Source organism: Kribbella sp. NBC_01484 (assembly GCF_036227145.1).
Classification (GTDB): Bacteria; Actinomycetota; Actinomycetes; order Propionibacteriales; family Kribbellaceae; genus Kribbella.
Genome location: NZ_CP109437.1, coordinates 5,143,474 through 5,255,708, shown reverse-complemented (window position 1 = coordinate 5,255,708; position 112,235 = coordinate 5,143,474). Strand labels below are relative to the sequence as shown.

Here is a 112,235-nt window from a genome sequence, read left to right as displayed (position 1 = left end):
GTGGTCGCGTCGCCGTCGCCGCTGGACGTCACCGAGCTCGTCACCAACTCGCTGCCGATGGTTGCCGAGTTCGCGTTGTTGTAGTCGGCCTTCAGGTCGTTGCCCCAGGCACGGTGTACGTCGCCCGTGAGCACGACGGGGTTGCGGACGGCACGGTCCACCCAGCCCTGCTGGATCCGGGCCCGGGACGCGCGGTAGCCGTCCCAGGAGTCCATGCTCGCACCGGTCGAGTTGAACCGCCGCGCGAAGAACACCTGCTGGCCGATGATGTCCCACGTGCCGAGGTGCTGCCCGAGGCCGTCCAGCAGCCAGGTCTCCTGCGGGTTGCCCGGCAGGCTGCGCGTCGCCAGATCCGCGTCGGAGCAGATCTTCCACCCGTCACCACAGGCCTGGTCGTCGCGGTACTGCCGGGTGTCGAGCATGTGGAACGTCGCGAGACTCCCCCACCGCAACCGCCGGTAGAGCTGGATGCTGTTGCCGCTGTTCACCTGTGCGGGCCGCAGCGGCATGTTCTCGTAGTACGCCTGGTACGCCGCGGATCGACGGGCAGTCCATTGCGCGGCGGTCAGCGCAGGGGTGTTGTTCTCGCGGATCGTGCCGGCGTAGTTGTTCTCCACTTCATGGTCGTCCGGTACGACGATCCACGGCGCGACCGCGTGCGCGGCCTGAAGATCCGGGTCGGTCTTGTACTGCGCGTACCGACGGCGGTAGTCCGCGATCGTCACAACCTCGTTGCCGAGGTGCAACCGCGGGCGTCCGCTGGTGGGGCCGTACTCGTAGATGTAGTCACCCAGGTGCAGGATGACACCCGGATTCTCCTCGGCCATCCGCCGGTAGACGGTGAAGTACCCCTCCTCGTAGTGGGAGCAGGAGGTGAAGGCCATCACCAGGTCACGGCCGTTCGTGCCGACCGCCGGGGTGGTGCGGGTGCGGCCGACGGGTGAGAGCTGGCCCTGCGCGCGAAAGCGGTAGTAGTAGTCGGAGTCCGGGTTGAGGCCGCCCGCGACGACGTGCACCGAGTGGGCGGCGGCGTACTGCGCGGTCACGGAACCGAACGCGACGAGGGTGCTGAAGGTGTCGGTGGTCGACACCTGCCAGTCGACGACGACGTCGGCGTTCGCCATCCCGCCCTGGCCGTCGGCGTTCAGGGGCGACGGGGCCAGCCGGGTCCAGAGGACGACGCTGTTCGCGTCGGGTTCGCCGGAGGCGATACCGAGCTGGAACGGGTACGGGACTGCCGCGGTCGCTGCGATCACGGCTGAGCGGACCGGGACGGCGCTGACGCCGGCCGCGGCAAGTCCGCCGAAAACAAGGGTCCTGCGACTGATTGGGCTCATGGGCCTCACCTTCACTGCTACTCAGGGCGGCAGGCACCCGGACCGTGGAAACTGTCGGTGACATTCCGGGAACCTTGAGTGTGCGTGGTGCTCGATGCCCATGGTGGCGCAAACCGTGTAACTTTCCTACGGCTGAGGCCGTTCTGCTCAGTTGAGGGCGAGGATGAGCAGCGCAGCCGCGGCGAACTGGTCGCCACGCTCCGGCCCGACGACCTGACGGTCAGGCGAGGGTGAGCTGCCGGCGGTAGGTCCCGGGCGGGATGCCGAAGTCTCGCTTGAAGGCCTTGGCGAACGCGAACTCCGACGTGTACCCGATCTCCTTCGCCACCGTCGCGAGCGGCCGATCGTGATCCCGCAGCAGCCGGGCCGCCGTCGTCATCCGCCACCGCGACAGATAGGTCAGCGGCGGCTCGCCAACAGCCTCGGTGAATCGCCTGGCGAAGGCAGCCCGCGACAGACCGACTCTCGACGCGAGCTCGGCGACGGTCCACGCCGCGCCGGGCTCGGCGTGGATCAGCTCGAGAGACTGCGCCACGGCGGGATCGGTCAAAGCCCGGGACCAGTCGCTCTCGGTCGGGCAATCGCGATCCTCGAACCAGGCCCGCAGGATCAGCACCAGCAGCGCATCGACAAGCGGCGGTACGACGGCGGCGGCGCCGGGGCGCTGGGCGTCGAGCTCCTCGCCGAGAATGCCGATCGCGGTGTGCAGCGTGCGATGCCGGCCCGGGTCCGCGGGGACGTGGACGACATCGGGCAGCCTGCTCAGCACCGGATGCGGCCGCTCACGATCGAGCCGGTAGGTGCCGCACAGCAGCAGCGAGCGCGCGCCGCCGCCTTGGACGGGCTTCTCGACCGCTGGATCGAAGTCGACCAACGGAGACTCGGGATGATCCGCCAGCGCGTGCTCGAGGCCGCGGGGCATCAGCACCACGTCGCCCGGACCCATGGCAACCGGCGTCCCGCCCGGCGGCAGCAGCCACGCCGTCCCCTGCAGGACCAGATGGAAGGTCGCGCCGAACGAGTGCGCGAAGCGCAGGCCCCACGGCCCGCGGACATCAGTCCGGCCGGACGTGGCCGGCCCGGTCCGGAGCGCGGAGACGACGTCGGCAAGAACATCCATGGTTGGAATCATACGCTACGCGGTTGAGACGATTAGACATAGATCAGCGCTTTCCTGACATAGATCCACTCGCGCCTGCTGCCTAGGCTCGGTGACACAAACCAACGACAAGGAGTACGGATGAGCATCGTCGTCACCGCCGCCACCGGTCATCTGGGCCAGCTCGTCATCGACGAGTTGCTGGAACGCGTTCCGGCCGACCAGGTCGTCGCGGTCGCGCGGAACGCCGCGAAGGCTGCGCCCCTCGCGGCTCGCGGCGTCGAGGTCCGGGTTGCCGACTACAACGACCCGGCCGCGCTGGCCAAGGCTTTCGGCGCCGGCGACACGGTCCTGCTGATCTCCGGTCTCGAGGCGAACCGGGTCGCCCAGCACCAGGCCGTGATCGACGCGGCCAAGGCGGCCGGCGTCGAGCGGATCGCGTACACCAGCGTGCTCGGCGGTCCGGAGGCCGACTTCGACCTGGCCGCCGACCACATCACCACCGAGCAGGCGATCCTCGACTCCGGTCTGCCGTACACGTTCCTCCGCAACGGCTGGTACCACGAGGTCTACACCGAGCAGATCGCCGTACAGCTCGAACACGGTGTGATCGGCAGCGCGGGCGATGGCAGGATCGGATCGGCAAGTCGGCGCGACTACGCCGCTGCGGCCGCCGTCGTGCTGACCGGTCAGGGCCGCGAGAAGACGGCGTACGAGCTGAACGGCGACACGGCGTGGACGCTGACCGAGTACGCCGCGGAGCTGACGAAGCAGTCCGGCAAGGATGTTGCCTATAACAACGTTCCGGCCGAGACGCACGTCGGCGTCCTCACTGGCGCCGGACTCCCCGAGCCGCTGGCCCGGATCTTCGTCGACGTCGACAATGCGATCGAACGCGGCCGCCTGGCCGGGCGCGGCTCCGACCTCACCCGCCTGATCGGCCGCCCGACCACACCCGTACCCGACGCCATCGCCACCGCCCTGCAGAAGTAACGGTTTGTCCGGTACGACGTACGCGCGTACGTCGTACCGGCATCCCTCTGCTCAGTGGAACGACAGCGTCCGATCCCCGGGCTGCCAGTCGAAGATGATCACGTCCGAGATCCGAGTCCCCGGCTGAATCTGCTCGGCAACTGGGATCATCCGCGTGGAGTTGATGATGCGCGCAGGGTTGGTCGTCGCCATCGTGAGTGCGTCGGCCAACGAGAACGCTCCGGCTGCCCAGGCGACCCCGTCCGCGAGTGGCGCGGCCGCCCCCGCGAGGTACGGCGTACCCCGCACGAGTAGCCGTCCGTCGTCTGTGAGCTCCACATCTCCGCCGATGGTCGACGAATAGTTGCCCGGCGCTTGGCCTCCGACCGCGACGGAATCGGACACCAGAAACGACCGCTCGATACCCTTCGCCCGGACCATCGCGACGAACGTATCCATCGGCAGATGGTGGCCATCAGCAATGAACCCGGCCTGCAGCCGATCCTCCGCCAACTGTGCCCACAGGTAGTTGGGATGCCGCGGCAACTGAGCATGCGCACCATTCCCAAGATGCGTCGACAAGCTCGCACCCGCATCCACCGCGGCATGCAGCTGCGCCGCGTCAGCATGCGTATGGCCGATCGCCACCCGAGTGCCGGAGGCAACCACCGCAGCAATGAACTCCGCACTCCCAGCCCAATGCGGCGACACCGTGATCAACCCGACCAGCCCACCCGACACCTGCTGACACAGCTCGAACTCAGCCAGATCAGGCGCCCGAACCTCAGCCACATCGTGACACCCCCGCGGCCCCTCCTGATCCGAGATGTGCGGCCCCTCAAGATGCACAAACGGAATCGCCGCCGCAACCTCCGCATGCCGCCGCCGAGCCTCAGCGACAACGCTCACGGCCCGCCGCATCCGCTCGCCGCTCGCGGTAATCACCGTCGGCACAAACGTCGTGACCCCAACTCCCCGCAACGCCTCCCGCAACCCCACAACGGTCTCGACCGACACCCCCTCTCCGTTCAGGTCAAACCCCCCAAACCCATTGACCTGCAAATCAACAAGCCCAGCACTGATCCACGGCGCCTCCCCCGCACCACCCCCACGGTGGGGCGGCTCGACCTCGGCGGGGCCGGGCTCGAGTGGCTCGCGGTGGATGGTGATGATGCGGCCGTCGGCGTGGTCAAGGTGCAGGAGGTCTCCTGACCACGGGTCGCGCCCGGACAGCGTGCCTACAGCCACCGGACTCGCCCCCGGAATCGGCCGATGAAGGCCGCGTTGGCCTCGTCCCCACCCGGCGCGTTGCCACTCCGCCACACCGGCGGTACGACGTCCCGTTCGATCAGCAACTCGATCGTCCGCATCACCAGCGTGTTGAGCGCGAACGCGTTGGCAAACGTGGAGACCGCGCCGACCCGCTCAGGCATTCCGTCGACCTCGAGCACCGCATCGCCGATCGGGACCTTGGTATCCACGGCCACGTCCACCACGTCATGCAGGTTGGCCGCGGACGGATGCCGAGCCGGGTGATCCTTCGCCGTCTTCTCCGCATGCTCGCGCGAACTCACCCCGATCGTCCGCACACCCCGCTCCCGCGCAGTTAGCGTCGCATCGATGAGCGCCGCATTGATCCCATACGCGTTCACCAGTATCAGCAGATCATCCGGACCGAGCCCGGCATTCTCGATCACGATGCGACCGTATCCAGGCGTCCGCTCCACCGCCATCGAACGCAGCGCCCCGTTCGACAGCAGCGTCCCTTCATCCAGGATCGCCGACACATGCATCAGCCCGCCGGCCCGGAAGAACACCTCCTGCGCCGCGAGGTTGGAATGCCCGCCCGGCCCGTAGACCTGAATCAGCCGATCAGCCGCCACCTGATCAGCCATCATCCGCGCCGCTGCGCCGATCGACTCGCCCTCTTCACCCTCTATCCGGCCGAGCAGCTCCGTGATCGCGGCCAGGTACTCACTCATCGCCAAACGCCTCCCGATCGACGAACAACCGAGCCCGCGAATGTGTACGGAGCACACTGGCCGGCACCGCCGGATCCACAGCCCCCTGCAGAGTTCGCCGTACGGCGTCCCGCTTCGCCACCCCTGACACCATGCAAAAGACCTCCCGCGCCGACAGCAGACAAGGCACGGTCAACGTCCACGCATGCGTAGGTACGTCGTCAATTCGCGCGAACAAACCTTCATCCACCTGCTGCCGCCGACTCGTCTCGTCGAGCGCGACGACCTGCACGATGTCCGTCGTACCGAAGTCCGCCGGTGGATCGTTGAACGCCAAATGCCCGTTCACTCCGATCCCCGCCAACACCACATCGATCGGCGCTGCCGAAACCAAACCCGCATACCGAGCAGCCTCGGCCTCCGGATCGGCACCACCCTCCGGGTCGAACACCGTCAACGGCGCCGGCGTCGTGAAGTGCCGACGCAACCACAGGCCAAACCGTTGCTCCGCGTCAACCGGCAGGCCGACGTACTCGTCCATGTGAAACGCCTGGACCTTCGACCAATCGATGCCCTCAGCAACGGACAGTGCGGCGAGGGTCTGCGTCTGGCTCGGTGCGGCGGCCAGGACCAGCCGGGCCGCGCCTCGCTCGTCGATCGTCCGGCGCAGGGAATCCGCCGCCGCAGCCGCAGCGGCTGCACCCAAGGCAATCGGATCAGGAAAGACCTCGACAGCGAGCTGATCGACGATCATCAGACCAGCCTCGAGTGCTGCTCGCCCAGGCCGTCGGCCCAGACTCGGAGGACGTCGCCCGCGCGAAGGAAGCGCGGCGGCTGCTGCCCGGAGCCAACACCGGCCGGCGTGCCAGTGCTGATCACGTCGCCCGGATAGAGCGTCATGAACTGGGAGATGTAGTGCACCAGATGCGCGACCGAGAAGATCATCCGCGCGGTCGAGCTCTCCTGCACGGCATCCCCGTTCACCTCGAGCCCGAGCTTGATCGCCTGCGGATCAGGAACCTCATCGGCGGTCAGCACCCACGGACCGAGCGGGCAGAACGTCGCCGAGTTCTTCCCCTTGTCCCACTGACCGCCGCGCTCCAGCTGGAAATGCCGCTCCGACACGTCGTTGACCAAGACATAGCCCGCGACATGCTCCAGTGCATCCGCCTCGCTCTCGAGATAGGCCGCCGCACGCCCGATCACCACCCCGAGCTCGACCTCCCAGTCCGTCTTCTCGCTGCCCCGCGGAATGACGATGTCGTCGCGCGCACCGACCACCGTGTCCGGCGCCTTCAGAAACAGAATCGGCTCGGTCGGCGCCTCGTGACCACCCTCGGCCGCGTGATCGGCGTAGTTCAGCCCGACACACACGACCTTCCCGGGACTGAGCGGCGCGGCCAGCCGCACGTCCTCGAACGCGGCGACCGTCTCCACATTCGCGCCGGCGGCACGCTCCCGCCACCGGATCGGGTCAAACGCCTCGGCCTCACCCGGCAGCGTCACCACTCGCCCATCGTCGGCCAGTACAGCGTCGCGGAGCCCGACGTCGGTGTGGACACGTAGCAATCTCACTTATTCCTCCAGGGAGCTTGTTTGGCCCAGTTCAAGTACGCAATACCCAATGCATGGGACCCTTGCACCGGCACGAGCTGCACCGCGTCGTAGACACGCAGGGACTGCTGGTAGACGACCGGGTCATGCTCGGCGTATGCACCCCACCGCGCACACTGCACCGCATTGGCCGGCACAGCGTCCGCCGTACCGTCGACGCGCAACCACACCTCGGTCGCCGACCGGATCACCTTCTTCGTGAACGTCGCGGTGAACCGCTGCACGTCCGCCGCGAGTCCAGTATCGATCCCCGCCTCGTACGCCGCGTGGACAAACTCGAGACTGATCGCGGCGTGACTGATGTCCTCGATCTGCCGCGAGGCCGGGTACGACGGCGTGTACTCGGAGATGCCCGCGGTCTTCGGGTACCCGGCGTACAACTGGCTGTACGGCGGCCAGTAGGGCCAGACATACGCCCCGTCGGCCCCGAGGGTCAGGCCAGCTCGGTACTGGTTGAGCATGGCGACGATCTTGGTGCGGGAGCGCTGCTCCCCTGTCGCGCGGTAGAGCTCGACGATCACCTGGCCGAGACCGTGACTCTGGTTGTACGGCTGGATGGTGCCGTCGAACGGAATCGGCGCACCCTTCGGCCAGACATAATCGCCGCTCGCCGCGTACTCCTCGTCATGGAAGGCGACGGCCTGGCGCGCGGCCTCCAGCAGCTCGACCGCCCGCCGACGACGGCCGCCCTTCTTCAGTCTCGGTGACTGCATTACCACGCGGGCGTAGCGAGCCATGGGGAACGCGATCATCCCGGTGTGCACGGCGAACACATAGTACTGCGGCTGGAACCTGATCGTCGTCGCCACGGGAGCTGGCGCTGACTCGGGCGAGGTCCTGAGATCGACCGCAGTCCACCGGAGCGCTGCTGTGTAGGCGTTGTTGACCGCGGTGACAACGTACGACGCGGCCGACGGATCGAACGAGACTCCACGCAAGGTGACCATCCCGGTGATACCAGGGTTCCTGAGGACAAGGTCGAACATGCTGCCGGACACGTTCGAGACCTCGGCCGTCGACTCGGCGGAGCGCGCCCCGGACCACCGGAGCTGGACGGCCGGCGTGCCGTTGCCGTCGGGGAGCACGCCGTGGCCGGCCGTGTAGTTGCCCGCGCTGCGCCAGACCGTGCCCGACCGCCCGCGGTAGTCCGTCACGCCGCGCGCCTTGTCGGTAGTCGCGAGTACGTGGGCGGCGCGTTGCTCGAAGGTCTGTAAGTACTTGAGATCCTGATACGCCTCGTACATCCGGAGCAGGCCCAACATGAAGTACGACTCACCCCACGCATACAGCCCGACCTCGTTGTTGGTGGGATTGGTCGCGAGGTATGCCGCCTGGGCCGCATCGAAGGCCTCGGGCGAGTCGTAGACGAGGGCGTCGGCGAAGGCCGGGACGGCGGACGTGCCGGCCCAGGCGAGGGCTCCGGTGGCAGCGGAGCCCAGGAGCAATGTGCGGCGGGTGATGTGTGGAGTCATCTCGTGGCCTCACTGTGTCGTAGGGGGGCGTGTGGTGGGGGTCAGCCTTTGACGGCGCCGCCCATGCTGTTGAGGATGCGTTTCTGCAGGAGGATGAAGACCATGACGACCGGAACCAGCGAGATCACCGTGCCCGCGGCCAGGCCGCGCACATCGGTTCCGCTGACACCGCTCAGATACGCGATACCGAGCGCGATCGGGAACTTGGACTGACTGGTGAGCGTGACCAACGGCCAGATGAAGCTGTTCCAGACCGAGACGAAGCCGAGGATCGCGAGCACCGCCAGGGTCGGCGCGACGATCGGTACGGCGATCCGCCAGAAGATGGCGAACTCGTTGGCCCCGTCCACCCGGGCCGCCTCGATGATCTCGTCCGGGATCTGCGAGAACGCCTGGCGGAGCAGGAAGATGCCGAGCGAGGAGAGGATGGCCGGCAGGATCACCGACGCGAACGTGTCGGTCAGCCCGAGCTGGCTCATCACCAGGAAGCGCGGGATCAGCATCAGCTCGCCCGGCAGGAACATGATCGACAGGAAGAGCATGAAGAACAGACCACGGCCGCGGAACGCGATCCGGGCCAGCGGATAGGCGGTCAGCGCGGACACCACGAGGTAGATCGGGACGGTGATGCCCACATAGATCAGTGAGTTCACCAGGAAGCGCGCGTACGGGATCGTCGTCCAGGCCTCGCGGAACCAGTCGGTCACCGGCGGACGCGGGATGAGGTCCGGCGGGAAGCCGAACACGTCCTGGCCGGCCGGTTTGGTGGCCGAGCTCAGCAGGATCAGGAACGGCCCGATGAACAGTGCTGCCACCGCGATGAGCACGACATACGCTGCGATCCGCCGTACTGTGCGGCCGGGGATCCGTGGTTGCGTCGACGAACGGCCGAGGATCCGGGTCAGCGAGGGCGAGCGGCCGAGTCGGCGCCGGGCCGCCATCAGACGTCCCTCCGTCGGGTGACGAGAAGGTTGAAGCCGGCCAGGACGATCATGATCGCCCACAGCAACAATCCGACGGCGCTCGCGTAACCCATGTCGTAGTCCTCGAACGCCTTCGACCAGATGTAGTAGCCGAGGGTCAGGGTGGAATCGAGCGGCCCGCCCCGGGTCATCACATAGACCGACTCGAACGCCCGCATCGCCTCGAGCATGCTGAGGATCAGCGTCACCGCGAACGTCGGTCGCAACGAGGGGACGACGACGTGCCTAAGCCGCTGCCAGCCGTTCGCTCCGTCGATCGTGGCCGCCTCGACCTGCTCGGACGGGACCGCCTGCAAGCCGGCGAGGTAGATCATCATGAACAGGCCCGCGTTCTTCCAGGCCTCCAACAGGACGACGGTCGGCAGTGCCCAGTGCCGGTCGAGGAGGAAGTCGATCGGGCCGGCGTCGACCAGGCCGAGCAGCCAGTTGACGACGCCTTCGCGGTTGAAGACGTACCGCCAGGCGACGGCCACCGCGACCATCGAGGTGATCACCGGTAGGTAATAGAGCATCCGGAACGCCTGGATCGCGCGGAGCTTGACGTTCACCAGCATGGCCAGGAACAGCGGGGCGACCACGGTGAGCGGCACGAACATGACCACGAACAGCAGCGAGTTGCGCAGCGCGATCCACACTCTGGGGTCGTGCAGCAGCCGGGCGAAGTTGTCCAGGCCGGAGAACCGGACCGGACTGACGATGTCGTAGTCGGAGAACGCCAACTGGATCGCGATCACGGCCGGCCAGGCGAACATCGCGGCGTACATCAGCAACCCGGGCAGCATGAACACGTACGGCGTGTACCAGCGCTGGCCGACAGTACGGCCACTGAGACCCGGCATCGCGCTCACCCCTTCGTGTCGGAAACCTGGCTTTCAGATTTACGATTGGAGGAACCGTAGCTCACCGCGAGCGTCGTCGGAAGCGACAATTCACAGAAACTCTCGGAGGTTCCGCGCCTGTGCACAACAGATTGCCAAACGGCGAAGTGTCTGTAAGTCTTGTTTAGGACATCCGAATCTGCCCCCGAGGAGCTCGCGATGACGCGACGCACACGATCCTTGCTGCGGAGCCGTCTGGTCCCCGCCGTGGCCCTGGCGCTCGCTCTGCCACTGACCCTGGCCGCTTGCGTCTCCGGCAGCCCGGCCGCCGGCGACGAGCCGAAGCAGTCCGGTGAGGCCTACGCCGGCGACGTCGAGTGGTGGACGATCAACCTGCAGAAGAACTACGGGCCTGACATCCAGAAGTGGATCGACGCCTACCAGAAGGAACACCCCAAGGTGTCCATCAAGTGGGTCGACGTCCCCGGCCAGGACATCACCACCAAGCTGCTGGCCGCGCTCGCGTCCGGCAAGGTGCCGGACGCCGTCAACATCACGTCCGCGACCACCGGGCTGTTCGCCGGCTCGATGGCCGATCTGAACTCTCTGTTCAGCAAGGACGACCTGGCCGCCTACGCGCCCAACCTGTCCGATCCCTTAGTTGCCGATGGCAAGCGCATCGCGATCCCGTGGTACAACGGCGGCACGTCGCTGGGCTTCTACAACAAGGACCTGCTCGCCAAGGCTGGTTTCGATCCGGCGAAGCCACCGGTGACGTACGACGACGCCCTCGCGCTGGCCAAGGCGTACCACGACGCGACCGGGAAGTCGGCGACGAACTTCATGGCCTACTCCAGTGTCGTCCAGGCCGACGGCATCCCGCTGCTGTCGGAGGACAAGAAGAAGGCGGTCTTCAACACACCGGAGACCCTCGCGCTGATGGAGAAGTTCAAGGCCGAGTTCGGCTCGGGCGCGATCGCTCCCGGCAGCCTCGGCGCCAACCAGCGTGACCTGCCGCAGTCCCTGGAGAACAAGCAGATCGCGTTCAACCCGGTCGCCGTCTCCAGCAGCCTGCTCAACATCCAGAAGAACTCCCCCGCCGTCTACGGCTCGATCGTCGTCGGTCCGCCGGTCGCCGGTAGTGACGGGAAGTACTACATGTCCGGTCAGCAGATCATCGGCATCCCGGCCAGGTCCGACAACCAGGCCGCGGCTGCCGCATGGATCAAGTACGTGACCGCTCCCGAGCAGCAGCTCGCGCTGTGCAAGCTGGTGCCGATCTACCCGTCGTCCGTGAAGGCGCTCGCGGACCCCTTCTTCACCGACATCTCCGGCAACACGCCGGCGGACGAGGCCCGGAAGATCCTGCTCAAGACGTTCACCAACAGCGTCGACGCGTCGCTCGGTTCCGGGAACGACGAGCAGTTGCGGCAGCTGTTCGACGATCAGATCCGGGCGTACATGTCGGGCACGAAGACCGCCCAGCAAGCCTTGGACGCCGCCGAACAGGCATGGAACGACACTCTCGCGAAGGGCCGATGAGTTGATGACCAACGGGGTGCGGATCGGGATCGTCGGCGCCGGGATCATGGGACGAGGCAATGCCTTGTCCCTGTCCGGGCTGCCCGATGTCGAGGTTGCGGCGGTGACCAGCCGCTCGGCGGACTCCGCCGTACGACTGGCTGACGAGATCGACGGGCGAGGTGCCAAACGGCCGACGATCCATCCGGATCTGGAGGCACTCCTTCGAGACGACTCGGTGGACGCCGTCGTACTGACCACGCCGGATCACCTGCACGGCGAGATGATGGTGCAGGCCGCGTCGGCGGGGAAGCACATCCTCGTCGAGAAGCCGTTGACCACTTCGGTTGCCGAGGCGGACGCCGCGGTCAAGGCGATCCGAGCGAACGGCGTCGTGGCGATGTGCTTGTTCAACCATCGCTGGGTTCCGGCATACGCGCAGGCCCATGAGTTGCTCGCGGATCTTGGCGAAGGCGCGGTTGCCTATGCGCGCAAGGACGACACGATCTTCGTGCCGACCGAGATGCTGTCCTGGGCGGATCGGACGACGTGTGCGTGGTTTCTGTCCAGTCACGACATCGACCTGGTCTCCTGGCTGCTCCGCGATCAGGTACGGCGGGTCTACGCGACGGCTCGCTGGGGGAAGCTGCGATCGCTCGGAATCGAGACGCCGGACGCGATCCAGATCCAGGCGGAGTACTCGCGGGGCGCGGTGGCGACGTTCGAGTCGGCGTGGATCTATCCGAATACGTTCCCGACGACGGTCGACTCCTATGTCTCGGTGATCACCGACGACGGCGTGGTCCAGCTGGATCGCCAGAAGGAGAGTGTCGTCCTCGCTCGCGCGGACAGTTACACCTACCCGCGGAACATGCTGCAACGGGTGATGCACGGGATCCCGGCCGGTGCGTACGCCGACGCGATCGCGCACTGGGTCTCCTGCTGCCGCACCGGCAAGCAGCCGCTCATCACCATCGAGAGCAGCCGGAACGTGACCGCCGTACTCGAAGCCGCCCACACCTCGATCGAGAGCAGGCAGCCCGTCGAAGTCTCGATGTTGCCTGACCCAGGGAACGCATGAACGCCACATCAGGCCCGGAGAAGCCGCGGCACATCGACCATCGGATCAACCGGATCGGGACCGACGACCTGATCAAGGCGTTCGGCTCGCCTCCTGGTGTCCACGATCTCGGCACGCTGCGTTCGTTTGTGGCGGACCACATGCAACGACCGGCCTGGCCGTTGCGGGAGTGGGTCGAGGCGATCCGGTCGACGCCTGCGGTTGAGGCTGTCCTGACCGAGGCTGCACCACTGCTCACCGGTGTGGACGTGACCGGGAGCGAGCACGGCAGGTCGCGGCGCTACGGGTTCCACTACCTGGGTTGGTTGTCACCTGGAGTCCCCGCGTGGCTGCTGACCGGCGATGATCGGTACCTGTATGCCTTCGAGAAGCATCTCGACGAGTGGGTGGATCGGCACGACTCCGTGACCGGTGAGTGGCCGGGGCTGGACGTCATCTGGTATTCGCTGGGCACGTGGGCGCGGTGCCGGAATCTCCTGCCCACGTTGGAGGTTCTGACCGACTCGGCCTTATCGGACCAGGCTTGGGGCCGGCTGGTCGCCACCCTGGTCGGCGGGGCTCGGTGGGCGCATGACGAGCACGACGTCTTCCGGCACGGCAACTGGCAGTTGGTGTGTGCCACCGAACTGCTGCACATCAGCACCGTGCTGCCCGACCTGGTCGAGGCTGGTGTCTGGGCGTCGCGGGCCCGCGCACGGATCGACGAGCACTTGCTGCTCGATGTCTACGCCGACGGTGGGCACTACGAGCGTTCGCCCGGGTACCACAAGATGTGCCTGACGGCGCTGCAGACGGCGGCGGTGATCGACGCAGACGTGGCGGCGCACCCGAAGGTGGCGGCCATGCACGACTGGTTGGGCGCGCTGGTCTCCCGCGGTGGCTGGATTCCGCACCTGCAGGACAGCCATATCGAGTGGCCGGCGACCTCTCTCCTCCGCGGCAGCTATGTGCTCGACGATCCGACCCTGGCACGGATCGCGGCCCTGTGGCTGACGCCTGACGAGTTCGCGTCGGAGGCCGCAATGCTGCCCGCTTGGGAAGACGCGGCCAGGCAGCAGCGCTGGACGGATACGCTCGCCGCAGCGCGCGAGGGACTGCAGGAGATCCAGCCCGCACTGCCGCGGAGCACCGTGCTGCCCGACTCCGGCTACGTGATTCTGCGCGGCGACGACCTGCGGGCGGTGATCAACTACGGCCCGCACATCGAGCACGAACTCGAGTCGCACTCGCATCGCGCCGTACTCGATCTGGTTCTGGATGGCTGGCAGCGACCGCTGCTGTGGGAGGCAGGTAGTCCGCCGAGCTATGACGATCCGGAGTACCTGACCTGGTACCAGTCGGGTCGGGGCCACAACACCGTGCTCGTGGACGATCGCGAGCTCGGCACGGACCGCGGCGTGACTGTCGATCCACTCGTCGACACCGAGAAGCTCGCGGTCTTCTCCGGCCACCACCGCGGCAACGGGTTACCTCAGTCCCGCACCATTGCCATGGTCCGTGAGGAGCCTGCCTTCGTGGTGGTCTCCGACAGCAGTGCCGAGGAATCACACATCTTCCGAGCCTGCTGGCATTCCCTCTACCCGTGGCGTGAGGTAGAACCACTGACGTACGACGCCTCGTCCGCTGATGGGCCGGGCTTGCTCCTCGTCGAGGTGGGCAACCCGTCGACGACCGCCGCGGAGACGTCGGAGGGCACGGCCCGGCGTCCACTGGTAGATCGCCGTACTGCGGAGTACGGATCGCTGCACTCGCTCGTGCTGAAGCGCGACACAGGCGTCTTCACTACAGTCCTTGTACCACACGCCACCGCGGAGCAGCCCAACGTTCGCGTCACCCGAGACGACGGCGAGCTCACGATCGACCACGGCCACACTGTCGACCGAGTCGGTCCCTCCGCGTGGGTCCGCACCAAGCGGACACATCTCCTGGTGGAAATGTTGTCCTGGGCAACAGGTTGGCGCGTGCAGTCGCTCCTCGATCGCGGGCGCCCGTTGCTGCGGACTTCAGAGGATGTAGACGCAACAGCCACGGTCGTCGACGGTGCGCTGCAGTTGGAGGTGACCTGCACCGGGCGCTGCGGACTCTGGATCTGGCCGACGGGCGACATCCGGCTCGACGGCGTACTCGTCACCCCGGAACCGGCAGACGACGGTTGGGCACACCTCACCCTGCCGTACACCGGCCGCTGGACCGTCCAAGGGGCGCGCCATGACTGACGAGGCCACCACCGGATGGTTCGACGCCCGCATCGTGACCGGTGCGCATCCGTCCTCCTTGGTCCCACCGACAGACCGCGATGCGATCGCGGCTCATCTCGATACCTACCGCATGTCAGGTGCTCTGGTCAGTGCCATGGCCTCCTGGCTACACGATCCCTTGGCCGGAAACGCTGAGGCCAGCTCGGTGGCGCATAGCCTGGCAAACCGTGGTGTGCTGGCCTGTTGGACTGCGGTGCCTCGCACTCCGGGTGAGCTGGAGTCGCTGGAAAAGCTGGTTGATCAGGCCATGGCGGAAGGTGTCGCGGCCTTCAGAGTTCATCCGCACTCCCACGGGTACTCGCCGGCCCTACTCGGGGATCTGTACGGCGCGCTCGAGGCGAACGGGCTTCCGCTCTGTGTCGATGCCGGCGAGATCGGCTGGACTGACATCGAAGCGATCGCCCGGCGCTTTGCCGGTCTGCCGATCGTCGTCTCGAGCGTCGGTTACCGGCAGCTTCGCTCACTGTGGGCGGTGCTGAGCGACCACGACAATGTGTTCGTCGATCTGGTCGACTTCGCCGCACACCAGGCAATCGAGTGGCTGGCTGCGAACGGGCTCGCTGATCGGCTGCTGTTCGCGACCGGGCTCGGGCTTCGCGATCCCGGTGAGTGCATCGTGCGGCTCGCTTGGTCGGGTCTGGATGACGACACCGTCACCCGAATCGGTTCGGGTACTGCGGCTCGCTTGTTCGGCGCACGGCGTACCGGAGAGCTCAGAGTGGCGGGACAGTCATGATCGGGCGGCGTCCGAAGCACAGGGTTGTGGATGTCCACGCGCACCTCGGCCCGTACTCCCTGTTCCACATCCCCGACCCGGACGCCGTGACGATGGTCGACGTGATGGACCGGACCGGGACCGAGGTCACTGTCCTCTCCGCGAATCGCGCCATCCAGCAGGACGCACACCTGGGCAACTCGCAGGCGCTGGCTGCCGTCGACGCCCATCCCGGCCGGATCGCGGCGTACGCGGTGATCAACCCGTGGCAGGACCCGAAGCGCGAACTCGAGCGCCTCGCCGGCGACGAACGGTTCGTCGGGATCAAGGTGCACCCGACCCTGCACCGTTACCCCGTGACCGGCGCACGGTACGCGGCGGTCTGGGCGTTCGCGGAGGAGACCGGGTGTCCGGTGGTCAGTCACTCCGAGCATCGGTCGGCGTACGACGCTCCGCCACTGTTCGAGGCGGTTGCGGAGAAGTACCCGCGCGCGTCGGTGATCCTCGGGCACGCGGGCATCACGCCGGCCGGTGTCGACGAGGCGATCGAGGCCGCGGTACGGCATGAATCGCTGTGGCTGGAGGTGTGCGGCTCGCAGATGACCGGGCCGCTGATCATGGGGATGATCGAGCGGGTTGGTGGGCACCGAGTGTTGTTCGGCTCGGACTTCCCGTTCATCGACCAGCGCATGTCACTCGGGCGAGTGGTGTGCGCGCCACTGACAGAGAGTCAACGCCAAGATGTTCTGAGCGGGAACGCGCGCAGACTGTTCCGGTGGCGTCCGCTGCCGGAGAACGAGGGGTTGACCGATGAGTGACTTCATCCAGCCGACCGAGCCGCCGACGGCCGGGGAGCGTCTGCCGGCTGTCACGGTGGGGCTGTTCGGGCCGCGGAAGCTGGTGCGGACGATGGCGGAGGTCGGGCTGGATATAGCCCTGCGTTCGGCGGGCCGGGTGCGGTTCCTGAGCGGCGGTTACGACGACCAGGCCGACGCGGAGGAGCGGTACCTGAAGTTCCGGGACCGGATCGATTCGGCGGTGTTCCCTGGCCCGTGGGTGTTCGACATCGCCACCGACGGGCACTGGCTGACGGTCCCTTCGACCCACCTCCCGCTCACCGGCGCCGCGCTGTACGCCGCCCTGTTGCGCGCCTCGCTGACTATCGAGGACGTCGACCTGAGCAGGGTGAGCATCGACTCGCTATCTACGGCCGACGTCGAGGAGGCGTACGCCGAGATCGGTCTCGACACCACCGACGTGTACGACATCCCGTACGAGGGTCCGGACTCGGTGGCCGGGTTCGCGGCTTTCCATCGGGAGAAGTGGGAGCAGCAGCACACTACGGTCGCGCTGACGACGATCCTCTCGGTCGAACGTGAACTACGGGCGCAGGGCATCCCGGTACTGCGGATCGCCCCGACGCGATCGAGTGTGCGCGACGCTCTCGAGACCGCGATCCTGCTCGGGCGGGGCACCCGGATGGGCGCGCATCAGCTCGCGATGATCGCTGTACAGCTCATCCCGGCCGGCTTGTCCCGGGGTGAATCCGGCGACTACTGGCAGCAGGAGCTCGCCCTGATGACACATCAGAAGCTGCTCTCCGAAGCCCGACAGGTGGGCGCCACCGTCGCACGCCGCTCGGACACGCTGTTCCTCGTCACGACCACGCACGGTGCCCTGGTCCGACTGACCGAGCAGTTCACCATCGCTCCGTTCCTCGGTGGGTTGACGGCACAGCTCGGCGTACCGGTGGCGATCGGGGTCGGCGCCGGCCAGACCGCGCGGGATGCGGAAGGCAACGCTCTGATCGCGGTGGAGGAGTCGGTCAGCCGCGACGGCAAGTTTGCGGTGTACCTCGATGACACGAGTACGCGGACCGAGCTCCCGCCTGCGCCGGCGGTCACGGAAGCGACGCCGCCCGACAGTACGTCGCCGATCGACCCGCGAGCACTCGAGATCGTCACCTCGATCGCCGCCGCGACCACGCCGGCCGCCGGCCAACAGGTCGTTGTCGACGTCGAGAGCGTCGCCGACATCATGCAGGTCACCCAACGCACCGGCCTCCGCATGCTCAAGGAACTGGTCGAAGCCGGCCTCGCCTGGCCCCTCCCCCCAGCCCGCTCAACCGCCGGCGGCCGCCCCCGCCAACAATTCCGCCTCCTAACCGAAAAACTCGACTAACCCCGTCCCCACCTCCCGCACCACCCACCCCAACCAATCCACCCCTCCGGCCCCTTCCCCATCCACTCCCTCGACGGCTCTCGCGACTGATCCCGTCCTCGACCTTCCGTCCCCAACCACCACCCCGTCCGATCCCGCCCCGAACCTCCCTTCCCGTCCACATCCCGACCGGTCTCGGCCTGATCTCGTCCTTGACCGATCTGCCTGGAGGTAGTTGTGAAAACCGTTGCCCGCGGCTACGAACGCAGCGCTCGGCTGTACGAGCGTGCCCGGCATGTCATCGCCGGTGGTGTGTCCAGCGACGCCCGGCGGGCCGACCAGCCTCTGTTCGTCGATCACGCCCGCGGCGCTGAACTCTGGGACGTGGACGGCAACCGGTACCTGGACTACGTGCTCGGGCAAGGGCCCAATCTCCTCGGCCACGCCGCACCGCTGGTCGCTGAGGCAGTCTCGGCCCAAGTCAGCCGAGGCGTCGCGTACGCCGCTCAGCACGAACTGGAAGCCATCGTCGCCGAACGCGTGTGCAGCATGGTTCCGGCGGCAGAGCTGGTCCGCTTCAACAGCGTCGGCTCGGAAGCCGTGCACGGCGCGATCCGGCTCGCCCGTGGGCACACCGGTCGGCCCAAGATCGTGAAGTTCGAAGGCAACTACCACGGCTGGCTCGATCCGGTCCTCTACAGCGTGCACCCCGACGTCGCACTGGCCGGCGACGCCCGTCACCCCACGGCAGTCGGCGGCTCAGCGGGCCAGCCTCGGCACGACGCCGACGACCTGATTGTGCTGCCGTACAACGACCTGTCCGCGGTCGCCAAGGCGCTCGGCGACCACAGCGGAGAGATCGCCGCCGTGATCCTCGAGCCCTTGCTCTGCAACACCGGCTGCATCACCCCGCAGCCCGGCTACCTCGAAGGCCTCCGTGAGCTGACCAAGCAGTACGGCGTAGTGCTGATCTTCGACGAGATCATCTCCGGCTTCCGGGTCGCCCCCGGTGGCGCTCAGGAGCTGCTCGGCGTCGTACCCGATCTGGCGGCGTTCGGGAAGGCGATGGCCGGCGGCATGCAGGTCTCGGCGCTGGTCGGCTCGCGCGAGGTGATGGAATCGATCGCTGACGGCAAGGTCGCCCACGCCGGCACGTTCAACTCGCACCCGGTCGCGATGGCTGCGGCAGACGCGGTCCTACGCCAACTCGACGAGCACCGCGACGCCGTCTACCCGCCGCTGAACGCGGCAGGCCGGCGCTTGATGGCCGGCCTCCGCGAGTTAGCCGAGCGGCACGGTGTGCCCCTGTTGGTGGATGGTCCAGGGCCTGTGTTCCAGACGTACGTGACCGATCAGACCGACGTGACCGACTACCGCTCGTTCGCCGCGTGCGACCGGGCGACGATGGCGCGGTTCCATGCCGGACTCTTCGCGGCCGGGATCAACATCGTCCCGCGCGGCCTGTGGTTCCTGTCCACCGAGCACACCGAGGACCAGATTGACGAGACTCTTGCGGTAGCAGACGCAGTGCTGGCTTCCCTTTAGGCAACGGATCGAACGCCTTCCGATCCTGGGCACAGGTCGAGGCGTCCGCCGAAGCCTTCAACTGGGGGAGGTAGCTGGTGATCATCTGGCTTCACCTCACCGACCGTGGCGGCTACCCGCTCCCGTTGCGTCCACCACGAGAAGGAGGCCGGAATCCGCGTACTGCGGATCCCGGCCTCCTTCTGTGGACTGCGTCAGGCGGTCTTCTCGCGCCGGTCGCGCTTGCGGTCGATCTGGTCGCGCGGGATCAGCGTGGGGTTCACGTTCTCCAGCACGACCTTGCCGGTGACGACGACCTTGGCGACGTCCTCACGGCTTGGCACCTCGTACATCACGTTGAGGAGAACCTCTTCCATGATCGCCCGCAGGCCGCGGGCGCCGGTGCCGCGCAACAGCGCCTGGTCCGCGATCGCCTCGACCGCGTCGTCGCTGAACTCCAGCTCGACGTTGTCGATCTCGAACAGCCGCCGGTACTGCTTGACCAGCGCGTTCTTCGGCTCGGACAGGATCTTGATCAGCGCGTCACGGTCCAGCGGGGACACCGTCGTGATGACCGGGAGCCGGCCGATGAACTCGGGGATCAGGCCGAACTTGAGCAGGTCCTCCGGCATCACATCCGCGTACCCGCCGGCTTCCTTCGGCTTCTCCGGCTCACGCGAGGCGTTGAAGCCGAGCGTCTTCTTGCCGACCCGCTGCTCGACCATGTGGTCCAGGCCGGCGAACGCGCCGCCGACGATGAACAGCACGTTGGTCGTGTCGATCTGGATGAACTCCTGGTGCGGGTGCTTCCGGCCGCCCTGCGGCGGCACCGAAGCCGTCGTACCTTCCAGGATCTTCAGCAGAGCCTGCTGCACACCCTCGCCGGAGACATCGCGGGTGATCGACGGGTTCTCGCTCTTGCGGGCGATCTTGTCGACCTCGTCGATGTAGATGATCCCGGTCTCGGCCTTCTTGACGTCGTAGTCGGCCGCCTGGATCAGCTTGAGCAGGATGTTCTCGACGTCCTCACCGACGTACCCGGCCTCGGTCAGCGCGGTCGCGTCGGCGATGGCGAACGGGACGTTCAGCATCCGGGCCAGCGTCTGCGCGAGGTAGGTCTTACCGCAGCCGGTCGGGCCGATCAGCAGGATGTTCGACTTGGCCAGCTCGACGGCCTCGTCCTTGGCATGCCGACCGGCGGTCGACCCGCCCTGACCGTCCCGGACCCGCTTGTAGTGGTTGTACACCGCCACCGCGAGAGCCTTCTTGGCCACGTCCTGTCCGACGACGTATGCGTTGAGGAAGTCGTAGATCTCCCGCGGCTTCGGCAGCTCGGTGAGTCCGACCTCGGAGCCCTCGTTCAGCTCCTCCTCGATGATCTCGTTGCAGAGATCGATGCATTCGTCGCAGATGTAGACGCCGGGACCGGCGATGAGCTTCTTGACCTGCTTCTGGCTCTTCCCGCAGAACGAGCATTTCAGCAGGTCGCCGCCGTCACCTATGCGTGCCACCGGGACAGATCCCTTCTATGCGAAGTCGAACCAAGGGCCGAGGGGGCGTGGGCCGCTCGGGCCGGGGCGCCGAGGCTACCCCGATCCCGATTTCGACGGTACCCCGTCCGGGGCCGAAACGCCGCGCCCGCCGCCGGGTTGTGACTACGCCGGTGGCGAACGCGCCTCGCCCTTGACAGCCCCATCTCAGCCACACCGTCACCCCGCCGGAGCGGGGCAGCGACGTCAGACGCCGGCCGGGACCGGGGTCTTGAGCGACTGCAGGACGTCGTCGATCAGGCCGTACTCGATGGCCTGGTCGGCAGTCAGGAACTTGTCCCGCTCGATGTCACGCGAGACCTCCTCCAGCGACTTGCCGCTGGCGTCGGAGATCATCTTCTCCAGCAGAGCGCGCAGGCGGAGGATCTCGTTCGCCTGGATCTCGATGTCGCTGGACTGCCCGTAGGTGCCCTCGGTGGCCGGCTGGTGAATGATGATCCGGCTGTTCGGCAGCGCGAGCCGCTTGCCCGGCGTACCGGCCGCGAGCAGCACCGCGGCGGCCGACGCGGCCTGACCGAGGCAGACCGTCTGGACGTCCGGCTTGATGTAGCGAACCGTGTCGTAGATCGCGGTCAGCGCGGTGAACGAGCCGCCCGGGGAGTTGATGTAGATGCTGATGTCGCGGTCGGAGTCCATCGACTGCAGGCACAGCAGCTGGGCCATCACCGCGTTCGCGATCTCGTCGGTGATCGGCGTACCGAGGAAGATGATCCGGTCCTCGAACAGCTTGGTGTAGGGGTCGATCCGGCGCATGCCGTACGACGTGCGCTCCTCCCACTGCGGGATGAAGTAGTTCATAGGTGCGTCCTTTGACTGACGGAGTGGGAGATCAGGAGTTCGGGCTGCCGGAGGTGAGCTGCGCGGCGCTGGCGACCACGTGGTCGATGAAGCCGTAGTCCTTGGCCGCGTCGGCGGTGAACCAGCGGTCGCGGTCCGCGTCGTTCTCGACCTGCTCGAGCGGCTGGCCGGTGTGCTCGGCGATCAGCTTGAACAGCTGCGCCTTGATGTGCAGCGACTGCTCGGCCTGGATCTTGATGTCGGACGCCGTACCGCCCATACCGCCGGAGGGCTGGTGCATCATGATCCGCGCGTGCGGCAACGCGAACCGCTTGTCCTTCGCGCCGGCGCAGAGCAGGAACTGGCCCATCGAGGCGGCCAGGCCCATCCCGACGGTGGCCACGTCGTTGGAGATCCACTGCATCGTGTCGTAGATCGCCATGCCGGAGTCCACCGAGCCACCCGGCGAGTTGATGTACAGCCAGATGTCCTTGTTGGGGTCCTCGGCGTTGAGGAGCAGCATCTGCGCGCAGATCGCGTTCGCGTTGTCGTCGCGAACCTCGGACCCCAGGAAGATGATCCGGTTCTGCAGCAGACGCTGGTAGATGTGGTCGTCGAGTCCGCCGGATCCGTTGCCGCCCGCGGCGGTGGGGCTGGCTGCAAATGTCTCGTTCACGAAGCCGACATTACTGGGCGGCGGCGACAGACCTAAGGCTGGGCCATAGGTGTTCGCTCACGGCGCACCCCACAGCGCATTTCATCTGCTCTGAGCGAATTCCGCGGCTGTGATTCGGACCGCCCGACACACGCTTCCTGGTCAGGTACTTCGCATCCCGCCACGACTCACGACCGGCCGGAAACGCGCGAGCGGCCCGGAACCACAGTGGTTCCGGGCCGCTCGTCGTACCACTCAAGCCTTGGCGGGCTCCTCGGCCTCGGCCGGCGTCTCCTCGGCGGCAGTCTCCGCCTCGGCGTCGGCGTAGCTGCCGTCCGGCTGCAGGGTCTTCAGTTCGACCTCGTTACCGGAGGCGTCGGTGACCTTGGCGTTCTCGACCAGGTGGGCGAGCGCCTTGCCGCGGACGACCTCGGACACCAGGCTCGGGACCAGGTTGTTCTCGACCGCGTGCTGGGCGAACTGGTCCGGGCTGACGCCGGAGCGCTGCGCGTGCCGGACGATGTGCTCGGTCAGCTCCTGGTCGTTGACGCTCAGCTCTTGCTGCTCGGCCACCAGGTCGAGCACGAACTGCGCCTTGATCGCGTCCTCGGAGCGCTTCTTCAGGTCCTCGTCGAACTCTTCCTGGGTCTGCTCCTCGCCCTCCAGGAACTGCTCGAACGTCATCCCGGAGTACCCGAGCTGCTGCTCCAGGTTCTCCTTGCGGGCGGCGAGCTCGTCGACCAGCAGACCCTCCGGCACCGGCACGTCGACCAGGGTGAGGATCTTCTCGAGTACGGCGTCCCGCGCCTCGCCGGCCTGCTCGAGCCGCTTGCCGCGCTCCAGCCGGCTGGTGACGTCGGCCTTCAGCTCCTCGGCGGTGTCGAACTCCGACGCGGTCTGCGCGAACTCGTCGTCGAACTCCGGCAGCTCCTGCTCCTTGACCGCGGTCACGGTCACCTCGACGTCGACGTCCTCGCCCTTCAGCGCGCCGCCGACCAGCTGGGTGACGAAGGTCTTGCTCTCACCGGCGTTGAGCCCGGTGACGGCCTCGTCCAAGCCGTCCAGGAGCTGGCCGCTGCCGACCTGGTAGGACAGGCCGGTCGCCTGCGCCTCCTCGACCTTCTCGCCGTCCTTGCTGGCCGACAGGTCGAGGGTGATGAAGTCCTTGTCCTGCACCGCGCGCTCGACCGGGTTCAGCGAGCCGAACCGCTGCCGCAGCGCCTCGATCTGCTCGGTCACATCGTCGTCGCTGACCGCGATGTCCTCGACCTCGGCCTCCAGGCCCTCCAGGTCGGGCAGCGTGATCTCGGGGCGCACCTCGACCTCGGCGGAGAACTGCAGGCTCTCCTTGTCGTTGAACTCGGTCACATCGACCTCGGGCCGGCCGATCGCCTTGACCTGGTTGTCACTGACCGCCTGCGAGTAGAGCTTCGGGAGGGCGTCGTTGATCGCCTCCTCGAGCACCGGCCCGCGACCGACCCGCTGGTCGATCACCTGCGGCGGGACCTTGCCCTTGCGGAACCCCGGAACGGTGATCTGCGAGGCGATGCTCTGGTACGCCGCGTCGAGGCTCGGCTTGAGTTCCTCGAACGGCACCTCGACGATGAGCTTGACCTTGGTCGGGCTCAAGGACTCGACGGTGCTCTTCACGGTGGCGGTTCTCCTTGAATCGATGACATTCACAGCACGGTGACAGCACGCACTGCACCGGTGCTGCAGGGGGTTTGTCGGGGCGACAGGACTCGAACCTGCGGTCTCCTGCTCCCAAAGCAGGCGCGCTAGCCACTACGCTACGCCCCGCAGTGACCGGATGAGTCTAGTCGACCGGAACCAGTGCTCGCGCCACCACCCCGGTCACCTACCGTTTTGAGTCCAGCCCAGGGAATGTGGAATCATGTCCGAGCACCGCGGGTGTAGCTCAATGGTAGAGCCCCAGTCTTCCAAACTGGCTACGCGAGTTCGATTCTCGTCACCCGCTCGAACGGCAGAAGGCCCCCAGCCACAGGGAATTCGAGGCTAGGGGCCTTCTCTCACGTCCAGGCCGGATCTGGCCGCGTGCGATCAGCCGGCGATCAGGTCGTCGGCGTCAGCGCCCTGGTCGCCCATCGTCGTCATCGCGCTTGCTCCCGCGAGCGACCACCTCGTTCAGCCGAACCGCGATCTCCCGAGCCCGCTCATCGGTCTTGTGCTGGTAGATCAGCGCCGCACGCATCGATCCGTGCCCCATCCGGTGCATCAACTCCCTGGTCGAAGCGCCACTCTTCGAGGCCAGGTGATTACCGGTGTGACGTAGGTCATGGAAGTTACCCGGCAGGCAGACCAGCTTCCCGAACCTTCGCCGTCCACTTGACGGTGCCGCGAGTCTCCCGCGATCAGACGTCGTCGGGATGTCACCCCCTCCTGGCAACCTCGCGGAGCAGCGCGTCTGTTTCGGGGTCGGGCATGAGCTCCCGCACCTCTTGCGCACAGCGACAAGCGGCGGCGATCTTGGCAGCCCACGCCAGCGCCTCCTCGCGGGTGGCCACCTTGACGACCGAGAACCCGCCAACGACCTCCTTGGTCTCCGGGTAAGGCCCGTCGGTGACCACCCCGTCCGTGGCTACGACGCTCGCCCGCTGCCTCTCGAGCCCGCCGCCGTACACCCACACGCCGGCGTGCACGGCCTCCTCGACCACCTCGTGCGAGGCCTTGCCCACGTCGGGCCAATCCTCGGCGGGGATGTGGTCCATCGCGCCGTCATTGAACGAGATCAAGTACTCCGGCATCCCATGACTCCCTTGTCCCGGCGGCCTCTCAGACCGCCTCTTGCCTGTTCTACGAACGACTCGTCCCGGATCCGACGCTATGCCAGAAGAAATTCTCACGGGATCTCCGCCGCTCAGCGCTCGTCATGTCGCCCCTGTTCGCGGATCATCGCCGCCGCCACCGGCTACGAACAGTTCCACCCACTCATCTGCCCGCGATCCGTGCTTGTCGCAGATCACTGACGGACGAGTGTCGCGCATCACCCGACGGAGGACACCAGCTCCGCGGGCTCTCTGAGCGGCCGCTGATTGAACGGGCCTTCAGGCAGTCTCGGGGGCCGGCACGTACTGGAAACGTCGCACCTCCTGCGGCCAACCGCAGGCCACCGCGATCTTTCCCGCCCACAGCCGCGCAGCCTCCTCGTCGGCCACGTCGACGACGGCGAAGCCGCCGAGATGCTCCTTGGACTCGACGTACGGGCCGTCTGTGAACACCGGAGAGCCGCTCGACGCATCGACACTGAACACAGGGGCAGCGTCGTCCAGGCCGCCGGTGAAGATGAGGACCCCGGCCGCTGTCATCTCTATCCTCAGCGCGCGGACAGCCTTGGAGGCATTGCGTAGATCCTCGTCGGTGAGATCCAGCAACCACTCTTCGTTGAATGCGATGAGGTACTCGGCCATGTCTCCTCCTCTGCGGGGTGACCCCTGCGGCCACCCTCCACCTTCTCCACGAACAGCAGCACCCCAATCCGACACCGAGTCCGCATCTCACACCTCACCTGGCGGACGAGTCTCGCGGATCACCCAACGGACGACAATCACCTTCGCCGGGCTCTCCTGGGTTCGGCTCCTACGGATCAAGGGAGCCTGGCGCCCGATCCGTACGGCGACCACCCACCTCGACCGCGCTCCGCGGACGTTCGTGGGAGGGTTACTCCTCGCCGGAGAAGCGTTCCCAGGCTGATTGGCGGCTGATGCCGAGGGCTTCGCCGATTCTGGCCCAGGTGACGGAGCGGGAGCGGAGACGGAGAACGCGATCCTGCACAGCTGTTTCGACCTGGCCTCGGGTCGCGTAGAGCCGCGCCATATCGGCGAGTAGCTCGTCGTCGCTCTTGCCGTCCAGGGGTGGGAATGATGGCATCGGCCGGCCGCTGAGCAGCTGTTCGCAGAGGCCGACACACTCGTTGCAGATGAAGACCCCGGGACCAGCGATGAGCCGGTCCACCTCACTCTTGTCCTTTCCACAGAACGAGCAACGCATCGCTGTGTCCGGCATGACGACTCCGATCCTGTCAGGGTTTCCCTGACACGCTTGTCAGGCTATGCCTGACAGAATCGGAGCGTCAAGACCGTTGCGGTCAGCGGAGGGATGGGAGCCAGGGGTGGTTGGGGTAGCGCGGGGCGATGCGGTCGTGGAGCCAGCGGCGGCGACCTGGGTCGAGGAGGTGCGCGACGTCGTCGAAGTCGGCGTGGTCCTTCGGGCGGCCGCCGCGTGACTTGAACAGGAGCACGACCTCCGGTGCGAGGTACGGGATGCCGTCGGGCGACCTGAGCGTGATCTCGGCGAGTGGCTTCCGGATTGTGCCTCGGCCGCGGTGGTAAACCCATTCGTCGGCGTCGGACGCGGCGAACAGGATCTGGATCGGGGACGGATTCGGGTCGTCGGGAAGGACCAGGGCATGCGGACCTGGCGTCAGTACCTCGCCGGGCGCCCAGGAACGACGTACGCCCGTCTCAGGAAGCTCGACCATGGGTCGCGGGCTGGTGAACGTCTTGGCGACCTCGTCGAGATCACGGGCGAGCACAACGACATCCACGTCGCCATGGGATCGCCGGAGGCGATCGGCGAACAGGTCGAGCGCCCAGCCGCCGGCGACCCAGTACGGACACGGATAGGCGTGGAACAGAGTGCGAACTGCTGTCAGAGCCGGGGATCGATCGATCGGACTCAAAGGGACTCCTCGCAAGGGTTCGATGCGGTGAGCCCCGAGGAGGGTCAGAGCGGCTGGAAGAACCAGCGAGGCGGCACCACGCGGAAACGACGCATGTGAACCACCTCCCTTGTGCTCTGACGCAAACCGCAGCCTAGCAAGACGAGGGGGCGTTCAGGACGGTCAGCAACTCATCGACCACCTGCGTCACCGTGCCGCTGCCGTCCATCAGTACGGCGCCGTAGCGAGGCCCACGGACTGTCGTTCGACGACCCTGCGTATTGCGACTAGGAGTCGCTTGGAGGGACGACCGCCAGGGTGGATCGTCTACTCGGCGGCACGTCATCGTCGTCGTCCGCATCTGCGAAGACGATGGTGAAGTGGCCGCGGTGGATGGCGTCGGACTCGACTTCGCTTTCGAACGTGACCGCTATGACCTTGTCCATGCTGAGGGGAGCGTCCTCGGCGAGGGTGTTGGCGACATGCTGGAAGAGAGCCGTGAGCGACTGGTCTTCGGCGGCGGTGGGGAGGCCGATCGAGAAGTGCTTGCAGTCCCAGCCTGTAGACATTGGCCAGTCCTCTCAGTTCACGCGGAGGAAGGCTATGGCGTCGATGGTGGCGGGGGCGGTGCTGGTGGAGACGATCTTGACGGCGCCGGTGCGGAGCGGCGTGACGGGCAGGTAGGTGACGACGCGGGAGGTGGTGGTGGCGGCGAGGTTGACGGTGCCGACCTTGATGTTGGCGTGGTAGATGTCCACGCGGCCTTGGCCCGGGCCGTGGATGGCCACCAGGGCTATCCGAGCGGCGGCCTCGGTGGCCTTGGTGAGGTAGGCACCGTTCGCGCGAAGGATCGTGGTGGTCCCCTGGAACGCCAGAGTGCTGGTCGAGCGGGTGACGGTGCCGGCTGAGGTGAGGGCCCGGTCGTCCTGCGGCGCTACGGAGCAGAGCTGCGCAGACCACGCGGACAGGTTGCCGAGGTAGTCGCGGGACCGGACCATGAAGCACTCGTCCCAGCCGAGTCGCGGAGCCCAGGAGATCGATGTGATCTTGGTGTTCTGCCACGTGGCCGGATAGATCCACTTGCCCAGGGCAACACCCGGTGCGGCGACCTTGTAGACGACGTCGTACGACGCGATGTCCGTGTCGTCCTTGTAGGCCCACCGCACGGTCGCCGGCGATCCCAGCTGGACCCGGTCCCCGATCCGCCAGGTCACGAGCGACGGCGCCGTACCGTCGACCTCACTGCAGTACGACGCGGTCCACGCGCTCACGTTCGCCGCATAGTCGCGCGCCCGCACCTGCCAGCACGTGTCCGTGCCGATCGGAGCGTCCAGGCTCGCACCGGTCGTCTTGAGCCCTTGCCAAGCGGCCGGCTGGATCCACGCGCCGTACGCCGTGGTCCGGTTGGGCCTCTGCTGATAACGCAGGTCGTAGCTGTTGACGCCGGTCGCCGGCGAGTTCGGGTCCTGTGGGTCAGTGAAGGCCCACTCGAACGACAGGCTCGTGTTGTCCCGGATCCGGGCACCCGCGGACGCACTGGTCAGCACCGGAGCCACGGTGTCGGGATGCTGCTGCGGATCAGCGGTGAGCCAGCTCAGGCTGATCACGCGCGGCTTGCTGTCCGGATCGGCGTACACGATCTTCGTAGCGCCAGAGCCGTCCGCACGGAAGCTGCCAGGCAAGCGGCTCGGGCCGTAGCGGCGCTGGCCGAGCGACTGGTCGTTGAGGTCGGTGACGAGCAGATCGGAGCCAGACGCCTGAACGGTGAAGCCGTTGCCGACCTGAGCGTCCGCGGCCACCGTCAGGTTCCGCGGAGCCTCCGGGCCTTTCACGTCGACCACCTGGTTGCAGCCGCTCAGCAGCGCCCAGCGGCCGTTCACGCGATCCGGACCGACCGCGCAGGCGCTCGCGACCAAGACTGTCTTCACAACACCTGTGGTCAGGTCCTTGCCATCCAGATGGCCGGGCTCGGTCACCTTCCACACTGTGCTGTCGGCCATGGCGAACGGCGGCGCGTAGTCGGCGAGCTTGGTCTTCGTAGCGACGTCGTACACCTCGGCGGTGGCCGCGTTCGGCGCGCGGTGGGATACCAGCTTGCCGCCCTTGCCCAGCACGACCTCATCCGCCGCGGGGAACGTCAACCCGCCGACCGTCGCCGTACCGCCCGAGAAGGTGAGCAGTGAGGGCCCCTCCACCTGCAGCGGTTTGGTGTCGTTGGTCCCACCGGACGCCGTCCAAGTGGTGCCGTTGGTGCTCGTCTCGTAGACGGTGTGATCCTGCGGGTCCGACACGACCACCCGAGCCCCGGACATCCCCACGTCGGCGGCGGCGTGCCCCGGGACCAGCGTGCCCTCCCCCAGGTGCACAGGCGGGTCGGCCGCCATCACCTGACTCGCCGCCAGCGGCACTAATACGACGGCGCACGCAACCGCGGCCACCTTGACCCGAAGACCCAGCACAAGAAACCCCCCACTACGCGCTTACGACACCGGCCGCACCCTAGCCAGTAACCACCAGTAACGGAAGCCGCCCCCGAAAACCACCTGACACGGCCGGCGGTCGAAGAGGATCCTGAAGGGCTGGCCACGACGGAAGGAACAGATGCAGGCGGGGATCACGGTATCGGCGGCAGAGCTGCCCGAAGTGCTGCTGCACGTGGCTGTCGTACGCCCGGTCTTCCTCTGCGGCGCACCAGGGATCGGGAAGAGCAGTCTGGGTACGCGCGTTCGCCGACTCGCTCGGTCTGGAGTGTGTGACCCTGCTCGGGACCCAGCTCGCGCCGGAGGACCTGATCGGCGTACCGCAGATCGTGGACGGGCGCAGCCGCTTCGCACCGCCGGTAGCGATCGCAAGGGACGAGCCGTACTGCCTGTTCCTTGACGAGCTGAACGCATCATCCGTAGAAGTGCAGAGGCGTTCTACTCACTCATCCTGGACCGCCGCACCGGTGAGTACGAACTGCCCGAGGGGTCCGTCGTCATCGGCGCCGGCAACCGCGCGACCGACAACGCACTGGCCCGCCCGATGGCGAGCGCACTGGTCAACCGGCTCGTGCACGTCCACCTGCCCTTCACCGCGAGGGGTCCGGTGTTTCGCGTGCAGTGAACACGCTCCGCTGCGGGCGAACAGCCGTAGTCGAGTGACTCTGGTGAGTGACAGGTTCCTAGGCATGGCATGGGTCGTGAGAGGCGAGTTCCGCAAGCTATGGCTCGGACAGCTGGTGTCAGCGTCCGGCAGCGCCATCACTACGGTCGCCCTGCCACTCGTAGCCGTCGTCACCTTGCAGGCATCGCCGGTGCAGATGGGAGCGTTGGCTGCGTTGACCATCGCACCGCATCTGGTCTTCGGACTACTGGCCGGCGTCTGGGTGGACAGGTGGTCGCTGCGTCGCGTACTGATCTGGACGGACGTCGGACGGCTGGTGTTGCTCGGCTCTGTCCCGGTGGCCGCGGCTCTCGACTCCTTGCGGATCGAGCAGCTGTACGTAGTCGCCGTACTGACCGGAGTGCTCACGTTGCTCTCCGACACGGCCTCCCAGACGCTCATCCCGTCGCTCGTGCCGCGGGAGGACCTCATGCGGGCGAACAGCGCGGCCCTGCTGAACCTCAACCTCGCCTCCACGGTCGGTCCATCCATGGCCGGGTTTCTGGTGCAGGTACTGAGTGCGCCGTTCGCGATCATCGTCGACGCGGCGTCGTACGTGGTGTCCGCGGTGGCGTCGTACCTGATCCGTGAGCCGGCCCGAGCGCCGGTGCCCGAGCGGTCCGAGGTTCGGCTGTCGGCCGGGCTCCGGGTGATCTTCGGTGATCGGGTGCTCACGCCACTCGCCATCTCAGCCGCAGTCGCGGCGACGGCCGGCGCGATGCAGGGGCCGTTGATCGTGCTCTACCTGATCCGGGGGCTGCACCGGTCGGCGACGTTCGTCGGGGTCACACTCACCGCCTTCGGAGTGGCTGCGGTGCTCGGGACGTTCGTCGCCAGTGCGTGGTGCCGCCGGGTGGGCATCGGGCGCGCATACGTCTCGGGGGTATTCCTCGCCTCCCTGTCCGGCGCCGCGCTGTTCACCGGGCTCACCCCGCTGATCCTGCTCGGCCAGGCCTTCGCCGGCCTCGGCATGTCGCTGTTCGGCGTCCCCCAACGCACCCTGCGCCAATACCTCGCCCCACCCCACCTGATCGGTCAGGTCACCGCCACCTGGCGCACCCTGGTCATCGGCGGCCAGGCCTTCGGGGCCGCCGCCTCCGGCCTCCTCGCCACCGCGATCGGCATCCGCCCGACCCTCCTGGTGGCCACCGCCGGCATGCTCCTCGGCGTCCTGATCGCCCTCCTCTCCCCGCTCCGCAGCTTCCACACCCTGCCGGCCGATCCATCGAGCCGGCGATCGATGGCGCGGGATTGATTGCGGAACGCAATGACTGCGACACCGGTCGCCGCGTGGGGGTGGAGTTGGTCATTGCAACAAGTGGTAATTCATCGACGGGGAATGGAATTCGGGGGACAAGCGCTTACCTAGTGAGCGATACTGGAAAGTGCGCCGTTTTCCGGTCGCGAGCCCCTTGAACCGAGCATGATGGGAAGTGCGCCCGTCCAGATGCCCTCAGAGCACCCTGCCCACGCGCCGTCGATCGCTGCCCCTACCAACCGAGCCCCCGAACGCAGCCGCAATCTCTGGCGGCTCCGCCCCTATCTCCGGCCACACCGTTGGCGCCTTGCGGTGATGTTCTCCACCGCCATGCTGGGCGTCGCGGTCAGCCTCACCGTTCCCCTCGTCACCCGGGCCATCATCGATGGTCCGGTCACCCGCCACGAGCTGAGCCTGCTGGTGCCGCTCGCCCTGCTGGCCCTCGGGCTGAGCATCGCCGAGGTCCTGCTGGTCTGGGCTCGCCGGTGGGCGCAGTCCCGTGCCGTCAGCGACCTCGAGGCGGCCCTCCGGCAAGACCTGTACGTCCGGCTGCAGTCGCTGCCGATGGAGTTCCACACCCGCTGGCAGAGCGGTCAGCTGCTGTCCCGGGTCACCACGGACCTGTCCATCATCCGGCGCTTCATGGGCTTCGGCCTGCTGTTCCTGGTGATGAACATCCTGCAACTCGTCGTGGTGACGATCCTGCTGCTGCGGTTGTACTGGCCGCTCGGCGTGGTCGTCCTGCTGGCCGCGGCGCCGATCATCCTGGTCTCACTGAAGTTCGAGCGGAAGTACCTGCTGATCTCCCGCAAGGTCCAGGATCAGCAAGGTGACCTGGCCACCCGGATCGAGGAGTCGGCGCTCGGCTTCCGGGTGATCAAGGCGTTCGGTCGGCGGGCGCACGTCCAGGGTCAGTTCGACGACGAGGCGATCAACCTCTACGACACCTCGGTGGACAAGGTCCGGCTGTCATCCCGGTTCTGGAGCTTCCTCGGCGTGATTCCGAACCTGACCCTGGTGATCGTGCTGCTGCTCGGTGCGCTCGCCGTCGGCCGGGAGGCGATCACGCTCGGCACACTGGTCGCGTTCATCACCCTGATGCTGTCGCTGATCTGGCCGGTCACATCACTCGGCGGGATCCTCGCGATGGCCCAGGAGGCGATGACGGCGGCCGACCGGATCAGCGAGATCCTCGACACCCACTCGGTTATCCAGTCCGGCTCCGAGGAGCTGGTGAACTCCCGCGGCCACCTGCGCTTCGAGCACGTCGGCTTCCGGTTCTCACCCGACTCACCCGAGATCCTGCACGACATCAACCTCGACCTGACCCCGGGTACGACGCTCGCCCTGGTCGGCGCGACCGGGTCCGGCAAGACCACCCTCACCGCTCTGGTCCCCCGCCTGTACGACGTAACCGCCGGGCGGATCACCATCGACGGGCACGACCTGCGGGACCTGAGCCTGACCTCGCTGCGGACCGCGGTCGCGTCCGCGTTCGACGACCCGACACTGTTCTCGATGAGTGTCCGGGAGAACCTGACCCTCGGTCGTCCGGACGCCAGCGAGGCCGACGTCCAGCAGGCCCTTCAGGTGGCTCAGGCCGAGTTCGCCAACGACCTGCCCTGGGGCCTGGAGACCCGGGTCGGTGAGCAGGGCATGTCGCTGTCCGGTGGTCAACGGCAGCGGCTCGCACTCGCCCGGGCAGTACTCGCCAAGCCGGCCGTCCTCGTGCTCGACGACACGCTCTCCGCGCTCGACGTGCACACCGAGGCGTTGGTCGAGGAGGCGCTGCGCAATGTGCTCGCCGACACCACCGGCATCGTGGTCGCGCACCGCGCGTCGACCGTGATGCTGGCCGACAAGGTGGCCCTCCTCCAGGGCGGCACAGTCACCCACGTCGGTACCCATCAGGAGTTGCTCGCGGAAGTTCCGGCGTACCGGCAACTGCTCGCGGCCGAAGAAGAGGAGGTGCACGCATGACGACAACCCAGCAAACACCTCCTCAGGACGAGACGCGGGACAACGAGCAGGAAGCCCCGGAGCAGTCGTGGCGGGGAGTCTTCGAGGACGACCCCGACCGGGAGTTGTCGAGGGCAACGACCGTTCGGCTCAAGGAAGACTCCCGCAAGCTGCTCGGTGAGTTGCTCCGCCCGCACCAGAAGATGATCTGGCTGCTGGTGGTGATCGTCGTGGTCGAGAACGGCGCCCGCCTCGCGATCCCCTACCTGGTCCATCTCGGCATCGACAACGGCATTCCGCCGATCCTGGCCGGCGAGGGGTCGCGGCAACTCATCACGGTCGTGGCTGTCGTTCTGGCGATGGCCCTGCTGCAGGCGTGGGCACGGCAGCTGTTCCTGATGCGGTCCGGCAAGCTCGGCCAGACCATCCTGCTCGGTCTGCGCCGCCGGGTGTTCGACCACTTCCAGCGGCTCAGCCCGTCGTTCCACGACAAGTTCACGTCCGGCCGGGTGATCTCGCGGCTGACGTCCGATGTCGGCGTGATCGACGAGATGCTGGCGACTGGCTTCGACGGTCTGGTCACGGCTCTGCTGACCCTGATCGGTACGTCGATCCTGCTGCTCACGCTGGACGTCAAGCTCGGTCTGCTCGCGCTGCTGTCGTTCCCGGCGCTGCTCGTGCTGACGGCATGGTTCCGGAAGCGGTCGGCCGTCGTGTACCGGCAGACCCGCGAGGCTGTCGTACTCGTGATCGTGCACTTCGTCGAGTCGATGACCGGGATCCGCGCGGTGCAGGCGTTCCGCCGCGAGCCGCGTAACGAGGAGATCTTCCACGGCGTCAACGACAAGTACCGGAAGGCGAACCTGGAGTCGTTCCAGCTGAACGCGATCTTCATGCCGTCGATCAAGGGCGTCGGCAACATCACCATCGTCGCGATCCTGGCGTACGGCGGTTACCAGGCGTACCACGGTCACGTCACGGTCGGCGTACTGACCGCGTTCCTGCTCTACCTGCGGCAGTTCTTCGAGCCGCTGCAGGACATCACGCAGTTCTACAACACCTTCCTGTCCGCGAGTGCGGCGCTGGAGAAGCTGTCCGGCGTCCTCAACGAGACGCCCGACGTACCGGAACCGCTCGAGCCGGCCAAGCCGGGCCGCGCCCGAGGTCACCTGGAACTGCGGAACGTCGAGTTCCAGTACGTCGACGGCGTCAAGGTACTGCCCGGCCTCCAGCTCGACGTCCCGGCCGGTCAGACCCTCGCGCTCGTCGGTACGACGGGAGCCGGCAAGACCACGATCGCCAAGCTGGTGGCGCGGTTCTACGACCCGACCGGCGGCCACGTGCTGCTCGACGGCGTGGACCTGCGGGACCTCACCGAGGACGCCCTGCGCGAGCGGGTCGTGATGGTGACGCAGGAGAACTTCCTGTTCACCGGGTCGGTCGCCGACAACATCCGGTTCGGCAAGCCGGACGCGACGCTGGACGAGGTGGTCGAGGCGGCCAAGGTGATCGGCGCGCACGACTTCATCATGGCGCTGCCGAACGGGTACGAGACCGCGGTGGAGAAGCGCGGCAGCCGGTTGTCCGCGGGACAGCGGCAGCTGGTCGCGTTCGCGCGGGCGTTCCTCGCGGATCCCGCCGTACTGATCCTGGACGAGGCGACGTCGAGCCTGGATATCCCCAGCGAGCGGCTGATCCAGCGCGCGCTGCGGACCATCCTGGCCGACCGTACGGCGATCGTCATCGCCCACCGGTTGTCCACGGTCGAGACGGCCGACCGGGTCATCGTCCTCGAATACGGCCGCATCATCGAGGACGGCGCCCCCGACAGCCTGGTCACCACCAACGGCCACTACGCCGGCCTGCACCAAGCCTGGGAAGACTCCCTGGCCTGACCTCAACGTGGTTGCGGGCGCGTGGGGTTCGTTCTTCCCCACGCGCCCCGTCCCCGGCCGCGTGCCAGTCTGATCGGCTCGGTTGTGTCCGACCAGGTCGGTAGCGTGGCCGTCATGCTGACCACGCTGGCGGTGGAGAACTACCGGTCGTTGCGACGGGTCGTGATGCCGCTGCGCGGGCTGAACGTGGTGACCGGAGCGAACGGGACCGGCAAATCCAGCCTGTATCGGGCGCTCCGGCTGCTCGCGGATGCCTCGCGGAACGGCGCAGTCGCCGCCCTCGCTCGCGAAGGCGGCCTGCAGTCCACGCTGTGGGCCGGCCCGGAACATGTCCGCAAAGACCGCCCGATCCAAGGCACCGTGCGGACTGGTCCGGTGGCACTGCGGATGGGGTTCGCGTCCGACGACTACGGCTATGCGGTGGACTTCGGGATGCCGGTGCCGACGCTCGGTGTGCGTGGTGAGCCCTCGGCGTTCAACCTCGACCCCGAGATCAAGCGGGAGTCGCTCTGGGCCGGGCCGTTCCTGCGACCTGCTGCTCTGTTGATGGAGCGAGGAGGCGGTGGGGCGCGCATCCGGGACGACGGCGGCCGGTGGCAGGACGGCGGCCATGTGCTGCAGCCGTTCGACAGCATGCTCAGTGAGTTCGCCGATCCGCAGCGCGCGCCCGAGTTGCTCGCACTGCGCGAGCGGATGCGGGCCTGGCGGTTCTACGACCACCTGCGCACCGACGCGGACGCTCCGGCTCGCCGAGCACAGATCGGCACCCGGACGCCCATCCTCGGCCCGGAGGGTGGCGATCTCGCCGCCGCACTCCAGACTATCCGGGAGATCGGCTCGAAGGGTGCCCTCGACGAGGCGATCGAGCTCGCGTTCCCGGGCAGCAGGGTGGAGATCGTCAACGCCGGCGGCCGATTCGAACTCGCCTTCCGGCAGCACGGTTTGCTCCGGCCGTTGTCGGGCGCCGAGTTGTCGGACGGGACGCTCCGATACCTGCTCTGGATGGCGGCGCTGCTGACCCCACGACCGCCGGAGCTTCTGGTGCTCAACGAGCCCGAGACGAGCCTGCACCCGGATCTCCTGCCCGCGTTGGCAAACCTCGTCATCACCGCCGCCAAGGAGGCTCAAGTCATAGTCGTCACCCACTCCCGCCCGTTCGTCGCCTCCCTCGAAGCACTCGCCGACGACGTCCACACCATCGAGCTGATCAAAGACCACGGCGCCACGACGATCGCTGACCAGCGCCCCCTCGACGAACCACCCTGGAAGTGGGCCTCGCGTTAGGCCGCGTGGGCTAGGTGGGTTGGGGGTCCTTGACTGATTCGAAGCGGACCAGGATCAGGGAGCCGACGGCCGAGAGGGCGAAGCCGGCGATTGCGCCGGGCCACCAGCCGGCGCGGACGGCGTCATCGAGGACGAAGACGCCGACGACGGCCGGCGTGATGGTTTGGAGGGCGATCATCGGCGTGGTTGCCAGCGTCACCGAGCCGCGTTGCAGCGCCAGCGAGTACAAGAGGAAGGCCAGCGCGCCACTGATCGGCAAGGTGTACGCCGTGGGGCTGCGGAGCAACTCGCCGATCGAGCCGTCCTGCAGGAGCCGCGCCGAGATCGCAACGCCGGCGTACCCGAGTCCGGCGAGCATCCCGAGCAGAGCTGTGGAGACGCCGTGCTGGGAGCGGCTCGCGAGGGCGCCGAGGGTGGCGATGGTGATGAGGCCGATGACGAGGCCGACGGTCAGCCCGTGATGCTGAGCGCTGTCCCCCGCCGAACCCGCAGATACCGCCAGCAGCCCGAGGCCGACGCAGACTGCGATCACGGCAGACCATTCGAGCGCACTGAGCTGATCCGACATCAAGCGGGTGGCGAGCAGAGCGGTCACGACCAGGCTGGCCGCGATGCCGGCTTGGGCGAGGTAGAGCGGAAGGAGGCGCAGGGCAACGAAGTGCAGTCCGAAGCCGGCCAGGTTCAGCACCAGGGCGCCGACGAACGCGGGTTGTCTGAGCAGCGCCGCCACGAACCCACCGAGTCGCCGCGGATCCAGCTCCGACTCGGTCGGGACCTTGCGCGAGCCGACCGCCTGCAGAATCGAGGCGACGCCGAACAGCACCGCGGCACCGAGCGCCGCGCCGAGACCTAGGACCACTCAGGCGACCTTGCGCCGAGGCACCCAGAACGTCAGGTACAAGCTGAGGACTCCGTAGTACAGGAGGTAGGCCAGCGAGACCGCGACCACGATCGCGTTCGGGTCAGGCATCTGCGTGAGGAGTACGGCGTACGACGCGAGCCAGATCGCGGTCGTGATCAGGTTCATCGTCCGGAACGCCTTGGTCCGCGAGGGGTAGACGTACTTCACCGGAATGAAGACCAGCACCGAGCAGACGACCAGGATCACGCCGGTGGTGAACGGGCTGAGGCTGAGGACCACGACGTAGAAGGCGACCACGTTCCAGTAACTGGGGAAGCCCAGGAAGAAGTGGTCGTCGGTCTTCGCGTCGACCCGGCAGAACTGGTAGCTGGAGGCAAGCAACGGCAACGCCGCCAGCACCGCGCCCCACGCTCCGTTGGGTAGGTAGTCCCCGGTCCAGAGCAGCACGATCGGGGCGAACGCGTAGGTCAGGTAGTCGACGATGTTGTCCAGCATCGCGCCGTCGAACCACGGGATGGTCTCCTTCACCCGCAGCCGGCGGGCGAGCATCCCGTCCGTCCCGTCGATCACCAGGGCCGCGAGGCCGAGCCAGAGTGCGCGGACGGCGTCCCCGTCGATGGCGGCGATGACGATCAGCAGCGCGAGCACCGTTCCGCTCGCGGTATAGGCATGCAGTGCCAGTCCGGCCAGACGCAACCGCGTCGACCCGACGAACGGTTCCTGCACCGCGTCGTGTGTGGTCAGGACGACTCCCAGAACTCCGTCGACGCAACGCGCCGGGCCGGATCCATTCGACCCCGCCGTCGCCAGCGTCTCACAGGCCTGGGCCCGACCCCGCGACCGGTCGTCGTCCCACGCCGGATCTGTGCGCGGTCTTAACCCGGCCGCGCACTCCTGGTCGAACGCTTACTTGACCGGGTCGAGCAGGAACAGCGGGATCTTCCGGGTGGTCTTGGTCTGGTAGTCCGCGTACGGCGGGTAGGCGGCGACGGACCGCTGCCACCACTCGTCGTACTCCGCGCCCTCGATCTCGCGGGCGACGTACTCCCTGGTCACGTCACCGTCCTGGAGAGTGAGCTTCGGGTCGGCCTTCAGGTTGTAGTACCAGACCGGGTGCTTCGGCGCACCGCCGAGCGACGCGACCGCGGCGTACACACCGTGGTGCTCGACCCGCATCAGCGGGACCTTCCGGATCTTGCCGGACCTGGCACCACGCATGCTCAGCAGCACCACCGGCAGTCCGATGATGTCGGCGACGTCGGTGGTCCCGGCGTCCTCGATCTTCTCGACCATGGTGCGAACCCAGTCGGTCGGGCTCGGGGCGTACTCGTCAGTGTTCGAGGTCATAGCACCAAGTGTAATGGTGACGCGTCAACATCAACAATTCATGGCGTGTCGGGAGTCGTCGCGATCTCCTGGATGATCTTGAGGCGGCCGTCCCAGGCAGCGGCGACGTCCGCCATCCAGGCCGCGGTCGCCGTCAGTGCTGTAGACCTGAGCTCAAAGCGGACCTCGCGGCCCTCGCGGCGACTGTCGACCAGGCCGGCTTCGCGCAGTACGGCGAGATGCTGCACGACGGCCTGTCTGGTGACCGGGAGCTCGCCTGCGAGCGAGGTCGCGGTCCGCCCACCGCCGGCGGCCAGCAACTCGACCACGATCCGGCGGGTGGGATCGCCCAGCGCCTCGAGCACCCCGTCGACACGGACGACGGCGCTCCCGGCATCGGCAGACGAGGGCTTCCCACCGGTTGTCACAGCGTCGGCGCCAACTCTGTCAGCGCCGCGAGCGCACCGTCCCATCCCCGCGCGGACTCCTCGGCCCGCCTGACCTGCTCATCCGGCGACACTTCCAGCCGCTCGAACCCGGACTCCACCACCCGCAACCGAGTCCCCTCGCCCTCGGGCGTCAGTGTGAACTCCACGAGGTTCGAGTTCCCCGGCGCGGGCTCCACGCCCGGCTCGACGGCGTACCGATAGGCGAACCGCCGCCCCGGCTCGACCTTCTCGACGAAGCCGAGATACTCCCCGTGCTCGTCCCACCGCATCACCAGCCGCCCACCCGGCCGCAGATCGATCTCCGCCCCACCGAACGCGTACCACCGGGCGAAGCCCTCTGGCTGAGCCACCGCCGCCCACACGACCTCCGGCCGCGCCTCGACGTACACCTCACGCTCCACGCTCTCCATGCCCACCACCCTGCCAACTCCGGAGTTGATGTGCAAGTCGCCGCTTGCATCTCAGGGAACGCAGGACTGGAGCTGGGTGGCAGTGGCGATGGTGGCCTCGATCCAGCGACGTCGCAGGAAATGGGCCTTGAGGAGCCGATGGACCCCGTCGAGGACAACCAGGCGGCCGCGGTACGCGACCAGGTTGATCGGGTGATCCAGATCGGCATCCATCACCCGCTGGTAGTGGGCGCGGAAGTTCATCGGGGTCGCGGCAACCTGGTTCGGGGTGACCTTGAAGCGTTCGCCGTCCAGCTGCCACAGCGGCAGGTCGAACATCCAGACCAGATCCGCGATCTCGACCGGTTCGACCTTCAGGTCGAGCGCCCACAGCTTCTCCAGCTGCCACCGGGCCGGCGGGAACACTTCGCGGATCGCGTCCGGCATCAGCGCGACCAGTTCCTCGAACGACACCTCCGGCGCCGCTCGATCCCCCTCCGCCGCCGTGGACACCGCCTGGTCGAGGGAGTCGCCCAACCGATCGATCGTCACGACCGAGCAGGTTACGCCATCGGCTGGGCGACCACGACCACGTTGCTGAGGTACACCTCGCCGTTCCAGTCCTCACACGTGACCAGCACAAGCCGGCCGCGGACACTCTGATCGAACAGTTGCGCGGCGCGCTTGGCGAGGGTGGCTTTCCGGTACGTCGCCACCGTCGCGACCCGGTAGCGCAACGAACCGCGGACCGTCGACACTGCCACTACGGATCCCGGCTCGAGCTTGTCGAGATGGTCGAACGCTCCTCCCCCGTCATGCACCGTGTGCCCGGTGATGATGGCCGAACCGCGCACGGCACCAGGCTGAGCACCGGCCGTCCACCAGCCGACGGTCGATGGATCGGACGGCGGGGTGAGAGCGCCACCGGCGGCCTTGATGCCGACCACCGGCGCGACCACGTCCAACTGTGGGATGGCGATCCGGTTCGGCCGGCCCGGACCCGTCGCCGGGCGTCGGGCCGACGGCGAGGTGGCGCCGGTCGAGGGTGCGCCGGTCGAGGCCGTCGTACGGCGTGGCGTGGTGCCGGCCGGGGCTCGACCGGCCGATGCCTTCGCCGAAGGCCTGGTATCGGAGGCTGACGAGCCCGGCGACGACGAGGCGCCGGCGCGGTCGCCGTACTGCAGGTACGCGCCGACGGCAATGACGCACACTCCTGTCAGCGCGACCGCCCCACTCCACCGCAGTGGAGCCGGGCGGCCGCGACGTCGGGCGAAGCTCACGTCAGACGCTGTGCCTTCCGCGTCGCCGGAGTCCGACGACCGCTCCACCGGCCAGCATCAATCCACCGGCGGCCAGCAGCAGACCGCCGGCCAGACTGAACGGACTGTTGCCACCCGCAAGCGAATTTGTGCCACCGCCGCCACCCTCGCCGGCGTTGACCTCTGTCGGCACGCCAGGCGTCGGCGAGGTCGACTCCGACGGTACGACGGATGCGGGCGTCGATGTGGTCGCCGACGGCGAAGTCTCCGACGGCGTACCGCTCGGGGTGCCCGGCGGGGTCGCCGGAGGCGTGGCAGGCGGAGTCGCCGGCGTCGTGGCAGGCGGAGTCGCCGGCGTCGTGGGCGACGTAGTCGGCGGGCTGGTCGGCGACGTGGGCGGGGTGGTGGGCGGAGTGGTCGGCGGCGACGTGGGCGGGGTGGTGGGCGGAGTGGTCGGCGGCGACGTGGGCGGGGTGGTGGGCGGGGTGGTGGGCGGGGTCGTGGTGTTGCAGCCCTCGACCCAGAACACCTTGTGCTTCACGTCGTTGCCGATCGAGCCAGGCGCGTCCACGGTGAGCTTCACGTGGTAGCCCTGCTGCGGCTGCGGCTGACCGGTGAACGTCAGGGTGTACGTCTCCTTGGCGTCCAGGTCGGTGCCGCCGCCGGCCGCGTCCTCGCCGATGAACGGGTTCAGGTTCCCGGACACCACCTTCAGGCCGGCGTCCGCGGTCGGCGCCTGGTCCTCGAACGTCACGGTGGCGAAGTAGTTGTCGTTCTGGTCGTAGTTGTAGAACTCGACCACGAACGAGCAGCCTTGGTGCGGGTTGTTGTCCGGAGGGCCACTCTGGATATCCACGCCCTCGATCTTGACGGTGCCGTTGTTGCCTGGCGGGTTGCCTGTGTGGCCGTCGGCCACAACCGACTGGTCGGCGCTGGCCGCCGGTGCGAGTGCGAGAGCCGCGGCTCCCAGCATCAGCGAAAGCGTTCCTGCCGCGGCGACGAAACCCGCGGCCCTGGAGCGCACACCCGTGTGGGACATGTCCATCCTTGAGCGGTTGAGAATGATGCATTAGAACTATTGGGGCGTGGTTGCCGTCGTCAACAACACCCGGTAACGATTGGCTGCACAAAGCCGATCCATCCTCCACAGGCCTGTGGACAACGGCCGAGCAGGCGGTTCCCCGTGACTCGCAATCACCAGGCGTGCTCGCGCATTGAACAAGAGCGACCGATCTGCGCTGCCGGAGCGGAGCGGCCGGAGCGCCAGGTCAGGTGGTGTGTCGTCCGCGGCGTCGGAGGGATGCGGTGGCGCCGCCGGTCAGCATGATGCCGCCGAGAATCATCAGGATCGCGCCCGCCGGACTAGATCCTCCGTTGCCGGCCGGCGCCGCAATCGCCGCGCCGGGGCCGGGGCCGAGGAGACCCGCATCCACCACGGTCGGCACACCTGCCGATGACGTACGCCGAGTGGAGTCGTAGCCGAGGTCGTCGTCACTGACAGCGTCATTGCCGGGGAAGTCAGCGGCGTAGTCGATGGAATGGTCGGCGGCGTGGTGGGCGGCGTGGTGGGCGGCGTGGTCGGTGGAGTCGTCGGCGTGGTGGGCGGCGTGGTGGGCGGCGTGGTCGGTGGAGTCGTCGGCGTGGTCGGTGGAGTCGTGGGCGGCGTGGTGGGCGGCGTGGTCGGTGGAGTCGTCGGCGTGGTCGGTGGAGTCGTGGGCGGCGTGATGGGCGGCGTGGTCGGTGGAGTCGTGGGCGGCGTCGTGGGCGGCGTCGTGGGCGGCGTGGTCGGTGGAGTCGTGGGCGGCGTCGTCGGCGGCGTCGGCGGCGTCGTGGGCGGCGTCGTCGGCGGCGTCGTGGGCGGCGTGGTGGGCGGGGCGTCGCAGCCCTCGACCCAGAAGGCCTTGTGTTTGACGTCGGCGCCCTGGGAGCCGGCGGCATGCACGGTGATCTTGACGTGATAGCCCTGCTGCGGCTGCGGCTGGCTGGTGAACTTCAGGGTGTACGTCACCTTGGCGTCCAGGTCGGTACCACCACCGGCCGGATCCTCGCCGATGAACGGGTTCAGGTCGCCCGACACTACTTGCAGTCCGCCGTCGGCGGTCGGCGCCTGATCCTCGAAGATCACCTGAGCGTTGTAGGGACCCTGCTCGTAGTTGTAGAACTCGACAGTGAACGTGCAGCCCTGATGCGGGTTGTTGTCGGGCGCACCGCTGCCGATGTCCACGCCCTCGATCTTGATGGTTCCGTTGTTCCCCCGCGGAGCGGCCAGCGCGGCGGCCGACCCGGCATCACCGGTAGACCGCACGACCACCGCCGCAGCTCCGATCAGGACCATCAGCGCCCCGGCCGCTACGACCGTCCCCGCGACCTGGGGGCTGACCCCCTTGACGACCATCCCCGTCCCCCTGTCCGACGCAGCGTGGCGGACATCTCACCTGCAGTATGCGCCTTCTGATGCCTCAGTCAACGACCGTGCGGGCCGGAAGCCCCTGACAACGTTGGACTGGCGCCCCGTCAAGCTTGGGGGAGGTCAGCCGAATTGACCACCAGCTCAAACCCCGGACCCGGCGGCCGGGTGCGGGGTTCACCTCAGATCTGGTCCCCTCCACCCTCGGTCGGGACCTGTCCGCGACGTCACACAGCGCCGGGCGGAGACCGGAACCGGTGGACTGGGACCGATCGGCAGCGACCGGTGGGCCGGGACCGCAACCGGTGGACTCGGACCAGTGGGCTGGGACAGGTCGTGGCGGGTTGGGACCGGTCGCGGTGGCAGGAACCGGTGGGCTGGGACCGGTAGTGGTGGCTGGGACAAGGAACTACGGCTCTTCTGACCGATGTGTGGGTGGGGGTGGTGGTACTGCGGGTGAGGTGCTCGCGGTACAGCGGACTTTTCGACAGCACGAGTTCGCGGTCGGCTGGCCGACCTAGGCCCACGCAACCGTCCATCACCTGCTCAGTGGGGTTCGGTGCGGCCTGTGCCTGGTCCGCGGAGGGTTTTAGCCCGGTCCGGGAGGAAAACCCTCCCCAAACCAGCACAAAACCCTCCACCCGAACAAATAGGGGCGCACCCCGGGGCCGGTGTCTCCCTGCCCATACCCTCCAGCGCCACGGACCCGTGGCCAGCCCTCACCCCCGGTCCGACCGGGGTCGGGGAGTCTGGCGAGGCACTAGTTGCCTCAGGCATGCGCCATGCGGTGGATGATGACGATCGCCGAGTCGTCGCCGGGACCGCCGGCGGACGCGACGAGCTCGGCCGCACCGCCTTGGAAGCCCTGTGCCACAAGGCGTTCCGCGTGCCCGACGAGGCGGTCGGTGCCGCGACCGATGTCACGTCGCGGGGTCTCGACCATGCCGTCGCTGTACAGGAAGAGCGCGTCGCCCAGCTTCAGCTGCCCGTGGTTGGCCGGGAACTCCGGCGCCTCCATCAACCCGAGCAACGGCCCGTCCGCGTCCCGCGTCTGCCACCGCCCCGACCAGGCGTCGAAGTGGATCGCCGGCGGATGTCCGGCCGTGCGTACGTCGAACTCCCCGGTCTGCACGTCGATCACGACATGGACGACCGTGGCGAAGTCGTCGTCCCAGTCCTGCCGGCGGATGTAGCGGTTCGCCGACGGCAGGAACTCCTCGACCGGTACGACGCCGAGCAGTCCACCGAACGCACCCGACAACAACAGTGCCCGCGTCCCCGCGTCGATTCCCTTGCCCGAGACATCGACCAGCGCGACCTCGAGCAGATCACCGCGGGTCGTCGACACCACGAAGTCGCCGGAGAACGACGACCCACCGGCGGACTGGATCGCCACGTCGACCAGCCAGCCGGCCGGCAGGTCCGGCAACTCGCCCTGTGCGGTCAGGATGTCGCGCAGCTCCATCAGCATCGACTCGCCACGGGTGCCCGGCACTCCGAGCCGGCTGCGTACCTTGGCGCTGGTGAGCATGATCCAGCCGACGATCGCGAGGACCAGCACGAAGCCGACCCGGGGCATCGTCGGTCCGCGTGACAGCACGACGAACGCACCGAACGTCACCGTGATGATGGTGAGCGCCACCAACTCACGGAACCTCAGCAGCAGGCCGCCGACCACCAGCGGGATGATCAGCAAGGAGGTCGGCACGGAGGTCTGCCAGACGAAACCGGAGACGGCAATCGCGATCGACGTCAGCGTCAGCACGACGAAGGCGAGCCGATGCGACCGACGGGCACGCCGCCCCAGCGACTCGACCCGGCGGCCGATTCGTCGTACCTCAGCGAGACCGCCGCTCCTGCTCATGGTGTGAAGAAGATAACGGCACTACCTGGTCCGCGCATCAATCCGTAACCCAACTGATGAATGTCAGCCCTTGCGAGTGAGACCGGTGCGCTGGCATTTGGGGCACCAGAACAAGTTGCGCCCGGCCAGGATCTCGGTCCGGATCACCGACTGGCAGACGTAGCACCGCTGTCCCTGCCGCCGGTACACGTAGACCTCGCCACCATGATCGTCGCGGCGCGGGTCACGGCCCATAGCCTCCGGGGTGTGATCGTCCGTCACGGTGTCGATCCGGCCGGTCTCGACGCCGTACTTCATCAGCTGGAGCAGGTCGTCCCACATGCCCTGCCACTCACGTTTCTTGACCAGGTGCCCCGGCGTCATCGGGTGCAGCTTCGCCCGGAACAGCACTTCGGCCCGGTAGACGTTGCCGACGCCGCTCAGCACCTCCTGGTCCATCAGCAGCCGGCCGATCGGCAGCTTGCTGCGATGGATCCGCTTCCACGCCAACTCGGGGTCCGCGTCGTCACGCAGCGGGTCCGGGCCGAGCCGGGCGATCAGGCTCTCGCGTTCACCGTCGGTCAGCACCTCGACCACGGTCGCTCCGCGCAGATCGGCGTACGACGTGGCGTTCTGCAGGCGGAGGCGGACCTGGCCGACCGGTTCGGGCACTGGCGCCGGAAGGATGTCCATCTTGCCGATCAGGCCGAGGTGGATGTGCAGCCAGCCGGCGCCCTCGAAGTCGGCGAGGAAGTGTTTGCCGTGCGCCTCGGTCTGCCGCAGCACGTGTCCGTTCAGCAGCGCGGCGCCGTCGACGAACCGGCCCTGCGGGCTGGTCGCCAGGACCGGACGGCCGCCGAACGCGTCCCAGACGTCGTTCGCCAGTCGGTGCAGGGTGTGACCTTCAGGCATGATTCCTCATATGGGGATAACTGGTGGAGCCAAGGGCCGGAGTGGTCCTCCCACTCCGGCGGTGGTCGGCATCGGCCGGTCGATGCGGGCCCGGGACGTCTCCCGCCCGCGCCAGCCGGTCAACCGCCGGCCGGTGCAACCGAAGAAGGACGCGGACACCGACAAGCCGGAGGGTCAGGAGACCGGCGGGAGCTCGCCGGTCGACTCGTAGGCCGACAGCATGTCGATCCGGCGGGTGTGCCGCTCCTCGCCGGAGTACTCGGTGGCCAGGAACGTGTCGACGAACCCGGTCGCCTCCGCCGCGGAGTGCATCCGCGCCCCGACGCTGATCACGTTGGCATTGTTGTGCTCGCGGCCGAGCCGTGCGGTGTCGGTGCTCCAGGCCAGGATCGCCCGGACCCCCTCCACCTTGTTGGCGGCGATCTGCTCGCCGTTCCCCGAGCCACCGATCACGATGCCGAGGCTGCCCGGCTCCTGGATCACCGCCTCACCGGTCCGCAGGCAGTACGGCGGGTAGTCGTCGACGGCGTCGTACACGGCCGGGCCGTGGTCCTCGACGTCGTGCCCGGCAGCTGTGAGGTGCTGGACCAGGTGGTTCTTCAGTTCGAAGCCGGCATGGTCGGAGCCGATGTGCACTCGCATGGCCAGAAGTGTTGCATCTCCTACCGACGGTTCCGCACGCCGGGCACGGTCAGCGCCGCGGTCAGCCGCGTGACCTCCGCATAGGCCTTCTCGTACTCCGTTCCCGCCGGATGCAGCGTGAACACGGCCATGATGCTCCGGTCGTCCGGCCCGACGGTCCCAGTGGTGTGCAGGGCCTCGCTGACCAAATCCACCGGCACGTCCGTCGGCTTGGCCTTGTCGGAGCGATAGCCACTCGAGCCTTGGAAACCGGACCAGCCCTGTTTGATGCTGAAGTCCGATTCGAAGACCGATGCGATCCCGAAGTACTGGTCGAAGCCGTCGGTGCCGTGACGGGTCGGCCGGTGCAGCAGATCCATCACGTACTCGCGCACCGGCGACGGAGCCTGGTCGAGGATGTACCGATAGATCTGGACTGTGTCGGCGGCCGTGATGGCGACGTACCCCCAGAAGCCCGGATGGGTTGCCGGCGGGCCGGCCGTGTGGGTCAGGCCGAGCCGGGCCACCATCCGGTCGACGATCGCCGCGCCGCCGAGGTGGTCCCAGTAGTAGCTCGCGGCGTCGTCATCACTGCTGCGCAGCATCACCTCGAGCCGGGTCCGGTCCGCGGCCGGCACGGCGTACGCCGGACCGCGGTCCCAGAGGAAGTCGAGCACGATCAGTAGCTTCACCACGGACGCCGACCGGAACCGATGATCGGCGTTCACCTGCTGCACGAACTGCCCGGTCCGGCGGTCGAAGACGGCGATGCCGGCCGTCACTCCCGGAGGTACGGCGACATCGTCCGCACCGAGTGCGGGCAGTTCATCACGCAGGGTCATCTGAAACCTACCCACCACTTGACGGATTCCTTGGTGAGCAACCTTCACCGGCCGGGACGGCGGAATTCAAGCCCTGAACCGCAGACCGAAGGGCACGCCCCTAGTCGAAGATCGGGCCGCGATCCCGGGTGCGCTTGATCTCGAAGAAGCCTTCGGTGCCGGCGACCAGGCGGACGCCGTCCCAGAGCTTGCCGGCCGCCTCGCCCTTCGGTGCCGGCGTCACGACCGGACCGAAGAACGCCGTGCCCTCGACCGAGATGACCGGCGTGCCGACCTCCATGCCGACCAGGTCCATGCCGGCGTGGTGCGACTTCTTCAGCGCGTCGTCGTACTTGTCGGACTCGGCGGCCTCGATCAGCGACGCCGGCAGACCGACCTCCTCGAGGGCCTCCTTGACAACGTCGCCCCTGCCGTCGCCGATGCCGCGGCCGGCGACATGGATCCGCTGACCGAGTGCGGTGTAGAGCGGCAGCAGCACCTCGTTGCCGTGCGCCTGCTCGGCCGCGATCAGCACCCGGACCGGACCCCACAGGTTGCGCAGGTTCTGCTTGTACTTCTCGTCCAGGTTGTCGCGTCCATCATTCAGGACGGCCAGGCTCATCACGTGCCAGGTCGTCGTCACATCCCTCACTTGCTCGACCTCGAGCATCCAGCGAGAGGTCATCCAGGCCCAGGGGCAGGCCGGGTCGAACCAGAAATCGGCAGAGGCAGTCATGTTCCCAATCATACAAAGTTGAAGAATCGTAGGTACCGGCTTGGTATCCAATACCCACTGTCGAGGGGAAACCCTCAGCCAAGCCGACTGCCAGGTGCATAGGATGCCGACATGCCTGGAACCAACCTGACGCGCGACGAGGCGCGTACCCGTGCCGGCGTGGTCAGCGACGTCAGCTACTCGATCGAGCTGGACCTGACCGCCGCCCCGAGCGGCGCGCCCACCTTTCCGTCCGTGACGACCGTCACGTTCGCGGCCGAGGCCGGCGCGAGCACCTTCGCCGACCTGATCGCCGACAAGATCCGCGAGGTGACGCTGAACGGCAGGGCGCTGGATCCGGACACGGTGTACGACGGCGCCCGCATCCAGCTGGACGGGCTGGCCGAACGCAACGAGCTCCGGGTGGTCGCCGACTGCCTGTACTCGCGCACCGGCGAGGGACTGCACCGATCGGTCGACCCGGCCGACAAGGAGACCTACCTCTACACGCAGTTCGAGGTGCCGGACGCCCGCCGGGTGTTCACCACCTTCGAGCAGCCGAACCTCAAGGCCCCTTTCACCTTCACCGTGTCCGCACCGGCCCGCTGGGTCGTCATCTCGAACGCACCGACTCCCGAGCCCACGCCGTATGCCGGTGAGAACGGTGAGGAGCTGGCCCGGTGGGAGTTCCCGCCGACCGAGCGGATCTCGACGTACATCACCGCTGTGGTGGCCGGGCCGTACCACGTGGTCACGGACACCTACGAAGGCGCACACGGGTCCTACCCGCTGTCGCTGCTGTGCCGTCCGTCGCTGAAGGAGGCGCTGGACGTCGACGACCTGTTCGAGGTGACCAAGCAGGGCTTCGAGCTGTTCGAGAGCGCGTTCGGTACGCCGTACCCGTTCCACAAGTACGACCAGGCGTTCGTGCCCGAGTACAACATGGGCGCGATGGAGAACGCGGGCTGCGTGACGCTGCGGGACGAGTACCTGTTCCGCAGCCGCACCACGCATGCGGAGATGGAAGCCCGCGCCAACACCGTGCTGCACGAGCTGGCGCACATGTGGTTCGGCGACCTGGTCACGATGACCTGGTGGGACGACCTGTGGCTGAACGAGTCGTTCGCCGAGTGGGCCAGCCACTGGGCGCAGGCGGTCGCGACGACCAAGTACGCCGGGGCCTGGACGACGTTCTGCAACGCCCGGAAGAACTGGGCCTACCGGCAGGACCAGCTGCCCTCGACCCACCCGATCGCGGCCGACATGGTCGACTTCCACGCGGTCGAGGTGAACTTCGACGGCATCACCTACGCCAAGGGCGCCTCCACGCTGCGGCAGCTGGTCGCGTTCGTCGGTGAGGACACCTTCATCACCGCGCTGAAGGAGTACTTCGCCGACCACGCGTTCGGCAACACCGAGCTGACCGACCTGCTCAAGCCGCTGGAGAAGGCGTCCGGTCGCGACCTGGACGACTGGACCGAGCGCTGGCTGCGGACCGCCGGCGTCAACACGCTGCGGGCCGACTTCGCCGTCGACTCCTCCGGTGCCTTCACGTCGTTCGCGATCGAGCAGACCGCGACCGAGAAGTTCCCGGTCCTGCGGCCGCACCGGCTCGCCGTCGGGCTGTACCGCCGTACCGACGAGGGCCTGGTCCGGACCGAGCGGTTCGAGGTGGACATCGACGGGCCGCGCACCGAGCTGCCCGAGCTCACCGGCGCCTCCCAGCCGGACCTGGTGCTGCTGAACGACGACGACCTCACCTACGCCAAGATCCGGCTCGACGAGCGCTCCCGGGCGACCCTGGTCGAGTCGATCGACCAGCTGACGGAATCGTTGCCCAGGGCCTTGGCCTGGGGCGCGGCCTGGGACATGACCCGGGACGCGGAGATGCCGGCCAGCCAGTACGTCGGCATCGTGCTGCGCGGGATCCGGGCCGAGACCGACCTGACCGGCGTACGGTCCCTGCTCGGGCAGGCGACCAGCGCGATCAACCTGTACTCCGCGCCCGCCAACCGGCCGGCTCTGCGGGCACAGTTCGAGGAGGCGGTGGCGGGCCTGCTCGCCGACGCCGAGCCGGGCAGTGACCACCAGCTCGCGTTCGCCCGCGCGTACAGCTCGGCGGTGTTCTCCGCGGCCGGCGCCGACCGGCTCGTCGCCTGGTTGGACGACCGCGACCTCCCACCAGGTCTGGTCGTCGACACCGATCTGCGCTGGACGCTGATCGTGGCGCTGTCCCGGCTCGGCCGGATCGGCGCCGCCGAGATCGACGACGAGCTGACCCTGGACACCACGATCACCGGACAGGAGCGGGCCGCCCAGGCCCGTGCCGCCCGGCCGACCGCCGAGGCCAAGGAAGAGGCCTGGCGGATCGCGGTGGAGTCCGAGGACACCCCGAACGAGACGCAGTTCCGGACCATACTCGGCTTCCAGCAGCCGGGCCAGGAGGACCTGCTGCGGCCGTACGTCGGGAAGTACCTGAACGCGGCCAAGGACGTGTACACGCGCCTCGGCTCGTCGATGGGTGAGAACGTGCTGGTCTACCTGTCGCCGCGCAACCTCGCGGACCAGGCGGCGCTGGACGCCCTGACCGATTGGCTGGCCACGGAGTCCTCGTCGGTGGACGCGCCGACCCTGCGTTACGTCACCGAGGCGCAGGCCGACCTCACCCGGGCGATCGCCGCCCAGGCGCAGGACACCGTCGCCTGAGCTTGTCCAACCACTGCCGGTCTCAGTTATGCCTGAGACCGGCAGTGTCGCGTTGAGCCCAAGTGCGGTAAGACTGGGTCGGTGCCTGCCTCTGATCCCGCCTTGGCCGGTGCGGCAGCTGTTGCGCTGACCGGACTGGCAGGGGCGTACCGACCCCGCCCTGTTACTCCGCTGATGCCGTGGCGCTATCCGCACCGCCTGGTGAAGCCCTACATCATCACTGCTCGCGGACGGCACTGGGACGACCAGATGGTCGAGGTCGCCCGCGCCACCGCGACCCGGCAGCTCGAGTTCGACGACGCGATGGGGGCGGTCGGACTGGCCGTCGTCGTACTGCATCTCGGCGACGACGGCATCTATCTGGTCGTGCAGAGCTGGGCGAAGGACTTCCAGTCCCGCCTCAGCATCTTCAGCGGGATGGACGTCGACGACCTGCGCCCGGCCCCGATCGGTGCGGCCCCCTGCGTGTGGGAACTCGAGGTGCTCAGCCACGAGCGGACGGCGTACGTCGGGCACATCCTCGGCGCGGATGTCGACGTCGACGCCTGGCTGGACGACGCCCTCGACACCCGGCCGCACCCCAAGTACGACGGCATCCCCTCCGGGACCTAGTCGTTGTGTCCGGCTGCGTCGAGCCGCTGCCGCTGATCCTCGCTCAACTCGAGCTCGGCCGCGGCCAGGCTCTCGTCGAGCTGGGCCACCGACGACGCACCGACCAGCGGGATGATCGGTAGCTCGCCGCCCATCAGCCACGCGAGGACCACCTGGTTCGCCGTAGCGCCCGTCTCCCGGACGACCTGGTCCAGCACGACCCGGCGGGCCCGGGTGCCGGCGTGATCGTAAAGGGCCTCGAGCGGTTTGTCGGCGCGAACATAGCCGCCACTGAGCAATGGCGTGTACGCGACCAGGGTCAGGCCGGGCTCCGCGCGCAGATAGCTGAGCAGCTGCCCGTCCACCACGCCGATGCTCCCGTCGCGCGAACGCAGTCCGCCCTCGTCAGTCCGTGCCCGGAAGTAGGTGTGGTGATGCTGGAGCACCTCACACCCCGGCAAGCCGGCCGCTGCGGCCATGGTCCGGGCGCGTTCGATCTGCCATGACCAGAAGTTGCTCAGGCCGACCATCCCGACCGTTCCGTCGGCCACCAGGGTGCCGAACGCCTCGACCTGTTCCTCCAGGGGTACGGCGGGATCCGGGACATGGGCGTAGTACACGTCGATGCGGTCGCGGCCCAGTTGCTCCAGACTCCGGGCCACGGATTCCTTGATGACGCCGGGCGAGAGACCTTCGAGGTCCTCCGTGAGCTGGGTTGCCGGACGCGGCGGGCGTCCGCCGACCTTGGTCGCGATCGTGAGCTCGTCGCCGATCCCCCGGCTGCGGAGCCAGCGGCCGAGTAACTGCTCGCTCTCCCCACCCTGGGTGCCGTTGATCCAGAACGCGTAGTTGTTGGACGTGTCGATGAAGGTCCCGCCCGATTCGATGTACCGATCGAGGATCGCGTACGACGTCGACTCGTCGGTGACCGTGCCCATCAGCATCGTGCCGAGGGCGATCTGGCTCACCCTGCGACGACGAATGGGGTCTGTTCCGATCGTCAGATAGCGCATGCAGCCAGCGAACCAACTAGAGCGCTGTCTAGGTCAAGGACATCGCCGCGGGCATCGGACAGTGATAGCGCGAATGCTGCCGGTGAGGGTCAAACGATTGCTCGTCTGCGCATGGTGATGGGGCGATTGCGGGCCGCGATTCCCTTGCAGGGAAAGAGATTCTCACCACCTGAAGAGGACTCACTTCTTCGTTCGCTCGGTTTAAGCTGCACGCGAACCATCCGCACAGGGAATCTTGGGGAGGGGCCCTTGCCGTGACTGTGGATCACCGAAGGCCGCCCGCCCGGGTCGCTCGGAGACAACAGAAGTCTGCCGCCCGCCGTGACGATGCCCCGCCGCGGCGCCCGCGGAAGGTTCAGCGCTCGCACAGCGCGGTCGGTGCGGCGATCGTGGCCGCCGCCGCGCTGGTGGCGGTGTTCGGGTTCATCCTGACCAACGGATCGTCGTCGGCGCCCACGGACGACGGCTTGCGGCTAGGCGACGTACCCGCGGGTGGAGCGGCGGCCCCGGCCGCACCCGTGGCGGGTGACGACGCGAGCACCACGAAGGCGGATCGCAAACCGCCGGCGACGTCCACGGCGCCGACGACCGTCCCGAAGACGAGTGCACCGCCGGTGAACACCGGCGCGGATTCGCCGGCGTTCAAGCGTGGCCAATGGATCGTCCAGATCGACAAGTACCCGACCGACGCCGGCATGGACGCGGACCAGGTCGCGAAGGCCCTCGCCGCCAGGCTGATCAAGGCGGGCCTACCGGCCAAGGCGATGCTGGTCAACGGGCAGTACCCGGGGATCGCGAACAGCAGCATGGAGCCGGTCACCGACACCTGGCTGGTCTACCTCGGTCCCGGCACCTCGTCGGAGCAGATGCTCAACCTGTGCTCGGCGCCGAAGACACAGAGCGCCTACCAGAGCTCGGCCTGCCCGACCTACGAGCCCGCAGTCGCTCCGGGGCACTGACCCACTGGGTCTGTCGCCAGCCGCGAGTGCAGGTGCGAGTCGTGCCGCTCCCCGGTCGGCTCGAGGTAGTAGTCGCGCATGGTGCCCTCGAGCTGGAAGCCGGCCCGTACGGCGACGCGGCAGGAGCCCTCGTTGATCAGTGCGTGGTCCAGCGACAACCTGTGCAGTCTGAGACCATCCGGCGCGAAGGCCCAGCGGGCGGCCGCGTCGAGTGCGCGGGCTGCGAGCCTGCGACCGCGGGCGGCCGGGCTGACCCAGTACGCGACGACAGCCTGATCCGGGACTCGGTTCACGTCGCGGACCGACACTGTGGCGAGCACGTAGTCGGTCGCGGCGTCGGCGACGGCGAAGACGGCGCTACCGTGAGCCCAGCCGTCGATGCGCGGCTCCAGCCACTTCCGTGCCCGCTGATCCGCGGGCGTGCGGATGACCGCCGTACCCGCGGTCCAGCGGAGGATGTCCGGATCCCGCAGCGCCTCGGCCACCGCAGCCTCGTCGCGGGCCACGAAGGGGCGCAGTACGACGTCGTCCAGCTCGATGCGGTGTGGCTGCAGGATCTGGGTCACTGCTGGTGTGGCTCGTTGGCGTGCAGCAGCGGCGCCTGGTGCGCGTGCTCGCCCAGCTGCTGAACGCCGGTGACCAGACCGCCGGTGAGATCACCGGTCGCGAACGACGTCTGCATGGTCAACGCGGCCAGTCCGGCCGAGCTGTCCGAGAGCTGCCGCCGCGCCAGGGAGCCGGTGACGATCTCCAGCCGGCGTCCGGCCGGGTCGACGTACACCAGGACGCTGTGGTCGGGGTCGTCGAGCTCGTTCAGCAGCTCGATGGCGAACGGACGGGTCTCCTCGTCGGCACCACCGACGTACACCGAGAAGTGCAGGCCGGAGACCTCCTCGGCGTGCCGGACCGCGCGCTCGAGGTCGTAGAGCTGGTCCGGTGTGAATGCGTCACCAGCTGGCACTTGCGCCTCCGGTCGTGCGGGCGACGCCGGTGCCGGCGGTCGCGGTGGTCCCCGGCGCGCCGGGCAGCTCGGGCAGGTTGGCCGGGTCGGGCTTGGTCGCGACCGGACCGTTGATCCAGACCGGCGGAGCCCACCAGGACAGACCCGGACGGTAACGCGGCCCGTGCGCGATCGACGGCGCGAACACCAGCAGCGCCACCACCGCGACGACCAGTAGGGGGATACCGACGAACACCAGCACGGTGTGGCCGGACAACTCAGCAATCACACCGCGCAGCCTAGTACTTCGTGCCTGCGTCCACTCCAGTGCCTCACCCAGAGCGGACGCAGGCGTCGCGACGCCTAGCAGCCGCGGCGGTTGCCTCTGTCCTGCCCGCGCGGAGCCCGGTTGTTGGTTAGCAGCCGCCGCAGTTGTAGTAGGTGATGTCCCAGTGGCTGCCTTCGTCGGCGTAGATGTTGCCGGAGCCGGAGCGCCACTGCGGATAGCCGTCACCGCGGTCCGCGATCCGGGTGAAGTAGGTGTGGATGTAGTTGCCGACACACGTGTACTTCGAGATGTCGATCTTGTAGCCGTTCCAGTGGCTGTAGGTGCCGCTGGCGTGGCCGGTCTCGGTTCCGCCGGTGATGTTGATCGCACAACCGCTGGCGGTCTTCAGCGTGCGAGCGCCGTACACGGTGGTGTCGTTGATCTGCGCGAACGACGTGCAGGTCGAGATGTTTCGGTTGGTGCAGCCGCCGCTGGACGACCAAGTGATGCCGACCGCACGGAACAAGGATTCGGCCTGGGCCTGGGTCAGCTTGGTCAGGGCGGAGGCCTGGTCGACCATGACCACGCCGGGCAACAGGCCGGCGAGGACGGCGACGACAGGGATGAGGACACGTCGGAGAACGGATTTCATAGGGACACTCCTCGAAATACGGGGCGGATATTTCAAAGAGTGCACTTCCCGCGAAAGATATTTCCGAAACCTCCGGTTGAATCAGAAATTGACATCCGAACACTGGTAGAAGGCGTTCCCCGTGTCATTGATCGTCCAGCCGGCCAGGATCATGTGCCGCCCGGTCCCATCAGGCCCGAGATCCGCAGACCCCGATGACCTCTCCTCCGTTGCTGACGCGGCACTAGATGTTGAGCGCGCCGATCAGCCGGCGCAGGCGGTGGTTGTTCGGCAGGTCCTCGATCAGCACTGGCTGGCCGTCCGGTCCACCCAGCGGGATCCGCCAGTTCGGATACTCGTCGGTCGTGCCCGGCTGGTTCTGCGTACGACGCTCCCCCACAGCATCCGTGAGTGCCACACCGACCAGCTTCGCCGGCGTGTGAGCGACGTACTGATGCAGGGACTCGACGATGCGCTCGACGTCGCCGTCGGTGTTGCTGAGCAGGTGCCGCTCCCGCAACGCGTTGAGCCAGGAGTCGCGCTCGGCCTCGTCCACCGCAAGCTCCTCGGCGACCGGCCGGGTGAGCAGGCCGAGCTGGTTGCGTAGCTCGACGTGATCTCCCGCGAGATAGCCGGCGGTCGGCGGCAGGTCGTGCGTGGTGACGGTGGCCAGGCAGAGTTCGCGCCAGCGCTCCGGCGGCAGCGGACGGCTTTGAGCATCGCGCTCGAACCACAGCACCGACGTGCCGAGGATGCCGCGCTCGGTCAGGTAGTCCCGCACCCATGGCTCGACCGTGCCCAGGTCCTCACCCACCACTGTCACGCCGGCCCGCGTGGCCTCGAGCACGAGGATGCCAACGAGCGCCTCGTGGTCGTAACGAACATAGGTGCCTTCGGTCGGCCGCTCCGGCGACGTCACCCACCAGAGCCGGAACATGCCGAGGATGTGGTCGATCCGCAGCCCACCGCCGTGCCGCATGACTGCCCGGACCAGATCCCGCCAAGCGGCGTACCCGGTCTCGGCCAGCGCGTTCGGCCGCCATGGGGGCTGCGACCAGTCCTGACCCTGCTGGTTGAACGCGTCCGGCGGCGCACCGACGTGGATGCCGGGCGCCAGCACGTTCTGCAAGGCCCATGCATCCGCACCGTCCGGGTGGACGCCGACCGCCAGGTCGTGGACGACGCCGAGCGACATGCCGGCCGCCTTCGCCCGGGCCTGGGTGCGGGCGAGCTGCTCGTCCAGCTGCCACTGCAGCCAGCAGTGGAACTCCACCGCGTCCGGATTCTCGTTGCGGAAGGCAACGACCGCGGAGGACATCGGATCCCGCAGTTCCTCGGGCCACTTGCTCCACTCCGGCCCGTGGACGTCGGAGATCGCGGCCCAGGTGGCGAAGTCGATCAGCCCCTGGCTCTCGCGGTCGCAGTAGGCGCCGTACTCCGCGATCCGGCCGATCGACGGTCGCACTCCGAACAGCAACTGCAGTGCCTCGCGCTTGGCGGCCCAGACGGTGTCCCGGTCCAGTGCGGTCGAGTCCTCGCTCAGTGCGCGCGCCTGCAGGCTGAGGGCCCGGACCCGATCCCGCTCCGCCGGCGCGAGGTCGCCGTACTCGTCGATGTCCTCGATGCGGAGGTAGATGGGGTTGTTGAAGCGCCGTGAGGCCGGCAGGTACGGCGAGGGCTCCATCCGGCCCGCGGTCTCCGCAGCGTGCAGTGGGTTCACCAGGACGAACCCGGCGCCCAGATCATGGGCAGACCACGCGGCCAGGTCGGCGAGGTCGTGCAGATCGCCGATGCCCCACGACCGGCGGGAGCGGACCGAGTACAGCTGTAGCACCCAGCCCCAGGTGCGGTGCAGCTTCTCAGGGTGCAGTTTGCGCGGAGTCACGATCAGCGTGCTGACCGAGATCTCCGGACTGCTGCCGATCCGCGCGCACAGCCGGTGATAGCCGAGCGGCAGGTCACCCGGCAGCTGGAACGTCGCCTCACCGACCTGTACACCGTCGACCCACTCCGGCTCGACCCAGTGCTCCTGCTGCGGGATGTCACGCCGCTGACCGCCATCCTCCATGTCCACCCAGACCTCGGCGGTGGACCCGTGCGGCAGGTGCACGGCGAACCACGGCGTCCAGCCCTCGCGCATCACCACAGTGGCGGGCAACGTACGACGCCAGCGGGTCTGCTGGTGCTCCGCCAGGGCATCGGCGGCCTTGTCCGGTGTGGACGCGTCCACACCGAGCGCCGCGAGTACTGCGGACACCACCTCACTGGAGACGACCACATGCTCGCCCTGCCAGTTCCAGTACTCCGTCGCCACGCCATGGGCAACCGCTAGCTCGACAAGGGCCGGAGTAGGAGCAGTCACCTCAGCGAGTCTGCCGTATCAACGGCGCCAACGCGTAACGCAGCGCGGCGTGTTACTCGTTCGAGCGGCGCCGGCTGAGCATCAGTACGGCGAGCAGCAGCACGCCACTGGCGACGACCAGGCCGATGGCCACGCCGGCCATGTCGTCGGTCAGCTGATAGAGCGCCGTCGGCCAGATGACCAGCAGGATCGAGCACGCGACCACTGCGTACGCCGAATGGCGCCGGCGACCGTACGCGACCAGGAGGGCCGCGGGTCCCGCCGTACCGACGGCCAGGGCCATGATCTCGCCGCGCTCCTGGATCAGCCAGCAGATCGACGAGCTGAACATCGCGGCGCCGGCCAGCGACCACGCGGTCACCTGATCCCGGACCAGGCCGAGCATCGCGAGCACGAACGCCACCAGGATGAAACCGGTGCCGGCGATGCCCGCGCTGTTGACCGCCGAGCCCGCGTCCGGAGAGAGGACGTCCGACGTGATTACCAGCACACCCACTCCGAGGATGCCGAAAGTTGCCGCCAGCAACGAAGAGCCGGACAGCCACCACAGCCCGACCCCGGCCAGCGCGAGCGCGACCGCCACCCCGGCGACGCGCCCGGTCTCTCCTTCGATCGCGACGTAAGTGGCGAAGCCGGCCACACAGCAGCCCAAGGACGCAAGCGCCGAGCTCACCTGCTCACGGCGCCGCAGCAGCGCGAGGACGACGGCTGCCCCGAGCAGGATGACCGCGGCACTGGTGCCGGTGGAAACCCGCGCGGCACGCCCCATCTCGCCCCAGTTCGCGAGGGTGAGCAGCGCGACCGCGCCGAGGAGCAGCGCACCGCCGATGTAGCCGAGCACCTCGATCAGGGCGTTCGGGTGGGTCGCCGTCGGTGGTGTCCGCGGCTTGGCCGGCGGCTCACCGGGCGTGGGCTGCGGCCGCGGCCGCCCGGGGTCCGACAGCGCCGCGTCGATCTCCGCGTCAGCGGCGTCGCGGAGCGAGTCGGCCTGGTACTGGCGCAGCACGCCCGCGCTCACGAGCCTGGACAGCTCGTCATCCAGCCGGCTGGGCATGCGATCGTCTCCCTTGCCTTCCTTCACTAAGATCGGGCGGCGAGATGCCTTATTTGACCAGCTACCTTACGTCCGCAGTCAGTCACCCCCTGTTTTCACCGCCCGGGACCTTTCCGACCTTCTTCCGGATGGGTAACGACGGCAAGCTGGAGGTGACCGACCAGATCATCGTCGTCCCGGCCCGGATCGCCGGGCTGATCATCGGCTTCCTCGTGCTCCGGTGGGTCCTGCACAAGGTGATCCGCAAGTTCGCCCGCCGGACCGGGAACGGCGCCGTCGCCGGCGTGCTGTCGAAGTCCAAGATCGGCCAGGGGTTCGTCGAGAACAAGCTGGCCAACGAGCGCCGGACCCAGCGGGCCGAGACGATCGCCTCGCTGCTCTGCAGCACCGTGACGATCGTGCTGACCGCCGTCCTGGTGGTGATGGTGCTGGCCGAGCTCGGCTTCAACGTCGTGCCGGTGGTCGCGTCGGCGAGCATCATCGGTGTGGTGCTCGGTTTCGGCGCGCAGACGCTGGTGAAGGACTTCCTGGCCGGCGTGTTCATGATCTTCGAGGACCAGTACGGCGTCGGCGACCTGATCGACATGGAGAAGGCGACCGGGGTCGTGGTGGAGGTCGGCCTGCGGATCACGACGCTCCGCGGCGAGGACGGCACCACCTGGTACGTCCGCAACGGCGAGGTCGTCCGGGTCGGCAACCTCGCCACCCGCGACCCGTCCAGCAGCGCGTCCTCGGGCGTCGGCAGCGCCACCGCGAAGGCCGAGGAGATCAAGGACGACGAAAGTGCGGCGACCGGAACGCCGCACGAAACCCAAGCTTGAGATAGAGCCGCTCGGCGTCCGACCCCTCCACCACCTGCAACGTGAGCCGTGGCGCGCCTTCGCTACGTGCGGCTCGTGCCGCCTCAGCGGCATCCCACCTCGCTTGGGCGAGCAGCGCTGAGGCGAGCCCCCGCCCTCGGTACGTCGGCTTCGTCGCGACCGCATAGATCCCGAAGATGGCGCCGGTCCGCAGCAGCAGCGTCACCGAGGCCGGATCACCGTCGACCCGGCGCAGGTAGAGCAACTGATCCGGGTCCCGGTGGTTCCGCACCGCCAGCTCCAGGAACTTCTGCCGCCACCAGTCGTAGTCCGGCTCGTCCTCGTCGAGAAACGCCGCACTCTGCACCTCGGCAAACCCCGCCGCGTCCTCGTCCGTCTCGATCGCTGCAACCACCCCGGCCACCGGCGCGTCCACGGTCGGTTCCACGGCCGCTTCCATGTGCACGAGCACCTCGGCCGGCTGGAAGCCCGCCGCGGTCAGCCGCTCCTCCCAGCCCTCGCCGCTCCACGGCACCAGCCGGACCGTCGCCGTACCGGCCGGGAGCTCGGCTGACGGGGAGAGCGGGATCCACGCCGAGAACTCGGCCGACTCCCCAACCACCTCGATCCCGGCGGCAGAGCGGCGTACCGCACCGCGATGGGCGGCCAGGAACGCGAGGTGATTGTCGAGCAACGCGGCGTCGGGCATGAGAGCAGTCTGACCGGCGCCACCGACAGGAACGACAGCGTCCGGCGAACCCACTGGGCTCGCCGGACGCGGTGTGAAGCGGTCAGGTTCAGGCGGTGAAGGTGACGTCCAGGGTGATCGGGACGGCGGCCAGCGCCTGGGAGACCGGGCAGTTCTTCTTCGCGCCCTCGGCGAACTCGGCGAACTCGTCGGCGGTGATCCCGGGGACCTTGCCGTTGACGGACAGCTTGATGCCGGTGATGCCCTCACCCGGCTGGAAGGTCACGTCGGCCTGGGTGTCGATCGCCTCCGGCGCGTTGCCGGCACCGGCGAGCGCGTGCGACAGCGCCATCGAGAAGCAGGTCGAGTGCGCCGCGGCGATCAGCTCTTCCGGGCTGGTCCTGCCGTTCGCCTCGTTCGCCCGGGAGGCCCAGGTCACGTCGTAGGTGCCGACGCCGGACGACTCCAGGGCGACCTGGCCGGCGCCCTCCATCAGCGAGCCTTCCCAGTGGGCCTTGGCCGTACGCGTGGTTGCCATGCTCGTGTTGTCTCCTTCGAGAGAGATTCAGCGGCCGGACACGTCGATCGCGCCCGGGTACTGCGGTTCGTCGGTGTTCACCATGCTGTGCGCCGCCATCACCATGTACTTCCAGATCTGTTCGTCCTGATCCGGCGCCAGGGCGATCTCGTCCAGCGCGGCACGCATGTGGCCCAGCCAGCGGTCCCGGGCGGTCGGCGTCACGGCGAACGGGGCGTGCCGCATCCGTAGCCGGGGGTGCCCGCGCTGCTCGGAGTACGTTTTGGGGCCGCCCCAGTACTGCTCCAGGAACATCCGGAAGCGCACTTCGGCCGGACCGAGGTCCTCCTCCGGGTACAGCGCGCGCAGTTCCGGGTCGTCGGCCACGCCGCGGTAGAAAGCCGCCACCAGCTTGTGGAACGTCTCGGCCCCACCGACGGCGTCGTAGAAACTCTGCTGCTCAGTCATGTCGGTTCTAGTGTCTCAAGCCGCTGCAACGTGCTTGAGGAGGGCTGCCCGTTCGGACTCCGACAGCGGTCGCTTGGCGTGCGTCTCGGCGTCGGTGGCGACGATGACCGAGACCGCCTTGGCGTAGATGTCCTCGGTCTCCCCACTGCGGTCGACGATCCGGGAGCCGAGCGTGTACGACGTCGTACCGACCGAGTCGATCCACACGTCCACGTCGTACGGCGGATGCCTCAGCAGGATCGGGCGCAGATAGTCCACGGTCTGGCTGACCAGGGCACACGGGTGCTCGGCGAACAGATCCCCCGTCTCGAGGACCTCGGACAGGAATGCGATCCGGGCCTCCTGCAGATAGTCGAAGTACCGGACGTTGTTGACGTGGTCATACGAGTCGATGTCCGACCAGCGAACCAGGACCGGGTGCGTGTACATCAAGCGCCCACCAGCTTCGACAGGGCCTCGCGTTCGACCGGGCTGATCCGGCGGAGGCGGTTGGCGGCGAAGTCGAACGGGACCAGCCTGGTCCGCGCCTCGACATAGGTACGACGATCGGGGTCGGCGTCGAGGATCTCGTAGTCCACGGTGAACGAAGCGGCCCTGATCTCGCTGATCCACAGCTCGATCCGGACGGGCTCCGGCCGGAAGTACAGCGGCCTCCGGTACTGCACCTCGTGCCGGGCCACCAGCAGACCCGTCTCCAGGTCGTCCGCGCCGAGCTCCTTGGCGGTCCGGAACAGGAAGTCGACCCGCGCGTCCTGCAGATAGTCGACGAACCGGCCGTTGTTCACGTGGCCGAGGGCGTCCAGGTCACCCCACCGCAACGGGCAGTAATAGACATGGCGGTTGTGATGATCCACACGGCGATCATCGCATCCTGGGTACTCCCGGCGTGACTGAGCGTGGGTAATGTCATCCCCGGCAGCAGCACTGACCGAAGGAGCGCGGATGAGCGAGCAGCGGGTGGCGATCGTTACCGGGGCGGCCCGGGGAATCGGTGCGGCTGTGGCACAGCGGCTCGCCCAGGACGGGAACGCGGTTGCCGTGCTGGACCTCGACGAGGGCGCCTGCGCCGGGACCGTGAAGGCGATCACCGAGGCCGGCGGCCAGGCCATCGCGGTCGGCTGCGACGTCAGCAAGTCCGACCAGGTGACCGCCGCGGTCGACCGGGTGGTCGCCGAGCTGGGCGCGCCGACGATCCTGGTGAACAACGCCGGCGTGCTGCGCGACAACCTGCTGTTCAAGATGTCCGAGGACGACTGGGACACGGTCATGTCCGTGCACCTGCGCGGCAGCTTCCTGATGTCGAAGGCCTGCCAGGCGCACATGGTCGAGGCGGGCTACGGCCGGATGGTCTTCCTGTCCTCGACCTCGGCGCTGGGCAACCGCGGCCAGGCGAACTACGCGTCCGCGAAGGCCGGCCTGCAGGGGCTGGCCAAGACGCTGGCGATCGAGCTGGGCAAGTTCGGCGTCACCGCGAACGCGATCGCCCCCGGCTTCATCGAGACCGACATGACCGCCGCCACCGCGGCGCGGGTCGGGGTCGACTTCGAGGAGTTCAAGAAGGCCACCGCCGCCACCATCCCGGTGAACCGGACCGGCAAGCCGGAGGACATCGCCGCGGCGGCGTCGTTCTTCTGCAGCGAAGAGGCCGGCTTCGTCTCCGGTCAGGTCCTGTACGTCGCCGGCGGACCCCGGAACTGAGGGCAGACGGGATGACGCAGTCGTTCAACGGCATCGACGAGGTCGTGCACGCGGTCGGCACCCACCTGGGTGAGACCGAGTGGCTGGAGATCACCCAGGAGCAGGTGAACACGTTCGCCGACGCGACCGGTGACCACCAGTGGATCCACGTCGACGTCGAGCGCGCGTCGAAGGGCCCGTACGGCGGGACGATCGCGCACGGTTACCTCACGCTGAGCCTGATCGCGCGCTTCGGTGACGAGCTGTTCTCCATCGACGGCGTCACCGCCAAGCTCAACTACGGCGTCAACAAGGTCCGCTTCCCGGCTCCCGTCCCGGTCGGCACCCGGGTCCGCGCCGGCGCCTCGATCGCCAACGCCGTCGAGACCCCGGCCGGCGTCCAGGTCTCGCTCAACTGGGTCATCGAGCTCGAGAACTCCACCAAACGCGCCTGCGTCGCGGAGACCGTCGTACTGCTCGTCCCTTAGAGGGGGCAGATCAGGACGGCGTGGGTGGTCACGCGGTCGTAGCCGAGCCACTCGTTGACGGCGAGCATCGGCGCGTTGCCGTCGTAGTTGGCGGTGTACGCGCCTCGCACCCCTGCGCCGGCGGCACGCTGCAGTGCGGCGGACTTGACCAGCTTGGCCAGACCGCGGCCGCGGTACTGCGGCAGCGTCGCAGTCATCTTGGACCAGATCCGGTTCCGATCGCCGTGGCCGAGCGTGAACGCGACCAACTGGTCCTGGTACAGCGCGGCCACGCTCAGGTCGAGCACCATGTCCCGCGATCGCCAGATCGCGGCGAGCCAGTCGTCGTACGGGCGTGAGGTGATGTTCGCGTCGCCGGGTTTGGTGCGCTGGGCAACTTGATCGGCCTCGTACAGCTGCTGCGGATCGACGTCGGTCAGCGGGACCAGTTCCACGCCGGTCGGGATCCCGGGCACCTCCGGCGCCTTGCGGGGGTCGATGCCCGCGTAGTGCACCTGCCGGGTCTGCCGGTAGCCGCGCCGGGTTGCCCACTCCACCGTGGCGGGATCGGCGAACACCCGCGCGCTGGTCGCGCCGGCCGACCGCAGATCCTCGTGCGTTGCCTCCAGCAACTTCGACCCGATACCCCGGCCCCGGTGGTCCGGACGGACCAGCAACCGCAACTGTCCGTCCAGCGGTTCCGACCCGGCGATCAGCTCGGTCGTTGCCCACCCGACCACTTCACCGGCATCCACCGCGGCGAACGTTCCGTTGCCCGCGACGGCGGGCGAGGCCAGTCTGCGCGTCACCGCGCCCCGGGTGACCACCAGGTACGGCGCCAACGCGTCGTGCAACGCGATCGCGCCTTCGACATCCCCCGTTGCGGCCGCCCTGATCTCCATGCAATCTCCTTGCGAACTCCTTCAACGAGTCCTCCGGAACATAGCGCGCATTCAGGTGCAGACCAATGACAGCTCTGTTTCAGAGCCGCGGCGCGAGGATCATCCGGGCACCGGAGACGTCGAAGGACAGACGGTAGCGCTCGAGGTAGTCCGCGCCCACCAGCCCGTCGTGGATGATGTCCTGGAACTGCACCCGCGGCGCCTGCTGCGCGGTCTCCGGTGCGGCGGCCAGGTGCACGCTGCCGCCGATCGAGACCCAGTGCCGGGTCCATCCGTAGCCGGTCTCGTCCGTACCGGTCCGCGTCGTCACGTCCGGGCTGTCGAGATCGACCCCGCAGTCGGACACGTAGCGCGTGTCGAGGATGAGGCTGTCCGATCCGGTGTCCACCTCGACGCAGATCTCGCGCCCGCTCGGCAACACCAGTTGAACGAAAGGATCCACCGACACCGACTCCCGCCGGATCTCGAGCGGAATCTCGTACCCGTCGACGGCGAAGTCCGCCCGAGGGCGGACGGTCAGGGTCGACGCAACCGGGTCGGTGGTGACCACGTGCTGCTCGAAGAACGCCGGACCGAGGATCCCCGCGAATCCGTTCGGGCCGTCGATGTCGCCAAGGTCCGCGACTCCCGCGACGTGCGCGTCGACGGTGTAGTCGCCGAACGCGAGCGTCGGCAGCCGGACCAACGGTGTCTCGACGGACTGTCCGGACATCCGCCGGCCGGTGAACGTCTCAGCGCTCGGCTGCACGTCGGCACGCGCCGCGAGCGCCGACGACACGACGGTGATCCCGATCCCGGTGTCGACCAAGAACCGGTACTCGTCCCCGCCCACCGTCACCGGCACCCGGACCAGCTGCTGGACACGGTCGAACCCGACGGTCGTCATCTAGCCGGCCAGTGTGCGCAGGAGACCGAACTCCGTCTGGACGCGCTGATAGCCCAACCAGTTGTTGACGGCAAGCATCGGGCCGTTCTCGTCGTCGTTCGACGTGTACGCCGCGGTGATGCCGGCCGCGGCGGCCCGGCGGAGGGCGACCGACTTGACCAGCTTGGCCAGCCCCCGGCCGCGGTACGCCGGGATCGTGCCGGTCATCCCCGACCAGGCCCGGTCGGCGTCGGTCTCGACCACGGTGAAGCACACCATCTCGTCACCCACCATCGCGGCGACGCTCAGCGACTTGTCCAGCGCGGGACCCTGCCAGATCTCCTCGAGCCATCGCTCGTAGTCGATCGAGTCGATCGGCGAGTCGCTCGGCTCGTCCAGCGAGGCGATCGAGTCGGCGGTGTACGCCTGTCGCGGGTCGACCTGGTCGAAGGTCACGAGCTCGATGCCGGCCGGGGTCGTCGGCTGCTCGGGCAGCGACCGTACGTCGACGCCGGAGTAGTGCATCTGCCGCGTGCCGTCGTACCCGAGGTTGTGGGCGAACTCGAGACCGTCCGGGTGCACGAACGCCCGCACGCGGATCGCGCCGACCTCGGTCAGATGCTGGTGCAGCCGGTCGGCGAGCGCGGTGCCGATGCCCCGCTTGCGCTGGTCGGGATGCACGTAGATGGACAGGTGGCTCTGGCCCGGTTCGCTGGTCCAGACATTCAGGCCGGCCGATCCCCAGGCAACCAGTTCGCCGTCGGCCTCCGCGACCAGTGGAAGGAACCGCTCCCCCGGCGTCTGCACGGTGATCATGTGCCTGGTGGCCGCCGGCGACATCACCTTGTACGAGTAGACCGCCCGGCGCACTGCCGCGATCGCGTCGGCGTCATCGCCGACGGCTGACCGGATCACCACCCCTGTCGTCATGCCGGGACCTTAGCCACGACGCCTGCCACACGCCATGCATTAAGAACAGCAACGTGATCGCAACGGCTGCGCGCGTCTTGTGATTCTGCTGTGCGGTCGACTGGCACTACAGTTACCCGGTGCTGTCGGACTGACCGCCCCGACCACCGGAAGTGCCATCGTGCTGGGACACGACGGGGTCACCGGTGGCGGGGCGTCCGCGGGGCTCACCCTTGTCGGCCCGCCCGCGACTGCGCATGCTGGCGGAATGAGCCGGACCCGGCGGATCGTCGTACGCTGCCTGGCCGGCGTCTACGCACTGCTCTGGCTCCTGCCCGGTTTCGCCATCATCGATCTGACGGTGACCTGGGATCGGTCCTGGCCAGTCATGCTGGAGGCCGGCTGGGGCCTGCTGTTCGGAGCCCTGGTGGCCGCTCCGTTCGCGGCTCTCGTCGTCGTCCCGGATACCCCCGGTGCCGTCCTCCAGTTGATCACCGTGTGCCTTTCGATCGCGCTGGCAGCGACGCTCTCACTGGCGTGGGCGGCAGCGGTCCTCGCCGCCGTACTGGCCGCTCAGATCGCAACAGTCATGCTCGGCGGCCCGCGGCGACCATGGCGTGCACTGGGACCACGCCAACTGTCGTGGCCCCTCCTCACGGTTGCCGTTGCGGGCAGCGGGCCCTGGCTCACCTACGCGTTCAGAATGTTCGCTGCTGACCGCGCGAACCGGCCGGACAGCGACGTCACGCTCGGCGTGGACCACTACGCCATCCAGGGAGCGCTCGCGCTGGCACTGGTCAGTCTGACGTACCTCGGCGCGTTGTGGCCGGATCGGTTGTGGGCGGCCATGTGCGGGGTCGCGGTGTCGGCCGCCTATCTAGGCATCGTTTCACTGGCGCACCAAGGTACCGCCGGTGGCTTCAGTTCGGGCTGGTCGTGGGCGGCCATCGCCTGGGGCGCGGCTGCCGTGGTTGCCGCCTCGTTCAGCCGGCTCCGCCGATCTGTCTGAAAAGGCTTGACGTCAAGAGTTGTCAGGAGTAAGTAGCTCTTATGCAGATTACAGATGGAGCGGCTGCGGCTAGCGTGCTGGCCGGGTTGATGGTGTCCGACGGGCCGCGGGCGGAGTTCGTGGAGGCGTTCCGGCCGTTCGCGCCGTTGATCGGCAGCTGGGATCTCGACGTCGCCTGGTACGACGACGACGGCAAGGTCACCCGGCAGACCAAGGGCGAGTGGCACTTCGCCTGGGCCCTCGACGGCCGCGCGGTCGCCGACATCTGGATCACCCCGAGCCGCGCCGCCCGCGGCACCGACGGCGACGGCGAGTGGGGCCTGTCGATCCGCATCCACGACCCCGAGCTGAACGCCTTCCGCTCGACCTGGCTGGGCCCGAAGGCCGCGTTCGTCATGCCTTTCATCGCGCGGGCCGACGGCGACTCCATCACCCTCACGTCGCAGACCGCCAACACCCGCTGGGCGTTCACCGGCATCACCGAGACCAGCTTCCACTGGCGCAACGAGGACCAGGCGGACGACGGCCGTGTCATCCTCCGCCAGACGTTCGAGGCAAAGCGTCAGCTGTAGACCGCCACAGCGGCCTCGGCGAGCCGCAACATCCTGGACCGTAGGTCGACCGGCTCCAGCACCTCGACATCGCCCGCGAAGCCGAGCAGTACACCACATGCGGCCTCCTGGACCCGGAAGTGCAGGCGCAGATGCGGCCACTCGTCATCCGCCGGCACGTCCCGGGCGACAGACCCTTTGGCCAGCATCGGTGTGGCGATCCGCCGTACCAGCTCGACCCGCTCTGGTCGCACCCGGATCAGCACATCGACCCCGACCGGCATGTTCTGCTCGAGTCCGGACCGCAGCCGGTCCCACTCCGCGCGGACGTCCAGTCGGTCAGGCCGTACGGCGGCGGCCTCGAGCACATCCACCTGCTCGACCCGGGAAACCCGGTACATCCGCGCCGTCCCGCGATGCGCCGCGACGAGATACCACCGGCCGGCCTGCTCGACCAGCCCCCACGGATCGACGGTACGACGCTGAAGCCCCGCACTCGCGGACGCATAACGCAGTCGCACCCTGCGCTGCGCCACCACCGCCTGCCGCAGCACCGGCAGTGCACCGTGATCCTCGGCCTCCGCGAACCACCGCCGACGATCCACCACGATCGCACCCGACAACGCATCCGCATCGTCCTGCAGTGCCAGCGGCAACGTCGACGACAGCTTGCCCATCGCGGACTGCAGCGCATCCCGCAGCCCCAGCTCCTCCGACAACGCGGCTCGCCCCGACCACGCGAACAACGCCTGCGCCTCGCGCGGCGTCAGCCCACTCACGTCGGCCCGATACCCCGGCAGCAGCACACAGCCCCCGTTGCGCCCGCGCTCGCTGTAGACCGGTACGCCGGCCGCCGACAGCGCCTCCATGTCGCGCAGGACCGTCCGCGTCGACACCTCCAGCCGCTCAGCCAGTTCCCGCGCACTCAGCCGCGCATGCCGCTGCAGCAACAGGATGATCTGCAACAACCGGTCCGCTCGCACGGTCTCAACAATATGCGACAGAAGATGTCGCATATACCCCGCGAGGCTGTCTCCATGAACAACCTCGTGAACGACCCCCGTCCGATGTTCGTCCTCGCCCTGGACCAGACCCAGGCGATGATCGACACCATCGGCGCCGGCGAACTGACCCAACCGCACCGACCTGCTGGACGACTCACTCGCCGTCTACTGCCTGCCGCTGGTCCGACGGGCGATCCCGGCCGAGCCGCGTGGCGGACATGTCCCGTTCGGCTCCGTCGTACCGGTTGCCGACGACGCGTCGCCGTACGACCGGCTGGCCGCCTGGCAGGGACGTCAGCCCTAGACGATCCCGCCGTTCAGGGTGAGGCCGCCGTCGATCGTGATGGTCTGGCCGGTGATCCACGACGCCTCGTCGGACAACAGGAACCACACCAGCGAGGCGACATCCTCCGGCCGGCCCAACCGCTGCAGCGGGTAGGTCGACGCGACCTTGTCCTCACGGCCTTCGTAGAGAGCTCCGGCGAACTTGGTCTTCACCACCGCGGGAGCCACCGCGTTGACCCGGATCTCCGGAGCCAGCTCGACCGCCAGCTCCGCCGTCACCCGGGACAGCATCGCCTTGGTCGCGCCGTACCAGCCGATGCCGGGTGACGGCGCCAGGCCGGCCACCGAAGACAGGTTCACCACGGCGCCACCGTGCTCACGCATCCAGGCGTCTCGGCAGGCCTTCACCCATGCGATCGCGGCGAGCACGTTCGTGTCGACCATCTTGGCCGCGACCGTCTGGTCGATGTCGAGCAGCTTGCCGTAGATCGGGTTGATGCCGGTGTTGTTCACCAGCAGATCCACCGACCCGTACGTCGCCACCGCGGCAGCCACCACCGCACCGCGGTGCGTCGGATCGGCGGCGTTGCCGGCGACGCCCAGCGCGTGCTCGCGGCCGCCGAGGGACTCGACCGCCTGGTCGAGGGTCTCCCGGGTCCGGCCGGTGATGACCACGCGCGCGCCGTCCGCGACCAGGCGCTGTGCGATCGCCAGCCCGATCCCCCGGGACGCTCCGGTGACGATCGCCGTACGGTTCTCCAGGCCCATCAGCTCAGGCGCTCGAGCACGATCGCCATGCCCTGCCCGCCGCCGACGCACATCGTCTCGAGCCCGAACTGCTTGTCCTCGAACTGCAGCCCGTTCACCAGCGTGGTCATGATCCGCGCGCCGGTCGAACCGAACGGGTGCCCGAGCGCGATCGCGCCACCGTGCACGTTCAGCTTGTCCTCGTCGATGCCGAGCTCGCGCGCCGACCCGATCACCTGGACCGCGAAGGCCTCGTTGATCTCGACCAGGTCGATGTCGTTGATGCTCATGCCAGCCCGGGCCAGCGCGTGCTTCGACGCCTCGACCGGACCGAGGCCCATGATCTCCGGCGACAGACCACTCACGCCTGTCGACACGATCCGGGCCAGTGGGGTGAGGCCGAGCTCGCGCGCCTTGGTGTCGCTCATGATCACGACCGCCGCGGCACCGTCGTTCAGCGGGCAGCAGTTGCCGGCCGTGACCGTCCCGTCCGGGCGGAACACCGGCTTGAGCCCGCTGACACCCTCGAGCGTCGTCCCCGGCCGGGGGCCGTCGTCCTTGCTGATCACAGTACCGTCCGGCAGCGTCACCGGAACGATCTCGCGCTCGAAGAAGCCGTTGCCGATCGCCTTCTCGGCCAGGTTCTGCGAGCGGACGCCGAACACGTCCTGCTCGGCCCGGCTGATGCCCCTCAGCGTCGCCACGTTCTCCGCGGTCTGGCCCATTGCGATGTAGATGTCGGGGATCTGGCCGTCCGCGCGCGGGTCGTGCCAGGTGTCGTTGGTCTCGGCGTACTTCTCGGTCCGCTGCACCGCGTCGGTGAAGACCGGGTTGAACGACGTCGGGTCGCCGACCCCGGCGGAGCCGAAGTTCTTGTACCGCGACACGCACTCGACCCCGGCGCTGACGAAGATGTCACCCTCGCCGGACTTGATCGCGTGGAAGGCCATCCGCGCGGTCTGCGTCGACGACGCGCAGAACCGGTTGACCGTCGTCGCCGGCGTGTTGTCCCAGCCGAGCTGCACCGCGACCCGGCGAGCCATGTTGCCACCGTGCTCGTCGTGCGGCTCGGCGCACCCCAGCGCGAGGTCCTCGATCTGGTCGCCGGTCAGGCCGACCTTGCCGACCGCCGCCTCGATCATCTGTACGGCGAGGTCGTCCGGCCGGATCGTGGTCAGCGACCCCTTGTACGCGCGGCCGATCGGCGAGCGGGCCGTGGACACGATGACTGCTTCAGGCATTGTGGTCCTTCCTAGAGGCCGAGGTCGCGGCCGATGAGTTCTTTCATGATCTCGTTCGAGCCGGCCCAGATCTTCGTCACCCGGGCGTCCCGCCAGGCCCGCGCCACCCGGTACTCGTTCATGTACCCGTAGCCGCCGTGCAGCTGGACACACGCATCCAGGATCTCGTTCTGTACCTGGGCGCTCCACCACTTGGCCTTCGCCGCGTCGACCGCGGTCAGCCGGTCCTCGTCGTGCGCGACGATCGCGTTGTCGACGTACGCCTGGGTGACCTCGGCCTTGGTGACCAGCTCGGCGATCACGAACTTGTTGTACTGGAACGAGCCGACCGGCTGGCCGAACGCCTTGCGCTGCTTCACGTAGTCGATCGTCTCGGCCAGGATCTGGGTCGCCTGCGCGATGTTCGACACCGCCGCGCCGACCCGCTCCTGTGCCAGCCGCTCCATCATGTGGATGAAGCCGCGGTCCACCTCGCCGAGCACGTTGTCGTCACTGACGAACACGTCCTCGAAGAACAGTTCCGACGTACCCGACTCGCTCTGGCCGACCTTGTCCAGCTTGCGGCCGCGGGCGAAGCCCTCCATGCCCTCCTCGATCACGAACAGCGTGATGCCCTTCGCGCCCTTGGCGGGATCCGTGCGCGCGGCGACGATGACCAGGTCGGCCATATCGCCATTGGTGATGAAGGTCTTCGACCCGTTCAGCACCCAGCCGCCGTCGGTCTTCTTCGCACTCGTCTTCAGCGCGGCCAGGTCCGACCCGCCGGAAGGCTCGGTCATCCCGATCGCGGCGACGTACTCACCGGAGCAGAACTTGGGCAGCCAGCGCTGCTTCTGCTCCTCGGTGCCCAGATCCACCAGGTACGGCGCGGCACAGTCGAAGTGGATGCCGAAGCAGCTGGACAGCGACGCGGAGACCTTCGAGACCTCCTCGGCGAACACCGCGTTGAACCGGTAGTCGCCGACGCTCGAACCGCCGTACTCCTCCGGCACGTCGAGGCCGAGGAAACCCTGCTTGCCGGCCTCCAGCCAGGCGGCCCGGTCGATCGTCTTCTCGTCGAGGAACTGCTCCATCCGCGGCACCAGCGAGCGGTCGCAGTACTCCTTCGCGATGGCCCGGAACGCGTGGTGGTCCTCGGTGAAGATGGCGCGCTCCATGGGGCCTCCCGAGAAGTGAGATCAGTGGCGCTGTGTTGCATTTATCGCTTCGCTAAGCGCTTGCTTAGCTTCACGCTTTCGGTGCATGGTGTCAACGTGTCCGCAGTCACCAGTCCCCTGGTTTGGGAGCACGTCCAGCCGGCCGCCGCCCGCCGGCTGCTCACCGGCGCCGTCGAGGCGTTCGCCGAGCGCGGCTTCCAGGCCACCACCACCCGCGACATCGCGTCCCGCGCGGGGATGAGCCCGGCAGCGCTCTACGTGCACTACCCGTCCAAGGAGCGCCTGCTCTTCGAGATCAGTCTGTACGGCCACAACGCGGCTCTCGACGTACTGCGCTCTGCCGACAGCGGCTCCACGCCCGCCGACCGGCTCCGCTCTCTCGTCTCCGCCTTCACCGCCTGGCACGCCGAGCACCACACCATCGCACGGGTTGTGCAATACGAGCTCGCATCACTCAGTCCGGATCACCTGGCCGAGGTGGCCACGATCCGGCGGGCCATCTCTGCCCAGATCGAGCAGGTGCTGTCCGACGGCGTACAGGACGGCTCCTTCGCCGTCTCCGACCTGCCCGGCACGACCCTCGCCGTACTCTCGCTGTCCATCGACGTGGCCCGCTGGTACACCCCCCACCGCGGCGACCCAGATGCCCTGGGCAAGCTGTACGCCGACCTCGCCCACCGGATGGTGCAGGCATAGCAAAGACCCCGCACCTGATGGTGCGGGGTCTTTCGCGTACTGGCGTCAGACCTGCAGTGCGGCCTGGACGTCGAGGTGGATGTCCACCTTGTCACCGATCAGCAGCTTGCCGCCCTCGAGCGGCACGTTGAAGTCGATGCCCCAGTCCTTGCGGCTGATCGAGGTGGATGCCTCGAAGCCGATGATGGTCTGGCCGTAGGCGTTCTGGTCGACACCGAGGAACTCGACCGCGAGCTCGATGCTCTTGGTCACGTTCTTGATGGTCAGCTCGCCGGCCAGGACGTAGTCGTCGCCCTCCGGCTTGAAGGCGGTGCTGACGAAGGTCATCTTCGGGCTGTTCTCGGCGTCGAAGAAGTCACCGGAGCGCAGGTGCCCGTCGCGCTGCTCGCTGCGCGTGTGGACGGAGGCCAGCTCGACGGCGACGTTCGCGGTCGACTCCTCGAGGGAGTCCTTGACGATGATCTCGCCGGCGTACTCCTGGAAGGTGCCGCGGACCTTGGTCATCAGGTGACGTACAGTGAAGCCGATCTCGCTGTGCGCGGTGTCGATCGCATAAGTACCGGCGACCAGGCCGGGGATGGTGCTGGTCGGGGTCGTGCCGGTAATGGCAGTCTCGCTCATGGGTTCCTCTCGGGAAAGTGTTCCTACTGGTCGGGGGGCGACGCAGCCGGGGACTGAAAGTTCAATTTTCAACCTCTGACCACGACAGTAGGCTTCAACGGTTTAAAAGTCAACTACATTCCCGGTACACTGTTCCCGTGACGATGACGACTGAGACCCGGTGGTTGGACGCCGAGCAGCAGGTGGCGTGGCGTGCGTACCTGCTCGGAACCGCACGCCTGATGGCCAAGCTGGACGACGACCTGCGCCGGTTCGGCATCGGTATCAATGACTACGAGATCCTGGTCCGGCTCTCCGAGGCGCCCGACCGGCGGCTCCGGATGGCCGATCTGGCCGACCGGCTGCACCAGAGCCGCTCCCGGCTGACCCACACCGTCGGCCGGCTCGAGGCCGCCGACCTGGTCCGCCGTACGTCGTGCACGAGTGACAAGCGGGGGGTCTGGGCCGAGCTGACCGAGTCCGGACTCGAGTTGCTCGAGCAAGCGGCGCCATACCACGTCGAAGGCGTTCGGGAGAACCTCGTCGACCTCGCCACCCCGGAGGACTTCGCTGCGGTGGGCCGCGTGTTCGACTCGGTGTCCGAGCACATCGGCCAGCGCTGACGGCCGGCCCGGGCAGTCACGTCGGGCCGGATGGTCACTGCCCTGATCCCGCCGGGGTGATCTCCAGCGTCAGCTCGTCCCGGTCGGCGCCGCGATAGGCCATCATCGAGTCGCGCATCCGCCGCTTGACCGGTGGCAGGTGGTTGACCGTGCGCATCGCGGTCCGCATCCCGGCCAGCGCCAGCCGCCCGATCACGGGCTTGTGCACCGGGTCGTCGGACGTCATCTGAGCCCGCGACTTGAGCACCGCGTCGAAGCCGTACTCGATCATCTTCGCCTCGTACTCGTGCACGGCCGGGATCAGTTGCTGTCGCCCGTCACGCACCTCGATCAGCGTCCGGCACAGGTTGACCGCGTCGCGCAGCGCGGTGTTCGCGCCGACGCCACGGCCCGGCGTCATGGTGTGGATCGCGTCACCGAGCAGGGTCACAGTCGTCGACTCCCAGGGCTCGAGCGGGACCGACGTCCAGATGTTCACCGGGAAGCAGGTGCCGGGATCGGTCAGCTCGAAGAGGCGGCGCAGGTTCGGGTGCCAGCCCGGCGTGACCTGGAGAGCGGTGTCGATCAGTTCCTGGCCGCGCAGCTCCATGATGTTCGCCGGCAGCTTGTCCTTGGTTGCCGACAGCCCCCAGTTGATGTAGTCGCGGGTGTTGTCGAACTGCAGTCCCGGCCACTGCCGGATCAGCTCCTCGGTGTTGCCACCGATCCCGCTCTTCACCCGACCGTCCCGGTCCCACTGGAACTCCATCACGTGCAGGATGCAGGCGAGCCCACGCGGTGCAGTGACGATCGAGATCCCCTCGAACACCTTGGGCGAGACGAGCTTCGCGCTCTCCTCGGTGATCGGGAGCTTCCCGGCGATCGCGATGATGCCGGTCTCCTCGGTCTCCGCCTGCGGCAGGTACTGACGCCGCACCCGGGAACCCGAGCCGTCGGCGGCGACCAGCAGATCGCCGGTGGCGTGCGTGCCGTCGGCGAAGTACGCCGTCACCTGATCGCCGTGCTGCTCGAACCGGGTGAACTCCTTACCGAACTCGACCACGTCGTCGAGACCGGTCAGCAGTACCTGGCGCAGCGTCATCCGGCTGATCGACTTCTCACTCTCGACCGGGTCCGTCGACTCCGGCAGGTCCATCGAGAGAACCTCCTTGAGGTCCTCGGTGAGCATGTTGAAGTACTTCGGGTCGCGAGCCTTCGTCGCCACGAACGTGTCGTAGAGCTCCGTCGGCAGCAGCGCGTGCAGCGCCCGGCTGCCATCAGGGTCGATGCCGACCCGGTAGCCGTGCAGGCCGTCCGTGCGCAGCGCGTCCCGTTCGAACACGGTCACGCCGATCCCGGCCCGCTGCAGGCCGTGCGCCAACGCCAGTCCGCCGGTCCCGCCACCGATCACCAGTACCTTCATCGCCGTCCCCTTTATCTCGGATCTTCAAGTATCTCGGTAATCCGAGTATCTTGGATATCCGAGAGAAATGCAACCCCTATGCTGAGGTGGACCATGACCAGTTCCCGAGACGAGCTCACCGGCGAGATCCAGCAGCGGATGATCCGGTTCATCGCCGGCGTGATCCTCTACAACCACGCGGTCTCCGCGAAGGTGGGACTGGGCGCCAGCGACTCACAGTTCATGACGCTGCTGCAGACCTACGGCCCGCTCACGCCGCGCCAACTCGCCGAGCACACCGGCCTCACCTCCGGCACGATCACCGGCGTGATCGACCGCCTGGAATCCCACGGCTTCGTCACCCGCGAACACGACCCGGCCGACCGCCGCAAGGTCGTCGTCACGCCGTCGACGCAGGCGATCCAGGACAAGCTGGTCCCCCTGTACGCCGAGCAGGGCCAGAGCATGCAGGCCGTCCTGGCCTCCCGCTCCGTGGCCGAGCTCCGCGTCATCTCGGACTTCCTCGCCGACTCGGTCAACTCCAGCGAGGCCCACTCGTAGTACCGCGGTACGACGGCCATCCGGCAAATCAATCCGCGGTACCACGGATCGGGCGTCGGGCGTTCCTAGCGTGGTCACCGAGGCGCCGGGAGATCCGGTTCCCGTGATCGAGGGAACAACGCGAATGATCGAGGCACACCAACTGACGAAGCGGTACGGCGAGACGACCGCGGTCGACCGGCTGGACTTCACGGTCAAGCCGGGAACCGTGACCGGATTCCTCGGCCCGAACGGTGCGGGCAAGTCCACCACCATGCGGATGATCATCGGGCTCGACGCACCGACCGGCGGCACGGTCGTCGTGAACGGCCGCCGGTACGCCGAGCACAGTGCTCCACTCCAGGAGGTCGGAGCGTTGCTGGAGGCGAAGTCGATCCACCCGGGGCGGTCCGCGTTCGACCACCTGATGGTGCAGGCCTACACGCATGGCATTCCACGCCGCCGGGTAGACGAGGTGATCGAGCTGACCGGCCTGCAGTCGGTGGCCAAGAAGCGCGCCGGTGCATTCTCTCTCGGAATGGCTCAGCGCCTGGGGATCGCAGCCGCGCTGCTGGGCGACCCGGCCACGGTGATGCTGGACGAGCCGGTCAACGGCCTGGATCCCGAGGGTGTGCTGTGGATCCGGAACCTGCTCACCGGGCTGGCCGCCGAAGGCCGGACCGTCTTCGTCTCGTCGCATCTGATGAGTGAGATGGCCCTGGTCGCCGACCACCTGATCGTCGTCGGACGCGGCCGGCTGCTGGCCGATACCAGTGTGCACGAGCTGGTTCGCCAGACCGCCGGAGAGACCGTGACGGTGGCGAGCGCCGATCCTGGCCGGCTGCGCGAGGTGCTGGCCGGACCGGGCATCGAGATCACCGGGCGGGCCGGCTCCGAGCAACTGCAAGTCACCGGCCTGGCGGCCCGGGCGATCGGGCTCAAGGCGGCAGAGGCGGGGATCGCGTTGTTCGAGCTCACCGCCAAGGCGATCTCGCTCGAGGAAGCGTTCATGGAACTGACCAAGGACTCCGTCGATTACCACGGCACCACTGAGGTCTCCGGGAGGGCCGCATGAGCGTCGCCACCTCACCCAGGACCCCTGACAGCGGTACTCCGGTCGCGCGACCGGCGTACCGGGTGACCGGCCGGCGCGTACTGCGTTCGGAGTGGGCCAAGCTGTGGTCACTGCGCTCGACCTGGATCACTTTGGGACTCGGTCTGCTATTTCTGGTGGGCTTCGGCGTGATCGCTGCCGCGCGGTACAAGTCCAGCGTCACGTCCGGCCGGCAACTGGATCCGGACTTCGCCGACGCCACCGCGGTCAGTCTGTCGCTGTTCGGTGTCGTGCTGGCGCAACTGGCGTTGGGCGTGCTGGGGGTGCTGGTCACCGCCGGTGAGTACTCCACAGGGATGATCCGGTCGACCTTGGCCGCCGTACCGCGGCGTCTGCCCGTCCTCTGGTCCAAGGCTGCTGTGTTCGGGCTGGTCGCGCTGGTCTTGGGTGCGGTCGGCGCGTTCGTCGCGTTCCTGATCGACAGTGGCATCCTGTCCGGCACCCAGGCAGCGCTGACGATGTCGGATGGCGGGGTCGTGCGCAGTCTGCTCGGTGCCGCGCTCTATCTGGGCCTGGTAGGCGTCATCGGCGCCGCTCTGGGGTCCCTGCTGCGCTCCGTGGCGGGCGGTATCTCGGTGCTGGTAGCCGCGCTCATGATCCTGCCGGGTCTGATTTCGCTGCTGCCGACTTCCTGGCACAACGCCGTTCAGCCCTACCTGCCGAGCGTTGCCGGCGAGTCGATGTTCAGCCTGCACCATGGCGCCCACACGCTCTCCCCCGGCGCAGGTCTCCTGGTGTTCCTGGCCTGGACGGCACTGGCTCTGGCCGGCGCCGCCTGGCGCCTGGTTCGCAGCGACGCCTGATTGCGGGCCGTCCGCCGGCCCGCTCCGACGGACGGCTCGGAGTCGGCGGCAACAATGGACAGGTGGCGACGATGAGCACGATCCGGATGGGACCTGCCGGCCGGCCGGCGGACTCCGATCCGCTGTGGCGACACCCACTGGTCGTCCGGTTCAGCCGGATCGGCCAGCGGCTCCGGCAGGTGGATGTGAAGCGACCGTGGGTGCTGGACACCTTCGTGGTGGCCGGTGCCTTCCTGGTCCTCTGCCTGCCCGACCTGATCCACCAGGGCGACCGCCGTAGGTTGGCTGACGTGTTCCCCGTTCTGCCGACCGGGGTGATGCTGGCTCTGCAGGCCGGCCTGATCCTGCCGCTGATCCTGCGCCGTCGCGCGCCCTTCGCGGCGTTCGTCGCCATCGCGGCGGTCTTCTGCCTGCAGTGGTCACAGAGCGCCTTCCTGCGCGCCGACGCCGCGATCCTCGTCGCGCTCTACAGCCTGACGCTGCACGGCCGGCTGCGCCAATTGCTCTGGGCCTGCGGAATCATGGTCGGCGCCATTGCGCTGGTCGCCGTCCAGGTTTCCGCCGTCACGTCGTTGCCGGAAGCGCTGTTCTTCCTCATCTGCGCTGTCACCGCAGCGGTTGCTATGGGGCTCGTCGTACGCATCAGAAGGTCGCAGTTGGCCGGTCTGCGCGAACGCGCCGCTCAACTGGAGATCGAACGCGACCAACGCAGCATGCTCGCGGCTGCCGCCGAACGGACCCGGGTCGCACGGGAGATGCACGACATCGTCGGCCACAACTTGTCGGTCATGATCACCCTCGCGGACGGCGGAGCGTACGCCGCCGGCGTGACACCCGATCGAGGTGCCGAGGCACTGCGGCTGATCGGCGAAACCGGTCGTGAGGCCATGGGCGAACTGCGCCGCATGCTCGGCGCGCTGCGCGAACATACCGACGCCCCCCAGCTGAGCCCGCAGCCAGGCATCGCGGACATCGACGCGCTCTGCGGTCGCATCCGGGCCGCCGGGCCACAGGTCGTCTACCGCACGGCGGGCCGCGTCGACACCCTCGACCGGGGCGTCCAACTGGCGGCGTACCGCATCGTCCAGGAGGCCCTGACCAACTCCCTCAAGCACGCGGGAGCCGAGACCGAGGCGCTGGTCTCGCTGGGCATCGCGGACCACCGGCTGCGGATCCGGGTACAGGACAGCGGACCGTCGATCGGTGCCGACCACTCGGTCGAGCCGGCCGGGGACGGTCACGGGCTGATCGGCATGACCGAACGCGCGGCCCTGTACGGCGGCACCGTCAGCGCGGGCCCGGGCGCGGGCGGCGGCTGGATCGTCCAGACCGAACTCGACCTGACCGCACCCAGAAACAACCTCGAGACCGCCTCATGACGACCGTACTGATCGTGGACGACCAGCCTCTCCAGAGGCTCGGGTTCCGCATGCTGCTGGAGTCCGTTCCGGAAACCCAGGTGGCCGGTGAGGCCGCGAGCGGCTCCGATGCGGTTCGCCAGGCCGCCGAGCTCCGGCCGGACGTGGTCCTGATGGACGTCCGGATGCCCGGCATGGACGGCATCGAGGCGACCCGGCAGATCGTCGCCAACGGCGGCCGGTCCCGGGTGCTGGTGCTGACCACGTTCGACCTCGACGAGTACGCCCATGCCGCATTGCGCGCCGGCGCGAGTGGTTTCCTGCTGAAGGACGCCCGGCCGGAGGAGCTTCTCGCCGGGATCCGCGCGGTCGCCGCCGGTGACGCCATCATCGCCCCGGCCCTCACCCGGCGGCTGCTCGACGCGTACGTGCATCATCTGCCCACCCGTACCGTGGCGCCGGAGGACAGCCCGAAACTCCGCGCGCTGACCGACCGCGAACGCGAGATCCTGGTCGCGGTCGGCCGCGGCTGGACCAATGCCGAGATCGCGGACAGGCTCTCGCTGTCCGAGTCCACCGTCAAGACCCATGTCGGCCGGGTCCTGGCCAAGATCGGTGCCCGCGACCGGATCCAGGCAGTGATCCTCGCGTACGACCTGCAGCTGACCTATCCGAACTCGGCGTCGATGTAGCGATCAGCTAAAGCCTTTGAGTCCGTCGCCCCGTTTCGGGGAACCTTTGCGGCGTGACGGAATCTCACCAGGACGGCCGGGCCGGTATCGACGCGGCACTCGTACGGCGATTGATCGCGCAGCAGTTCCCGCAGTGGGCCGACCTGACGGTGACGCCGGTCAAGATCGACGGCTGGGACAACCGGACGTACCGGCTGGGCACCGAGCTCACAGCACGGTTGCCCACGCACGAGAGCTACACGGCTGCCATCGACAAGGAACACGAATGGCTGCCGGTCCTCGCGCCGTACTTGCCGGTGGCGATCCCTGAGGCGGTGGCAAAGGGTTCACCGGGTGAGGGGTATCCGTACCACTGGGCGATCCGCCGCTGGATCGACGGCGAGACGGCGACGTCGGAGAACATCGCCGACCTGGACGAATTCGCCCGGTCGATCGCCGAGTTCATCCTTGCCCTGCAGAGTCTCGACGCCACTGGCGGACCGGTCGCCGGCGCGCACAGCTTTTACCGTGGCGCGCCGCCGGAGTATTACCACGACGAGACCGTCGAGGCGCTCGCCGTACTGAAGGGGCGGATCGACACCGACCTGGCCCGCGAGGTCTGGGACGCCGCACTCGCGACCTCGTGGGACCGGACGCCGGTGTGGTTCCACGGCGATATTGCCTCTGGCAACCTCCTGGTCCGCGACGGCCGACTCTCGGCGGTCATCGACTTCGGCACCTCCGGAGTCGGTGACCCGGCGTGCGACCTGGTGATCGCGTACACGTTCTTCGCCGGCGAATCCCGCGAGACCTTCCGCGCGGCGGTCGGTCAGGATCGCGACACGTGGGCCCGCGCCCGCGGCTGGGCCCTCTGGAAGGCCCTCATCACCACAGACCTTCCCGTCGTCGAACGCGTCCTCGCCGACCACCAGATCCACAGCTGACCTACTGGCCGTCCGGACCCGCGGCAAGCACCTGCCGACCTGCCGTGATCACGCTGCGTCCTCACCCCTGTGGGGTGAGGCGCTCCGCTCCGTGACGAGGTGAGATCAGTTGCGTACGCCGCCGCCGGCCCGGTGGCGGCTTGCGCAGCGAGAAAGGGAGTAGCAGATGGCTGCAAAGGGAAGTGGGGCTTGGGCGGGCTGGGTCCTGTTCGCCGGAACGATACTTCTGGTCACCGGGCTGATCAACGTCTTCCAGGGGATCGTCGCGCTGGTCGACGACGAACGGCTGGCGCTGACGCCGAACAAGCTGGTCATCGTCGACGTGACCGGGTTGGGCTGGACGCTCCTGATCGCCGGCCTGCTGATGATCGGCGCCGGTGCCGGGCTGCTGATGGCGCAGACCTGGGCCCGGATCGTCGCGATCATCCTGGTCTCGCTGCACCTCATCATCCAGATCGCCTGGTTGGGCGGGTACCCCGTCTGGTCGTTGCTGATGATCGGGCTCGACGTCGTCATACTCTTCGCGCTCACCGCGCGCTGGAGCGACGCACGAGAGAACCTCGGGATGGACGAGGTACCGACGAGTGCCCCGAAGGCAGCCGGGCACCGAGCCACCTCGACGAACTGAGCGAGTAGGAACGCCGTCATCGACGTCGACCGGCAGCGCGGCCTCACTCGTCAGGAGTGAGGCCGGCTGCCGGAGTCGAGTCCTGGAGGAAGATCAGCCCGAAGAGCATGCCCCAGAACATGCCACCCATCGCACCTGCACCCGTCAGGCTGTTCAGCTGCCTGGTCTTGGGCTTCTTCGGGGTCAGTCGCGGGTGAGCTTGCGGTAGGTGACCCGGTGCGGACGGGCCGCCTCCGGCCCCAGCCGCTCGACCTTGTTCGCCTCGTACGACGCGAAGTTGCCCTCGAACCAGAACCACTTGGCCGGGTCCTGCTCGGTGCCCTCCCAGGCCAGGATGTGCGTCGCCACGCGGTCCAGGAACCACCGGTCGTGGGACACGACCACCGCACAGCCGGGGAACTCCAGCAGCGCGTCCTCCAGCGACTGCAGGGTCTCCACGTCCAGGTCGTTGGTCGGCTCGTCGAGGAGCAGCAGGTTGCCGCCCATCTTCAGCGTCAGCGCCAGGTTCAGCCGGTTGCGCTCACCGCCGGACAGTACGCCGGTCGGCTTCTGCTGGTCCGGGCCCTTGAAACCGAACGAGGCGACGTACGCCCGGCTCGGCATCTCGAAGTTGGCGACCTTGATGTAATCGAGCTCGTCCGACACCTGCTGCCAGACAGTCTTCTTCGGGTCCAGGCCGCCGCGCGACTGGTCGACGTACGAGACCTTGACGGTGTCGCCGAGCCTGAGCGTGCCCGCGTCCGGCATTTCCTCGCCGACGATCATCCGGAACAGCGTCGACTTGCCGACACCGTTCGGGCCGACGACGCCGACGATGCCGGCCCGCGGCAGCGAGAAGCTCAGGCCGTCGATCAGCTTGCGGCCACCGAAGCCCTTCTCCAGCTTGCTGACCTCGAGCACCGTGCTGCCCAGGCGCGGACCCGGCGGGATATTGATCTCGTCGATGTCCAGCTTCTTGGCGCGCTCCGCCTCGGCCGCCAGCTCCTCGTACCGCTGCAGCCGCGCCTTGCTCTTGGACTGCCGGCCCTTCGCGTTCGACCGGACCCACTCGAGCTCGCGCTCCAGGATCTTCTGTCGCTTGGCGTCCTTGCGGCCTTCGACGACGAGCCGCTCCTGCTTGGTCTCCAGGTACTTCGAGTAGTTCCCCTCGTACCCGTAGGTCTTCCCGCGATCCATCTCCAGGATCCACTCGGCCACGTTGTCCAGAAAGTACCGGTCGTGGGTGATCGCCAGGACGGCGCCCGGGTACTTCTGCAGGTGCTGCTCGAGCCACTGCACGGACTCCGCGTCCAGGTGGTTGGTGGGCTCGTCGAGTAGCAGGAGGTCGGGCTGCTGCAGCAGCAGCTTGCACAGCGCGACCCGGCGGCGCTCACCACCGGACAGCTTGTCGACGAGCGCGTCGGCCGGCGGGCACCGCAGCGCGTCCATCGCCTGCTCCAGCTGGGCGTCGACGTCCCAGGCGTTGCGGTGGTCGAGCTCGGTCTGCAGGTCACCCATCTCGGCCAGCAGCGCGTCGTAGTCCGCGTCCGGGTCGGCCAGCTCGGCGGTGACCTCGTTGAAGCGGTTCAGCTTCTGCTTGGTGTCGCCGACGCCTTCCTCGACGTTCTCCAGGACCGTCTTGCCCTCGGTCAGCGGCGGCTCCTGCAGCAGGATCCCGACCGTCGCGTCCTCGGCCAGCCGGGCCTCACCGTTGGAAGGCTGATCGAGCCCCGCCATGATCTTGAACAGCGAGGACTTACCGGTGCCGTTCGGCCCGACCACGCCGATCTTCGCGCCGGTCAGGAAGTTCAAGGTGACGTTGTCGAGAACGACCTTGTCACCGTGCGCCTTCCGGACGTTGCGAAGCGTGTAGATGAATTCCGCCATACCCCAGAGCCTATGTGCTAGGACCCACCTGTCCCAATCGGCCCTCTCGGTTGTCCACAGATCAGGAATCGATCCGGCGGACGGGCTCTCCAGGCGTGCATCTTCTCCGGTGACAGCGGATTCGCGACCAAGGAAAGGCGACGATCATGAGCATCAGCGAGACCTACGTGACGGTGCAGGGCTGGGTCGGAAGTGACCCGGACTTCAAGGAGATCGGTGGGCAGGTGCCGCACGCGACGTTCCGGATCGGTTCCACGCCACGACAGTTCGACCGCGCCCTCAATACGTACGTCGACAAACCGACGACCTGGTTCAGCGTCGAGTGCTGGCGCAACCTGGCCCAGAACGCCTTCGAATCGGTGCGTGTCGGGCAGCCCGTCATCGTCACCGGCCGGCTGCGCACGCACGAATGGACCGACGATGCCGGCGAGCCACGCAGCCGGGTCGTCCTCGAGGCGTTCTCCCTCGGTCACGACCTGAGCCGAGGCACGACCACGTTCACCAAGAGTGCACCTCGCTCCGGCTCGGCTCCCGGCGAGCCCACGGCTGTCCCGTCCGGCGGCCCGGCCGAGGCATCCGCCTCGCCGTACCCGGCCGATGAGTACTCCGCGACGGCGCTGCCCCTCACCACCGACACTGAAGCACCGGAAGCGGCGGCGGCGTGACTATCTCAGTATTGACTTATATAAGCCCTGCCCGGCATTCTGGGCTCCAGCCGACCAGCTCACGACGAGAGGGAACCACCCGTGATCGACATCCTCGAGCACATCAACGCCGTCCAGCGGGAGGTCAGCCGCACCGGGGAGACGGTGACCGTGCGGATGCGCCGCTCGTACCAGGCCGAGCCGGAGGAGCTGTGGGACGCGCTCACGGATCCCGAGCGGATGCGCCGCTGGTTCTGGCCGGTCACCGGCGACTTCAAGGTCGGCGGCACCTTCCAGCTCCAGGACAACGCCGGCGGCGAGGTCCTGGAGTGCGAGCCCCCCAAGCGTTTCAAAGTCACCTTCGGCGGTCCCACGAGTCTCCTCGAGCTGCGGTTGCTGCCAGGCGCGGGGGCTTCGACCGAGCTGGAGCTCGAACACTCGATGGGCGAGCCACCGGCTCCCGGCGGTTCCGGCGCTCTCTGGGTCGGGCCTGGCTGGGACGGCGGCTTCCTCGCCCTCGCGCTGTACGTCTCCGGCGACCTCCCGGAAGGCACCAACCCGGTCGAGATGGCCGACTCCCCCGAGGTCGTCAGATTCAACGAGCAGTCGGTCCGCGCCTGGATCGAAGCCGTCCGCTCCTCGGGCACCACTTCCGAGGAAGACCTCGCCGAAGCCGCCAAGATCTCCATGGCCCAGTTCGCCCCATGCACCGAGGTCTGACCTACCCGCTTGATCCCCCGAGCGCGCGCCCGGGCATCCCGCGGCGCGCGCTTGGCACCGGGCGGCTACTGACGAGCGGTGGCGAGGTTGTCGCGGCAGGTGGTGTAGGCGTCCAGCTCCTCGCGGGCCGGCGCTACAACGTGGCTCTCGGCAACTTTCTCGAGCTCCGTGCGCAGCGCCTTGCCCACCAGGCGAGAGCGACGGACGGCTCCACTGGCCGCGAAGAGGCGGCAGACGAAGGAGAGCGCGAGTCCGAGGACAGCACCGCCGACGAGCATGATCCAGGCGTACGGGATCCCGTTCCATTCCGGCAGCGGCGGGTCGTCCAAGCCTGCGATCCGGGCCACGAGCAGCGCGGCGAGCCACAGGCCGCCGCCCAGCATGATCAGGAAGAGCAGCCACTGGACGAAGCGAGCAGCGCCCCACCAGCCGGGGTTGTTGGTCGCACCGAGGTCGGTCCGCGCGACCGCCTGGTCGAGCTCGTCGCCGAGCGACTCCTCCCGGCGGCGGATCGCCGTCCGCACCGAGTCGGCCCACGGACGCGACAGCCCTTCCGCGGCCTTCGTGGTGATCGTGCGTACGGCGGTGTCCATCCGGGCCCGCTGCACGGGAGTTGCCGCAGGCAACGAAGAGCGGGCGATCGCGACCTCGTTGGACGCGGACTTCCGCAATGCCTTGCCGTGCTGGCGCGAGACCTGGTCGACGTGCAGCCGCCGCAACGGATCGGGCCGGAATCGTCCGAGCCACTTGGTGACCGGCCATCCCGTCGCGGCCCGGGCCCGCTGCAGGTACGAACGTCGTACGGCGTCGACCACGACCGGGAGACCACTCGCGTCGGACAGCGCTTCGACGAGCTCGGTGATGTCGCTCTGGGCGATCTCCGGGGTCTTGGCGTTGCCACACTGGCTCGCCATTCGGTCCGCGATCCGGTCGACATCCGCGGAGAGCCGTTCGCGTGCGGAGCGTTTGTTGCTGACCCGCTTGACCAGCAGGGCCCGCACCTCGTCCAGCCCGTCACCGCTGACAGCGGAGGTCGCGACGACCGTCGGCGACTTGAGGCCGTCCGACTTGAGCAGCCGGTCGAGGTCGTTGAGGCAGCTCTTCTGCTGGTCCGGTGTCAGTTTGTCGATGTGGTTCAGCGCGAACACCATCACCCCGGAATGCGAGGCGAACGGCTTGATGTACCGGTTGTGCAGCGCGGCATCGGCGTACTTCTGCGGATCCACCACCCACACGAGCAGGTCGACCAGCTCCACGAGCCGGTCGACGATCAGGCGGTGCTCGACCTCGGTCGAGTCATGGTCGGGAAGGTCCAGCAGGACCAGCCCGTCCAGGTCGTCGGACTGCGCCTCCTCCAAGGAGCTGCGATGCTGCACCTGGTGCCGGCGCGGGATGCCCAGCCAGTTCAGCACTTCGCCGGCCGGCTCCTCTCCCCAGACACAGGCGAGCGGCATCGAGCTGGTCGGCCGGCGCGTGCCGATCGCGGCCAGGTCGAGCCCGGTCAACGCGTTGAACAGCGACGACTTGCCGGAGCCGGTCGCACCGGCCAGCGCGACCACCGTCAGCTCGCCGGACATCCGCAGGCGCTGCCCGGACCGGTCCACGATCTGCGTGGCCTCGGTGAGCACCACCGGATCCAGCCGGCCCTGGCCGGCCTTCGCGGCTGCCTCGACGGCGTCGATCTTCTTCAGGACATCGGTCGCACCCCGCAGTGGCGCCTCGACCGTATCCACTGTTTCCGTCACGTGCAGTCCTCCACCGCGCGCGCGGCCTCCGTCAGTTGCCTGGCCGTCTCGGGGTCGACCGGATGCTGGTCAAGGACAGCCAGATAGCGGGCGAATTCGGCATCCATCAGGGCATGAACCTTACCGTCAAGGTCTTCACGCGCCTTGTCGACCAGGGTACGTACGGACGTGTCGCCGAAGACAGCCTCCAGCAACTTCTGCCCGACGACCGCACTTCCGGCGCCGGCGCTTGCCTCGGCCGCCTTCGGGATGCCCGTACCGCTGGCGAAGATCACCACCATCAGCGAGAGTCCCAGGCCGTTGACGCCGTACTCCAGGATGCGGGCGGTCGAGCGCTTGTCGGCGCCTTCCTTGCGGACCAGGTCGAGCACGTAGGCCTGCCACTCGCGGACCGTGCGGCCGGCGGCGGCCGGGAAGTCCTCGGACAGCGCGCCGATCTCGGGGCCTCCGGCGGCGAGCAATTGGCGTCCGGCTGCACTCGCCTGCCAGGCCTTCTCGGCCCGTTCGGCAGCGGCCGCTGCCTGCTCGCGCAGCAGCGACTCAAGGCCGGACTCGATCGCGTCGCTGACGTCGCGGGTCTGCGCCGGCTGGTTGACGAGCGACTTCTTCACCTTGTCGCGCATCCGGCCGACGTTGGTCTGCAAGCCCTTCAGCAGTTCACCAGTGCCGACGAACTCCTGCCACCGGGCGAGCACCTCGCCGCGCAACAGCGTCCCGTCCTGCGTGGCCTTGGCAATGTCCTTGACAGCCTGGTCGTACGCCGACTCGGCCGTCGACCGCAGTTCGATCGCGGTGTCGGCCTGAGCCCGGACCGCGGCCGCGAACGGCGGCGTCGTCTTCACCATCGCGCTGACCGCGCCCTGCAGGGTACGGCGGACAACAGCCGCCCGGGCCTCCGCGTCGGCGGCCAGGTCGATCAGCCAGTCCTTGATCGAGGCAACGGTCTCGGCCGGCAGCATCCCGTTGCCGTCGACAACTGTCTCCTCGATCGAGAACAGCGGCGAGTCGCCGAGCCCGCGCTCGAGCAGCATCTGTGCGAGGTGCCCGGTGATGTCGTCGATCGTCTCCCCGGGAGCCCGGTCGAGGACAACGGCGATCGCCGTACTGCGATCCGACGCACTCTGGAGGAAGTCCCACGGGACCGCGTCGGAGTACCGGGCGGCCGTGGTCACGAACAGCCAGAGATCGGCAGCCGCGAGCAACTGCGTCGCGAGATCACGGTTCGCCTCGACGACCGAGTCGATGTCAGGCGCATCCAGGATCGCCAGCCCCTGCGGAACGGTGTCAGCGGCAACCAACCGCAGCTGGCCCGCTTCCTCGGTCCCACCCGGACTCTCGGAACTCGTCCGCGCCATCCCCGGCAGCACCCGGTCACCCACGAACCAGTCCGCGTCGGCCGGGTGATGAATCAACACCGGCGACCGCGTAGTCGGCCGCAACACACCCGGCTCGCTGACAACCTTCCCAATGACAGTGTTGACCAGCGTCGACTTCCCCGCTCCGGTCGAGCCACCAACCACCGCCAGCACTGGCGCTTCCAACTGCACCAGCCGAGGCAGCAGGTAGTCATCGAGCTGATCCAACATCGCCTTCTGCTGCTGCCGAGCCTCGTCAGCCCCCACCACATCCAACGGCAACTGACTACCAGCCAGCGCACCCCGCAACTTCATCAGCGCCGTAATCAAAGCCATAGCAGCCTGCTCAGCCGCCAACCGCTCAGCCAACTCCTCCGCAGTCAGCTCCCGAACTTCCTCAGCCTCCTGGGCAGCCTCCTGCCCGGCGTCGCTCTGCGCGGCATCGCCCTGCCCCGCGTCCCCCTGCGCGGCGGCGTCCTGCCCAGCGTCCTTCTGCTCGCCGTCGTCGTGCGTCGCGTCGCCCTGCGCAGCATCGTCCTGCTCGGCCGCAGGCTCATCAGAGCTGTCCCCTGGCGCATCCGCGGCAGCGTCTTCCGCCGCAGGCTCTTCAGACTCCTCCACGCTGTCGTCCGCCTCAGCCTGGCCACGCTCCGCAGCCGCGGCGCCCACAGCCGCAGCATCTACCTCCGAGGCACCCTCGGCGTCCTCACCTGCCGACGAGCTCTGCGAGTCCCGCTCAGGCGCAGTCTCGTCAGCTTCAGCGCGCCCAGCGGGCGAACCCTCAGCCTGCTCGTCACCGGAGCCTTCACCGGCGTCCTCAGCCGCAGCGTCCCCAGCCCCGCCCGAGCCCTCCGCCGCGGCGCCCACAGCCTCACTCGAACCCCCTGCCACAGCATCGCTCGAATCCTCGGCCCCCGGGGCGACAGCCTCGTCAGCAGCCCGACCCCCCGCAGCAGACGCGTCGGCAGTAGTCCCGGAGGGCACCTTCTCAGCCGCCGCACCAGTCTCGGCTGCTGCGGCGGCCGCTGCCGCTGCCGCACGCTTTTTGTTCTTCTTCGGTGCGGACTTGGCACCCTCGGCCTGAGCAGCACCACCGGCCACGTCGGAGCCCTGAGCGTCAGCCGCGTCCGCCTCGCTGCCATCCTCGGCTGCAGGGTCGGCAGCCTCGTTGGAGGCCACAGCTACAGCATCGGCAGCGTCGCCTGCGGCGGCAACTCCATCGCCTGCCCCCGGCGCCTCTGCCGAGATCCCGGTGGACTTCTCACCGGCGTCTGCGTCGGTCTCGGCGTTCGGCGCGCTCTCGGAAGACTCCTCGGCGAGCTGTTCGCTCTTAGGCGCCTGCTCCGCGGCTGGGGTGTCTTCTGTGGACAGCTCCGAGGAGGAGCCGTCCGAGTCGGCCGCCGGGCCGTCTCCCGCAGGCTCGTTCGAAGACTGCTCGTCGGCGCCTTCTGCGGACTGCCGGGGGGATGTCTCGGCTGCATTGGTGGCCGGGGTTTCGGGGGTTGCCTCGGTGGAGTCGTCTGACTTCTCGGGTTTGGGGAGGCCGACGATCATGTTGCCGTATTCGAGGGGGAAGCCGTCCGGGGACTCGTCCGGCTCGTAGATGACGCCCACCGTGGGGGGTGCAGGTTCGGCGCGTGAGTTTTCGGCAGAGTTGGCGACAAGTGCAGCGTCCGCCTCGGCAGGCGTCGCGTCGGCCGCATCCGGCGCTGGCTCGTCCGCTGCCTTCGGCTGCTGCTCCTTGGCCGCTTCAGACCCCGCGCTGTCGGCTGCCTCGGACGACTGGTTGTCGGCTGGGTCGGGTGCCGGCTTGTCGGTGGCTGCGGCGGGCGTCTCGTCGGAGGCCGGCTTCTCGGCTTCCGGCGTACTGGCCTTGGCTGCGGACTCAGACTGCTTCACGGCATAGTCGGTAGTGGGGTCGGCCGCCGTCGGCGTGGCTGTGGAGTCCGGCGTGCTCGGAGGTTCGGGTGGGGTGGCGGACTTGCGGCGACGGCGGCGCCAGAAGCCTTTGCCTTTGGCATCGGACTGCGCGCTCGACTGGGCGATCAGGTTCGCCAGCTCCCGGGCAGGCTGATCCTGGTTCGGAACCCGCGGCTCCGAACCTTCACCAGCTGCTGACCTGATGTCAGCCACGGCGTCCGCCCACGAGCACAGAGTGCCCGGTCGGACAGCGCAGAAGCAAAGTCATCGTGTTCCCGTTTGGCGGCGTGGACGGGTGGCAGTCACTGCGACGGTGGATACGGACCGTATCCTCCCGGCGGTCCTTGCTGACCAGTGGGTCCCGGTGGGTAACCAGGTTGGCCCGCTGGGTAACCGGGTTGCCCGGAGGGATACCCCGGCTGAGCCGGAGGATACCCACCCTGCGGAGCCGGCTGCCCAGCACCGGGATACGGCCCACCAGGCACCGGCCCACCAAGCTGGCCACCGGGAACACGCCCCGGCATGGGCCCGCCCGGTCCCCCGGGTGGGCCCTGGAACTGCGGCGCCGCCTGGGCGAACGCCGGCATCGGCGGGAACGGCACACTCGGGCGCCGTTCGCGCAATTCGTCGAGCAGCTGCTTCTCGGTCTCCAGCGCGTCCGGGCCGATGACCTGCCGGACGATCTTGTCCCGCAGGTACGCCAACTCGGTCGCGTTCTGCTGGAACGCCTTCGCCGCCGCTTCGGCCTGCGGACCGTACCGTTTCGCGTTCTGCCGGAGCGCCTTACGCCCGCGCAGCGTCGCGATCAGCGGTACGTCCTGTGGAACCAACCAGCCGAACCGCACATAGTCGTACAGCCGGGACGCGATCATTTGTCCCTCCCGGGATCGCATCACCAGGGCGAACACGACCATGCCGATGAAGATCGGCACCATCAGGAACAGGTAGACGGTGATGAAGCCGCCGCCCCCGGCCCAGCTGGCGCCACCGTTCCAGAGTCCGTGGGCCAGCACCGCCGCCAGGTACCCGACGACGGGGGCGAGGAAACGGACCGCCGTACTGCGACTTCGTATCGCCACTCCGATCCCGATTGCGGTGAACGACGTGAAGAGTGGATGGGCGAACGGCGAGATCAGCCCGCGGATCACGAACAGCACGAACGCGCCGCGCAGACCCGCGTCGCTGCCGGACTCCTCGGACAGCGTGTTGAAGATGCGCCCGTAGTAGAGGATGTTCTCGGTGAAGGCGAACCCAACGCCGACCATCCCGGCGTACACGAGGCCGTCGATGATGCCGTCGAACTCCTTGCGCCGTACGAGCGCCAGCAGCAGGATCACGGATCCCTTGGCGAACTCCTCCACCGGCGGCGCGACGAACACGGCCGACCGGTCACCGCCGACGCCGGTCTCGGCCAGCCGGTGCGACACCTCGGTGTTGATGAAGATCGCGACCAGGGTGGCGATGAAGGCCCCCCAGCACAGCGCGAACAGGATGTACTTGGTCGGCTCCGGCTCGTAACGGTCCAGCCACAGATACAGCGCGATCACCGGGATGACGGGGACGAACGCGAACACCAGCCCCCAGGTGAAGCCGCCCGCGCCGGTCGACTTGGCCACGATGCCGAAGATCACCAGGCCCGCGATCGCGAACACCACCGCGACCACGATGCCGATCAGGATGCCCTGGTTCCGCCGCTGACCCGGGATCGGGTGGGTGCCACGCACGTTCGGCTGCGGGTACGGACCGCCGGGCGAGTACGCCGACCCCGCCGCGGGTTGCGGCGAGCCGGCCGGGCCTGGTGAGGGGTAACTCATGCCCGAAGCCTAGTTGGGGAGCCCATCCCGTGGCAGAACCACCCACTCAGCGTTACCGGGATGGAACGACAACCCTGTATTTTTCACCCCGTACGGCGCTCGTCGCCGCGACATACCCAGGAACCCAGAGGCGCGATCACCCGCCCATCTGAGAGACTCTTCCGTGCCGTGTGCCCCCGTAGCTCAGCTGGATAGAGCGTCGGACTTCTAATCCGTTGGTCGCAGGTTCGAGTCCTGCCGGGGGCGCCTCACGAATCCGCAGGTCAGCGGCCTGATGGGCCGGAGTGACCTCATCCCGGACCGCTTCCCGTGGTGCTACATGTGGTGCGAACCAGGGATAAATGCAGTCAAATGGCGCGGTCCAGTCCCGTCCGAGGCGGCCGGGTGACAACTAGCAACTCGGCGCGCAGGACTGGGCGACAGCAGACCAAGATCAACTGGCATTCGGCAAGCGATCCGAGCACCATTCGCCGTGCTCATCACGGCGAGCGGCCCCTGGCTGGTGTTCACCTACGTCGTTTCAGATGCACCACTCGCACTTGAGTACCTACGGGCCTTCCTGTGGCCAGCGGTCGTTGTCACAGTCCTGTACTGGTTCCGTGCACCGCTCCAGGACAAGCTCCGCGAATTGCTGAAGCCCTCGCCGTGTTCGCACCCCGACCACATATCCCACATGAGTTGACACCACTTCGCACCACGAACGCGACCATGCTGGCGGAGGCGGATCGACGTGCCGAGCCAACCGGGTCGTCCAGCTTGATCAATCCGAGCAGCACCACCGGTCATCGGCGAAGTAGCAGCTCTCCGGGGAGACAACCATGCAGGATGCCGCGTCCAGCGCGTCACTTGCAGGAGCGTCAGCAGTCGAGCTCGAAGATCAGTAGCGTGTGGCCAGTAGGGTCTGTCCATCGGTGGGCGTCAGTCGGCAAGCTGCCGCATAACCGGCTTGGAAGCATTGACCGAGGACCAGGAGCCGGCCCGCCCGAGCACGATCGGTGGTCTGTCTCGGCCCGCCGAGTAACCAGCGTTGACCTCATCCAATTGCACGTTGGTTGCACGGCATCTACCGGGCTGAGCAGTCTGTTCGCGTGTGGAGTGGGTGCGCTGCTTGCTGTGCGCGGGCGGGGTTGAGATTAGGCGGTTGCCCTGGCCGGCCGAGTGGGCGACGCCGCGCGCACCGAGCACGAATGACTACCGCCGAACTTAGATCGCGCATTGATCAGTTTCCTGCGCCGAGCCGATCTAGACTCCCGAGACCGGCCCATACCCGGAGTCCAAGGAGCTCATCGGCGCGGGCCCCAGCAAGTGCCACCGTCGTATAGGCGCCGACGTAGAAGCTTCGTGAGAAGACCTGTCGGATCCGGAGTGAGGCGTTCGTAGTAGGGGTGACGGGCGGCCGGAGAAAGGTCGCTGGACTGACAGAAAGGCATGGCGCCATGCGGAAACTGATCTACGGCATGAACCTATCCCTGGACGGCTACATCGCCGCGCCCGGCGACGACATCGGCTGGGGCGCGCCGAGCGACGAGCTGTTTCAGTGGTGGCTCGACCAGGAGTTGGCGATCGGGCTGTTGATGTACGGGCGCAAGCTGTGGGAGGCGATGAGTTCCCACTGGCCGACCGGCGACCAGCAGCCCGACGCCACCCTGGCGCAGATCGAGTTCGCGCGGAACTGGCGGGACACGCCGAAGGTAGTGTTCTCCTCGACGATCGACAAGGTCGACTGGAACACCCGCCTGGTCACCCGCGACGCTGTAGCGGAGATCACCCGGCTCAAGGCCGACGACGGCGAGCCGATGAGGGTCGGTGGCGCCACGCTCGCTGGGGCGGCCATGCGGGCCGGGCTGGTCGATGAGTACGAGATCGTCACCCATCCGGTGCTGGTGGGCGGCGGCACACCGTTCTTCACCGCGCTGGACAGCTGGGTGAACCTGAACCTGGTGGAGACGCGGACGTTTCCTGGCGGCGTGGTCCTGACCAGGTACGAGACGAGACGTTGAGCGCGATCGCTGATGTGTTCGCCGCTGCTGCTAACCACGTCGACGAGGACCAGGACGACGGAGGCGACGGGCCGGCACAGCTTGGCGTAGCAGGCTCGTAGCTCGCCGTTCTGCCGGATTCTGAACCCGGCAGATCGCACCGGTTCTCCCGCAACTACTCGCGCAGGCGAGGAAGGACCGCCGCGCGTCGGCCGAGCTGCTCGCTGCGGCCGCCGCGGCCGGCCATCGCGCCGGCATCAGCGTTGCTGGTGATACGTGGACTGTCCGACGGGCCCGGCCCACCGGACAGGTTCGCATCGACTGCGCAGACCACACGTCGCGCAACCTCAGCTGCGAAGAGGACGCAGCCTTCTGGTCATGGGCGCTGATCGAGACATTTCGACTCACCGGAATCCGCTGCGAGGAGCTCCTCGAACTGACCCATGTCTCGATCGTTCCCTACCGGATCCCTTCAACCGAAGAAGAAATCCCCCTCCTGCACATCGCACCCAGCAAGACCGACGAGGAACGCCTCCTCGTCGCAGGCCCCGAACTCGTGCACGTCCTCTCCGAAGTCATCCACCGCGTTCCTGGCGGCCACCAAGACATCCCGCTGACACCACGCTGGGACCCGCACGACCACGAATGGGGCTCTGCACTGCCGCACCTGTTCGCCAAGCACTGGGGCCCCGAACTCCGGCCAATCTCACCCGGCACCGTCTGGACATTGCTACGCAGGTGCGCGGAACGCGCCAACATCATCATCGACGGACAACAAGTCCACTTCACTACCCACGACTTCCGCCGCGTCTTCGCGACCGACGCCCTGGCCAGCGGCCTGCCACCCCACATCGTGCAGGTCCTGCTCGGTCACAAGAGCATCGCCACCACGCAGGGATACGCGGCGGTCTATCCCCAAGACGTGATCGGCCATCACCGCACCTGGATCGGCCAGCGACGGCTCACGCGGCCCAGCGAGGAATACCGTCGCCCGACCCCCGCGGAGTGGGAAGAGTTCGAAGGCCACTTCGTGAAGCGCAAGGTCAGCCTCGGCAGCTGCGGCCGCGCCTGCGGCACCAACTGCCACCACGAACACGCCTGTGTGCGCTGCGCGTTGCTCAGGCCCGACCCGGACCAGATCGACCGACTTCGCGAGATCATCACCAACCTCCACGCCCGCATCACCGAAGCCGAACAGAACAACTGGCTAGGCGAGGTCGAAGAACTAAAGGTCAGCCTCGCCGGTGCGGAGGAAAAGCTCGAGGAAATGGAACGCCTGACCGCCGACGACAGCCCAGTGCTGCTCGGCCTCCCCACGATCAAGAATGACTGACATGTCCGGCTTCAGTCGGGATCGTTGCGGCTGACGGCATGGCGAAAGCTGGTCCGCACGGGACCGGCCTTGGCCGTGCTCAGGCGAGGAGCAAGAGGACGGCGATGACGGCCATGACCGCTGCGGTGGCGAAGTGGACGCCGTAAGCGGCCGCGCGGGGTCCCTTGGAGCGCAGGACGATCAGGCCGTCGAAGACGGGCATCACGGTGGCGGCGAGCATGACCCAGCCGGCGAGCGAGGTGGTGCCGAGCGCGGTCACGACCAGGAGCATGAGTCCGGTGCCGACGTCGCGTCCACCTTTCACCGTGAGCCAGTTGTCGAGGACCAGGCCCGGGGCGGTGCCGGGGATGCCGAAGGTGGCGAAGAACTGGGGCTTGAGCATGCCGGTGGTGCCCATGGCGACGACGGCGAGTCCGATGAGCGCGGCGAGGGCGGTGGCGATGATGGCGAGCATGGGGGTGGTTCCTTTCGGAGGGACGTGCTATGAAGTCTAGCAATGCTAGGCTCACGTTCAACGATAGGTTATCGGCGACCAGAAATCTATCAGTGCTAGAATCATGTGGTGACTGCCACTGAACGCCGTGAACGGCAACGCGCCGAACGACGCCGGCTGATCATCACCGCCGCCCGCGAACTCGCCGAAGCCGAAGGCTGGGAGACCGTGACCACCCGCAGGCTCGCCGACAAGGTCGAGTACAGCCAACCGGTCCTCTACGGCCACTTCGCGAACATGGAGGCCATCCGCGACGCCGTCGCCATCGAGGGCATCGGCGAGATGGCCGAGCTCCTTCGGGAGGCGCGCCTCGCCGCCCCCGAGCACGAGGCCATCCGCGCGGTCTGCACCGCGTACCTGGAGTTCGCCGCCGCGCACCCGGCCGCGTATCAGGCCATGTTCTCCTTGCCGACCAACGTGAAATGGGCCAGAGCCGAGACCCCGGCCCCGCTGCGCGCCGCGTTCAACGAGATCGTGAGCGCGTTCGGCCCGGTCAACGACAGGAACGCGGCCCTCGCCGAGCTGGTCTGGGGTTCGCTCCACGGCATGGCGGTGCTGCTGCGCAGCGGCCGGATCCCGCAGTCCGCGCAGGAGCAGCGCCTCGACCTGCTCGTCGCGCTCTTCGCCAACGCCCCCGCGTAGGGCCGTTCGTATACTGGCGGGCAGGGCATCCCGCATCAGCGAACTGGTCCTCGACTGCGAAGACCCCGAACGGCTCGCCGCGTTCTGGAGCGCCGTCCTCGACTACATCGAACTCGGCCGAGAACCCGCCGGCGGCATCGAGATCGGCCCCGCTTCCGGGTTCGGGGGGCTCCAGCCGACGCTGATCCTCAGCCCCAGCACCGATCCGAAGCCCGGGAAGCTCCCGCTCCACATCGAGGTCAACGCGACCGACCGCGACCAGGACGCCGAACTGGAGCGGCTGCTCGCCCTGGGCGCCAGGCCCGCCGACGTCGGCCAGACCGGCGACGAGAACTGGCCCGTCCTCCAAGACCCGGAGGGCATCACCCCGACCAGCGCCTCCTGAATCAACCAAGTCGAACGCGCGTTCGGACTCCTCACCGAGAAGCTCCTCAAGCGCGGCGTCCACACCAGCGTCCAAGCACTCGAACGCGACCTGCGGGCCTGGGCCAAGACCTGGAGCGCCGGCCCGAAGCCGTTCGCCTGGGCCAAAACCGCCGAGGAGATCCTCGACTCCCTCAAACGCTTTTGCGAACGAACTTCAGGGACACGACACTACTCGATGGATGCTAACGCCCATTGTCATGGAGCCGATGAGCAACAGGACCTCTGCCCGTCGAGACGTCGCCACTGCAAACTGCTTAGTCCGGAGAAGGGCGCCAGTTCTGTGCCAGCGACTCCAACCGGCGACGCCGGATCGACCACCGCAAATTGCGGATATCGACGCCGTCGACCGCCAGCACATCGAACGCCACGAACGAGCCGGTTCTTTCACAACCAGGCGCCGACGCACCGTCGCCGCCGTGTTCACCATCCGGCGCTGGAGCGCATCGAACTCCACCCGCTCACCAGTCCACACCACCAACTCACCGTCCAGCACACAATCCACCCGCAACTGGGCCTCAAGAGCGCCAACGACATCGGGGAACTTGTCGGTGAACTCCTTGCCGTTCCGAGACCACAATCGAACCTTGCCGTCCCTCGCCACCGCGCCCGCGCGGGCTAGCCATCCCACTTCACTTCGTAACGTGACCCGCGCCCGGCAGAGCGTTCGGTGCCGGGATCTGGTCGACCGAGCGGGCCAGCGCAACCTCGACCGGCCCGGCCAGCTCAGCCGGGACCCGCACCCCAGCGGGCTGGATACGCCGCGGCGCCGGCATCACCCGCTACCCCCCCCGCGCGTTCGACCGAACGGCGGCCACACCACGACCTCGCCACGGCACCAGCATGCGCCCGCTTGTCCGCTCATGTCGCCGTACGGCGACCGGTTCGGCGGCGCCAGCGAGATCCCCTCAGAGCGCGCGCCTTCGACCGGATCGAGTCCTGGCTCCGCCCGAGCTTGATGCTCGTCACGCCGACCGGCGTGTTGCCGCGCGAGACCTGCTGAACCTCTTCGGCGGTCCAGGCCCGGCGATTGTTGCGTTTGGTTGGTGCCTCAGGCAGCTCAGATTCCCCACGTCGTCGCTGGTCGCCCGAGCGGTACCGGTCAAGTCCCTTGTGGTGGTGTAGCGCTGCGCGATCCTTGGGCGGTTGTTAGGCGGTGAGTGCGGGCAGGTCGTCGGCTCCGATCTCGGGGTTGGTGGTGGGGATGGTGGTGAGGCGGCAGCGGGCCAAGATCTCGAGGCCGAGGTAGCGGCGTCCTTCGGCCCATTCGTCGGTCTGTTCGGCCAGGACGGCGCCGACGAGGCGGACGATGGCGTCGCGGTTGGGGAAGATCCCGACGGCGTCGGTGCGGCGGCGGATCTCCTTGTTGAGTCGTTCGGCGGGGTTGTTGGACCAGATCTGGGTCCATACGTCCTTGGGGAAGGCGGTGAAGGCGAGGACGTCCTCGCGGGCGGCGGCGAGGTGGTCGGCGACGGCGGGGAGTTTCTCGGCGACGTAGTCGAGCAGTCGGTCGAACTGGGCGTGCACGGCGGTCGCGTCGGGCTGGTCGTAGACCGAGTGCAGCATCGCTTTCACCGCCGGCCACATGCTCTTGGGGCAGATCGACATGAGGTTGGCGGCGTAGTGGGTGCGGCACCGCTGCCAGCTGGCGCCGGGCAGGTTGGCTGCGATCGCCTCCCGCAGGCCGGCGTGGGCGTCGGAGGTGACGAGCCGGACACCGGCCAGGCCGCGGGCGACCAGATCGGCGAAGAACTCGTTCCACGCCGGCCCGGTTTCGCTGGTGGCAACGCGCATGCCGAGCACTTCGCGGTGCCCGTCGCCGTTGACTCCGGTCGCCAGCAGGACCACGGCGTTGACCACGCGGCCGCCCTCGCGGACCTTCATGGTCAGTGCGTCGGCGGCCACGAACGTGAACGGCCCGGACGCGTCGAGGGGACGGTGGCGGAAGTCGTCCACGATCGCGTCCAGGTCGGCAGCCATCCGCGACACCTGGGACTTCGACAGCGAGTCGATGCCGAGGGTCTTGACCAGCTTGTCCATCCGCCGGGTGCTCACCCCGGCGAGGTAGCAGTCAGCCACGACCGTGATCAGGGCCGCTTCGGCGCGTTTACGGCGCTCGAGCAGCCACTCGGGGAAGTAGGTGCCCTTGCGCAGCTTGGGGATCGCGACGTCGATGGTGCCGACGCGGGTGTCCAGGTCGCGGTGGCGGTAGCCGTTGCGCTGAGCTGCACGGCCCGGGCTGGGACGGCCCCACTCGGCGCCGGCGACGGCATCGGCATCAGCCGACAGCAGGGCGTTGATGATCGACTGCAGCAGGCTGCGCATCAGATCGGGCGAGGCCTCGGCGAGCGCTTCGCCAAGCAGGCCGGCAGGGTCGACAATATGTGGTGCGGTCATCGTGGTTGGTCCTCGAGGATTCTGTGGAAGGTTGACTCGAAGGATCACGCGGTGGCCGCTTCTTCGTCCGACGTACACGCCGGTGACGAACTCGGCGACCGCGCTACACCACTATCGGGGACTCAACTGCGGTACCCAATCGGCGGGCCAAGTCACCTGGGTTGCCCCGCCGAATCGCTAGCACGGTCGGTCACCGATCCTGTGAGGGCCGCGACAGTCATTGCGGTCTGGCAGGCTGGCGGTATGTGCGGACGCTATGTACCCAGTCGAAGCCGCGAGGACCTGCTTGAGACGTTCAAGATCGAGGAGGCGCTGGCCGACGAAGAGAGGGCGCCGGGCTACAACGTCGCACCGACCAAGACCAGCCCAACCGTGCTGGCCCGGCCTCCGCGCGGCGGAGACGAGGACACCGATCCCGGCAACTGCGGAACCTGAAATGGGGTCTGGTGCCGTCCTGGGCCAAGGACCCCAAGATCGGCAACCGGATTCTCTGCAATAGTCAAGCTGTCGCAGGAGAGGTCAGGTTTCGGTCACCGCGTAGTGCAGGCGAATGGAGCCGCCGGTGTCGGTGTGCACCGAGAGCAACTGCAATCGAGTCGACCGAGCGGCCCGCCGTCGGCCCGCGGCCGTACGGTCAGGGCACCGGCACCGCAGGCGAGCCGCTCCGTGAGAGCGAGCAACTACGTGTGGTCAGAGCCGTCCGCGGAGCAATGGTCTAGACAGTAGGTTGCAGGCGGCGAGAGGAGAGGATCAGGTGACCAGGATGAGGACGTCGACCGCTTTCGGGATCGACATCGGCGGCAGCGGGATCAAAGGCGCCGTCGTCGACCTGGAGACGGGCGACCTAGCCGCGGAGCGGGTGAAGTACCTGACGCCCAACCCCTCCACCCCGGAGCCCGTCGCCGCGGTTGTGGCCCGGCTGGTCAAGGAGGCCGAGTGGACCGGTGAGCTGGGCGCGACGTTCCCGGCCGTGATCAAGAACGGCGTGGCCAAGACCGCCGCGAACGTCGACAAGAGCTGGATCGGGACCGACGTCGAGAAGCTCTTCATCGACATCACCCACTGCGACGTGACCGTGCTCAACGACGCCGACGCGGCCGGCATCGCCGAGGCCCGGTTCGGCGCGGCCAAAGGCGTCGACGGCGTGGTCATCCTGCTCACCTTCGGCACCGGGATCGGCAGCGCGCTGCTGCTCGACGGCCAGCTCGTGCCCAACACCGAGCTCGGTCACCTCGAGCTGGACGGGTACGACGCGGAGGAGAAGGCCTCCTCGGCGGCGAAGGACAACGAGGGCCTGTCGTACAAACAGTGGGCCAAGCGAGTGCAGCGATACCTTCGGCACGTGGAGAACCTGTTCACCCCCGACCTGTTCGTGGTCGGCGGCGGGGTCAGCAAGCACGCCGACAAGTGGGTGCCGCTGCTCGAGATCTCCACCCCGGTGAAGCCGGCTCAGCTGCTCAACAACGCCGGCATCGTCGGCGCGGCGATGGCCGCGCACGAGAAGTTCACCGACTAGGCCGGGCTACAACCTGAGCTCGGCGACGAGGGTAGCCGGTGCGGGAGCTTAGGGCGTTCCGCCGAGCACGCCGCGACCGGGCCGTGTTTCGGTGGCCCCCGCAGCGCGCGGCAGCACACCGCCTTGAGCTGCACGGCCACAACTGGCAGGGACGGGACTTCATGGGCCGGGAGTAGCAGCACGCAACCTGGCTGGAAGTGATTTTCCGGCCGGGTCAGCGCCAGTTCAGGTACCGGCCTCGAGTACGGCGAGGTCGCGCACCGCATAACGGTGATGCTCGGCCTCACGTCAAGTAGCGGGGCGGAAAATGTCGTGACGCGGTTTCACGACACCAACTGCAGTCAACTCGAACTGCTGAGAGCTCCAACTCGGCTGTCAACGTACGCGCCTGTGTCCGCAGCCATGGACACAAGCCCCGACGCCGTCCCGCGGTCAGCCGTCGGCGGGAATCTGCGGGCGGAAGTCGACCTCGCAGGTGTAGTAGCGCATCGACAGGGCGGCGCGCTGGACGTCGATGGATCCCTCGCCGATGGCGAGGACATGGTTGAGCCACTGGTGGGGTTCGTTGTCGGTCAGGAAGGTCAGGACGTGCAGGCCCGAGCCGTCGGTGAGGTTCGACAGGCCGGTCAGCCGGAACAGCACGAAGCCGCCGGCGCCGACATCGACCGTCCCGCGGGCGTTGGGGTGGGCGTACCCTCCCTGGACCCGGGGGTTGTTGGACCACTTGGCGGTGCCGGTGAGCCGCCCCGTGAAGGCCGCGGTCCCCTGCCCGTAAAGCAGGCCGTCGCCTGCCGCTGATGGCTCGACCGTCTGGACTAGGTCGTAGCGCCACTCGACATCACAGAGATGCTCGAGCTTCATGGTCCACCTCCCGGCCAGGCCTCCTGACGACGTTCCTCCTTCGATGCATGGTGTGCAACCACCAGTGCCCGCGTGCGCGCGACGCTATCCTCCTCGCAAAGGGATGCCCTGGAGGCGGCGATGAGGGTCCTGGTGGTCGTGAGGGTCGCCGCCACCCTGGCCGGGGCCGGTGACTCGTCCCGGTTCGCCCACATCGCGAGGTACGCGCCGATGTCATCCACTGCTGCGCGGTGAGTTGGCGTCCGGCGCTGGGCTCCTCGACGGGTCGGAGGCCCGATGGCGCCCTAGCAGTAGTCGGCGGTGAGCGTCGGCCATCGGTCGACGGCCCACGCCAGCCAGGTCGTCCACCGTTCGGGCGGACAAGGACTGTCCACGCCGGCGAGCTCGGCGGCGTCGGGTGCCTGGAACTGGGTACGCCAGCCGGCAACGTCGGCCTCGGGCATCGGGAAGGTCTGCGGCGTGGTGGCCTGGCGATACGCGATACGGGCGAGTTGGACGTCCAGGTCGACGGGCAGATAGACCACCTGGCACGGCATTCCGGCTTGGCTGGCCAGCCAGCGCAGTGCCGACCGCTCGTCTCGGCTCCAGAGCCCGAAGTCGAGGACCACGCTGGTCCCCAGCCGCAGTGACCGCAGCGCCATCGTAATCAGCCAGCCTTCCAAGAGGTCACGCTTGCCGTCGGCCCTCAGCGAGGTGCCGAACAAGGAAAGGTGCCACTCATCCGGAGTCAGCCGCAGCGCATCGTGTGACCTTGCCAGCTCTTGAGCCCGGGTGGTCTTGCCGGCGCCGGGAAGACCGACCATCAAGAACAGCGTGGCGCCAGACATCGTTAGGTCTCCTCCAACATGACGGCGTCAGAAATCCGGCGGATTACCGTGCAGGCGCAGCATCGCCCTTCCGAACGATGTGAGCGTAGTGCCTGGCGTTCGCGGCCAACCAACGTCGGCTGAGGCCGAAGGCGCCCCAGACACTGACCGGCGACGACCTGCCCCCGATCCACCTGACCAGCTGACGCCGCAGGCTTCCTTCGAGGCGAGCCGGACTGGCCCGGGACCTGGATCGACCGCGCCGGCCGCGATCGCACGCCAAGTGTCCTCGGCCACGAACTGTCCGGTGTAGTCGTCGAGCTCGGCTACGGCACCACGGGTCTCACGGTCGGTCAGCGGGTCTTCGGGCTGACCGACTGGGCCCGCAACGGTTCGCTCGCCGAGTACGCCGCAGTGGAGGCCCGCAACCTGGCTCCGCTCCCCGCCGACGTCGACCACATCACCGCGGCCGCTCTGCCGATGCCCGGTCTGACGGCCTGGCAAGCGTTGTTCGATCACGCCCACCTGCAAACAGGCAAACCGTCCTCATCCACGGCGCCGGCGGCTCCGTCGGCTCGGTCGCCGTACAACTGGCCCGCGAGGCCGGTGCCCACATCATCGGCACCGGCCGGACCTCCGACCGGGACCTGGCCGGCGCCCAGGGCGCCCACGAGTTCCTCGACCTGGACAGCGACCAACTCGAGGACGCCGGCGAGGTCGACGTGGTGTCGACGTGGTGTCGACGTCATCGGCGGCGAGATCCGCGACCGCTCCACCACGCTGGTGCGCCGCGGGGGCATTCTGGTCACTGTCGCCGATCCGCCGACCATCCAGCCCCGCGGCGGCCGGGCAATCTTCTTCGTCGTCGAGCCCAACCGCGAACAGTCGGCTCAGTTGGCCGCTCGCCTCCGCGATGGGCGGCTCACACCGCTTGTCACGGCCGTCCGCGACCTGGCTGCCGACCCCGCCGGGTTCGTAGAGCACACCCGCGGCAGGATCATCATCACGATGAAATGACACGGTTTGTCGTGACGCCCGGGATAGAGGACCGAGCACCCATCCGGTACGCCCGCACGCTTCAGCGAATCCGCGGACGTGATCCACGGCATCCGCACCGTCCCGCGCCGCCCCTCGTCCGAGCAGCAGGCTCGTACCGTCGCTCAAGCTCGTGGCCTCTTCGCAGAGACCGCGTGTCGTGCCCGGTCAAGATTGAGGAGCCACACTATTGGCGTGCGATCAGTCAGATGCATCGATAGGGTTCTGTGCTGGTATGGACCTACAGGAGATCGGTGCGCAGGTGATTGGGGCACGGCCGACCGGGGCGCACGCGACGCACGACATATGGTTATTCGGGCGGTGACACCTACCTATGGGCATGAGAAACTACCTGATTGACGGCGGTTCCGGCACCGGCAAAACCACGGTCTGCGACGAATTGCGGCGACGGGGCTATCAGGCTATTCACGGTGACAGGGAACTCCGCAGCGACCCGAAGCCGGGCGAAGCCGCCAGTGGCAGTGCACCCGACTGCCACCTACCGCCCATTTGGGACGTAGCGATGGTCAAGGCCCTGCTCGCCAACCAGGACGAGGCGGTAACGTTCTTCTGCGGAGGCTCTAGGAATTCTTCGGAGTTCATCGACCTTCTTGATGGCGTTCTTGTCCTTGAAGTCGCCGACCTTGACACTGTGATGCGCCGGATTGATGAGCGCGTACTCGTTGACCCCAGCGACTGGGGCGGCAGGCAAGAGGAGCGAGAAATCATCATGCACTTGCACCACACGAAGCAAGGCATTGCTCAGGGATGGGCGATCGACGCCACCGCACCGCTCGAATTCGTCGTTGACGAAATCCTTCGCCGCATTCAGTGACACACAGGCCAGCATCGACGACGTCGCTGGCGAGGTTCCGGGTATTACCGGAATTGCAGGAAATTGCAACTTTCACTGAACCGTTGACGTCTGCCGCATCTCCGGCGCCGCCCGGCGAGGCACGCCTGTAACTACCGGCCAACCTATTCCCGCGAGCTCGAGTTGCACCGCGATGATCTCGCGACGCTCTGGCTGACAAGTGACCCCACCAACCCGCCGCGGTCATCTCAGTTGGCAGAGTTCGGTGACCCAACTCGAGGCGGGCCCCCCGCATGCCGGGCTCGCCGCGCGGCTGCCAGCGCCATGGGGGCAATGGCCAGGCTCATCCGTGAATCCCCCGAATCCGGAGCAGGAAGTCCTCCAAAAGAGTTCCGGAGGCGGTGTCGGATCCGGCCGAAGGTGTTCGTAGAAGGGGTGAGCGGCCGCCCACGACGGCGCCACAAATCGCAGGAGATGAAACCATGTTCGGGACACCGTTGACGCCAGACTTGATCAAGGCGGAGACGGCGTACCGGCTGGAGCGGACCAAGCGTGCGTTCCGGCCCGCGCGCCGCCGGGAGCGCCCGGAGCAGGCCGGCCCGGCCCGGCCTCAACCGCAACGGTCAGGAGTGGGCGGCGGCGCTAAAGGGTGGCCAGCACGCTTCTTGCCTCGTTGACACGGTCCAATTCGCGCTGCAGGAGAACGCGGCGATCACCGGCTGCCTCCCGCTGCTCGGTCACTGCCCGCGCGGCCAGGACAGCCAGTTCCAGCGTCATCCAGTCGGCGCACGCGTCGAGGACCGCCTGGCCGTCTCGTCGCCATACGTCGGCTTCGGCCTCGAGTTCGGCCAGGTGGGACCGGCTGGTGGCCAGGCTGATCCGGTATTCCGCCGACAGGATGGCGTAGACCCGTTCGGGGACCTCGCCGGCGTTGTGGGCGCAGTCGAGTCGATCCAGGTAGGTCTGGTGGGCGAGCGCGCGCTGCTGGGCGGTGGCGAGCCGGCGGCCGAGTTCCGGCAAGGTCACACCGGCCGCCACCCTCAGGCCGACGATCCTGACCTCGGTGGGCGGGATCTCGCCGAGGCAGGCACGGATCTCGGCGACCTCGAGCTCGAGCAGGACCTCGAGCAACGCGACCTCCTGTGCGAGCCGCTCGGTCTGGCTGGGCAGCCGCTTGACGCTGTCGCGGATGTCGACGAAGGGCTGCAGCACCCACTCGCGCAGATCACTCGACTTCTCGACTGTCCGGCTCTGCACGTCCTTGATCCGCTTCTGCAGGGAACCGGACAAACTGGACGACCTGTCCGAACGGTCGGCGTCAGGTAGTCCTTGCTCGCCAGTGAGGTTCATCTTCAGGATCGTCTCCACGAGCCGGCCCAGCTGCGCCACACGGCCCAGGACCTGCTTCCAGGCCTGCGTCCGCCAGCCGGTCTCCCGAAGGATCGTCTGGTCCTCGCGGGCTTCGTCCGGATCCAGCTGGCTCGCCGCTGCGGTGTGGTAGCGCTGCGAAAGCGCGGCCACGGTTTCCAGCTGGGACAGGTAGGCGTCGAACTGCGCTGACGAGCTGGCGACGAGATCGGTCCAGGTGGTGAGCGAGACCCCGGTTTGCTGTTTGACGTACTGACTGGTGATGCCCTGGGCGGCACGCATCGCGCCGACGATGGGCAAGCCGATGATGCCGAATCCACCCCATTGCTGGGTCATTCCGCCGCTCTGGGTGACGACTTGGAGTGCGCTGCCCAAGGCGTCCAGGGTCTGGGAGATGCTCCGGCACTCCGCGCCGACCGAGGCGACCGTGCGATCCAGCGCGGTGAAGGTCGTGCGAACGTCCTGGAGCGTTGGTGCGGTGAGGGCCTCGATGCGCTCTATGCCCTCGGCGAGCGCGTGGTCGTCGATCATTGTCGTTCTCCCTGAGGGGGCTACCACGTGTAACTGCCCGTCTATCGGAGCAGCACAGGACGCCCGCTGATACACAACCGCCCGCAAGGATCCAGGGGTCTGGGGGCTCAGGAATCGAGCTGGTCGAGATCGTCGGGAGTGAGGTCGGGTCGCAAGCGGACGAGTGGCGGACCTGGCCGCCTACGTGGCGGCGATCGGCCCGAGCCCGCCACCGATCAAAAGCTCCCGGGTGGCTGGTTGAGCAGGGTGTTCAGACCCGTCGGTTGCGCATGCGAACGTTCGGACATGTGCTTTGGTGATGCAACCGGATCCTTCCGCCAGGACTCGTGCAGGCAAAGGGTCCGATCTGGGGAGTGGTGATGGCTGACGGCGACACGGTGCGCGAGCTGTACGAGGGGTGTTACCGGCGGCTGGTCGGGCAACTGTTCGCGGTCTGCGGGAACCTGGGCGAGGCCGAGGATGCCGTCCAGGAGGCATTCGTCCGGGCGGTCGAGAAACCCCGGCGGTTCGCCCAGCTCGACAACCCGGAGGCGTGGCTACGCGCAGTCGCGCTGAACGCCGTACGCCGGCGCTACCGCCGCGCGACCCGATTCCACGGGTTGCTCTCCCGCGCAGGTCTCCCCGAGACCACGACGACCGGGCTGTCCGCGGACCGGGTCGCTCTGGTCGGGGCCTTGCGGCAGCTGCCCTACGAACAGCGCGAGGCGATTGTGCTGCACCACATCGTCGATCTGCCGGTACGTGAGATCGCCGTACAGCTGGGTGTTCCGGAGGGGACGATCAAGGCTCGCCTCTCCCGGGGCAGGGCCGGCCTGGCCCCGCTGGTCCACGAGTTCGCCGGCGACGCCGAGGAGGTCAACCATGTCTGAGCTGAAAGAACTGTCCTGGGAGGTCCAGAAGACCGTCCAGCCGTTGCCCTTCGAGGCTCTGGAGCGCCGTGGCGTTCGCCGCCGGCACCGTCGGCAGGCGCTGACCGGCGCGGGAGTCGTTGCGACGGTGACGATCGCAGTACTGGCTGCCGTTCTGCCGCTCGGGAACGTGACCGGTACCGAGAAGCCGCCGACCGCCGGCACCCCGGCGTCGATCCCGGTCGACCAGGCGGCCGAGAAGCTGATCCACGACAAGAAGTCGGGTGCTATCGGCATCGCGTTCGCCACGCCGACCCGGTGGGCCTCGGTCTGGATGTCACCTCAGCCGGGATACACCTGGAACTACGCCGCGGTGCTGAGCCGTGACGGGGTGCGGACCACGGCGCCGGTGCGCAAGAACCAGTACGACGTGCTGCGGGTCGGTGACGAGGTGCTGGCACTGTCGATGCCGACGAGCATGAAAGGCAGCGATCCGACCTGGGCCCAGGCGGTGATGGTCGGCCTGACGGATCAGGGCCGGATCGAGAAGAAGGTGCGCTGGGCTCCGCCGACGACCGAGTTCGGCGACGGCGACGTGCTGCTGGCGTCCGGCACCCTACGGGCGCTGAATCCGGAGACCGGCACCTTGCGGGAGGTGAAGATCCCCGGGATCGACAACGCCTACCAGCCGCAACGCGACACCACCGGACGGTGGTGGCTGGTCGGCGCCAAGAACAGCGGCGTCGGCAACATCTACTGGACCGATGACCGCGGCAAGACCTGGGACCATTCCGTCATCAGCCCGGGCCGGATGGGCGGCCGGCTGGGAGTCAGCCCCGACGGCAAGACGATCGTGGCGATCCCAGGCAGCAAGCCCGGCACGACAGGTGACCTGGTGCCGCTGCAGTTGTCCACCGACCGGGGCGAACACTGGACGACAGTGGCCACCCGGAACCCGACGTACCTGTCGTCTCCCGTTGCTTTCGACAACGGGACGGGGCTCGCGCTCTATCAGGGCAAGAAGCGCGAACTCCTCCGACCCGGTGCCGGTGCGGCGTTCACACCGCCGGCCGACCTGGGCGGGCTGACAAGTATCGGCGGGTTCGTCTACGGGATGCAGTACAACGGCAACCACGCCATCACCAGCACCGATCACGGCAAGACCTGGAAGTACTTCGAGCCTCGCTAGTGCCGCGGCCCCTTCTGGGTCGGCAACGCATCACCAGTTGCGCTGCGTCGCGCCGCACGGGCCGCCGATGGGTGATTCCCTTCGCTGATTCCGGCCGCCGAGGTGGCGGCCGGTGCGGGCCGCCTGGCGGACCTGGCCGACACCCCACGAGTGATCGCCGTGGGCGCGACGGGTGCCCTCGGCAACGAGGTCGCCTCGCAGCGGCAGATCGAGGAATCCATTCGTGCGAACTACGGCTACCCAGCGACCGGCGTACCGATCACTGGCGGTCCGCGCCAGGCCGCCGAGCGCCTGGCAGAGTTCCACCAGGCCGGCGCCGATCATCTTGTGATGGGCTTCAGCGACGGCGACTGGAGAACCCAGTGCGACCTGCTCGCCGACGCGGCAACACTCCTCTGAACCAGACGAGACCACATTGTGGCTCAGCTCAGCTCAGCTCCGGGAGTTCCGGGCCGGCTACAACCGGCGATATCCAACGCGGTGGGCCAACAGCCGCCTGTCGACGCCGTCATACCCCACCTTGACTGAACTCTTCAGTGCGCCGGTCATTTTGGTTACGCCGTACACTGTGGTTACGATGTAACCATCCGACTGAGAGAGAGTCATGAACATGAGCACCGCACACCCCCCATTCGCAACAGTGGCCCACGCTTTCGCTGACCTGATGAACGGCCATGACCCGGATGCGGTCGACGGCTTCGTCGCGGCTGACTACATCAACCACAACGCGTTCGTCGACGACGGACGCGAGGCGAACCGGGCGTTCTGGAGGCTGTGGTTCGCGGCATTCCCGGACACGGAGGTCAGCCTCGACGATGTCCTGGTCGACGGGGACCGCGTTGCCGGTCGATTCACCTACCACGCCACGTTCCAGGGGTCCTTCATGGGGATACCACCGACCGGCCGCCGTGTGGTGATGCACTCCATCGACATCTGGCGGGTCGTCGAGGGTATGGCGGTGGAGCACTGGGACCAGCTGGACGGACAGGCATTCTTCGCCCAACTCAGCGGCACCGCCGACAAGGCCGGCGTCCAGTGACGGTCGACGCGTCCGGTGATCCCACGCCGACACCGGCGCGACAGCGCCGGGAGCGGGAACGCGCCGCAGCCCGTGAGTCGATCCTGTCCGCCGCCCGCGAGCTGGCACGGCGCGAGGGCTGGGACGCGGTCACCATGCGACGCCTGGCCGAGGAGATCGAGTACTCGGCGAACTTCGCCTACCGCTACTTCACCGGCCGCGACGACATCCTGCTCGCTCTGGTCCGCGACGGATTCGTTCGTCTGCGCGACGCGATGGACGCCGCGGGCCGGCTGCCGACCTCCGCGTCCACCGACCGCGCATCCGACCCGGAGGCGTCCGCCGTTCGGCGGGCCGGACATGCCTACCTCGACTTCGCCCTGACCGAACCCGACTTGTACCAGCTCATGTACGGCCTCGGCGGCGTACGGGTGCCCGTCACCGACACGTGGACCGACGGACAGGCCGTCGGTGATGTCCTGACCGGACTGCTCACCGACGCCGGCGACCCGCAGCCCGAGCGGCACGTCCTGCAGCTGTGGGCAACAGCCCACGGGCTGATCGCGCTACGGGTCGTCGGCCGCGTCGACGTCGACCCCGATGCACTACACGCCCTGCTCGACGACGCGCTGACCGACTGCCTCACCCGTGCCCTCCCCGCACCAACGCCGCGTCGGCGCGCCGCACGATCGACCAGAAAGAACCAGCCGTGAGCACCCTAGCCACCGCCGCCGCGCTCGTCGCCATCGCGACCACCGGCATCATCTACGGCACGGACATCTTCGCCGCGCTCGTCCTGCGCCCCGCTGCCGTCGGTGCCGCCGACGCCTCCGTGGCCGACCTGCTCGGCCGGGTCCACGAGTACGGCGACCGCCGTCTGCCGGCCCCTGGCACGGTCGCACTCATCGCCACCGCGCTCGTCACCGCAACCAGCCACAACGCCGCACGCATAGGCAGCGCGATCGCACTGGCCGCGCTGCTGGCCTGGCTCGCGATCTACAGCCGCATCAGCGCGCCGATCAACAAGCAGCTCCGCGCGGCCGCGGCCAACCACACCGTTCCACCCGACACCCGGGCGCTGCAACAACGCTGGGACAGCGTCATCTGGACCCGGGCCGCCCTCCAATCCCTCGCCCTGGCCGGATTGCTCACGGCCGTCCTCACTCGATAGCCGTACATCACACTGCGCAGCTTCGGCGGCCGTGGACGATCGCGGGTCGGCTTCGTTGTCCGCGAGCGGCACGCAACATGTGGCCCGCACGCGCGGCGACATGCCCGGCAGGTATCCGGGCTGGTGGGTGTACACGGTTCGTCGCGATGCTCGTCGCAGGCATGCCCCGGCTCGGACCGGCACAGGCGATTCTGCCGCTGGCAGAAGTCTGAGGTCGGCGCCCCGGTCATTCCGTTCGATTCGGTGATAACAAATCACTCAAGCATGTTAGGAATGATGCATCCATGAAGTCGCTGTCGAGGAAGTTCGGTGCGGTCGCGACCGCGCTGATGACATGTATCGCAATGTTCGCTGTCGCGCCCACAGCGTCTGCTGCGCCTGCTGCGTCGTCATCGGCGACGGCGACCACCTACTGCAAGGGCGCCGGGACGTGGGACCACGTCTGGACCACCACAGACTCCGCAAACGGGGGCACGGTGTGCATCGAGGAATACCGCGACATTGTCTATCTGTGCGACACGGCAGCCGATGGACTGGCACCCAGGATGAACGTCGCCACCCAGAGCTCGTCCGGTCAATACAACACCCGCTACACACTGACCGCCTCCGGCGGGAACGGAACATGCGTCCATGCCCAGGAGTCGGATGGCGGCTCCCACGACCTCCCATACGATGCTTGGATCTATATCGACATCTGGCTGGGCCCGCTCCCGGGGTCTTACCACTACGGGAAAGAGTTCTATATCAACGGCTGACCCGCACACCGACGACCGTGATCCTGGCGCGGTGATTCGTTTCCGCGCCGGCCGGTGACTACGTCGAGGTCTGCGATCTCGAGCAACGTGGCTGGGGTGCGCAGGTCATCGTCGCGCCAGGGTGTTGTCGGTTACTCGATGCGGGCGAACGGGAACGGCAACTCGGTCACGACCACCGCCTCGGCCGCGCATAACCTGTACGAGGAGACCCAGGGAGGGCAATGGCGGAGCGCGAGGTGCAGGCAGTCGTCTTCGATCTTGACGGTGTTCTGGTGGACTCCGAGCAGCAGTGGGACGAGGTCCGGCGCGGGATCGCCGTCGAAGCCGGCCGGGCTTGGGCCGACGGCGCGACCCGTGCATTGCAGGGTATGAGCACGCCAGAGTGGGCGGCCTACCTCACCGACGTGATCGGAGTACCTGGCCGGCCGCAAGACGTGGCGGCCCAAGTCATCGACCGCATGGCGAGCCGATACCGGTCACGGCTGCCGCTGCTGCCAGGCGCCGTCGAGGTCGTGCAGCGACTGGCGCTCCACTGGCCGTTAGGACTGGCGTCGTCGTCACCGCGGCAGCTGATCGACGCGGTCCTCGAGTCTGCGAACCTGGCCAGCAAGTTCCGTGTCACCGTGTCCACCGAGGAGGTCCGGGCCGGCAAGCCGTCGCCTGCGGTCTACGAGGAGGTGGTACGGCGGTTGGGCGTGGACGCACAGCAGGCTGTTGCAATCGAGGACTCGAGCAACGGACTGCGGTCGGCTGCCCAGGCGGGGTTGCGCGTCATCGCAGTTCCCACCAAGGCCTTTCCGCCCGACAAGGATGCCCTCAGCCTCGCATCCGTGGTCGTGCACTCACTTGACGACATCACCCCGCCACTGGTGACGTCGCTGTCCGATCGAAGCTAGCTGCCCACCAATGCGACGTCGCCCAGACCCGCGACCTCGTCCGCGCGCAGGAGAGGCGCGGTACTGCCGGCCGAATATCGGCACCGGTAGTCCGCGCGCCCGCAGCGCGACAAGGGCATGCCGTAGTTCACTGGAGTGACACAGAATCTGGGTTCATTCATCGTTCATGTCGCGTTCCCGGGAGCCGAGGGTGACGGCTGAGTTCGTGGTCGACGAGGCGGTCGCGCCGTCGTGCGTCGACGTGCTGACCGACGCGTTGCCGGTGCGCGTCGACGTCCACTACACCGAGCGCAGAGTCTGGTTCGACACACATGACTGGCGGCTGTTCCGGGCAGGGCTGCTGCTCGAGCAGCACGTGCGGAACCGCGAGTCGTGGCTGGTGCTGAGCGACCTCGAAGGGCAGCGGATCTCCCGACAGCCGACCGGCCGTACAGCGGTCGACGCGCACTCCCTTCCGGACGGTTCGACGCGAGACCGCGTCCTCGAACTGAGCGGTGTGCGCGCGCTGCTGCCGCGCGTCGTCGCGAGCGGTCCTGTTCAGGTGCTCTCGGTGCTCGGCCCCGAGGAGAAGACCGTCGCCCGGATCGTCGTCGAAGGTCCCACAACAG

116 protein-coding genes, 3 tRNA genes and 1 pseudogene (2 of these 120 only partly in view) are annotated in these 112,235 nt (G+C 67.9%); 52 read left to right on the top strand and 68 right to left on the bottom strand.

Annotation, left to right across the window (positions count from 1 at the left end; genetic code table 11):
• Together OG555_RS25910 and OG555_RS25905 are read right to left on the bottom strand one after the other, a co-directional pair.
• Window positions 1-1,337, bottom strand: partial view of an alkaline phosphatase D family protein gene (locus OG555_RS25910; protein ID WP_329475144.1) — the 5' portion only. The gene continues 199 nt to the left of window position 1, outside the view; the window shows 1,337 of its 1,536 coding nt (coding positions 1-1,337); it begins with the start codon at window positions 1,335-1,337; its stop codon lies beyond the left edge, outside the window.
• Between the two features lie 220 nt (window positions 1,338-1,557).
• A complete protein-coding gene (locus OG555_RS25905; RefSeq protein WP_329475143.1) occupies window positions 1,558-2,457 on the bottom strand; it encodes an AraC family transcriptional regulator in 900 nt (299 codons plus the stop codon).
• 120 nt (window positions 2,458-2,577) lie between these two features.
• Here OG555_RS25905 and OG555_RS25900 point away from each other — a divergent pair, with 120 nt between their 5' ends.
• Window positions 2,578-3,429 (top strand): SDR family oxidoreductase, encoded by an 852-nt coding sequence (locus tag OG555_RS25900; protein WP_329475142.1) that lies wholly within the window; start codon window positions 2,578-2,580, stop codon window positions 3,427-3,429.
• A gap of 51 nt (window positions 3,430-3,480) precedes the next feature.
• On the opposite strand, the gene OG555_RS25895 is transcribed toward OG555_RS25900, so the two are convergent.
• The 7 genes from OG555_RS25895 to OG555_RS25865 are packed head-to-tail and all read right to left on the bottom strand — an operon-like array spanning window position 3,481 to window position 10,277.
• Window positions 3,481-4,656 carry an N-acetylglucosamine-6-phosphate deacetylase gene (locus tag OG555_RS25895; RefSeq protein ID WP_329475141.1) on the bottom strand — a complete coding sequence of 392 codons (1,176 nt, stop codon included), beginning with the start codon at window positions 4,654-4,656 and terminating at the stop codon, window positions 3,481-3,483.
• Window positions 4,647-5,390 carry an SIS domain-containing protein gene (locus OG555_RS25890; RefSeq protein WP_329475140.1) on the bottom strand — a complete coding sequence of 248 codons (744 nt, stop codon included), beginning with the start codon at window positions 5,388-5,390 and terminating at the stop codon, window positions 4,647-4,649. The genes OG555_RS25895 and OG555_RS25890 overlap by 10 nt, the downstream gene beginning before the upstream one ends.
• Window positions 5,383-6,123, bottom strand: coding sequence for a 6-phosphogluconolactonase (locus OG555_RS25885; protein WP_329475139.1), 741 nt, complete (start codon window positions 6,121-6,123; stop codon window positions 5,383-5,385). The genes OG555_RS25890 and OG555_RS25885 overlap by 8 nt, the downstream gene beginning before the upstream one ends.
• The gene (locus OG555_RS25880; protein WP_329475138.1) at window positions 6,123-6,944 is read right to left on the bottom strand and encodes a fumarylacetoacetate hydrolase family protein; all 822 of its coding nucleotides are present in this window, start codon (window positions 6,942-6,944) and stop codon (window positions 6,123-6,125) included. The genes OG555_RS25885 and OG555_RS25880 overlap by 1 nt, the downstream gene beginning before the upstream one ends.
• A complete protein-coding gene (locus OG555_RS25875; protein WP_329475137.1) occupies window positions 6,941-8,455 on the bottom strand; it encodes a hypothetical protein in 1,515 nt (504 codons plus the stop codon). Before OG555_RS25875 ends, OG555_RS25880 begins: the two co-directional genes overlap by 4 nt.
• Before the next feature lie 41 nt (window positions 8,456-8,496).
• Window positions 8,497-9,396: a carbohydrate ABC transporter permease gene (locus OG555_RS25870; RefSeq protein ID WP_329475136.1), complete on the bottom strand. Its 900-nt coding sequence runs from the start codon at window positions 9,394-9,396 to the stop codon at window positions 8,497-8,499.
• Complete coding sequence (locus OG555_RS25865; protein ID WP_329475135.1) at window positions 9,396-10,277, bottom strand: carbohydrate ABC transporter permease; 882 nt, start codon at window positions 10,275-10,277, stop codon at window positions 9,396-9,398. Before OG555_RS25865 ends, OG555_RS25870 begins: the two co-directional genes overlap by 1 nt.
• 198 nt (window positions 10,278-10,475) lie before the next feature.
• On the opposite strand from OG555_RS25865, the gene OG555_RS25860 reads away from it, so the two are divergent.
• The 7 genes from OG555_RS25860 to OG555_RS25830 all read left to right on the top strand — a co-directional run bounded on the left by OG555_RS25860 (window position 10,476) and on the right by OG555_RS25830 (window position 19,536).
• Window positions 10,476-11,798, top strand: a complete 1,323-nt coding sequence (locus tag OG555_RS25860) for an extracellular solute-binding protein (RefSeq protein ID WP_329475134.1) — start codon at window positions 10,476-10,478, stop codon at window positions 11,796-11,798.
• A gap of 4 nt (window positions 11,799-11,802) precedes the next feature.
• Window positions 11,803-12,858 (top strand): Gfo/Idh/MocA family protein, encoded by a 1,056-nt coding sequence (locus OG555_RS25855; protein ID WP_329475133.1) that lies wholly within the window; start codon window positions 11,803-11,805, stop codon window positions 12,856-12,858.
• The gene (locus OG555_RS25850; protein ID WP_329475132.1) at window positions 12,855-15,074 is read left to right on the top strand and encodes a heparinase II/III family protein; all 2,220 of its coding nucleotides are present in this window, start codon (window positions 12,855-12,857) and stop codon (window positions 15,072-15,074) included. The genes OG555_RS25855 and OG555_RS25850 overlap by 4 nt, the downstream gene beginning before the upstream one ends.
• A gap of 34 nt (window positions 15,075-15,108) precedes the next feature.
• On the top strand, window positions 15,109-15,852 hold the full coding sequence (locus OG555_RS25845; RefSeq protein ID WP_329475131.1) for an amidohydrolase family protein: 744 nt from the start codon (window positions 15,109-15,111) through the stop codon (window positions 15,850-15,852).
• 26 nt (window positions 15,853-15,878) lie between these two features.
• Entirely contained in the window at window positions 15,879-16,649 is a 771-nt protein-coding gene (locus OG555_RS25840) for an amidohydrolase family protein (protein WP_329475130.1), read from the top strand.
• Window positions 16,642-18,012, top strand: coding sequence for a hypothetical protein (locus tag OG555_RS25835; RefSeq protein ID WP_329475129.1), 1,371 nt, complete (start codon window positions 16,642-16,644; stop codon window positions 18,010-18,012). Before OG555_RS25840 ends, OG555_RS25835 begins: the two co-directional genes overlap by 8 nt.
• A gap of 216 nt (window positions 18,013-18,228) precedes the next feature.
• On the top strand, window positions 18,229-19,536 hold the full coding sequence (locus tag OG555_RS25830) for an aspartate aminotransferase family protein (protein WP_329475128.1): 1,308 nt from the start codon (window positions 18,229-18,231) through the stop codon (window positions 19,534-19,536).
• Window positions 19,537-19,730: 194 nt separating this feature from the next.
• Here the strand turns inward: OG555_RS25830 and clpX are convergent, their stop codons facing one another.
• From clpX to OG555_RS25805, 5 genes are all read right to left on the bottom strand, one after another.
• Window positions 19,731-21,026 (bottom strand): ATP-dependent Clp protease ATP-binding subunit ClpX, encoded by a 1,296-nt coding sequence (clpX, locus tag OG555_RS25825; protein ID WP_329475127.1) that lies wholly within the window; start codon window positions 21,024-21,026, stop codon window positions 19,731-19,733.
• A 225-nt stretch (window positions 21,027-21,251) separates the two neighbouring features.
• A complete protein-coding gene (locus OG555_RS25820; protein WP_329475126.1) occupies window positions 21,252-21,863 on the bottom strand; it encodes an ATP-dependent Clp protease proteolytic subunit in 612 nt (203 codons plus the stop codon).
• A 31-nt stretch (window positions 21,864-21,894) separates the two neighbouring features.
• A complete protein-coding gene (locus tag OG555_RS25815; protein WP_131349683.1) occupies window positions 21,895-22,518 on the bottom strand; it encodes a ClpP family protease in 624 nt (207 codons plus the stop codon).
• 234 nt (window positions 22,519-22,752) lie between these two features.
• Entirely contained in the window at window positions 22,753-24,147 is a 1,395-nt protein-coding gene (tig, locus tag OG555_RS25810) for a trigger factor (protein WP_329475125.1), read from the bottom strand.
• A gap of 77 nt (window positions 24,148-24,224) precedes the next feature.
• Window positions 24,225-24,297, bottom strand: a tRNA-Pro gene (locus OG555_RS25805).
• A gap of 107 nt (window positions 24,298-24,404) precedes the next feature.
• Between OG555_RS25805 and OG555_RS25800 the strand changes: the two genes are divergently transcribed.
• Window positions 24,405-24,475: transfer RNA gene (locus OG555_RS25800), tRNA-Gly, on the top strand.
• A 108-nt stretch (window positions 24,476-24,583) separates the two neighbouring features.
• On the opposite strand, the gene OG555_RS25795 is transcribed toward OG555_RS25800, so the two are convergent.
• From OG555_RS25795 to OG555_RS25765, 7 genes are all read right to left on the bottom strand, one after another.
• Window positions 24,584-24,724: a hypothetical protein gene (locus OG555_RS25795; protein WP_329475124.1), complete on the bottom strand. Its 141-nt coding sequence runs from the start codon at window positions 24,722-24,724 to the stop codon at window positions 24,584-24,586.
• A 163-nt stretch (window positions 24,725-24,887) separates the two neighbouring features.
• Window positions 24,888-25,262: a YciI family protein gene (locus OG555_RS25790; RefSeq protein WP_329475123.1), complete on the bottom strand. Its 375-nt coding sequence runs from the start codon at window positions 25,260-25,262 to the stop codon at window positions 24,888-24,890.
• A 300-nt stretch (window positions 25,263-25,562) separates the two neighbouring features.
• Complete coding sequence (locus OG555_RS25785; protein WP_329475122.1) at window positions 25,563-25,925, bottom strand: YciI family protein; 363 nt, start codon at window positions 25,923-25,925, stop codon at window positions 25,563-25,565.
• 250 nt (window positions 25,926-26,175) lie between these two features.
• The gene (locus tag OG555_RS25780) at window positions 26,176-26,520 is read right to left on the bottom strand and encodes a ClpX C4-type zinc finger protein (RefSeq protein ID WP_329475121.1); all 345 of its coding nucleotides are present in this window, start codon (window positions 26,518-26,520) and stop codon (window positions 26,176-26,178) included.
• Window positions 26,521-26,602: 82 nt separating this feature from the next.
• On the bottom strand, window positions 26,603-27,196 hold the full coding sequence (locus OG555_RS25775; protein WP_329475120.1) for a nucleotidyltransferase domain-containing protein: 594 nt from the start codon (window positions 27,194-27,196) through the stop codon (window positions 26,603-26,605).
• A 266-nt stretch (window positions 27,197-27,462) separates the two neighbouring features.
• The gene (locus OG555_RS25770) at window positions 27,463-27,744 is read right to left on the bottom strand and encodes a hypothetical protein (RefSeq protein ID WP_329475119.1); all 282 of its coding nucleotides are present in this window, start codon (window positions 27,742-27,744) and stop codon (window positions 27,463-27,465) included.
• 12 nt (window positions 27,745-27,756) lie between these two features.
• The gene (locus OG555_RS25765; protein WP_329475118.1) at window positions 27,757-29,634 is read right to left on the bottom strand and encodes a hypothetical protein; all 1,878 of its coding nucleotides are present in this window, start codon (window positions 29,632-29,634) and stop codon (window positions 27,757-27,759) included.
• Window positions 29,635-30,344: 710 nt separating this feature from the next.
• Between OG555_RS25765 and OG555_RS25760 the strand changes: the two genes are divergently transcribed.
• The 4 genes from OG555_RS25760 (at window position 30,345) to OG555_RS25745 (ending at window position 36,715) form a co-directional block, all read left to right on the top strand.
• On the top strand, window positions 30,345-31,574 hold the full coding sequence (locus tag OG555_RS25760) for an MFS transporter (RefSeq protein ID WP_329475117.1): 1,230 nt from the start codon (window positions 30,345-30,347) through the stop codon (window positions 31,572-31,574).
• 318 nt (window positions 31,575-31,892) lie between these two features.
• Window positions 31,893-33,557, top strand: coding sequence for an ABC transporter ATP-binding protein (locus tag OG555_RS25755; protein WP_329475116.1), 1,665 nt, complete (start codon window positions 31,893-31,895; stop codon window positions 33,555-33,557).
• Window positions 33,554-35,431, top strand: coding sequence for an ABC transporter ATP-binding protein (locus OG555_RS25750; RefSeq protein WP_329475115.1), 1,878 nt, complete (start codon window positions 33,554-33,556; stop codon window positions 35,429-35,431). Before OG555_RS25755 ends, OG555_RS25750 begins: the two co-directional genes overlap by 4 nt.
• A gap of 114 nt (window positions 35,432-35,545) precedes the next feature.
• Window positions 35,546-36,715, top strand: coding sequence for an AAA family ATPase (locus tag OG555_RS25745; protein ID WP_329475114.1), 1,170 nt, complete (start codon window positions 35,546-35,548; stop codon window positions 36,713-36,715).
• Window positions 36,716-36,725: 10 nt separating this feature from the next.
• Here the strand turns inward: OG555_RS25745 and OG555_RS25740 are convergent, their stop codons facing one another.
• The 11 genes from OG555_RS25740 to OG555_RS25690 all read right to left on the bottom strand — a co-directional run bounded on the left by OG555_RS25740 (window position 36,726) and on the right by OG555_RS25690 (window position 46,162).
• Window positions 36,726-37,574, bottom strand: coding sequence for a hypothetical protein (locus OG555_RS25740; RefSeq protein ID WP_329475113.1), 849 nt, complete (start codon window positions 37,572-37,574; stop codon window positions 36,726-36,728).
• Window positions 37,575-38,303 (bottom strand): CDP-alcohol phosphatidyltransferase family protein, encoded by a 729-nt coding sequence (locus OG555_RS25735; protein WP_329475112.1) that lies wholly within the window; start codon window positions 38,301-38,303, stop codon window positions 37,575-37,577.
• A 180-nt stretch (window positions 38,304-38,483) separates the two neighbouring features.
• Window positions 38,484-38,924 (bottom strand): nitroreductase family deazaflavin-dependent oxidoreductase, encoded by a 441-nt coding sequence (locus OG555_RS25730; RefSeq protein ID WP_329475111.1) that lies wholly within the window; start codon window positions 38,922-38,924, stop codon window positions 38,484-38,486.
• 38 nt (window positions 38,925-38,962) lie between these two features.
• Window positions 38,963-39,331, bottom strand: coding sequence for an ArsR/SmtB family transcription factor (locus tag OG555_RS25725; RefSeq protein WP_329475110.1), 369 nt, complete (start codon window positions 39,329-39,331; stop codon window positions 38,963-38,965).
• Window positions 39,328-39,762, bottom strand: a complete 435-nt coding sequence (locus OG555_RS25720) for an SRPBCC domain-containing protein (RefSeq protein ID WP_329475109.1) — start codon at window positions 39,760-39,762, stop codon at window positions 39,328-39,330. Before OG555_RS25720 ends, OG555_RS25725 begins: the two co-directional genes overlap by 4 nt.
• 51 nt (window positions 39,763-39,813) lie before the next feature.
• On the bottom strand, window positions 39,814-40,293 hold the full coding sequence (locus OG555_RS25715; RefSeq protein WP_329475108.1) for a hypothetical protein: 480 nt from the start codon (window positions 40,291-40,293) through the stop codon (window positions 39,814-39,816).
• 11 nt (window positions 40,294-40,304) lie between these two features.
• Window positions 40,305-41,021, bottom strand: a complete 717-nt coding sequence (locus OG555_RS25710; RefSeq protein WP_329475107.1) for a class F sortase — start codon at window positions 41,019-41,021, stop codon at window positions 40,305-40,307.
• A 1-nt stretch (window position 41,022) separates the two neighbouring features.
• Entirely contained in the window at window positions 41,023-42,039 is a 1,017-nt protein-coding gene (locus OG555_RS25705; protein WP_329475106.1) for a hypothetical protein, read from the bottom strand.
• Between the two features lie 303 nt (window positions 42,040-42,342).
• The gene (locus OG555_RS25700; RefSeq protein ID WP_329475105.1) at window positions 42,343-43,395 is read right to left on the bottom strand and encodes a hypothetical protein; all 1,053 of its coding nucleotides are present in this window, start codon (window positions 43,393-43,395) and stop codon (window positions 42,343-42,345) included.
• A gap of 781 nt (window positions 43,396-44,176) precedes the next feature.
• A complete protein-coding gene (locus OG555_RS25695; RefSeq protein WP_329475104.1) occupies window positions 44,177-45,271 on the bottom strand; it encodes a PP2C family protein-serine/threonine phosphatase in 1,095 nt (364 codons plus the stop codon).
• A gap of 63 nt (window positions 45,272-45,334) precedes the next feature.
• Entirely contained in the window at window positions 45,335-46,162 is an 828-nt protein-coding gene (locus OG555_RS25690) for an Fpg/Nei family DNA glycosylase (protein ID WP_329475103.1), read from the bottom strand.
• Window positions 46,163-46,172: 10 nt separating this feature from the next.
• Here OG555_RS25690 and OG555_RS25685 point away from each other — a divergent pair, with 10 nt between their 5' ends.
• The gene (locus tag OG555_RS25685; RefSeq protein WP_329475102.1) at window positions 46,173-46,373 is read left to right on the top strand and encodes a hypothetical protein; all 201 of its coding nucleotides are present in this window, start codon (window positions 46,173-46,175) and stop codon (window positions 46,371-46,373) included.
• Here the strand turns inward: OG555_RS25685 and OG555_RS25680 are convergent.
• From OG555_RS25680 to OG555_RS25670, 3 genes are all read right to left on the bottom strand, one after another.
• Complete coding sequence (locus OG555_RS25680) at window positions 46,337-46,804, bottom strand: ribose-5-phosphate isomerase (RefSeq protein ID WP_329475101.1); 468 nt, start codon at window positions 46,802-46,804, stop codon at window positions 46,337-46,339. The two genes, OG555_RS25685 and OG555_RS25680, sit on opposite strands and share 37 nt — an antisense overlap.
• A 20-nt stretch (window positions 46,805-46,824) precedes the next feature.
• Window positions 46,825-47,625: a hypothetical protein gene (locus tag OG555_RS25675; RefSeq protein WP_329475100.1), complete on the bottom strand. Its 801-nt coding sequence runs from the start codon at window positions 47,623-47,625 to the stop codon at window positions 46,825-46,827.
• A 100-nt stretch (window positions 47,626-47,725) separates the two neighbouring features.
• Window positions 47,726-48,340, bottom strand: coding sequence for a mycothiol-dependent nitroreductase Rv2466c family protein (locus tag OG555_RS25670; protein WP_329475099.1), 615 nt, complete (start codon window positions 48,338-48,340; stop codon window positions 47,726-47,728).
• Window positions 48,341-48,451: 111 nt separating this feature from the next.
• Between OG555_RS25670 and pepN the strand changes: the two genes are divergently transcribed.
• Together pepN and OG555_RS25660 are read left to right on the top strand one after the other, a co-directional pair.
• Window positions 48,452-51,025: an aminopeptidase N gene (pepN, locus tag OG555_RS25665; protein WP_329475098.1), complete on the top strand. Its 2,574-nt coding sequence runs from the start codon at window positions 48,452-48,454 to the stop codon at window positions 51,023-51,025.
• A gap of 174 nt (window positions 51,026-51,199) precedes the next feature.
• Entirely contained in the window at window positions 51,200-51,637 is a 438-nt protein-coding gene (locus tag OG555_RS25660) for a hypothetical protein (RefSeq protein WP_329475097.1), read from the top strand.
• On the opposite strand, the gene OG555_RS25655 is transcribed toward OG555_RS25660, so the two are convergent.
• Window positions 51,634-52,629, bottom strand: a complete 996-nt coding sequence (locus OG555_RS25655; RefSeq protein ID WP_329475096.1) for an aldo/keto reductase — start codon at window positions 52,627-52,629, stop codon at window positions 51,634-51,636. The two genes, OG555_RS25660 and OG555_RS25655, sit on opposite strands and share 4 nt — an antisense overlap.
• Before the next feature lie 254 nt (window positions 52,630-52,883).
• Between OG555_RS25655 and OG555_RS25650 the strand changes: the two genes are divergently transcribed.
• A complete protein-coding gene (locus OG555_RS25650; protein ID WP_329475095.1) occupies window positions 52,884-53,588 on the top strand; it encodes a hypothetical protein in 705 nt (234 codons plus the stop codon).
• Here OG555_RS25650 and OG555_RS25645 read toward each other — a convergent pair.
• The 7 genes from OG555_RS25645 to OG555_RS25615 form a co-directional block, all read right to left on the bottom strand.
• Complete coding sequence (locus OG555_RS25645) at window positions 53,558-54,154, bottom strand: GNAT family N-acetyltransferase (protein WP_329475094.1); 597 nt, start codon at window positions 54,152-54,154, stop codon at window positions 53,558-53,560. The two genes, OG555_RS25650 and OG555_RS25645, sit on opposite strands and share 31 nt — an antisense overlap.
• Window positions 54,151-54,549 carry a DUF5130 family protein gene (locus OG555_RS25640; protein WP_329475093.1) on the bottom strand — a complete coding sequence of 133 codons (399 nt, stop codon included), beginning with the start codon at window positions 54,547-54,549 and terminating at the stop codon, window positions 54,151-54,153. Before OG555_RS25640 ends, OG555_RS25645 begins: the two co-directional genes overlap by 4 nt.
• Window positions 54,536-54,817 carry an aa3-type cytochrome oxidase subunit CtaJ gene (ctaJ, locus tag OG555_RS25635; protein ID WP_329475092.1) on the bottom strand — a complete coding sequence of 94 codons (282 nt, stop codon included), beginning with the start codon at window positions 54,815-54,817 and terminating at the stop codon, window positions 54,536-54,538. The genes OG555_RS25640 and ctaJ overlap by 14 nt, the downstream gene beginning before the upstream one ends.
• Before the next feature lie 127 nt (window positions 54,818-54,944).
• Window positions 54,945-55,448, bottom strand: coding sequence for a hypothetical protein (locus tag OG555_RS25630; RefSeq protein WP_329475091.1), 504 nt, complete (start codon window positions 55,446-55,448; stop codon window positions 54,945-54,947).
• Window positions 55,449-55,529: 81 nt separating this feature from the next.
• Complete coding sequence (locus tag OG555_RS25625) at window positions 55,530-55,601, bottom strand: lytic polysaccharide monooxygenase (RefSeq protein WP_329484871.1); 72 nt, start codon at window positions 55,599-55,601, stop codon at window positions 55,530-55,532.
• Between the two features lie 70 nt (window positions 55,602-55,671).
• On the bottom strand, window positions 55,672-57,789 hold the full coding sequence (malQ, locus tag OG555_RS25620) for a 4-alpha-glucanotransferase (RefSeq protein WP_329475090.1): 2,118 nt from the start codon (window positions 57,787-57,789) through the stop codon (window positions 55,672-55,674).
• Between the two features lie 52 nt (window positions 57,790-57,841).
• Window positions 57,842-58,843, bottom strand: a complete 1,002-nt coding sequence (locus OG555_RS25615) for a hypothetical protein (protein ID WP_329475089.1) — start codon at window positions 58,841-58,843, stop codon at window positions 57,842-57,844.
• 128 nt (window positions 58,844-58,971) lie between these two features.
• Here OG555_RS25615 and OG555_RS25610 point away from each other — a divergent pair, with 128 nt between their 5' ends.
• Window positions 58,972-59,664 carry a mechanosensitive ion channel family protein gene (locus OG555_RS25610; RefSeq protein WP_329475088.1) on the top strand — a complete coding sequence of 231 codons (693 nt, stop codon included), beginning with the start codon at window positions 58,972-58,974 and terminating at the stop codon, window positions 59,662-59,664.
• On the opposite strand, the gene OG555_RS25605 is transcribed toward OG555_RS25610, so the two are convergent.
• The 5 genes from OG555_RS25605 to OG555_RS25585 form a co-directional block, all read right to left on the bottom strand.
• Window positions 59,612-60,352, bottom strand: a complete 741-nt coding sequence (locus OG555_RS25605; RefSeq protein WP_329475087.1) for a GNAT family N-acetyltransferase — start codon at window positions 60,350-60,352, stop codon at window positions 59,612-59,614. The two genes, OG555_RS25610 and OG555_RS25605, sit on opposite strands and share 53 nt — an antisense overlap.
• An 88-nt stretch (window positions 60,353-60,440) precedes the next feature.
• On the bottom strand, window positions 60,441-60,869 hold the full coding sequence (locus OG555_RS25600) for an OsmC family protein (RefSeq protein WP_329475086.1): 429 nt from the start codon (window positions 60,867-60,869) through the stop codon (window positions 60,441-60,443).
• A gap of 27 nt (window positions 60,870-60,896) precedes the next feature.
• Complete coding sequence (locus OG555_RS25595; RefSeq protein ID WP_329475085.1) at window positions 60,897-61,316, bottom strand: globin; 420 nt, start codon at window positions 61,314-61,316, stop codon at window positions 60,897-60,899.
• A gap of 15 nt (window positions 61,317-61,331) precedes the next feature.
• Complete coding sequence (locus OG555_RS25590; protein WP_329475084.1) at window positions 61,332-61,745, bottom strand: acyl-CoA thioesterase; 414 nt, start codon at window positions 61,743-61,745, stop codon at window positions 61,332-61,334.
• The gene (locus OG555_RS25585) at window positions 61,745-62,170 is read right to left on the bottom strand and encodes an acyl-CoA thioesterase (RefSeq protein ID WP_329475083.1); all 426 of its coding nucleotides are present in this window, start codon (window positions 62,168-62,170) and stop codon (window positions 61,745-61,747) included. The genes OG555_RS25590 and OG555_RS25585 overlap by 1 nt, the downstream gene beginning before the upstream one ends.
• Window positions 62,171-62,258: 88 nt before the next feature.
• Between OG555_RS25585 and fabG the strand changes: the two genes are divergently transcribed.
• Window positions 62,259-63,014: a 3-oxoacyl-ACP reductase FabG gene (gene fabG / locus OG555_RS25580; RefSeq protein ID WP_329475082.1), complete on the top strand. Its 756-nt coding sequence runs from the start codon at window positions 62,259-62,261 to the stop codon at window positions 63,012-63,014.
• 11 nt (window positions 63,015-63,025) lie between these two features.
• The gene (locus OG555_RS25575; protein ID WP_329475081.1) at window positions 63,026-63,481 is read left to right on the top strand and encodes a MaoC family dehydratase; all 456 of its coding nucleotides are present in this window, start codon (window positions 63,026-63,028) and stop codon (window positions 63,479-63,481) included.
• Here OG555_RS25575 and OG555_RS25570 read toward each other — a convergent pair.
• The 3 genes from OG555_RS25570 to OG555_RS25560 form a co-directional block, all read right to left on the bottom strand.
• A complete protein-coding gene (locus OG555_RS25570; RefSeq protein ID WP_329475080.1) occupies window positions 63,478-64,362 on the bottom strand; it encodes a GNAT family N-acetyltransferase in 885 nt (294 codons plus the stop codon). The two genes, OG555_RS25575 and OG555_RS25570, sit on opposite strands and share 4 nt — an antisense overlap.
• 79 nt (window positions 64,363-64,441) lie before the next feature.
• Entirely contained in the window at window positions 64,442-65,248 is an 807-nt protein-coding gene (locus tag OG555_RS25565) for a retropepsin-like aspartic protease (protein WP_329475079.1), read from the bottom strand.
• Window positions 65,249-66,157 (bottom strand): GNAT family N-acetyltransferase, encoded by a 909-nt coding sequence (locus OG555_RS25560; RefSeq protein WP_329475078.1) that lies wholly within the window; start codon window positions 66,155-66,157, stop codon window positions 65,249-65,251.
• A gap of 247 nt (window positions 66,158-66,404) precedes the next feature.
• Here OG555_RS25560 and OG555_RS25555 point away from each other — a divergent pair, with 247 nt between their 5' ends.
• Both OG555_RS25555 and OG555_RS25550 read left to right on the top strand, forming a co-directional pair.
• Window positions 66,405-67,145, top strand: a complete 741-nt coding sequence (locus OG555_RS25555; RefSeq protein WP_329475077.1) for a hypothetical protein — start codon at window positions 66,405-66,407, stop codon at window positions 67,143-67,145.
• A gap of 41 nt (window positions 67,146-67,186) precedes the next feature.
• Window positions 67,187-67,717: a hypothetical protein gene (locus OG555_RS25550; protein WP_329475076.1), complete on the top strand. Its 531-nt coding sequence runs from the start codon at window positions 67,187-67,189 to the stop codon at window positions 67,715-67,717.
• Here the strand turns inward: OG555_RS25550 and OG555_RS25545 are convergent.
• The 4 genes from OG555_RS25545 to OG555_RS25530 all read right to left on the bottom strand — a co-directional run bounded on the left by OG555_RS25545 (window position 67,708) and on the right by OG555_RS25530 (window position 72,130).
• Window positions 67,708-68,679: a helix-turn-helix transcriptional regulator gene (locus OG555_RS25545; protein WP_329475075.1), complete on the bottom strand. Its 972-nt coding sequence runs from the start codon at window positions 68,677-68,679 to the stop codon at window positions 67,708-67,710. The genes OG555_RS25550 and OG555_RS25545 overlap by 10 nt on opposite strands.
• 321 nt (window positions 68,680-69,000) lie before the next feature.
• Complete coding sequence (locus OG555_RS25540; RefSeq protein ID WP_329475073.1) at window positions 69,001-69,753, bottom strand: SDR family oxidoreductase; 753 nt, start codon at window positions 69,751-69,753, stop codon at window positions 69,001-69,003.
• A complete protein-coding gene (locus OG555_RS25535; protein ID WP_329475072.1) occupies window positions 69,753-70,973 on the bottom strand; it encodes an acetyl-CoA C-acetyltransferase in 1,221 nt (406 codons plus the stop codon). The genes OG555_RS25540 and OG555_RS25535 overlap by 1 nt, the downstream gene beginning before the upstream one ends.
• 11 nt (window positions 70,974-70,984) lie before the next feature.
• Window positions 70,985-72,130: an acyl-CoA dehydrogenase family protein gene (locus OG555_RS25530; protein WP_329475071.1), complete on the bottom strand. Its 1,146-nt coding sequence runs from the start codon at window positions 72,128-72,130 to the stop codon at window positions 70,985-70,987.
• Window positions 72,131-72,226: 96 nt separating this feature from the next.
• On the opposite strand from OG555_RS25530, the gene OG555_RS25525 reads away from it, so the two are divergent.
• Complete coding sequence (locus OG555_RS25525; protein ID WP_329475070.1) at window positions 72,227-72,826, top strand: TetR/AcrR family transcriptional regulator; 600 nt, start codon at window positions 72,227-72,229, stop codon at window positions 72,824-72,826.
• A gap of 45 nt (window positions 72,827-72,871) precedes the next feature.
• Here the strand turns inward: OG555_RS25525 and OG555_RS25520 are convergent, their stop codons facing one another.
• Window positions 72,872-73,447, bottom strand: coding sequence for a YceI family protein (locus OG555_RS25520; protein ID WP_329475069.1), 576 nt, complete (start codon window positions 73,445-73,447; stop codon window positions 72,872-72,874).
• A 143-nt stretch (window positions 73,448-73,590) separates the two neighbouring features.
• Between OG555_RS25520 and OG555_RS25515 the strand changes: the two genes are divergently transcribed.
• Window positions 73,591-74,049 carry a MarR family winged helix-turn-helix transcriptional regulator gene (locus OG555_RS25515; protein WP_329484870.1) on the top strand — a complete coding sequence of 153 codons (459 nt, stop codon included), beginning with the start codon at window positions 73,591-73,593 and terminating at the stop codon, window positions 74,047-74,049.
• Window positions 74,050-74,083: 34 nt separating this feature from the next.
• Here OG555_RS25515 and OG555_RS25510 read toward each other — a convergent pair whose 3' ends face one another.
• Complete coding sequence (locus OG555_RS25510) at window positions 74,084-75,451, bottom strand: FAD-dependent oxidoreductase (RefSeq protein WP_329475068.1); 1,368 nt, start codon at window positions 75,449-75,451, stop codon at window positions 74,084-74,086.
• Between the two features lie 93 nt (window positions 75,452-75,544).
• On the opposite strand from OG555_RS25510, the gene OG555_RS25505 reads away from it, so the two are divergent.
• From OG555_RS25505 to OG555_RS25475, 7 genes are all read left to right on the top strand, one after another.
• A complete protein-coding gene (locus OG555_RS25505; RefSeq protein WP_329475067.1) occupies window positions 75,545-75,991 on the top strand; it encodes a MarR family winged helix-turn-helix transcriptional regulator in 447 nt (148 codons plus the stop codon).
• Window positions 75,992-76,115: 124 nt separating this feature from the next.
• Window positions 76,116-77,045 carry an ABC transporter ATP-binding protein gene (locus OG555_RS25500; RefSeq protein WP_329475066.1) on the top strand — a complete coding sequence of 310 codons (930 nt, stop codon included), beginning with the start codon at window positions 76,116-76,118 and terminating at the stop codon, window positions 77,043-77,045.
• Window positions 77,042-77,887, top strand: coding sequence for a hypothetical protein (locus OG555_RS25495; protein ID WP_329475065.1), 846 nt, complete (start codon window positions 77,042-77,044; stop codon window positions 77,885-77,887). The genes OG555_RS25500 and OG555_RS25495 overlap by 4 nt, the downstream gene beginning before the upstream one ends.
• A 71-nt stretch (window positions 77,888-77,958) precedes the next feature.
• Window positions 77,959-79,266 (top strand): sensor histidine kinase, encoded by a 1,308-nt coding sequence (locus OG555_RS25490; protein ID WP_329475064.1) that lies wholly within the window; start codon window positions 77,959-77,961, stop codon window positions 79,264-79,266.
• Entirely contained in the window at window positions 79,263-79,937 is a 675-nt protein-coding gene (locus tag OG555_RS25485; RefSeq protein ID WP_329475063.1) for a response regulator transcription factor, read from the top strand. Before OG555_RS25490 ends, OG555_RS25485 begins: the two co-directional genes overlap by 4 nt.
• Window positions 79,938-79,990: 53 nt before the next feature.
• Entirely contained in the window at window positions 79,991-80,860 is an 870-nt protein-coding gene (locus OG555_RS25480) for an aminoglycoside phosphotransferase family protein (RefSeq protein ID WP_329475062.1), read from the top strand.
• Window positions 80,861-81,026: 166 nt separating this feature from the next.
• Window positions 81,027-81,488 carry a DUF7144 family membrane protein gene (locus OG555_RS25475; protein WP_329475061.1) on the top strand — a complete coding sequence of 154 codons (462 nt, stop codon included), beginning with the start codon at window positions 81,027-81,029 and terminating at the stop codon, window positions 81,486-81,488.
• A 183-nt stretch (window positions 81,489-81,671) separates the two neighbouring features.
• Here the strand turns inward: OG555_RS25475 and ettA are convergent, their stop codons facing one another.
• The gene (gene ettA / locus OG555_RS25470) at window positions 81,672-83,354 is read right to left on the bottom strand and encodes an energy-dependent translational throttle protein EttA (protein ID WP_329475060.1); all 1,683 of its coding nucleotides are present in this window, start codon (window positions 83,352-83,354) and stop codon (window positions 81,672-81,674) included.
• A gap of 146 nt (window positions 83,355-83,500) precedes the next feature.
• On the opposite strand from ettA, the gene OG555_RS25465 reads away from it, so the two are divergent.
• Together OG555_RS25465 and OG555_RS25460 are read left to right on the top strand one after the other, a co-directional pair.
• On the top strand, window positions 83,501-84,019 hold the full coding sequence (locus OG555_RS25465) for a single-stranded DNA-binding protein (protein ID WP_329475059.1): 519 nt from the start codon (window positions 83,501-83,503) through the stop codon (window positions 84,017-84,019).
• Window positions 84,020-84,100: 81 nt separating this feature from the next.
• Window positions 84,101-84,718 (top strand): SRPBCC family protein, encoded by a 618-nt coding sequence (locus OG555_RS25460; RefSeq protein WP_329475058.1) that lies wholly within the window; start codon window positions 84,101-84,103, stop codon window positions 84,716-84,718.
• A gap of 65 nt (window positions 84,719-84,783) precedes the next feature.
• Here OG555_RS25460 and OG555_RS25455 read toward each other — a convergent pair whose 3' ends face one another.
• The 3 genes from OG555_RS25455 to OG555_RS25445 form a co-directional block, all read right to left on the bottom strand.
• Window positions 84,784-86,463, bottom strand: coding sequence for a GTPase (locus OG555_RS25455; RefSeq protein WP_329475057.1), 1,680 nt, complete (start codon window positions 86,461-86,463; stop codon window positions 84,784-84,786).
• The gene (locus OG555_RS25450) at window positions 86,460-89,951 is read right to left on the bottom strand and encodes a dynamin family protein (RefSeq protein WP_329475056.1); all 3,492 of its coding nucleotides are present in this window, start codon (window positions 89,949-89,951) and stop codon (window positions 86,460-86,462) included. Before OG555_RS25450 ends, OG555_RS25455 begins: the two co-directional genes overlap by 4 nt.
• An 89-nt stretch (window positions 89,952-90,040) precedes the next feature.
• A complete protein-coding gene (locus OG555_RS25445; RefSeq protein WP_329475055.1) occupies window positions 90,041-91,552 on the bottom strand; it encodes a PrsW family intramembrane metalloprotease in 1,512 nt (503 codons plus the stop codon).
• A gap of 172 nt (window positions 91,553-91,724) precedes the next feature.
• On the opposite strand from OG555_RS25445, the gene OG555_RS25440 reads away from it, so the two are divergent.
• The 3 genes from OG555_RS25440 (at window position 91,725) to OG555_RS25430 (ending at window position 94,864) form a co-directional block, all read left to right on the top strand.
• Window positions 91,725-91,798: transfer RNA gene (locus OG555_RS25440), tRNA-Arg, on the top strand.
• Between the two features lie 1,190 nt (window positions 91,799-92,988).
• The gene (locus OG555_RS25435) at window positions 92,989-93,552 is read left to right on the top strand and encodes a dihydrofolate reductase family protein (protein ID WP_329475054.1); all 564 of its coding nucleotides are present in this window, start codon (window positions 92,989-92,991) and stop codon (window positions 93,550-93,552) included.
• 133 nt (window positions 93,553-93,685) lie between these two features.
• A complete protein-coding gene (locus OG555_RS25430) occupies window positions 93,686-94,864 on the top strand; it encodes a tyrosine-type recombinase/integrase (RefSeq protein WP_329484869.1) in 1,179 nt (392 codons plus the stop codon).
• A 79-nt stretch (window positions 94,865-94,943) separates the two neighbouring features.
• On the opposite strand, the gene OG555_RS25425 is transcribed toward OG555_RS25430, so the two are convergent.
• On the bottom strand, window positions 94,944-95,318 hold the full coding sequence (locus OG555_RS25425) for a DUF4267 domain-containing protein (RefSeq protein ID WP_329475053.1): 375 nt from the start codon (window positions 95,316-95,318) through the stop codon (window positions 94,944-94,946).
• A gap of 108 nt (window positions 95,319-95,426) precedes the next feature.
• Here OG555_RS25425 and OG555_RS25420 point away from each other — a divergent pair, with 108 nt between their 5' ends.
• Together OG555_RS25420 and OG555_RS25415 are read left to right on the top strand one after the other, a co-directional pair.
• The gene (locus OG555_RS25420) at window positions 95,427-95,999 is read left to right on the top strand and encodes a TetR/AcrR family transcriptional regulator (RefSeq protein ID WP_329475052.1); all 573 of its coding nucleotides are present in this window, start codon (window positions 95,427-95,429) and stop codon (window positions 95,997-95,999) included.
• Between the two features lie 10 nt (window positions 96,000-96,009).
• Entirely contained in the window at window positions 96,010-96,384 is a 375-nt protein-coding gene (locus OG555_RS25415; RefSeq protein WP_329484868.1) for a VOC family protein, read from the top strand.
• A gap of 195 nt (window positions 96,385-96,579) precedes the next feature.
• On the opposite strand, the gene OG555_RS42965 is transcribed toward OG555_RS25415, so the two are convergent.
• Window positions 96,580-97,026, bottom strand: coding sequence for an ATP-dependent DNA ligase (locus tag OG555_RS42965; RefSeq protein WP_442914446.1), 447 nt, complete (start codon window positions 97,024-97,026; stop codon window positions 96,580-96,582).
• Window positions 97,027-97,571: 545 nt separating this feature from the next.
• Window positions 97,572-98,819 carry an IS256 family transposase gene (locus OG555_RS25410; protein ID WP_329475051.1) on the bottom strand — a complete coding sequence of 416 codons (1,248 nt, stop codon included), beginning with the start codon at window positions 98,817-98,819 and terminating at the stop codon, window positions 97,572-97,574.
• A 243-nt stretch (window positions 98,820-99,062) separates the two neighbouring features.
• On the opposite strand from OG555_RS25410, the gene OG555_RS25405 reads away from it, so the two are divergent.
• Genes OG555_RS25405 through ppgK form a run of 3 tightly spaced genes read left to right on the top strand, consistent with a single transcriptional unit; the run spans window position 99,063 to window position 100,335 of the window.
• Entirely contained in the window at window positions 99,063-99,254 is a 192-nt protein-coding gene (locus OG555_RS25405) for an SOS response-associated peptidase family protein (protein ID WP_329475050.1), read from the top strand.
• 11 nt (window positions 99,255-99,265) lie between these two features.
• Complete coding sequence (locus tag OG555_RS42960) at window positions 99,266-99,538, top strand: hypothetical protein (protein ID WP_442914445.1); 273 nt, start codon at window positions 99,266-99,268, stop codon at window positions 99,536-99,538.
• Between the two features lie 44 nt (window positions 99,539-99,582).
• Window positions 99,583-100,335, top strand: coding sequence for a polyphosphate--glucose phosphotransferase (gene ppgK, locus OG555_RS25400; RefSeq protein ID WP_329475049.1), 753 nt, complete (start codon window positions 99,583-99,585; stop codon window positions 100,333-100,335).
• Window positions 100,336-100,767: 432 nt separating this feature from the next.
• Here the strand turns inward: ppgK and OG555_RS25395 are convergent, their stop codons facing one another.
• Complete coding sequence (locus OG555_RS25395; protein ID WP_329475048.1) at window positions 100,768-101,196, bottom strand: hypothetical protein; 429 nt, start codon at window positions 101,194-101,196, stop codon at window positions 100,768-100,770.
• Between the two features lie 284 nt (window positions 101,197-101,480).
• The gene (locus OG555_RS25390) at window positions 101,481-102,023 is read right to left on the bottom strand and encodes an AAA family ATPase (RefSeq protein WP_329475047.1); all 543 of its coding nucleotides are present in this window, start codon (window positions 102,021-102,023) and stop codon (window positions 101,481-101,483) included.
• A gap of 231 nt (window positions 102,024-102,254) precedes the next feature.
• Here OG555_RS25390 and OG555_RS42955 point away from each other — a divergent pair.
• Window positions 102,255-102,386: pseudogene (locus OG555_RS42955) on the top strand (alcohol dehydrogenase catalytic domain-containing protein); the annotation flags it as partial.
• Between the two features lie 131 nt (window positions 102,387-102,517).
• Here OG555_RS42955 and OG555_RS25385 read toward each other — a convergent pair.
• Window positions 102,518-102,802: a hypothetical protein gene (locus tag OG555_RS25385; RefSeq protein ID WP_329475046.1), complete on the bottom strand. Its 285-nt coding sequence runs from the start codon at window positions 102,800-102,802 to the stop codon at window positions 102,518-102,520.
• Between the two features lie 575 nt (window positions 102,803-103,377).
• Here OG555_RS25385 and OG555_RS25380 point away from each other — a divergent pair.
• A complete protein-coding gene (locus tag OG555_RS25380; RefSeq protein ID WP_329475044.1) occupies window positions 103,378-103,872 on the top strand; it encodes a nucleoside kinase in 495 nt (164 codons plus the stop codon).
• A gap of 621 nt (window positions 103,873-104,493) precedes the next feature.
• Here OG555_RS25380 and OG555_RS25375 read toward each other — a convergent pair.
• Entirely contained in the window at window positions 104,494-105,750 is a 1,257-nt protein-coding gene (locus OG555_RS25375; protein WP_329475043.1) for a hypothetical protein, read from the bottom strand.
• A 359-nt stretch (window positions 105,751-106,109) separates the two neighbouring features.
• On the opposite strand from OG555_RS25375, the gene OG555_RS25370 reads away from it, so the two are divergent.
• The 9 genes from OG555_RS25370 to OG555_RS25330 all read left to right on the top strand — a co-directional run.
• Complete coding sequence (locus tag OG555_RS25370; protein WP_329475042.1) at window positions 106,110-106,619, top strand: RNA polymerase sigma factor; 510 nt, start codon at window positions 106,110-106,112, stop codon at window positions 106,617-106,619.
• Window positions 106,612-107,787, top strand: a complete 1,176-nt coding sequence (locus tag OG555_RS25365) for a WD40/YVTN/BNR-like repeat-containing protein (protein ID WP_329475041.1) — start codon at window positions 106,612-106,614, stop codon at window positions 107,785-107,787. The genes OG555_RS25370 and OG555_RS25365 overlap by 8 nt, the downstream gene beginning before the upstream one ends.
• 102 nt (window positions 107,788-107,889) lie before the next feature.
• Window positions 107,890-108,186 carry a hypothetical protein gene (locus OG555_RS25360; RefSeq protein WP_329475040.1) on the top strand — a complete coding sequence of 99 codons (297 nt, stop codon included), beginning with the start codon at window positions 107,890-107,892 and terminating at the stop codon, window positions 108,184-108,186.
• A 265-nt stretch (window positions 108,187-108,451) separates the two neighbouring features.
• A complete protein-coding gene (locus tag OG555_RS25355) occupies window positions 108,452-108,826 on the top strand; it encodes an ester cyclase (protein WP_329475039.1) in 375 nt (124 codons plus the stop codon).
• On the top strand, window positions 108,823-109,518 hold the full coding sequence (locus OG555_RS25350) for a TetR/AcrR family transcriptional regulator (protein ID WP_329475038.1): 696 nt from the start codon (window positions 108,823-108,825) through the stop codon (window positions 109,516-109,518). Before OG555_RS25355 ends, OG555_RS25350 begins: the two co-directional genes overlap by 4 nt.
• Complete coding sequence (locus tag OG555_RS25345) at window positions 109,515-109,976, top strand: hypothetical protein (RefSeq protein ID WP_329475037.1); 462 nt, start codon at window positions 109,515-109,517, stop codon at window positions 109,974-109,976. The genes OG555_RS25350 and OG555_RS25345 overlap by 4 nt, the downstream gene beginning before the upstream one ends.
• A 284-nt stretch (window positions 109,977-110,260) precedes the next feature.
• Entirely contained in the window at window positions 110,261-110,731 is a 471-nt protein-coding gene (locus OG555_RS25340) for a hypothetical protein (protein WP_329475036.1), read from the top strand.
• 221 nt (window positions 110,732-110,952) lie between these two features.
• Complete coding sequence (locus tag OG555_RS25335; protein ID WP_329475035.1) at window positions 110,953-111,627, top strand: HAD family hydrolase; 675 nt, start codon at window positions 110,953-110,955, stop codon at window positions 111,625-111,627.
• Window positions 111,628-111,817: 190 nt separating this feature from the next.
• A protein-coding gene (locus OG555_RS25330; protein ID WP_329475034.1) for a CHAD domain-containing protein crosses the window boundary here: on the top strand, window positions 111,818-112,235 show its start. 1,088 nt of this gene lie beyond the right edge of the window; 418 of the gene's 1,506 nt are visible here — the first part of the coding sequence; its start codon is at window positions 111,818-111,820; its stop codon lies beyond the right edge, outside the window.

Excerpts from the sequence above, each read along its gene's own strand:
- OG555_RS25445 (WP_329475055.1), bottom strand. The coding sequence starts at position 91,552 with ATGAGTTACCCCTCACCAGGCCCGGCCGGCTCGCCGCAACCCGCGGCG.
- OG555_RS25365 (WP_329475041.1), top strand. The coding sequence starts at position 106,612 with ATGTCTGAGCTGAAAGAACTGTCCTGGGAGGTCCAGAAGACCGTCCAG.
- OG555_RS25685 (WP_329475102.1), top strand. The coding sequence starts at position 46,173 with ATGGGGATAACTGGTGGAGCCAAGGGCCGGAGTGGTCCTCCCACTCCG.
- OG555_RS25630 (WP_329475091.1), bottom strand. The coding sequence starts at position 55,448 with ATGAAATCCGTTCTCCGACGTGTCCTCATCCCTGTCGTCGCCGTCCTC.
- OG555_RS25465 (WP_329475059.1), top strand. The coding sequence starts at position 83,501 with ATGAGCATCAGCGAGACCTACGTGACGGTGCAGGGCTGGGTCGGAAGT.
- OG555_RS25700 (WP_329475105.1), bottom strand. The coding sequence starts at position 43,395 with ATGGTCGTCAAGGGGGTCAGCCCCCAGGTCGCGGGGACGGTCGTAGCG.
- OG555_RS25865 (WP_329475135.1), bottom strand. The coding sequence starts at position 10,277 with ATGCCGGGTCTCAGTGGCCGTACTGTCGGCCAGCGCTGGTACACGCCG.
- OG555_RS25385 (WP_329475046.1), bottom strand. The coding sequence starts at position 102,802 with ATGCCCCCGCGGCGCACCAGCGTGGTGGAGCGGTCGCGGATCTCGCCG.
- OG555_RS25565 (WP_329475079.1), bottom strand. The coding sequence starts at position 65,248 with ATGACGACCGTCGGGTTCGACCGTGTCCAGCAGCTGGTCCGGGTGCCG.
- OG555_RS25550 (WP_329475076.1), top strand. The coding sequence starts at position 67,187 with ATGCAGATTACAGATGGAGCGGCTGCGGCTAGCGTGCTGGCCGGGTTG.
- OG555_RS25335 (WP_329475035.1), top strand. The coding sequence starts at position 110,953 with ATGGCGGAGCGCGAGGTGCAGGCAGTCGTCTTCGATCTTGACGGTGTT.
- OG555_RS25680 (WP_329475101.1), bottom strand. The coding sequence starts at position 46,804 with ATGCGAGTGCACATCGGCTCCGACCATGCCGGCTTCGAACTGAAGAAC.
- OG555_RS25530 (WP_329475071.1), bottom strand. The coding sequence starts at position 72,130 with ATGGAGCGCGCCATCTTCACCGAGGACCACCACGCGTTCCGGGCCATC.
- OG555_RS25485 (WP_329475063.1), top strand. The coding sequence starts at position 79,263 with ATGACGACCGTACTGATCGTGGACGACCAGCCTCTCCAGAGGCTCGGG.
- OG555_RS25860 (WP_329475134.1), top strand. The coding sequence starts at position 10,476 with ATGACGCGACGCACACGATCCTTGCTGCGGAGCCGTCTGGTCCCCGCC.
- OG555_RS25355 (WP_329475039.1), top strand. The coding sequence starts at position 108,452 with ATGAACGGCCATGACCCGGATGCGGTCGACGGCTTCGTCGCGGCTGAC.
- OG555_RS25515 (WP_329484870.1), top strand. The coding sequence starts at position 73,591 with ATGACGACTGAGACCCGGTGGTTGGACGCCGAGCAGCAGGTGGCGTGG.
- OG555_RS25390 (WP_329475047.1), bottom strand. The coding sequence starts at position 102,023 with ATGTCTGGCGCCACGCTGTTCTTGATGGTCGGTCTTCCCGGCGCCGGC.
- OG555_RS25850 (WP_329475132.1), top strand. The coding sequence starts at position 12,855 with ATGAACGCCACATCAGGCCCGGAGAAGCCGCGGCACATCGACCATCGG.
- OG555_RS25695 (WP_329475104.1), bottom strand. The coding sequence starts at position 45,271 with ATGAGCAGGAGCGGCGGTCTCGCTGAGGTACGACGAATCGGCCGCCGG.
- fabG (WP_329475082.1), top strand. The coding sequence starts at position 62,259 with ATGAGCGAGCAGCGGGTGGCGATCGTTACCGGGGCGGCCCGGGGAATC.
- OG555_RS25790 (WP_329475123.1), bottom strand. The coding sequence starts at position 25,262 with ATGCCGGAGTACTTGATCTCGTTCAATGACGGCGCGATGGACCACATC.
- OG555_RS25785 (WP_329475122.1), bottom strand. The coding sequence starts at position 25,925 with ATGGCCGAGTACCTCATCGCATTCAACGAAGAGTGGTTGCTGGATCTC.
- OG555_RS25395 (WP_329475048.1), bottom strand. The coding sequence starts at position 101,196 with ATGAAGCTCGAGCATCTCTGTGATGTCGAGTGGCGCTACGACCTAGTC.
- OG555_RS25500 (WP_329475066.1), top strand. The coding sequence starts at position 76,116 with ATGATCGAGGCACACCAACTGACGAAGCGGTACGGCGAGACGACCGCG.
- OG555_RS25510 (WP_329475068.1), bottom strand. The coding sequence starts at position 75,451 with ATGAAGGTACTGGTGATCGGTGGCGGGACCGGCGGACTGGCGTTGGCG.
- OG555_RS25555 (WP_329475077.1), top strand. The coding sequence starts at position 66,405 with ATGAGCCGGACCCGGCGGATCGTCGTACGCTGCCTGGCCGGCGTCTAC.
- ettA (WP_329475060.1), bottom strand. The coding sequence starts at position 83,354 with ATGGCGGAATTCATCTACACGCTTCGCAACGTCCGGAAGGCGCACGGT.
- OG555_RS25705 (WP_329475106.1), bottom strand. The coding sequence starts at position 42,039 with ATGTCCCACACGGGTGTGCGCTCCAGGGCCGCGGGTTTCGTCGCCGCG.
- OG555_RS25375 (WP_329475043.1), bottom strand. The coding sequence starts at position 105,750 with ATGATCGACGACCACGCGCTCGCCGAGGGCATAGAGCGCATCGAGGCC.
- ppgK (WP_329475049.1), top strand. The coding sequence starts at position 99,583 with ATGAGGACGTCGACCGCTTTCGGGATCGACATCGGCGGCAGCGGGATC.
- OG555_RS25615 (WP_329475089.1), bottom strand. The coding sequence starts at position 58,843 with ATGCCCAGCCGGCTGGATGACGAGCTGTCCAGGCTCGTGAGCGCGGGC.
- OG555_RS25855 (WP_329475133.1), top strand. The coding sequence starts at position 11,803 with ATGACCAACGGGGTGCGGATCGGGATCGTCGGCGCCGGGATCATGGGA.
- OG555_RS25780 (WP_329475121.1), bottom strand. The coding sequence starts at position 26,520 with ATGCCGGACACAGCGATGCGTTGCTCGTTCTGTGGAAAGGACAAGAGT.
- OG555_RS25405 (WP_329475050.1), top strand. The coding sequence starts at position 99,063 with ATGTGCGGACGCTATGTACCCAGTCGAAGCCGCGAGGACCTGCTTGAG.
- OG555_RS25770 (WP_329475119.1), bottom strand. The coding sequence starts at position 27,744 with ATGTCTACAGGCTGGGACTGCAAGCACTTCTCGATCGGCCTCCCCACC.
- OG555_RS25540 (WP_329475073.1), bottom strand. The coding sequence starts at position 69,753 with ATGGGCCTGGAGAACCGTACGGCGATCGTCACCGGAGCGTCCCGGGGG.
- OG555_RS25595 (WP_329475085.1), bottom strand. The coding sequence starts at position 61,316 with ATGACTGAGCAGCAGAGTTTCTACGACGCCGTCGGTGGGGCCGAGACG.
- OG555_RS25475 (WP_329475061.1), top strand. The coding sequence starts at position 81,027 with ATGGCTGCAAAGGGAAGTGGGGCTTGGGCGGGCTGGGTCCTGTTCGCC.
- OG555_RS25745 (WP_329475114.1), top strand. The coding sequence starts at position 35,546 with ATGCTGACCACGCTGGCGGTGGAGAACTACCGGTCGTTGCGACGGGTC.
- OG555_RS25520 (WP_329475069.1), bottom strand. The coding sequence starts at position 73,447 with ATGAGCGAGACTGCCATTACCGGCACGACCCCGACCAGCACCATCCCC.
- OG555_RS25435 (WP_329475054.1), top strand. The coding sequence starts at position 92,989 with ATGCGGAAACTGATCTACGGCATGAACCTATCCCTGGACGGCTACATC.
- OG555_RS25380 (WP_329475044.1), top strand. The coding sequence starts at position 103,378 with ATGAGAAACTACCTGATTGACGGCGGTTCCGGCACCGGCAAAACCACG.
- OG555_RS25675 (WP_329475100.1), bottom strand. The coding sequence starts at position 47,625 with ATGACCCTGCGTGATGAACTGCCCGCACTCGGTGCGGACGATGTCGCC.
- OG555_RS25490 (WP_329475064.1), top strand. The coding sequence starts at position 77,959 with ATGAGCACGATCCGGATGGGACCTGCCGGCCGGCCGGCGGACTCCGAT.
- OG555_RS25670 (WP_329475099.1), bottom strand. The coding sequence starts at position 48,340 with ATGACTGCCTCTGCCGATTTCTGGTTCGACCCGGCCTGCCCCTGGGCC.
- OG555_RS25610 (WP_329475088.1), top strand. The coding sequence starts at position 58,972 with ATGGGTAACGACGGCAAGCTGGAGGTGACCGACCAGATCATCGTCGTC.
- OG555_RS25900 (WP_329475142.1), top strand. The coding sequence starts at position 2,578 with ATGAGCATCGTCGTCACCGCCGCCACCGGTCATCTGGGCCAGCTCGTC.
- OG555_RS25875 (WP_329475137.1), bottom strand. The coding sequence starts at position 8,455 with ATGACTCCACACATCACCCGCCGCACATTGCTCCTGGGCTCCGCTGCC.
- OG555_RS25495 (WP_329475065.1), top strand. The coding sequence starts at position 77,042 with ATGAGCGTCGCCACCTCACCCAGGACCCCTGACAGCGGTACTCCGGTC.
- OG555_RS25655 (WP_329475096.1), bottom strand. The coding sequence starts at position 52,629 with ATGCGCTATCTGACGATCGGAACAGACCCCATTCGTCGTCGCAGGGTG.
- OG555_RS25340 (WP_329475036.1), top strand. The coding sequence starts at position 110,261 with ATGAAGTCGCTGTCGAGGAAGTTCGGTGCGGTCGCGACCGCGCTGATG.
- OG555_RS25730 (WP_329475111.1), bottom strand. The coding sequence starts at position 38,924 with ATGACCTCGAACACTGACGAGTACGCCCCGAGCCCGACCGACTGGGTT.
- OG555_RS25795 (WP_329475124.1), bottom strand. The coding sequence starts at position 24,724 with ATGGGGCACGGATCGATGCGTGCGGCGCTGATCTACCAGCACAAGACC.
- OG555_RS25590 (WP_329475084.1), bottom strand. The coding sequence starts at position 61,745 with ATGTACACGCACCCGGTCCTGGTTCGCTGGTCGGACATCGACTCGTAT.
- OG555_RS25560 (WP_329475078.1), bottom strand. The coding sequence starts at position 66,157 with ATGACGACAGGGGTGGTGATCCGGTCAGCCGTCGGCGATGACGCCGAC.
- OG555_RS25600 (WP_329475086.1), bottom strand. The coding sequence starts at position 60,869 with ATGGCAACCACGCGTACGGCCAAGGCCCACTGGGAAGGCTCGCTGATG.
- OG555_RS25410 (WP_329475051.1), bottom strand. The coding sequence starts at position 98,819 with ATGACCGCACCACATATTGTCGACCCTGCCGGCCTGCTTGGCGAAGCG.
- OG555_RS25835 (WP_329475129.1), top strand. The coding sequence starts at position 16,642 with ATGAGTGACTTCATCCAGCCGACCGAGCCGCCGACGGCCGGGGAGCGT.
- pepN (WP_329475098.1), top strand. The coding sequence starts at position 48,452 with ATGCCTGGAACCAACCTGACGCGCGACGAGGCGCGTACCCGTGCCGGC.
- OG555_RS25760 (WP_329475117.1), top strand. The coding sequence starts at position 30,345 with ATGGCATGGGTCGTGAGAGGCGAGTTCCGCAAGCTATGGCTCGGACAG.
- OG555_RS25570 (WP_329475080.1), bottom strand. The coding sequence starts at position 64,362 with ATGGAGATCAGGGCGGCCGCAACGGGGGATGTCGAAGGCGCGATCGCG.
- OG555_RS25605 (WP_329475087.1), bottom strand. The coding sequence starts at position 60,352 with ATGCCCGACGCCGCGTTGCTCGACAATCACCTCGCGTTCCTGGCCGCC.
- OG555_RS25885 (WP_329475139.1), bottom strand. The coding sequence starts at position 6,123 with ATGATCGTCGATCAGCTCGCTGTCGAGGTCTTTCCTGATCCGATTGCC.
- OG555_RS25690 (WP_329475103.1), bottom strand. The coding sequence starts at position 46,162 with ATGCCTGAAGGTCACACCCTGCACCGACTGGCGAACGACGTCTGGGAC.
- OG555_RS25505 (WP_329475067.1), top strand. The coding sequence starts at position 75,545 with ATGACCAGTTCCCGAGACGAGCTCACCGGCGAGATCCAGCAGCGGATG.
- OG555_RS25905 (WP_329475143.1), bottom strand. The coding sequence starts at position 2,457 with ATGGATGTTCTTGCCGACGTCGTCTCCGCGCTCCGGACCGGGCCGGCC.
- OG555_RS25575 (WP_329475081.1), top strand. The coding sequence starts at position 63,026 with ATGACGCAGTCGTTCAACGGCATCGACGAGGTCGTGCACGCGGTCGGC.
- OG555_RS25755 (WP_329475116.1), top strand. The coding sequence starts at position 31,893 with ATGTTCTCCACCGCCATGCTGGGCGTCGCGGTCAGCCTCACCGTTCCC.
- OG555_RS25870 (WP_329475136.1), bottom strand. The coding sequence starts at position 9,396 with ATGGCGGCCCGGCGCCGACTCGGCCGCTCGCCCTCGCTGACCCGGATC.
- OG555_RS25425 (WP_329475053.1), bottom strand. The coding sequence starts at position 95,318 with ATGCTCGCCATCATCGCCACCGCCCTCGCCGCGCTCATCGGACTCGCC.
- OG555_RS25660 (WP_329475097.1), top strand. The coding sequence starts at position 51,200 with ATGCCGTGGCGCTATCCGCACCGCCTGGTGAAGCCCTACATCATCACT.
- OG555_RS25890 (WP_329475140.1), bottom strand. The coding sequence starts at position 5,390 with ATGAGTGAGTACCTGGCCGCGATCACGGAGCTGCTCGGCCGGATAGAG.
- OG555_RS25820 (WP_329475126.1), bottom strand. The coding sequence starts at position 21,863 with ATGAACTACTTCATCCCGCAGTGGGAGGAGCGCACGTCGTACGGCATG.
- OG555_RS25370 (WP_329475042.1), top strand. The coding sequence starts at position 106,110 with ATGGCTGACGGCGACACGGTGCGCGAGCTGTACGAGGGGTGTTACCGG.
- OG555_RS25535 (WP_329475072.1), bottom strand. The coding sequence starts at position 70,973 with ATGCCTGAAGCAGTCATCGTGTCCACGGCCCGCTCGCCGATCGGCCGC.
- OG555_RS25720 (WP_329475109.1), bottom strand. The coding sequence starts at position 39,762 with ATGGAGAGCGTGGAGCGTGAGGTGTACGTCGAGGCGCGGCCGGAGGTC.
- OG555_RS25750 (WP_329475115.1), top strand. The coding sequence starts at position 33,554 with ATGACGACAACCCAGCAAACACCTCCTCAGGACGAGACGCGGGACAAC.